This window comes from Proteus vulgaris (assembly GCF_016239305.1).
Lineage (GTDB): Bacteria > Pseudomonadota > Gammaproteobacteria > Enterobacterales > Enterobacteriaceae > Proteus > Proteus vulgaris_C.
Genome location: NZ_JAEHOQ010000002.1, coordinates 115343 through 230685, shown reverse-complemented (window position 1 = coordinate 230685; position 115343 = coordinate 115343). Strand labels below are relative to the sequence as shown.

Here is a 115343-nt window from a genome sequence, read left to right as displayed (position 1 = left end):
TCAAATAACGATCAGGTAGTCACATTCAATTACCTTATTGCTCAAGGTGAATATCGTATTTCTACCTTATTGGCCACGCTGTTTGGTGTAGGCTTTGTTCTTGGTTGGATTGTGAGTGGTGTTTTCTATTTGCGCGCCCGTTTATCACTAGGTCGAGCAAAACGTAAGATTAAACGTCTTGAAAGCGCTCAAACCAAACAAGAAAGCCAAGAAAGTCGCCCAACGGTTGCTTCTGCTACGAAATAAGGACGATAGCTGATGCTAGAATTGCTGTTTCTGTTATTACCTGTCGCGGCTGCTTACGGCTGGTATATGGGGCGTCGTGGCGCACAACAGGATAAACAGCAGAATGCCGACCGCCTGTCACGAGAATACGTGGCGGGTGTTAACTTCTTACTCTCAGATCAACAAGATAAAGCTGTTGATCTCTTCCTTGAAATGCTTAAAGAAGATAGCTCTGCTTTTGAAGCGCATCTTACATTAGGCAATCTTTTCCGTTCTCGTGGTGAAGTTGAACGCGCAATTCGTATTCACCAATCCTTAATGGAAAGTGCTGCACTTTCTTTTGAACAACGCCTCCTTGCTGTTCAACAACTTGGCCGTGACTATGTTGCTGCGGGGGTTTACGATCGAGCTGAAAATATGTTTCAGCAACTTATTGATGAGCAAGAGTTCCGCCAAAGTGCGTTACAATCTTTGTTAGCTATTTACCAGTTAACTAGCGATTGGGGCAAAGCCATCGAAACAGCTGAAAAATTAGTGAAATTAGGTCAGCATGAATTAAAAGAACAAATATCACATTTTTACTGTGAGTTGGCACTCCAAGAAATGAGTAGTGATAATCTTGATAGTGCACTTAATTTTCTACAAAAAGCAGGCCAAGCGGATCCCCTTTGTGCTCGTGTTTCAATTATGTATGGCCGTATTTATATTGCTCGTGATGAGAAACAGAAAGCCATTGAAGTGCTGATGAAAGTTATTGAGCAAGATAAAGAGATGGTGAGTGAAACATTACCTATGCTTTTTGAATGTTTCCAGACGCAAGAAGATACCTCTCGTTGGGAGGCGTATTTACGCCAATGTGTTGATAGTAATAGTGGAGCAATTGCTGAACTTTACCTTGCGGATATTATTGAAGCCAAAGAAGGGATTGAAGCTGCCCAGCTTTATATTAACCGCCAATTAGAACGCCATCCTACGATGCGACTTTTCTATCGCTTAATGCGTTACCATTTAGCTGAAGCGGAAGAAGGTCGCGCTAAAGAGAGTCTTATCTTATTGCGTTATATGGTTGGTGAACAAATTCGTACCAAACCGGATTATCGTTGCCATAAATGTGGCTTTACCTCTCATGCATTATATTGGCATTGTCCATCCTGCCGTTCATGGGATACCGTTAAACCTATTCGCGGTTTAGATGGTCAGTGACGATGTCACTTTTTTAATAGTCTCTTTATAAATAAAGGCCCTAAAATGTCATTTCATTGTGATAAAAAATCGCCCGAGTTCACCTGCACGCCCGTTATTGTGGCATTAGACTATGAAGATCAAAAAAGTGCATTAGATTTTGCACAACGTATCGATCCCTTATCTTGTCGTTTAAAAATTGGTAAAGAGATGTTTACCCGTTTTGGACCTCAATTTGTCACACAGTTACAAAAAGACGGTTTTGACATTTTTTTGGATCTAAAATTTCATGATATTCCAAATACCGTTGCAAGAGCAGTTGCAGCAGCCGCTGATTTAGGTGTGTGGATGGTGAACGTGCATGCAAGTGGTGGCAGTCGCATGATGCGAGCCGCTAAAGAGAGCCTTGCATCCTATGGTAAAGACGCACCGCTTTTAACGGCAGTGACGGTGTTAACTAGTATGGATCAATCTGATCTGATTGAATTGGGTATAACATTAACGCCGGCAGAACAAGCAGAGCGGTTGGCATTGCTGACAAAATCTTGTGGTCTTGATGGTGTTGTTTGCTCTGCACATGAAGCAACACGTTTTAAACAAGTTTGTGGTGATGATTTCTTATTAGTGACGCCAGGTATTCGTCCTACAGGGAGTGATGTTGGTGATCAGCGTCGAGTCATGACACCAGAACAAGCTATTGCAGCAGGGGTTGATTATATGGTGATTGGACGTCCTATTACACGTAGTGATAATCCTCTTGAAACATTGCAACAAATTAATCGTTCTATACTCTAAACAACTCAAGATGTAGCTAAGTGACAATGCACTGCATCTTAAAAGTATGACGAATATATACAAGGTATGTAATTAACATGGATAATAACTCTCGTTTGGTTTATTCCACAGATGCGGGTCGCATTAAAGAAGAAGAACAAAAGCCTGTACGTCCTGTCGGTGATGGTATTGTGCGTATTCAGCGCCAAACTAGTGGGCGTAAAGGTAAAGGTGTTTGTGTCGTTTCAGGTATTGATCTGGATGATGCTGAGTTGGCCAAACTTGCCGCCGAACTTAAGAAAAAATGTGGCTGTGGTGGTAGTGTAAAAGATGGTTTAATTGAGATCCAAGGTGACAAACGTGATTTAATTAAATCGCTATTAGAAGCTAAAGGAATGAAAGTTAAACTGGCTGGTGGCTGATTTAGCTAGCTAGATAACAATGAAATGAATAAAGATTATAGGTGACAATGTCACCTATTTGTTTATGTTTCATTTTATTCTTTCTCTTCGATTTTTAGATATTTTATAGGCACGGAAAGTGTTAACCATACACCATTATCAGCCTGATAAAATTCAAAACCTTCATTAAACATTTTTTCACTATCAACAATTAAAACAACGGCTTTTCCATGACGGTTGCCGACATTCACGGCTGTTTTATAATCTTGTGATAGATGAACATATTGGCGACCGTTAGGTATTAAACCTCGATTAAAAATACTGTCGATAAAACGAGTCGCTGTGCCGTGATAAAGTATTTTTGGAGGAGTAATAGCTTGGTAATCAACAGTAGTCTTAAGAGAGTGTCCTTGAACTGCACGAATAAAAAGTCCATCTTCTGAAACAGCAAAACGCTTTTTATCATTTGTTTCTACCACATCGCTAATTAGTTCAAGGGTTAGTGGCGTGCCTTTTTTCTGTGCTAACGAGATCAATTGTGATATTTCACCCCATCCTTGTTCATCAAGTGATAAACCAATACTTTCAGGGGCGTGTCGTAATATATAGCTCAAAAAACGGCTAATTTGCACTTTATCTTTCATTAATTCAATCCATTTGTTTATTACTAAATTTATGGTATGTGTAATTTATTTCCTTGATACCATAAAAATATTTCCTTTTTATTCCCTTTAAATTTCTAGTGATATGTCTAGCAAAGATAAAAGGCATAAAAAACTGATAGTTCAAAATGAACCATCAGTTTTATTGTATACCGACTACAGACTAATTAGATAGGGCGAGCAACGATATTACGTGTTTCGAGTTTTACATCTTCGATGCGAACAGGAATGATATCATTGAGTTTATAAGCGCTTTCGCCTTTCACAATCACTGTACCCGTTTCTTGACTGCATTGAATTTCATCACGCACAGCATGTAAGAAAGGAGCTGGAATAAAGGCTACTGCGCCATTTTCAACTAAACGAACACGAATACCACCGCGCGTAATATCGATAATTTCAGCGTTAAATGGCGTTTCAGTATCCGCAAAAGGTTTTAAGAAACGAGCATATAACCAATCACCCACATCTCGTTCCGCCATACGATTAGCACGACGGCGTTCCGCAATACGAATACCATCTTCTTCTTGTGGTTTTTCAGCCGGTTCTTTACTAATAATCGCTTTCAGTAAACGGTGATTTAAAATATCACTGTATTTACGGATCGGCGATGTCCATGTTGCGTAAGCTTCCAGCCCTAAGCCAAAGTGTGGGCCTGGCTCTGATTTGATTTCAGCAAAGTTTTGGTAACGACGAATACGGCTATCAAGGAATTGATTCGGTTGGTTATCGAGTTCACGACGTAATTGGCAGAAACCTTCAAGGGTTAACAATCTTTCAGAAGTGGTTTCAATGCCATTATCTTTTAGAGTTTGTACAACTTGATCGATATAAAGTGGATCAAAACCTGTGTGAACGTTATAAACACCAAAGCCTAAGTTTTTTGCCAACACTTTAGCTGCACAGATATTGGCCGTGATCATCGCTTCTTCAACAATGCGGTTTGCAATACGACGATTTTCAGCCACGATATCTAATACATTGCCACCTTCATCAAGAATAAAGCGGTAATCTGGGCGTTCCTTAAAGACCAGAGCATGTTTTTCACGCCACTCATGACGTTTTTCACACATTTCTTTTAATAACATTACTTGTTCATGAACGATATCATTCTCTGGTTTCCAATCACCATTACCGCCTTCTAACCAATCTGAAATATGGTCGTAAACCAGTTTAGCTTTAGATACTACCCATGCAGAATAGAAGTGAATATCGTCAAGTAATGCACCATCTTGCGCAATGCTGACTTGGCAAACTAATGCTGGACGCTTTTCATTAGGGCGTAATGAGCAGATGTTATCAGATAGCTCGCGAGGCAACATTGGGATGTTAAAGCCCGGCAGATAGTTAGTTAGTGCGCGTTGTGCCGCAATTTTATCTAATTCACTATTTGGCAGAATATAAGCCGTAGGATCGGCAATGGCGATAAATAGCGTTAATTGACCGTTCTCTTCTTTACGAATAAAGAGTGCGTCATCCATGTCTTCTGTTGATGCACTGTCAATAGTGACAAAGGAGAGAGAAGTCAGATCTTCACGAGGTAATGCATCATGTAATGTAAGAGCTTCATTGCCCATTTCTGGCGCATCGCGCTCAAGTTGATGGCGCATTAAGGTTACCCACCAAGGGGCGAAGTGATCGTCTTTATCTGTAATATAGTCGGTGATTTCTGCCTGAAAACCTTTATCACCTTTATTAAGTGGGTGACGGCGCATAACCGCAACAGCCCAATCTTGATCGACAAAATTATGGGTTAAACCTTGAGCTGGGCGACAAGGAATTGCATCTTTTAGTAAAGGATGGTCTGGTATTATCCACAGACGGTTATCACCCTCTTTTCTCTGAATACGGCCGACAAAACGAGTTAAAAAGGGTTCGACTAACTCTTCAGGTTCAACTGATTCTTTGTCGTTATTGGTATGAACAGCGGCAATTACACGGTCTCCGTGCATCACTTTTTTCATTTGCGGAGGGGGAATAAAATAGCTTTTCTGACCATCAACTTCAAGGAAGCCAAAGCCTTTATCTGTTCCCTTTACAAGGCCTTCCACGCGCGGTGTTTGGGCATGGAGTTGCTGTTTTAGCTGTGCAAGCAGCGGATTGTCTTGAAACATATTTTTCCGGAAAGTCGGCAGTTTTAATAATAAAAGTGGGCAATAGTTTTATTCGATTGTGCGTAGTGACGCAAGTAATATTGCATCAGAAAAACAGACAAATCGGCAAATTTTTATTCGGGATCTGTTTTTTCTTTAAATTCACACAGATCTTCAATAATACAAGAGCCACACCGTGGTTTTCGTGCAATACAGGTATAACGACCGTGAAGAATAAGCCAGTGATGGCAATCAACTTTAAATTCTGCCGGAACAACCTTTAAGAGTTTTTGCTCAACTTCATTGACATTCTTGCCGGGGGCAAAGCCTGTACGATTACTCACTCTAAAGATATGTGTATCGACAGCAATTGTTGGCCAACCAAATGCGGTATTTAAAACAACATTTGCAGTTTTGCGACCAACACCTGGCAAAGCTTCAAGGGCTTCTCTGTTTTCAGGAACCTCACTGTGATGTTTATCTACCAAGATTTGACAGGTCTTAATCACATTTTCAGCTTTGGTATTATATAGGCCAATGGTTTTAATGTATTTCTTAAGTCCATCCACCCCTAAACTCAGGATAGCTTGTGGTGTATTGGCAACAGGATAAAGTTTAGCAGTTGCCTTATTGACACTCACATCGGTGGCTTGTGCAGAGAGTAACACGGAGATCAATAATTCAAACGGAGAGTCAAATTTTAGCTCTGTCGTAGGTTGCGGATTGTTATCACGCAACCGAGTTAGAATTTCAATACGTTTTGCTTGATTCATTATGCTCACAAATTAATTTTTAACAATATGACTACCACAGCCTTGTTCTTTTTCATAAGTTTTCATTGTCGAAGCGCTGCGCTTTTTCTGTCTTTCATCGATAAGGTATTTTCCCGCTAACATAAAGCCTAAACCGATAAAGGCGCCTGGTGGTAAAATGGCAAGTAAGAAGGGGGAATCTAAATGAACTATTTCGATTCTTAATACTTGAGCCCATTCACCTAACAGTAAATCTGCACCGTCAAATAATGTTCCGTTACCTAAAATTTCACGGATCGCGCCTAACACAAAGAGTGCGGCTGTTGCCCCTAATCCCATTGCTAAACCATCAATAGCAGAAGGAAAGACTTCATTTTTAGCAGCGAAGGCTTCAGCACGGCCAATAACAATACAGTTGGTGACTATTAATGGAATAAAGATCCCCAACGACTGGTATAAACCGTAGGCGTATGCGTTGATCAGTAATTGTACAGCACTAACGACAGACGCGATTATCATAACATAAATTGGGATGCGAATTTCAGAAGGAACCCAACGACGTAAACTTGAAACTGCCACATTGGTGCAAAATAGTACTAATGTTGTCGCAAGCCCTAAGCCTAGTGCGTTCGTTGCTGTAGAAGAAACCGCGAGTAAAGGACATAGACCAAGCAACTGCACTAGGGCTGAGTTGTTTGTCCATAACCCTTGAGCAAAGAGCGTTTTAATGGAGTTCATATTAATTCGCCTCACAGACAGAGAGAGTATCAAGTTTCTCTGGTAATGATTGTATTAGCCATGCTGTGCGTTTTGAAGAGTTAACGACAGCGCGGGGGGTGATCGTCGCACCTGTAAATTGATCAAAGTCGCCACCATCTTTTTTTACAGCCCAATGTGGATCGTTTTCACTGGAAATGAATTTATGGCTCAGTGTTGTGATCCAATCAGAAATACGTGTTTCGATTTTATCACCCAGGCCAGGAGTTTCGTTATGTGCTGTTACACGAACGCCTAGAACGTTACCTTTAAAGTCAGCGCCAACAAGAAGTTCAATTGCACCGGAATAGCCATCTGGCGCGGTAGATTCTAATGCGGCTGCGACAGGTTTACCTTCTAAACGCGCTACATACAGTTTATGAGGTTTTGTATTTCCCAATTCAGGAGCCGTAAGTAGATAACAATCTTTAGAAAGTTCATTGTTATACATTGTTTGAGGGATCACTTGATCCAATAATTTTTGTTTTTCTATAGCCACTTGTTCTGCGATGGTGTCTGCCGTTAAGTGGTATACCACTGCAGTCAAACCCGTTGTACAAGCTGCAAAGATAGCTAATGTTAGCCCATGACGTTTTAAGATTTCGATCATCATTTTCTCCTTGGCACATTAATGCCCATAAACACGAGGGCGTGTATAGCTATCAATTAAAGGTACGGCGATATTGGCAAGTAATACTGAAAAGGCAACAGCATCTGGATATCCACCATAAACGCGGATAATCCACACTAATAAGCCAATCATACCAGCATAAATTAAACGGCCTTTAGGGGTTGTAGAGGCACTTACGGGATCTGTCGCAATAAAGAAAGCCCCTAACATTGTTGCCCCTGAGAAAATTTGTAATAGGGGTTGCGAGTAACGAGTAGGATCGATACCCCAACTAATAACAGAACATAAGGCTAACATTGAGATCATTGCAACAGGGATATGCCAGCTAATAATGCGTTTATAGAGCAGAACTAATCCACCAACTAAATAAGCTACATTCACCCATTGCCATCCAATGCCGGCAAATTCACCCTGTAAAATAGGCGTCGCTAACACTTCATCAATAGAATGAGTTAATAATCCGGTTTTAAAACTATCAAGAGGTGTTGCTTGTGTAATGCCATCAACAGAGCGTCTTAAATCTTCAAGCGTTAAGCCTGATGATGTATGGCCTGTAAAGAAGATGCTTAAACTGTCCATGATATTGTAAGAGACAGCTTGCAACTCAACAGGAGGCATCCATGATGTCATTTGTACTGGGAATGAGATCAGTAAAACAACATAACCTACCATTGCGGGGTTAAATGGATTTTGCCCTAAGCCACCATAAATATGTTTTGCGATAACGACAGCAACAAAGGTACCTAAAACAATGATCCACCATGGTGCCAAGGGGGGAATACTAATTGCTAGTAATACACCAGTAAGCAGTGCTGAGTTATCTTTGAGGTAGAGTAATGGATCTTCTTTTTTAAGTTTTACACACACAGTTTCAGCCACTAGTGCAACGATAATAGCCAATATAATTTGGTAAAGGGTGCCTAAACCAAAAAAATAGATCTGACTGATGATCCCCGGTAGTGCGGCTAATGTGACCCATAGCATAACTTGACTGGTGGATTGCTGATTATGCGTGAAAGGGGAACTCGCAATTTTTAATTTACTATTGTTATTTTGTATCGGTCTAAATTTCATCTGTGATTAATCCAAGGTAACTTCTTCTTTAGCTCGACGTTGTTCGGCTTCTTTTTTTGCTTTCACTCTGGCAATGGCGGCAGCAACGGCAGCTTTGCGTGGATCGATATCTTTGACTTTTTTAGCATTTTGAGCTGGCACTTCATCGATTGTAGTTTCCGCTTGAGCTTGCTGCGCTTCTTTTTTTGCTTTCACTCTGGCAATGGCGGCAGCGACAGCAGCTTTGCGCGGATCGACATCTTCAGCCTCAGTATTTTCAACAGGAGCTTTAACGGCAGGAGTTGCTTGAGAGGCTTGCTGTGCTTTTTTAGCTTTAACACGCGCTAATGCGGCAGCAACAGCAGCTTTGCGCGGATCGACTTCTTCTGCTTTAGCATTTTGAGCAGGAGCTTCTACGGCTGAAGATGTTTCAGTAGCTTGCTGTGCTTTTTTAGCTTTAACACGCGCTAATGCGGCAGCAACAGCAGCTTTGCGCGGATCGACTTCTTCTGCTTTAGCATTTTGAGTAGGAGCTTCTACGGCTGAAGATGTTTCAGTAGCTTGCTGTGCTTTTTTAGCTTTAACACGTGCTAATGCGGCAGCAACAGCAGCTTTGCGTGGATCTACATCTTCCGCTTTAGCATTTTGAGTAGGAGCTTCTACGGCTGAAGATGTTTCAGTAGCTTGCTGTGCTTTTTTAGCTTTAACACGCGCTAATGCAGCGGCAACGGCAGCTTTGCGTGGATCGACATCTTCCGCTTTAGCATTTTGAGTAGGGGCTTCTACGGCTGAAGATGTTTCAGTAGCTTGCTGTGCTAATTTAGCAGCCTGTTTTGCTCTAACTTCCTCTTTACGTTTTCTACGTGCGGCGATAGCTGCTGCGTTATCTGGCTCTTCTCCCGCTTTCACAGAAATAATTTTACCGATACTCTGTTTTTCTTTTACGCGAGAGAGCGCAGATTGAACTTCATTATGTTCATTATCATCAAGTTTAACTGCAGCACGTTGATGCCTTGCTTCACGCTCAAGTTTCTCTCGTTCCATACGTAATTTTTTCGCTTCAAAACGCGCTTTAGCTTCGGTGGCACGTTTGGCTTCTGCATCAATTTCACGTATTTCAGCCTTTTCTTGACGATAGTATTGAACTAGCGGGATATTACTTGGGCAAACAAACGCACAAGCGCCACATTCAATACAGTCAAATAAGTTGTGTTGTTGTGCTTTCTCATGCTCTTTACCTTTACTAAACCAGTAAAGTTGTTGAGGCAATAAACCACTTGGACAAGCATCGACACAATGACCACAACGGATGCATGCCTCTTCAAGGTTATCTGTATCCATCTCTTCAACTGAAGGGATAAGTAAGCAGTTGGTTATCTTAACAACAGGAGCATTTAAGTCAGGTAAGGTAAAGCCCATCAATGGCCCTCCCATAATCACCATTTGTTCAGAGCCTGCAACAAAACCAGCTTGTTTCAGTAATGAATAAATAGGAGTGCCCAAACGCGCCCAGAAGTTACCTGGTGTTTTGGCACCATTACCGGTGACTGTGACAACACGTTCAATTAAAGGCTCATCATCAATAATGGCGCGTTTGATGGCAACAACGGTACCAACGTTTTGCATCAAGACGCCAATATCAGATGAACGACCACCCGATGGTACTTCCTTACCCGTTAAGATCTTAGTAAGTTGTTTAGCACCACCAGAGGGATATTTTGTGGGAATGACTCGAATAAAAATTCGTTTCTCATCAGGTACGGCATTTAATGCTTGTTTCAATGCTTCAATAGCTTCAGGTTTGTTATCTTCAATACCAATTAACACTTCGTCAGGACAGAGAAGGTGAATTAATACCTGACAACCTGTAATCACCTCATCAGCATGCTCTTGCATTAAGCGATCATCTGCAGTGATATAAGGTTCACATTCTGCTGCATTGACAATCAGTGTCTTAACTAAATCACCACCGCCTTTTAATTTTGAAGCAGTCGGGAATCCAGCTCCCCCTAATCCAGCAATACCCGCTTCATGGATACGAGCAAGTAAAGTCTCCTTACTTTCCGATTGGTAATTAGTAAGTGGGAATTGTTCACGCCATTCATCTTTACCGTCAGATTGAATTCTTACGGCAATTTCAGGTAACCCTGAAGGGTGAGCACTTGGAAAGGGTTCTATTGCAGTGACAGTACCAGAGATAGACGCATGAACAGGGAGTGTTCTACCAACACCTTTGGTTAAAGGTTGGCCTTTTAAAACATGCTCACCCACGCTAACACAAAGTTGGCCAGGTACACCTAAGTGTTGATGAATTGGGACAATCACTTCATCAGGCAATTGTGCGATACGCATTGGTGTGCGACTTGACTGTAATTTCATTTCAGGAGGATGAATACCGCCTTTAAAATCCCAGATTTTATCTTTTTTAAATAACGAAAAGAGATTAAACATGAGCATTATCCTCCGTCTTTAATGACGGTTCATCTTCAGGTGTTTCTTCAGGCTCTGCTGGAATGTTCTTAACTGGGATAGTATTTAAATCCCATTTCCAATTTGAGGTTGTTACTTTGACTGGTACTAAGGTAATACAATCAGTAGGGCAAGGTGGAACACATAAGTCACACCCAGTACATAAATCCTCAATAACTGTATGCATTGCGCGCGTTGCACCTACAATGGCATCAACAGGGCAAGCTTGAATACACTTAGTACATCCAATGCAATTATCTTCATCAATTAAGGCGACTTTTCTAATAGGATTTAATGTTTCTTCGTCACCATCTAGCGGTTGAGGTTCAACACCCATTAATTCTGCGATTTTTAACATCACTTGTTCGCCACCCGGCGCACAACGATTAATCATTTCACCATTGTTTGCAACAGCGTCAGCATAAGGGCGACAACCAGGATGTCCACATTGCCCACATTGACTCTGTGGCAAAATAGCATCTATTTTTTCAACAATAGGATCTTCTTCCACTTTAAAACGACGCGCGGAATAGCCCAAAATTAGCCCAAAGATAAGACCTAGCGCACCAAGTACGCCAATTGCTATCCATAAAGAATTCATTACAGTTTCACCAAACCACTAAAACCCATAAAAGCGAGAGACATTAAACCTGCGGTAATTAAACCAATTGATGCACCTTTAAATGGCGCAGGGACATTTGCCACGGCTAATCTTTCTCTAATGGCAGCAAATAATACCATCACAAGAGAAAAACCTACGGCTGCACCAAAACCATAAACAGCTGACTGCATAAACGTGTGTGCTTGATTGATATTTAATAACGCAACACCTAAGACAGCACAGTTTGTGGTAATTAAAGGTAAGAAGATCCCCAACAAACGATAGAGTGTTGGGCTTGTTTTTCTTACAACCATTTCAGTGAATTGTACAACTACTGCAATAACTAAAATAAAGCTCAGTGTGCGTAAATAAAGTAAGTCCAAAGGAACTAAAATAAAGTTATCCATCAGCCATGAACTAATAGAGGCGAGAGTCATAACAAAGGTCGTCGCAAATCCCATACCGATCGCGGTTTCTAATTTTTTTGATACACCCATAAATGGGCATAAACCTAGGAATTTGACGAGTACAAAGTTATTCACCAATACGGTGCCGACGAATAGAAGCAAGTAATCAGTCATTGTTATGCCAAAATTGTTAAACAGAGAAACAAAAAGCCTCCTGAAATAAAGAGGCTAAACAAGCGTATATAATATCAAGGGTGAAGATACGAAGTTATCGAACTTGTGTGAAAGTCTCACGAACACGTTTAGAGTACTTGATATAAGGCACAAAGCAGACAGTTGAGAAGACAGACCATAGAAGAGATTTTAACGCTGTTTGATCATCTACAGGTGCAAAGCCAAAGCTTTTGATCGCTAATAGTAAGTTGATAAGTAACCATAAAATAAATAGACGTGGGAAATTTTTAGCGCGATAAAAAAACTGGCGTAGTAGATATACCGTAAAACCAAACATCACCCAAGTGGTTAACGCAGAGAGATACCAACTTGACATTAAATGAAAAGGAAGCTGGTGGAGGATTGAAAAATCCGCAAAATATTTAAAAACGTAGAGAACGGACATCAAACCTGAACCAATAATTGATAAGATCATATAAGCCAATGGCGCAAGTAGCCATCCAGTTATAGGCGCTTTTCCTGAAAGGTTATTCTGCGTGTTTGCTTTGAGATCAAATTTCATTAATTAATTATTCCTACTCGTGTGTATAGAACTAAACGGGATATTATCACAAACTTTGTTATTATTTATTTAGCTACAAAAGTGAAAGTGATTTTTATTAATAAAAACAGATAAAAATAGGATAGGGTTATGGCAAATAAACTCAATGTTGGAATTATCGGGTATGGTTATGCAAGTAAAACCTTTCATGCTCCCTTAGTTACAACGACCAATGGCTTAAATCTTAGTGCAATTTCAAGCTCTGATGAAAATAAAGTTAAACAAGATTTTCCTCATATTACAGTTTATGCAGACCCTCAAGCACTTATTAATGATCCCTCAATAGACTTAGTCATTATTCCAACGCCGAATAATACGCACTATTTGTTAGCTTCACAGGCTCTGGAAAAAGGTAAACATGTTGTTGTTGATAAACCGTTTACACTGACACTGGAAGAAGCCGAAAAGTTAACTCAACAAGCAACAGATGCCGGTAAGTTACTTTCTGTTTTTCATAATCGTCGTTGGGATTCTGGTTTCTTAACCGTTAAAAAACTTTTAGCGGATAAAACACTCGGTGAGATTAGTGCCTATGAAGCGCATTTTGATCGTTTTCGCCCAACCGTGCGTCAACGTTGGCGAGAAGATGCTGGTATAGGGGGAGGGCTTTGGTATGATTTAGCCCCCCATGTTCTTGATCAAGCTGTTTGCCTGTTTGGTGAGCCTAACGCAATTACTGCTGATATTGCTCAATTACGTCCTAATGCAAAAAATGCCGATTACTTTCATGCGCTATTAGAGTATGACAATCTTAGAGTTATTCTTCATGCATCCATGCTAGTTGCATCTCCAACACCTATTTTTGCTATCCATGGAACAAAAGGAAGTTATGTTAAGTATGGTTTAGATACTCAAGAAGATGCTTTAAAAGCCGGTTATCTTCCTAATCAAACCTATAATTGGGGAATGGATAATAATGATGGTGAATTAACAATATTATCAGCGACCGGTGAATTAGAGACAACCACACTTGTTACACTCTCTGGTGATTATCCCGCGTATTATCAACAAATTTATCGTGCAATTACATTGGGTGAAGAAAACCCCGTTACGCCAATACAAGCAACTGCCATTATGCGTTTGATTGAAGCGGGCGAAATTTCAAATCGTTTAAAACAAACTATTACGCTATAAGCGAAAGGGAGCACTAAATCTAATGTCTTGGTGGCAAAAACTAAAACTTGACCCTTTTCTCATGATAATGATTTGTGTGGTGACACTAGCAACGCTATTACCCGCACAAGGGGATATTAAAGTCCTGTTTCAATATCTGACAACAGGTGCCATTGCACTGCTTTTCTTCTTGCATGGTGCGAAGCTTTCTAGAGAGGCAATATTGGCAGGGCTTGGGCATTGGCGGTTACATTTAACCGTATTTGCTAGCACTTTTATTCTGTTCCCTATTTTGGGACTAGGATTACAAGTGATTGTACCTGAATGGATGTCACCGACGGTCTATATGGGATTTTTATACCTTTGTGCTCTTCCAGCAACCGTTCAATCAGCCATTGCTTTTACTTCTGTGGCAGGGGGAAATGTTGCCGCAGCTATTTGTAGTGCATCAGCATCCAGTATTTTAGGTGTTTTTCTTTCACCAGTGCTGGTGGGTTTTTTAATGCAAACGCAAGGCTCAGCAGATGATTTTGATACTGCTGGGGCAATCCAGTCGATTTTATTGCAATTAATGGTGCCTTTTATTATTGGCCACTTATCTCGCCCTTTAATTGGTCGTTGGGTTGATAATCATAAAAAATTAGTTAATAGAACGGATCGCTCGTCTATTTTGCTGGTGGTCTATGTGGCATTTAGTGAAGCGGTGGTTGAAGGGATTTGGCATAAAATCGACGGTTGGTCACTGTTAACGATTGCGATAGTGAGTTGTATCCTGCTAGCAATTGTCATTCTTGTGAATGTGTACAGTGCAAGATTGCTTGGTTTTAATAAAGCGGATGAAGTTACCATTGTTTTTTGTGGCTCTAAAAAGAGTTTAGCAAATGGTGTACCAATGGCGAACGTGTTATTTCCTGCGGCAACGGTAGGGGTAATGTTATTGCCATTAATGATATTTCACCAGATCCAATTAATGGTTTGTGCTGTATTAGCACAACGCTATGCGAATCAAGCTAAAGAAGCTGAAAAGAAATAATATATTTGAGTTGGTTGGATAATCAATAGCATTAGCTAAATATGAGAAAAGCATCGATTTAACTATTTATCGATGCTTTTTTATTCGCAATATTCTTTGTTATTTTCTTTTTTATCTGATAATGAAGGAGATTGTGACTTTAACGGAAGAGGCAAACCTAACACAAAGTAAAGTAAGAGAACAAAACCTATATTCAAATAATCTGTTATATTATTTTTTACTGTTGTCTTTAATTCACAGTTAATGGGTTCTAGTTGTTCGTTAATATTATATTTACCTTGGTAAAGTTCATTAAGTATAGTTTGTGCTTGTTCAAATTCTTTATCACTAACGAGCAGTTTTACACCTCCGGTTGCTTGAGCATAAACCTGATTATTCCAAACAATATTTTCATCTAAAAGAATAGCATCAATACCTTCAGATTTAAGGAGTCCAGCTTCAATTGAAGCATCAAGCGGTGATAAGTATTGAGCTAATAATTTATAATGACCTCTTGTTGGATGAATATTCCACATAGTTTTTCCTTAATGATAAATACCCCTTTGTGAAAATTAATTTTAATCCAAGAGCCATTAATAATCCCATCTATTTTTAATGAATACAAAAAAACCATCTGATTAACAGATGGTTTTGATGAAAAAGTTATTAACTATTAACGTGAGCTTACTTTTTTAATTAATGCATCACGTTCAACTTGGCTAATAAATGCCATTTTTAAACCATTAATTTGAGTTTGGCGAATTTGCTCTGGTGTTAATCCCGCCGCTGGTGCCGCAACGTTATATTCGTGTTTTAATTCAATACCTTCAACAGCAGGGTCGTCGGTATTAAGCGAGGCAATAATTCCATGCTCTAAGAAGGTTTTTAGAGGATGTTCTGCTAATGAATTGATAGTGCTGGTTTGAATATTCGAGGTTAAGCAAGATTCAATACCAATTTGATGCTCGGCAAGGTAGTCCATTAATCTAGGATCTTCAATAGCCTTAACACCATGACCAATACGACTGGCGCCTAATTCTTTAATGGCGTGCCAGATACTTTCAGCACCAGCAGCCTCACCGGCATGAACCGTAATATTCCAACCTGTATCACGAGCACGATTAAAATGAGATTGGAATAAGTGACCTGGAAAACCTAATTCATCACCCGCTAAATCAAGTGCGGTAATTTTATCCTGATGTTTTAGTAATCCATTTAATTCTTGTTGGCAAGCATCTTCACCAAAAGTACGGCTTAAAATACCGATTAAACGAATATCTACATCGTGTGATTGCAATGCGCTTTGTACGCCATCAACAATGGCTTCCACAACACCTTCAACAGGTAACTGGTGTTTCATTGCCATATAATAAGGTGAGAATCGCAGTTCAGCGTAATCAATACCTGCATTAACCACATCCACGACATTTTCATAAGCAACGCGATGACACGCATCTAAGTCTGCTAAAACTGTTACACCCCAATCTAATTTTTGTAAGAAGCTAACAAGACTTGGCTCATTTTTTGTAATTTGTACATGAGGACGCAAAGCTTCTAATTCATAAGCGGGAAGCGCAATATTGTGTTGTTTTGCTAAATCTAAAATAGTTTGTGGGCGGATATTACCATCTAAATGACGATGTAAATCGGTTAAAGGCAACTGTGTGTCAATCACGTGTTATTTTCCTTTTAAATAGAAATAATGAAAATCTATCGTTTATAGTGATTTTCTTATAATCGAGTAAATATAAATGAGTTGCAGATTATTATGACTGATTTTTATTTTATTCACTAATAAATAAACTTAAATTGGCTATTTTTAAAACTAAAAAGGTAGTTTTCCCTTAGTTTTAAGTTAAAAAATAAAAAATGGAAAAGAGGGATGTTTATTTATTAGCTACAATGTTCAATGTAATTGACGTGTATTATCAAGATAACTGATACATTAAAAATTAAGACTAAAATAGAGTTATCATAATAACTGAAGTATCTTATCAATTATTCTGATAGGTTTGAAGGTGGAAGTTAAGTAAAAATAGCTTACATCTTGATTTTCTTATCACTTTATCTAGCAGATTACTCATTTTATGATTTCTAACGCTTTTAAGTAAATAATAGAAAGGTCTTTTTAAAATATAAAAAACTTATTTATACTTATATTTTATTTATTGAAGTAAAAAATAGAAATAAAAAACAGCATATCTCTTTTATTAAATAATGAATAAAGAGTAGAGAGTTAACGCCATAATACATTGCTGTTAAGTGAGTATGTTTAACAGTAAATAATTATTTGCATAATAATTATTTTTAATTAAATCATAATTAGTTAAAACTTAAGGCGTATAAATATGAATGAGAGTTCTGATTTAAATTTTGGAAAAAAAGATAATACAAGACAACATCAATTAGTTTCTAAAATACTACCTCCCTCATCGGCAAATAATCTTACTTATGGATCACAAGTCGTTACCGGTGATGGTGCAATTGCATTAGATTTAGTTGTTGTAATTGATACCAGTGGTTCAATGGCTGATGAGTCGTTAGATTTAAGTAAAGATATTGATATTGCGATACAAAAAGCGCTAGAAAATTGCCCATCAAAACTTCGAGTGACTTTTTTAGGTATAGAAGGTACATGGGATGATACTAAATTTGATCAATCAGCTAGTGACTATTTAAAAGCACTAGGTGTGCCGGAAAGTCGTTTACAGGCAAGAAAACCTTTTAAAGAGTCTGATGGTCGTGATCATGCGGGGAATAAAGAAGATTTATGTCGTGCAGTGATTGATTTAAGTAAGTATTTTGATTGGCGTGATGGTGCTCGCCGTGCTGTTTTTGTTTTGGGTGATGAAGGTATGGAAGGTGGCGGAGGTATATTGACCAACGCGGCAAAGATAAAAAATGATGAAGCGATTGCCGTTGCCCAACAAGAAAAAGTCAAAGTATATACCTACCAAGGAACGCCAGATGATAGTGCAACAAACCTCGATCGTTTCCCAAGTGTGGCTGATAGAGATCGTGTAACAAAAGAGTATGTACGTTTAGCGGAGCAAACAGGAGGGCGCTCTTATATTTACACTACAGGTATTGCGAATTTCTCTTTAGTATTACAAGAAATTCTTTGTGATAGTTTGACGTTACCAAATATTCCTAAACCGAATGTTCAAAAATCTAGTTGTAGCCATGTCTGTGAACAATTAACTTCTATTATTTCAACAGTAAATACACTTGCAGGAATAATTAATAAAACTATTGATTCTTGCTGTAAAGATGAATGGGCGAATCACCACCTTCCGGCTAAAGATTGTGATTGTTAATTAAAATACGAAGCAAAAAAACACCCCATTGTATTTTTACAAATGGGGTGTTTCTAATTGTCGTTTTAACAGAAACTTAATTATTGAGCTTGTGCTGGTTGCTGCTCAGGAATTAAGATTTCTTGCTCTTCGATAATTGCTGGATCTTCAGTCATCTCTTCTTGATAACCTTCTTCTGAATAATCAGAGTCATCGTAATCGTAAGATGATGCACCCATACCGAATAACATAGCGGCTAAACCTAACATTTGAGGAGCTTGAGTGACGTCCATAAATTCATCAAATGAATAAGTTTTTCCGTTCATGGTGAACTTATCTGCGGCATAGTTCAGCTTCAGGCTTAATGCTTTGCCGTCTTGTGCAAGTAGCATCAGAGGTAATGCATCTTTCTCATCTTGAGAAATTTGATTGATATTTTGCTGTAATTCAGTTTTTAACTGTTCAATATCAGCCGCTGTTGTTGTTTCGATTTCTTTTTTCTCTGCATCTGTTAGTGCCGTTTCTTGGTAACGAACCGCATCAAGGTATTGAGTGGTGTTACGGAATTCAGCTAACATTGGAAGAGATAAATCAATATTGAAATCGATATTTTTAAACAGATAGTTAAATAACTCTGCTGGTGATTTTTCTTCGCTTTCTAATACTTTAACGTTAAACGCATTTAAGTCTAAATTAAAGTTTAGTTTACTTGCACCGCTTTTATTGGTTAAAGACGCTTCATCGATACGGAAAACTAAGCCTTTTTCCAGTACATCACGCACGGCTTTTTCTACCATATCATCGTTGCCATAATGGTATTTATTCCAAGGTAATAACGAGTTGTTATAAACTTTGGTTAACAGCAACATTGCATCAGTGTCAGCTTTATCAATTGAGTAGCCAAATTTACCCGCGCCAAATTCTAAACCAGCCACATTCAGTGATTTAAAGTAATAAGTTTGCGTTAAATTAAACAGCTTATCTTTGATATTGCTATTAGTGGTTAAAGAGAAATCTTTCAGTGAGAAATCTGACGCTTTATCTTTGCTGGTATGTGTAATTTCAGCAAAGCTTAATAACTGCTCATTAAATAAATATTGATCGTTATTAACTTTAGTTCCGGTGACAGAACCTGCAATATTTTTAATTGTGAAAGTTTCTTCACCATCTTTAGTCACAACAACTTGATCACCTTTTACTGAGGTAGTGAAGTTGGTTGCAGTTTTGTCTGATGTGAATTCAATCGTTAATGGTGTCGTTTTAACTGTGCTATCGTTTTCAGCGAAATCGATAGGATTCAGTTTAGCTTCACCTGATACAGCACCATCAAAAGCCAAAGAAGTATGGATATCAAAAAGAGATTTATCTTTAGTCAGCTTGAATAATTCTTTAGTTGTATCATTGTTGACCAACGTATTATTCATGGCTGCTAATTTTGGCGCTAAATTAAATTTAGCCAGATCAGAAAGAGGGAATGGACCGTGATCAATATCAGTAGTGAAGATAATCTCTTCAACTTTTTTATCCTGGTCTTCAACGACTTCACTAGCATCTTTTGAAATCACGACAGCAAAGTCTGCATTAGAGGTGAATACCCCTTTTTTATAGTCACGAATTTCAAGTTTAATATCAGCGCCAAATTGTGCATTTTTAGCAAGTTGCGCTAACTGGACATTAGCTAGTTTCGTTTCTTCCTGTAAGCGACTTTCAATTTTGCTGCCCATGTACCACGAAGCACCAGTCCAAACAACACCCAGTGCGACGATAACACCAACAGCGACAAGCGATTTCTTCATAATTCTAGTCCATCCTCTGTGTACATCTGGCGATGTACGTTATAAAGGCTGTTTTGTAACCCTTAAACAACCCGATAAATTGGTGATAAATTTTACTAAATTTAAATATAGATAATCCACATATATACATCGCCACCTATATTAACTGTAAATATAGATTTAGTGGAATAAAATCGCAATCAGAACTTACTTAGTTACTCGCTAACATAATGAGTTTAAAGCAAAATGGATATGATTTATAAGATAAATTAAATAAGCGTTAAAAACGTCTTTTTTTACTCATTTTTCGATTTAGACAATATTTAATTGTGATGTGATTCTATTTACGATGAATAATAAAGGCCCATAATAAGTATGGATATAAATATGAAAGCTTAAATACTAACAGTAGTCATAAAATAAGATGACTAGCCGTATTTTTCCAGAAAAATCAACAGATTTCATTCTGTTATAAATTTCATAAGCTCGCTTTAGCTCTCATATTTATTATTCTGTTTATGGCATGATAGTGGTATCCGAGTTATTTACTAAAAGTAATTCGGAATTAATCAATTATTCTGTGTACTTAAGGAGATTGAAATGGCAGCCACTCGCATTGAAAAAGACTCAATGGGACAAATCGAAGTACCCGCTGACCAGTTATGGGGAGCTCAAACGCAACGTTCTCTTGAACACTTCCGTATTTCAGTTGAGAAAATGCCTGTTGCACTTATCCATGCGCTTGCTATTACTAAAAAAGCAGCCGCTGGTGTTAACATGGATTTAGGTTTATTACCTAAAGAACGTGCTGACGCAATTATTGCAGCAGCCGATGAAGTGTTAGCAGGTAAACATCCAACTGAATTCCCATTAGCAATCTGGCAGACAGGTTCTGGCACTCAATCAAATATGAATATGAATGAAGTGTTAGCTAACCGTGGTAGTGAGATCCTTGGTGGTATCCGTGGCATGGAGCGCAAAATCCATCCGAATGATGATGTTAATAAAAGTCAAAGTTCAAATGATGTGTTCCCAACTGCCATGCATGTCGCTGCTGTTATTGCATTACGTCAGGATTTATTGCCAGAATTAAAATCACTGCTGAAAGTATTCAAAGAGAAAGCAGAAGCTTTCCATGACATCGTTAAAATTGGTCGTACTCACCTGCAAGACGCGACACCGCTGACATTAGGTCAAGAGATCTCTGGTTGGGCGGCTATGCTTGAGCACAGCATCAAACATATCGATGATTCTGTTCCTCATGTTTGCGAGTTAGCTCTGGGGGGGACAGCCGTTGGAACAGGTTTAAATACTCATCCAGAATACGCTGTTCGTGTGGCTAAACGTATCGCTGAATTATCAGGTCAACCATTTGTAACTGCGCCTAATAAATTTGAAGCGCTAGCAACTTGTGATGCATTAGTTCATTCACATGGTGCATTAAAAGGTTTGGCTTCCTCATTAATGAAGATTGCTAATGACGTGCGTTGGTTAGCCTCTGGTCCTCGTTGTGGTATTGGTGAAATTGCTATTCCAGAAAATGAGCCAGGTAGTTCAATCATGCCAGGTAAAGTTAACCCAACACAATGTGAAGCATTAACAATGTTATGTGCTCAAGTTATGGGTAATGACGTTGCTATTAATATTGGTGGCGCATCAGGTAACTTTGAATTGAACGTTTATCGTCCAATGATCATTGATAATTTCTTACAATCAGTTCGTTTACTGGCTGATGGTATGCGTAGTTTCAATGAACACTGTGCAATTGGTATTGAGCCAAATCGTGAACGTATCAATAAATTACTGCATGAATCATTAATGCTAGTGACTGCATTAAATACACATATTGGCTATGATAAAGCGGCTGAAATTGCGAAGAAAGCGCATAAAGAAGGCTTAACGTTGAAAGAGTCTGCGCTGAAACTGAATTACCTCACATCGGAAGAATTTGATAGCTGGGTTCGTCCAGAAGATATGGTTGGTAGCATGAAAAAATAAGTATATTTAATACTTATTTAATGCAGAAATTAAATCCCGCTATGATGGCGGGATTTTTAGATCGTTTTGGGATGACAATAATGAATGAAGAAATTATTTTTACTGCAACTGAAGTAAATTGTTACGTTGAAGATGATGTCACTATTATTGGAATAGGGGATGATCCTGTTTCACCTGAGCTCTTTGTTATTCTTTCAAGATTTGATGAGGAAGAAGAAGATATTGATAATTCCATCGGTTTAATGACGCATTTATCTGATATAGAAGCCATTAATAGCCTTGAGCATATTACATTAACACGAGAGAAAATTATTTTTGTATTAAAAAATAATCTCGTGATCACCATTGATTTGAAAATTGAAGATGATCAATTTACTCATCTTAATGATTATCTTATACAAATTCTTCAAGGAAGTTCAATTAAGCTCATTAATTAATTTTTAAATTGATTATATTTCAAGATACAAGTGCATTCTTGGAATAATCAGCTGTAGCTTCTTAGCTTTAGGGCGATGGCGAATTTGAATGTTATCGGCATCATAATCAGGGAGTTCGCCAATAATCGGTTTAAAATCGCTCTCTTTATCAATATAGAAAGCCAATAAAGGTAATGGGCAAGCATATTGTACTTGTTTTTGAAGCTCTGAGTACCAAACACGAGCAATAGGTTGTACTTTTACGGGGCGTTTTATTTTTAATTTTGCATTTTCAGGTAATTGGGAAAGGGTAATTATCTCTTTATCAATACGCTCTACCCATTGTTCACTGGTATATGGTGGAACCGCACGATTGGCTTCTCGACTTTTCTCTAATTGAGCTAGTACGTCATTGCGCGTTAAATTTTTAATAATATTTTTATTTGCCCAACCAAAACGCACTGTATCAGGATCAGACAACAAGGTGAGGGTGCGATAAGCATTTAGTGTGATTAGGCCTTTTAACTGATTATGAACAAAATCAAAACGTTCTTCTTTAGAAATCCCAGACTCTTTAGTCACGATATCAGAAAGCTGTTTTTTTAATAAGTTAATACGCTCAACATCCTCTTTTACTGACTTAAACTCAGCGTTGCTGGTACTAAAGCAGAGCACGCCAGGTAAACGAATCGCGCGCTTACTGCTGATATGCGGTGCATTATCATAAATAAACAGGTTGGCCATGAGTTTTAAGGTAAGTTCACGGGCTTCTTCATCATAAATAGGTGACACTGTCACTCTAACGACGTCATCATGTTCTTCTTCTTTGCTCACTTCAGGCAATTCAAATACGGCTGATGGCAATAAGGTTAGATTTTTCAACACATCCGTTAGCATTTTAATCTCAGTTTCTAATTGCTGGAAACAAAGATTGAATTGCTCAATTAAATCATATCGACTCATCTTAATACCTATATTAGTTACAACATACAATTAGCCTTTGTTTAAAACAATACATTAGCTTCAGTGAAAAGTACATCGCTTAACAGAGGAAAATGCCAAAAATACGGTATACTGTGTTTATATACAGTATACCGTAAAAAGGGCATATTTTAATGCTATTTTTCTTAAAAAGAAGATTGTCGGTGATTTTATATACAATTTTGGCTTATTTTTCACTCACCGAATATATTGTGTTTTGAATTGTATTGCAGTCGGGTTTTGTTGGCGGACAGCTTTTTGTAGACGCACTGGCAATTGACGTAAAAAGAACAAAGAGCAGAGCGATAGGCAGTTTAATTTTAAACATGGTGCTAATCCTTCTCAAAAGTATAGGCTTATACCTTATGAAAAGAATACGAGATCAACAAGACTAAAGGGTGTTAGCCTGCTTTCGTACTTTATTATTATAGTTTACATGTTTATTGGGCAACTTTATTTAAATGTAATGCGATCAACAAGGCGACTAACATTAAAATTGCAATAAATAAGCCAACACCCAGCCAACCAGAACTTACCCAAAACAGGCCACCGACCGTACCCGCAAGGCTAGAGCCCGCATAGTAAGTAAAGAGATAAAGTGAAGAAGCTTGAGCTCGTCCTCGTTTAGCGCGACGACCAACCCAACTACTTGCTACAGCATGAGCTGCAAAAAAACCTGTTGTTAAGATAAGCATACCGACGAAAATAACAGGTAGTGATTCAATCAAGGTGATCAGTATTCCAATTAACATCATTGAAATACCCGCAATAAATACTTTACCTAAACCATATTTAGTGGTTAGTAATCCTGCTTTTGATGCACTATAAGTGCCACTTAAATAGACAATGGAAATCAAACCTACCGTTGTCTGACTTAATGAATAGGGAGCATCTAACAAACGGTAGCCAATGTAGTTAAATAAAGTGACAAATCCTCCCATTAATAAACCACCTTCAATAAATAAAAGAGGTAATCCTTTATCTCTAAAATGCAGTTTGGTGGTAATAAGAAGGTTTCGCGGTTTTAATGTGGTTGGCCTAAAATGCTGAGAAGCAGGTAATATTTTCCAGAAAATTACAGCAGCAAACAGTGCAAAAATGCCAAGAATAACAACAGATAAACGCCAAGAGTAATAATCACTTAATACCCCAGTAATAACACGACCACTCATACCACCAATAGAGTTACCACTAATATATAACCCCATTGATAGCGCTAAATAAGCAGGATGGATCTCTTCGCTTAAATAGGTCATTGCTACCGCAGCAACACCACTTAATGAAAGCCCCACTAAGGCGCGAGTAATTAAAATGCCTGTCCAACTATTCATTGTTGCACTTAATAATGTAAAAAATGCGGCACAAAACAGTGCGATGACCATGACATTTTTACGACCAAAAGCGTCGGAAAGAGGGCCAGTGATTAATAAACCACATGCCATTAATGCGGTTGAAAGTGAGAGCGCTAGACTACTGGTTGCTGGACTGACAGAAAACTCGCTAGATAACACTGGTAATATGGGTTGCACAAAATAGAGTAAGGCAAATGTCGCTAAGCCAACCATAAAAAATGACACTGTCACTTTTATATACAATGCATCATCACGTTGAATATAGTGTTTAGGGTTAGATTGGCGGTGAGCTGGCTTTTCTATCGATGATGTATTGTCTGAAATATCAGTGCCTAAGCTCAAACTTTTACTGTCTATTTCGTGAGTATCCATATTGATTAAACTTCCATTACTTAAATTTGATTTATGTCAATGTTAGAAATATTTGATTTTTTTGTCTAATATATTAATCATTAGAAATAAGACTTTTAAAGTATCAATGATAAAGAGAGAGAAATATGAATATTGAATTGAGGCATTTACGTTATTTTATTGCTGTAGCTGAAGAACTTCATTTTGGCAAAGCAGCAGAAAGATTGAATATTTCTCAACCCCCGTTGAGCCAACAGATACAAGCACTTGAAAGTGAAATAGGGGCCAGGCTTTTAGAACGAACTAATCGTTCTGTTGCACTAACACCGGCGGGACAAATGTTTTTAAAAGAGTCTTACCAAATTATGGCACAGGTCAACGCAGCCGCAATACGTGCAGCTAGAATGGAAAAAGGTGAGTTAGGTGAAATATCTATAGGTTTTACATCAACGACACCTTTTATGCACTTAGTAACGCTAAGTTTACGGCAATTTAGAGAAAATTATCCTGAAGTTGGTATTCATATGCATCAAATGAATACAAAACAACAAATTTCACCATTGCTTACAGGGCGTATTGATCTGGGTATTATGCGAAACACCACATTACCCGAAAATTTGCACCACCAGCTGTTGTTTCGAGAGCCTTTTATTTTAGCTGTTTATGAAGGGCATCCATTACTTGCTTACAAAGAAACGGGAGTCAATATTCAAGATATTGGGCAGTATCCTTTTGTTTTCTTTGAAAGAGATGTAGGCACAGCTCTTTATGATGAAATTATTCAATTATTGAGTTTGTCAGGGATTACGCCAACTATTGCACAAGAAGCTGGTGAAGCTATGACGATTTTAGGGTTAGTTGCAGCAGGATTAGGTATCTCAATTGTGACTAAATCTTTTACTCGAATGAAAGTAGATGGCGTACATTATCTACACTTCGCTAATTCACAAGCATTTTCTGAAGTTTGGTTGGTTTCACATAAAAAACGGACAATACCCGCGGCGGCGAATCGATTAACGCAATTGTTGTTAAAAAATATCTTAGATCACCAAAAATCTTGATTTATCTGTGTTTTTGATCACGCTTTTTATGTAATTATTGTACAATTATCACAAATTGACGACATAATCGGTAATGAATTATTTGGAGCCTCGAATTAATTACGGCTTCTTAATGAAGGATGACATTCAATGGGGAACCAACCTAGCCACATCGATCACGTAAAACAATTTAATCTTGGCACAGTATTTCGTTTAATTGATGAACATGGCCCCATTTCTCGTATTTCACTGTCAAAAAAAGCAGAACTGGCTCCTGCGAGTATTACCAAAATTACGCGAGAATTAGTTGAAGCTCATCTTATTCATGAAACTGAGTTTCCGGATGTGGGGTTTCGTGGCCGACCTGCAGTAGGGTTAAAACTTGAAAGCCAAGGGTGGCAATTTCTCTGTATTCGAGTCAATAAAGGTAATTTACTTTTTAGTTTAAGAGAACTAGATAGTAAACTTGTTATAGAAGACACTTTTGATTTTCCTAAAGAGAACAGTGATAACTTTCTTACTCACTTTTTACTTGCTATTGATAAGTTTTTTGAACGCTATCAATCAAATGTTGAAAGATTGACTGCCATTAGTATTACAATGAATGCGATTATTGATCCCATTAGTGGGGTTATTCATAGTTCCCCTTATTACGATATTAAAGATGTTCCTCTTGCCGATAAAATTCATGAAAAAACAGGCGTTTCCGTTTTCTTGCAACATAGTGTCACTGCCTGGACAATGGCTGAATCTTTATATGGTGCGGCAAAAAACAATTCAGATGTTTTGCAAATTGTCATTGATGACATTGTAGGTGCTGGTGTGATTAGTAATGGGAGGACATTGCATTCTCATAGTCACAGTGCGGTTGAAATTGGGCACACTAAAGTCACCGACTCTGAAAACAGCTGTTATTGTGGGTCGAAAGGGTGTTTAGAAACCGAAATTGCTATTCCTCAATTAATTAAAAAAGCCCAATTATTAGCGCAAGACGATCCCACCTCGTTGCTAAACAAATATCCTATTACAATTGAAACATTGTGTGATGCAATATTAGTTGGAGATAAACAAGCTCTTGAAGTAGTGCATTTAGTTGCACAGCGATTAGGCTTTATTCTTGCCGTGATGATTAATATTTTTAATCCGCAAAAAATATTAATTGGTTCGCCTCTTTGTCGAGCTAAATCCATTCTTTTCCCATTAATTTTGAATCATGTTCAAAATCAGGCCATGCCTCGTTACGTACAATCACTAACTATTGAAGAAACAGAGTTAAGAAATAAAGGTACATTACCAGCGGCTTCATTGGTTAAAGAGGCTTTGTACAACGGTTCTTTGTTAATTGAGTTGATGCAAGGCTAAATGAAGTGCAAAAAATCGTAACAGAAGTGTTTTGTAAGCGTAAATACCTCAATTGATCATTAACGAATTCTCTATTTTCGACCAATTAACTAAAAAATTGAGCTACCTCAAGCCACCAGAAACAGTGTTACCCTAAACTCTAATCTCTGTCATTTTTTATGAACCTGATTTATCTGTCATAACGGAAGTAAATTATATGTTAACACGCTTTTTTGTTACGGGGACAGATACCAATGTGGGTAAAACTGTTGTGACCCGAGCACTTCTTCAGTCATTAAATCGTGGCGGGTCAACGGCAGTGGGTTATAAGCCTATTGCTACAGAATTACATGAAACGGCTGATGGTGAGCGTAATCGTGATGCAATGATTATTCATAATTCATCGCCTGTTGAAGTTCGCTACGACGAAATTAATCCTATTTTGCTTGATAATTGTTATGTTAGCGAAAATGAAATTGATTTTAATAAGATTTCAAATGAGCTCGATAATTTAAGTAAAAAAGCAGAGTGTGTTGTTATCGAAGGTAATGGCGGTTGGCGTTATCTGCTCGATGATAATACCTTTTATTCTGATTGGGTGGTAAAAGAACAAATTCCAGTTGTTTTGGTTGTTGGTATTCAACCAGGCTGTGTTAACCACTCAATATTAACAGCACAATCTATTATCAACGATGGTTTGAAATTAGTCGGTTGGGTTGCTAACAGAATAAACCCAGGATTACCTTATTATGCGAAAATTGTGGAAAGGCTGTCTCAGCATATTCCCGCGCCACTGATTGGTGAAATCCCGTATTTATTACGTCCTGAAGAACGTGATCTCTCTTGTTACCTTGATTTAAGTCAGTTAGAAATCGCGGTACCGGCTTAAGAGAATATATAAATAAGTAACGAAGTGGATTGAGTTGCCTGTTTTTTTAACGGAGCCAAACTTGTTACTTTTAAACGCCTGATGAGTAAATCCATTGGGTGTTTTTGTTTTTCTACACTTTGCTTAAAATTAAAACAAAAATGAAAAAATAAAAAGTTAAAGCAAACATGGAAAAACAAATCAAATAAAATGATTTTAGATCAGCGAGATACTCATTTATATTGAATGATAAAGAAAAGGGCGCTAATAATTGCGCCCTTTTTAATTACAATCTTCATCAACGATGCATTAATGGCGAGTATAGACAATCTTTTTAGTGTCATTCTCGCAAGTACCGACCACTTTACCTTCTGTTTGTGCAACTTGGTCGTTTTCAACAACAGTTAAAGTAAAGTTAGCTGCGGGTACACCGTTATTGACGATTTTTTGTTGAATTGATTCAACAACTTCATCACAACCTGCATTTGCTGCTAAAGGAGCAAATGCTACGAGAGTTGCCATTACTGCAAAGATATATTTTTTCATATTACATTTTCCTTGTTTTACAACGCAAAACATCACTGTTTTACACGATTTCCTTACGGATTAACAGGGCGCCCAGTATTACTGTCTAAACAACGGCGGGTTTCAGGCTCCCAATAAGCGTAGACATTTGCACTTTTCAGACAAGCATCTCGCTCATCAATGGCTTTATCTACTTTATTAAATTCAATTTTTTCTCGCTGATTGACTTGAGTACGAAGCTCACGCTTTTGATCCCAGTCTTCTTTCAGTTGTCGAGCTTGTTCTTTATCTAAGACATTGTCATAGCCATTACCATTAATGGTTACATTGGTAGAGGCGGCAATAGAAGAAAAAGAAGACACAGATAAACCAAGAAATAGAGAGAACAATACGGTTCTTACTGTTAACTTCTTAGTTAGTGTATTGATCATAGTTGCTATCCTCTAAAGTTATGTCGCTATTACTGTCAATGGCTATTATATCTTAATAATTATAGTTGATGCCTTAATAAAAAATGAGTTTTCAGTGCGTTTTAGTTTTGACGATGAACACTTAACCCCGCAAATGATTGACTAACAGGCATCATTTCTAAGGTATTAATATTAACATGAGCTGGTAACGTTGCTGTCCAGTAGACCGCTTCCGCAACATCTTCTGGAGTTAATGCGTTTGCATTTGCATATGTTTGTTCTACTTTATCACTATCACCTTTAAAACGGACTAATGAGAACTCTGTACCACCAACAAGACCAGGTTCAATATCGGTAACACGTACCTTTTTACCTTGAAGATCAGCGCGTAACCCTAAACTAAATTGTTTAACAAAGGCTTTGGTTGCACCATAAACATTACCACCCATATAAGGCCAAGATGCGGCGGTTGAGCTAATATTAATGATGTGACCTTTGTTTCTTTCCACCATAAAAGGAAGAATGGCACGAGTAACATGAACAAGGCCTTTATTATTCGTCTCGATCATCGTATCCCAGTCATCGAGATTGGCTTTATCTGCGGTATTTAAACCTAATGCTAAACCGGCATTATTCACTAATATGTCGATTTCACGCCATTTTTCAGGCAATTGATTGTAAATCTCACTGACTGCTTTTTTATCTGTAACATCTAATTGTAATGGATAAAATTGTTCACCTAACTCTTTATGCAAGTTATTAAGTTTATCTAAACGACGAGCAGTACCAATAACTTTGTGTCCATGATTGATAAAATGACGAGCAATGGCTTCACCAAAGCCAGCAGAAGCACCCGTGATAAAAATAATCATTTAATTACCCTCGATAGTTATAATATTGAAAGTAAAAGGCCATCACTAAAAAGAGTCAAGTTTAAAAGTAAGGTTTGTGATAAATCAGCTAAAAACAAGGTTCTTTTATGATGTGAAAGATTTTTATCTTTAATAGTAACCTGTATTTTTGTTTTTAACTGACAGAACAAGATGTGATTATTTAGTCGATTTTTTATTAAAAATAAGGAAGGCAAAGATTATGCTTTGCGTCACGGTAAAAAAATAAACTAAGTAAAAACATAGTGATAATAATAATTATACTGCCAATTACGGCGATCACCAATGTGGGTGATAAAAGAAAACAGAAGTAACACAAAACAAGAGTTACTACGATATGAATTAAATCGCTAAACGACTTATATAAAACTGCGACAGCTTTTTTTAATTGAAATAGAAACGACTTTTTCATATCACACCAAAATAAATATAGATTATCTTATTGCGACTCGTTGCTAGACTGAGTCGCAAAAATAGGACTCAGTCTAGCAGAATAAAAAAAGAACGGTTATTTTTTACCAACTTGATGGCCAATAACGCCACCTAAAACACCACCACCAATAGTGCCTAATGCACTACCGTCAGTTAAAATAGCGCCACCAATAGCACCTGCACCGGCTCCAATTGCTGTATTACGGTCGCGTTTTGTCATGCTGGAACAGCCAGCAAGAGAAAAAAGTAGAACAGAAGCGACACACAGTGTTCCAATCTTTTTTAGCGTGATATTCATTTTTATAAACTCCAAAATAAAGGACAATATAAAGATATCGTTATCGTATTTATACAAGCATCAGAATATTCGGGAACATAAGGAGGGAAAAGTCTTAAAATAAGTCATTATTGATAACACATATTTTAAATGCATTTTTTAAAAATAAATTTTATTATCTCTAATATTATTTGATGTTCAGAATGAAGCATCAATGTATTGTGTCATTCACATGAGTTAACGTAACAATATGATATTGATAAATAAATTAAAAACACTCTCTTCACAGTTCGCCTCGGGCTATTTTGGTGTTGTATTAGGGATGATTGGTACGGGAATGGCATGGCGCTATGCGGCTAAAGAGCATAATTATCCAGCTTATATTGGTGAAATATTTATTGGTGTGGGTTGTTTGGTTTGGTTAACACTTACGCTATTTTTACTAAGCAAATGGTTATTTCATCGACAAAGTATTCTTGAGGAAATTAAACATCCTGTTATAAGTGGATTTACTAGCTTATTTCCTGCAACGACAGTCTTAGTATCGATCGGACTAAGCCCATATTTATCCTTATTTTCTCTGGTATTGTTTAGTGCTGGAGCAATTGCTCAGCTTGGATATTCTAGTTGGCTCATTGGTTATCAATGGAAGGGTGAATATCCTAAAATGGCGACCACCCCAGTCTTATATTTACCAACGGTCGCTAATAATTTTATCTGCGCTATGGCATGTGGTGCATTCGGTTTTAATGATTTGGGTATTTTATTTTTTGGGGCTGGCGTATTTTCATGGCTAAGTTTAGAACCCGCCATTTTAAAAAGAATTCGTAGTGAAGGATTAATGGATGAAAAATCACGGCTATCATTTGGTATTCAATTAGCACCCGCTTTAGTTGCCTGTAGTGCTTATTTGGCTATCAATGATAATCATATCGATTTCTTCGCAAAAATGTTATTAGGTTATGGGTTATTACAACTCTTATTTATGATGAGATTAATTCCTTGGTTTGTAAAACAACCGTTTTCATTGCCATTTTGGAGTTTCTCCTTTGGAGTTTCAGCATTAGCAAAAGCCTCATTAAATATGAGCATGACATCTAATAGTCATTTTATACAGTTATTAACAATGGTTTTATTTGTTTTTGCTAATGCCATTATTTTATTACTTATTTTTCATTCATTATTATGGATTTTTAAAGGATTGAAACAATTATACAGTCCTTCTAAAGTGGTATGAATAGCATAAAAAGAGAAGAGCCTAAGTGAAAAATTAGGCTCTTTTTGTTTAATACAGGGAATAATTAAAAAAGAAAGTTAGAAAGCTAAGATTATCATGTATTAAATTCTAATTATGAATAACAATAGATAAGACCAGAATAAATCTAAGTTATCGAATTTATAAAATTATTGATGGATAATGGAAAAAAGGGCGAAAAGGTAGGTTTAGGTTAAATATGGATAAAATAAAACAGCAATACTACCAGCAAGCACTGGTTGTTGACATACAAAAAGGGATTGCTTTAAATTGGGATTTATTTACATTAAGGGAGTTACTTTTATCCTATAAATACAATGGAATGACTCAAGATATAATGAAAGATTGTTTAAATCAATTAAGAGCAATAGAAGATGAAGACATTATTTTAGAGCTACTCGATTTTGTTGAAGGTTTTTGTTCCTTAAATTGGAAAATATATTTCTGAAAATTGAGAATATCCATATTATCTCTTTCAAATTATATATTTATTATTATATATTCGTGGCTTAAATATACAGGCTAGTAGAAACAGATTAAATATCATTAAAAAAGCCCGCCAACAGAAAACATAGCTGACGGGTATTTTTCAGAAAATTTAGAATGCTTGACGGAAAATTTCAATGATCTCTTTTTCATTGCCTTTACGTGGATTAGAGAATGCATTACCGTCTTTAAGTGCCATTTCAGCCATATATGGGAAATCAGACTCTTTCACGCCTAATTCACCTAAATGTTGTGGAATACCAATATCTGCGGAGAGGCGAGCGATAGCTGCAATAGCACGTTCAGCAGCATCCATTACGGATAGTCCCGCCACATTTTCACCCATAAATTCAGCAATATCTGCAAATTTTTCCGGATTGGCGATCAGGTTATAACGTAACACATGAGGGAGTAGTACAGCATTGGCCACACCGTGTGGCATATCATATAACCCTCCCAGTTGGTGAGCCATTGCGTGAACATAACCAAGGTTAGCGTTATTAAATGCCATTCCTGCTAAAAGTGAAGCATAGGCCATATTTTCACGGGCTTTTAGGTTTGTACCTAAGGCCACGGCTTGACGTAAATTACGAGAAATTAAACGAATTGCTTGGATCGCTGAAGCGTCAGTGACTGGATTTGCATCTTTAGAAATATATGCTTCAACCGCATGAGTTAAAGCATCCATACCTGTTGCAGCAGTCAGTCCAGCAGGTTTACCAATCATTAATAAAGGATCGTTAATGGAAACAGAAGGGAGGTTACGCCAGCTCACAATAACAAATTTGACTTTAGTTTTTGTGTTGGTCAGAACGCAGTGGCGGGTGACTTCACTCGCTGTGCCAGCAGTGGTATTTACGGCAATAATCGGTGGTAGTGGATTTGTTAGTGTTTCAATGCCCGCATAATTGTAAAGATCGCCTTCATGAGTAGCTGCAATACCGATGCCTTTACCGCAGTCATGTGGACTACCGCCACCGACTGTAATTATCATATCGCATTGTTCTTTACGGAACATTGCAAGACCTTCAAGCACGTTAGTGTCTTTTGGGTTAGGTTCTGTGCCATCAAATACGACAACATCAATACCCGCTTCTTTTAGATAACCAATAGTTTTATCTACGGCGCCATCTTTTATCGCTCGTAGACCTTTATCCGTTACCAACAGGGCTTTTTTACCACCCAATAATTTGCAACGTTCGCCAACAACAGAGATAGCACCTGGGCCAAAAAAGTTAACATTTGGTACCAAGTAATCAAACATACGATAGCTCATGATAAACCTTCCAATATCAGATTATTATTCAGATAAATTAAAGTATTAGTGCATTCTCACCTCATTGATGATTAAGTCAAGAGAGGTGGCTCATCAATGAGGTGAATCGATTCGTTTAACTTTGTTTCATTTGATATAAGTCAACGGGATATGCGCCTTTCGCCTTTAAGGAGGAAATTAAGTAAAAATAACGCTCAAAATACATATGGTTTGACAGATATGTATTTCAGGTGTACGTTGTCATTTATTAAAGAAAGGAGCAAATATGGAATCGTTACAATTGTTTAAGATATTGAGTGATCAAACAAGGCTAGATATTGTGTTGCTGCTTAAAGCATCCGGCGAGTTATGTGTCTGTGACATTTATACAGCTCTAAATTTATCTCAACCTAAAACGTCTCGACATCTAGCTATGTTGCGGGAAAGCGGACTATTACTTGATTCTAAACATGGGAAATGGGTTCACTATCGTTTGTCTCCTACATTATTACCGTGGGTGAAAAATATTATTGAAGTCACCTATGAGACAGAAAAAAGCAGAGTATCAGATTTGCTTCGTTCTATTGAAAAGAAAGAAGCAGTAATCTGCTGTTCTGAGTAAAATTTTTTAATTTAACATATATGAAAAAACAGATATGAGGTGCCAGTATGAAAAAATTAGAAGTCTTTGATCCCGCATTATGTTGTAGCACTGGTGTGTGTGGAACCGATGTTGATCAAGCATTAGTTGATTTTGCAACCGATGTTGATTGGTTAAAAAAGCAAGGGGCTAATATTCGACGTTTTAATTTAGGGCAAGAGCCTATTGAGTTTGTTAATAATTCAAAAGCAAAAGCCTTTCTTGAAACCGCAGGTGCTGGATCATTACCTCTTATTTTACTTAATGGTGAAGCTGTTTTAACGGGGCGTTACCCAAAACGTAATGAACTAGCTAGATGGTTTGGTATTAATTATACAAATGACAATAAACCTACGATCAAAAGTAGTTGTTGTGGAAACAATGACGGTTGTTGCTAAAGGAGAAATACTGTGAAATTTCTAGAAAATACGCCAAATTATCTTTTTTTTACTGGAAAAGGAGGTGTAGGTAAGACATCTATTTCGTGTGCAACAGCCATTAAATTAGCAGAGAAAGGAAAAAAAGTCTTATTAGTCAGTACAGATCCTGCTTCAAATGTTGGACAAGTATTTTCACAAAATATTGGCAATAGTATCAAACAAATTACACTAGTACCCAATCTTTCAGCTATAGAAATAGACCCGCAAGCTGCTGCAGAAGAGTACCGAAATAAAATTATCACACCAATTAAAGGTAGTTTACCTGAAGCCGTTATTCAAAGTATTACAGAGCAATTATCAGGAGCTTGTACCACGGAAATAGCCGCATTTGATGAATTTACAGGACTACTAACAAATAAAGAAATTACTGCTAATTTCGATCATATCATTTTTGATACGGCACCAACGGGCCACACAATTAGGTTATTACAATTACCTGGTGCTTGGAATGATTTTATTAGTGATAACCCTGATGGCGCGTCTTGCCTTGGCCCTATGTCTGGGCTGGAAAAACAACGTGAACAATATAGTATGGCTGTCGAAGCTCTTAGTAACAAACAACTCACGCGTTTAATACTCGTTGCCCGACCTCAATCAGCAGCTCTTCGAGAAGTTGCCCGTACCTATAATGAACTTTCCAATCTTGGTATAAAAAATCAACAATTGATCATTAATGGCATTTTCCCTAAATCAGCTATTTCTAACGATGATAAATTGTCGAAATCCCTTTATTTCAGAGAACAAACCGCAATACAAAAAATGCCTGAGGTTCTTCGTAAATTACCAACCGATATGCTTATGCTTCGTGTACGTAATATGGTAGGCATTGAAGCATTAAATCAGCTTTTATCTGATAAAGAGCAAGTGCTACCGACAACTGAATATTTAGAGACTGACTTAACATTGCCCACATTATCATCATTAGTAAACGAACTTGCTGTACAAAAACAGGGTTTAGTTATGCTAATGGGTAAGGGAGGTGTAGGAAAAACAACAATCGCGGCAGCTATTGCGGTTAAGCTAGCAGAATTAGGAGCCGATGTTCATTTAACCACATCAGATCCGGCGGCTCATCTAGAAAATACATTAGATGGAGACTTGCCAAATTTACAAATCAGCCGCATAGATCCCATTGTAGAAACAGAGCGCTACCGTAATTATGTACTAGAAACAAAAGGTAAAGATCTCGATGCACAAGGACGTGCACTGTTAGAGGAAGATTTACGCTCACCATGTACTGAAGAAATTGCAGTATTCCAAGCCTTTTCTCGAATAATCCGAGAAGCAGGTAAACGATTCGTCATTATGGATACCGCGCCTACAGGCCACACATTACTTTTACTGGATGCAACAGGCGCTTACCACAAAGAAATTGCTAAAAAAATGGGTGAAAAAGGGCATTTCCTCACACCAATGATGCAATTACAAGATCCAAAGCGTACAAAAGTAATTATTACTACTTTAGCTGAAACAACACCTGTTCTTGAGGCTGAGAACTTACAGAATGACTTGATCAGAGCAGATATTCACCCATGGGCTTGGATCATTAATAACAGTTTATCTGCGACAAAAACAACCTCACCACTGTTACTTTCTCGAGCTGAACAGGAAATACCACAGATTAAAAAAGTCACCACTTTATTAGCAAAGCGAGTCGCAATTGTTCCATTACAAGAACATGAACCTATCGGCGTTGACGCGTTAAGTAAACTGGCTGATTAACTTTATTTTCTGGTAGAAGGCTCTCAATGAGCCTTCCAAAAGAGGTTCTTATGCTTATTGCAGTATTAATATTTATTTTAACAATCACTTTTGTTATTTGGCAGCCTAAAGGATTGGGGATCGGTTGGAGTGCAACAATAGGTGCGTTAATTGCACTATTGCTAGGTGTCATTAATCTCCAAGATATTCCCGTAGTTTGGAATATTGTATGGAATGCAACCGCAACATTTGTTGCCGTTATTATCATTAGCCTTATTCTTGATGAAAGTGGTTTTTTTGAATGGGCTGCACTCCATGTCGCAAAATGGGGAGGTGGCAAAGGTCGGCTTTTATTTAGTTATATTATTCTGCTAGGAGCATCCGTTGCGGCACTTTTTGCTAATGATGGTGCTGCACTTATTTTAACGCCTATTGTGATTGCAATGTTGTTAGCGCTTGGGTTTAGTAAAGGTACAACATTAGCTTTTGTTATGGCTGCAGGGTTTATTGCAGATACGGCAAGCTTACCTTTAATTGTTTCAAATTTAGTCAATATCGTTTCTGCTGATTTCTTTAATATCGGGTTTACGGAATATGCTTCTGTGATGATCCCTGTTGATATTGCCGCTATTATCGCGACATTAATTATGTTGCATTGGTTTTTTCGCAAAGATATTCCTCAGCAATATGACACCTCAAAATTAGCGGTGCCTGCGACCGTAATTAAAGATGTAAAAACATTTAAAGCAGGTTGGTTGGTATTACTTCTTTTATTATTTGGCTTTTTCATATTGGAACCTTTGGGAATTCCAATTAGTGCCATTGCTGCGGTTGGTGCTGTAATTTTATGGTTTATCGCGGCACAAGGAAAGACGATTAATACTCGAAAAGTTTTACGAGGGGCACCTTGGCAAATCGTAATTTTCTCTCTGGGTATGTACCTTGTTGTTTATGGATTACGTAATGCTGGTTTGACTCAATATCTGTCAGAAATTCTTGATTTCCTATCAAGTCAAGGTGTTTGGATTGCAACACTAGGAACGGGATATATCACCGCATTTTTATCATCAATTATGAATAATATGCCAACAGTTCTTGTTGGCGCCTTATCCATTGAAGGTAGTAATGCCTCGGGATTAATTAAAGAAGCGATGATTTATGCCAATGTAATTGGTGCAGATTTAGGCCCCAAAATTACGCCAATAGGAAGCTTGGCAACATTACTATGGTTGCATGTTTTATCACAAAAAAACATGACCATTACATGGGGATATTATTTTAAAACGGGCATTGTTATGACAATCCCAGTGCTAACAGTAACATTGATTGCATTAGCTCTTCGACTGACATTAATAAATTAGTGGTGACAATATGGATCGCATTGTAATTTATCACAACCCCGATTGTGGGACTTCACGAAATACGCTTGAAATGATACGAAACAGTAGTGTAGAGCCTGAAATTATCCTTTATCTTGATACGCCACCCTCTAAATATGTTTTAGAGAAACTTATCACTGATATGAGAATTTCGGTTAGAGAATTATTACGAAAGAATGTTGAACCCTATGATAAGTTGGGCCTTGAACATATTAATGTGACAGATGAGCAACTTATTGATTATATGTTGCAATATCCAATATTAATCAATAGACCTATTGTTGTGACACCATTAGGAACTCGGTTATGCCGTCCTTCAGAAGTCGTTTTAGATATTCTTTCTGAAGCACAAAAAGGTGCCTTTTCAAAAGAAGACGGACAAAATGTTGTCGATGACAAAGGGAATAAGCTGATATAACAAAATTTATTGACTATTTTTACGGTAATAGAAGCCTCGTTAAGGCGAGGTTTTCTTGTCATCATTAAGCCGAAAGCAGACATCATCTTACTTGAGACAGAAGGAGGGCGGAAACGATAAAATAAAACACCCGCAAGCAGGTGTTTTATCATATTATTGCTAGACAATCGTGTTTTATTCGTCGAAGTACCAATATCCTTGATTGATAAATTCAGTTAATTCCGCAACAAAAGTGGGTTCCATCAGTGCTTCACCGAGTTCATCTTTTCCAACTTCTGTAAGCTGGCACAGTGCATCTGCACCTTTCGTCTCTTTTGTAGACCAACCTTCTGTATTTACAAAGAAATTATCTTCGATACGTAGGACACGTAGCCCGCTCAGTCGGATCAGCTTTTCACCATCATTCAGCGCACTCAGTACTTCTTCTGGCTGATATGGCGGTTCTGCAGGTGCGATATCCAGTTCATGGCGAGGCGTAGTTACAAAACGACCTAACCATTGTTCAAAATCACCAGGCTTGTTGATCATCTCAATCATCATGGCACGCAGGTGTTCAACTTCATGAGTTTCCATTCTTCCTGCATTGTCGCGTATTGTCAGGTTAGGATCGCCGTAATTTATCCCGCCCAGATCTTTTTCCAGCGCGTAGTCTGCAAAGCTACTCAGCAAATCACGGCCATTTGGTCCACGAAAACCAACAGAATAATTCATGGTATCTTCGAAAGTGAAGCCATCATGAGGGAATCCCGGTGGAATATACAGAATATCTCCGGGTGCCATTACTACATCAATAATTGGTTCAAATGGGTCAACATGCAGTAATGCTGGATGAGGGCAGAATTGACGCATTGGTAGGGCGTCGCCTACACGCCAACGACGTCGACCCATTCCTTGGATAATAAAAACATCATAATTATCAATATGTGGTCCGACACCACCTCCCGGTACAGAATAGGAAATCATTAGATCATCAAGACGCCATTCTGGTAATACGCGAAATGGTTTCACCAGTTCAGCCGCCGGCATATGCCAATGGTTGACCGCCTGTACCAGTAGTGACCATCCTTCTTCACCTAACTCGCTGAAGTCTTCAAACGGGCCATGACTTGCCTCCCATTTATTGCCAGTGAGACTGACCAAGCGACTGTCAACTTCCGGTTCCATTGCCAGACCGGCCAATTCATCTGGAGTGATCGGATCGACAAAATCAGGAAATGCATTTTTCAGTACAACAGGTTTTTTTTGCCAGTATTTTTCTAAAAATTCAGGCCAATTAAGATTCAGTTTGTTAACCATGTGACCACATCTGTATAAAGAAATAAGCTGGTAATTATAGAAGTAATGTACAGTGATATTTTTGTTTGGCATCAAATGCCAGTCAATAACACTAATAGGAATAATATTAGAGACGAGAGTTTGATATGGAGAATGAAAATATCAAAGGTCACTGGATGGGTGTTTTTACTTCTGATAATGAAGTCACTGAAATCGACTTTACTGAAGTCGTGATATCCAAAAAGATTTTATTAAAACCCTTAGTGAAGTAGTATCTGAAGAAAAGACAAAAAATCTATATTCAAGATCTAGAAAAAGCAGTGGCGAATAAGCTTTGAGTTAAGAATGAACCAACATAATCAACCAGACCAAAATAGAGATTTCAGTGCCTATCCATATTTAGACACCAAGGTTCGCATAATGTATATTATGTTAAATGGAGTATGATGTGAATATATGTGAGTCTAGGATACGGATCACTTCTGAACGCTCATCTAAAGATGAATCCCCTTTTCTAACTATTTCTTTTTATATTAAAGTGGAGCATTAATGCTTTATAACCTTTCTCGTTGATAGTCACTTCTCTATATCCTTGATGTCGTGTTAACCAAGATTGTGCCTCTGCATAATTAAAAAAAGCGGTACCAATTTGCCCACCTAAATGGAAACGACGCTCACTCCAGTCTAAACATGGGCAGCAAATATTTCGTGAATGCTTTGCTTGAAATTCAATACCTATATTTTTAAATCGCTCAACACCTAGCGTTGTAATAGCATGGCCATCTTCTGTTATCCATTTTTGTTGACAAAGAGAATCATAAATATCAACGGCCACTTCACCTGCTAAATGATTATAACAAGTTCTTGCTTTTCTTAGATTTTTCGGCGTTGTAATTTTTGCTTGTGAAATATGGTTGGTTGAAAAGTTCATTAAATTTTCAATAACTTTTGCAATTTCATCGTCAGCTAATCGAAAATAACGATATTTACCTTGGGATATCACAGAAATCAGACCACTATTCAGTAATTTGGACAAATGACTACTTGCTGTAGAAGCAGAAATATCAGCTACAATCCCCAGCTCAGTTGCTGTCCACGCCCTTCCATCCATTAATGCACAGAGTATTTTGACTCTAGAAATATCAGATATTGCTGCACCTACAGTGGCTATTGCTGATCCTACAGTATGTTGATATTCCGATTTTATCTCTGATTTAGCCATTTAAAAATTAAGCCCTTTGATAGCATGCCATTAATGGGGTAATAACGTTATTGTAGCAAGTTATCGAGTCTATTTAATTACAGACTTTCTGCATCAAATGAGTATTCACGCGCCAAAGAAGCAATGCTAATTTTGTAAAAATCGAAAATAGACTCTCGACCTTCTTGTTGCGCACTTTTATGTAAAATATTTGTCTTCCATTGCAAAACCGCTTCTTCATTTTCCCACCAAGAAAGTGATAATAATTTTCCTTCGGTTGATAAACTCTGAAACCGCTCTATTGAAATAAATCCCTCAATATCTGTTAGTAATGGCCTTAAATCAGTTGCTAAGGATAAATAACGATCCTGTTTTCCTGGTTTGATTTTTACTTCAAATATTACGGCAATCATTAGTGTTCTCCTTTAATCGGGTGATAGTGAGTGTATTGATAAAAAAGGTAAAACACTTCGATAATCATTGAAATGAGCACAATTATCTATTTTAAAAATTATTCTTAATTTATCTTCAATATCATCTTCACCGTATAAACAAAAATTATCATCTCGTGACTCAATTGCTTCATTGCCAATATAAGATCTGTTAGGTGATATTGGTGATCTTTTTGCAACATATATAGGCTCTCAGTAAATTTAACAGTAACTGATTGATAATAGCGTACAACGTTTATAGAGAACTACGCTATAATTTAGTCTTATTTTCGTGAGAACTGGACACATAAAACGCCTAAAATAACCAAACCAATTCCCAAAATCTTACTTAATGGAATAGAGTTTTGACTCATACCAAACCAACCAAATTGTTCAATTAAAGCAGAAATAATCAGTTGCCCTGCAATCACCATCACAAAAAAGGTCGTACTACCAATTTTAGGCACTAAAATTAAAGCAGACGTTAGATAAAGCATACCAGCAATGCCGCCAAACCAGATCCAGATAGGTTGACTAAAAAGATCAGTGCTGAAATTAGGTTTAGGCACTTTAAAGATAAATAAAAGTGGAATTAAAACCGCAATACTGATTAACAGCGATATTGCACTTGCCCATAAAGGATGGCCTAATTGGCGGGCTAATATAGCGTTACTGGCCGCTTGAATAGGCACCACAGCACCTGCAAACAATGCCAAAAAAGCGAGTAAAAGCCCAGATAATGATAATGTTGACATGATAACCTCTTAATAAATTACGACTAAAAATAAATTAAGGGGATGTTAATCAATGATGTTATCTTGAGGAAATGAACAATTTTATAAGGCACTATTCGTGATATGAATAACTTAAGAAAATTAGATTTAAATCAAATGGTTACTCTATTTTATCTATTGCGAGAGTGTCACGTCAGCCGTGCGGTAGAGCGATTACATAAAAGCCAGCCAGCAGTAAGCCATACTCTCAACAGTTTAAGAGAATTATTCCAAGATCCGCTTTTAGTGAGAAAAAATGGTCAATATCAATTAACCAGTAAAGCAGAGTCACTTTATCAGCCACTCACTCAGGCATTAGGACAACTCGATAATCTTATTGCTCAGCAAGATTTTCGGCCCTCTGATTGTAAAAGAGGTTTTAATATTGCCATGTCGGATTATGGCGCAATGCTGATTTCAACAAAATTAGTTCATTATCTGCACTCTTGTGCGCCAGATGTGGATCTAAAAATCTGGCACTGTAGCCGAGAAGAAATGCAAAGTAAGCTACATGAAGGTAGTTTAGATTAAGATATGCGGAAACGAAAGCCAATCGGCTAGCCCCATTGCCTTTTCTGGGTAGACTGATTTATCGACCACGCTAATCAATTTGTCAGTAAAAATAGATTTAGAACATAAGGTGTTATCTAAGGTACTGAAGACTCCGAATGCTTAGTTAGTATGAAACCTTTCGATGCCAATGAAATAGAGCGTCAACTTCAATTGATTAATCAACAACGCCGTATTGCGGTCACTGTACCTTATTGGCAAATAGCGCCTCAATTATTAGAAAATACAAATTTAATATTAACTATTGCTGAAAAAGCGATCCCTCAGAATATGCGTTACAAATTTTTTCTGTTTAAACCCCCTCTTGATATCCCTGAATTAGAATTCCAGATGGTTTGGCATCAACGTAGTGATAATGATAATGCGCTTAATTGGCTAAGAAATACCATCGTGACATTTTTAAAAGAAGAATAAAAAATCATCTTCTTCTTTTAGTCGGTTTTTATTTTAAAAGCAAACTCACTGTATTTACTCGCCCATTATCCCAATTAAAATGCACTAAACGCCCTGTATTATCGAAAAAATACCATTGGTTAAACTCATGACGATAACTTGGTGTAAATTTTGTCGGCCACTTTAATTCAAAACTACAGTGATTTTGATTGTTATATAAACGAAATATCGTTAATTCATCTTTTTGCCAATAAACTAACGTGGCTGTTCTTGAAGTTAAATGAAAAGATTGCTGCTCTTCAATAGATTGAGTATTTGGCAGTTGTAAACGTTGGGTATAGTGTGAATTTGCTGATGTGAGCACGCATTTATCATGTTTTACACCATAGTATGAGTTAGACATCAGATCATATTTTAACTCCTCATTTAATGCTTGAGGCAGATTTTCTCGCTGAGTTAGTCGGCGATTGGGTAAAATATACGACCAGCGTTCTTTCGGTTCACTATTAATTAGCCAATATTCAGAGTCATTGTGGCGAAGAAGCTCGACAACATCACCATTCAAGGTGTCTACATTCCAAACTATCTTAAAGTTATTTTTAGTATCAACAACTTGAACGGTATTGCGAATTGCAATAGTCCAAAAAACGCCATCAAAACTGCGGATAAAAACAGTACATTTTAGTGTACCAAGCTCTTGGATAGACTGTGTTGTGATTGCTAATGAATGAATTTGGAAATAATCACCTCTTGGTGCTAATAATAAAGCGCTTTGGTGGTTTTCTGCGATAACAATATGATAAGTTGGCGTTAAATTATGCCAAAGTTTTCTTCCAGCTTTATCAGTTAATAACACCCCAGATTCACCCAATGCGATAAGATATCGGTGATCATTTAAGGCAACGACATCATAGATAGCAGAAAGCCCTTGCTCTGGAATAGTCGCCGAAATAAAGTGGTTTTGTGTATCTAAGGAATAACGTTTAGCCTCTGGAATATCACTATGAGGGATATCGACTTTGAATAATTTATTCGTACTTTTATGAATAAGTTGGCTAACTTCTTTTTTCTCTAATACCGAGCTAACACCATATTGATCAACAATAATAGGTCGAATTAATTGATTAATCAGTTGTTCAGTTAATTTGGTTTGTTTGGGTAAAGCCAATAATGCTCTAGCTAAAATAGCGCGCGAAATAGAGGCGTTAGGATCATTAATCGTCTTTTTAATATCATTTTGATGTTGATGAAAAGACTCAGGTAATAAAAAGGCCCATTTTACTAGGCTTCGTAGGCTTAATTCTCCACCAGCTTGATAGGCTATTTCTAACCAATGCTTGGCTTTATTACGGCTGTCCTCATTATTTAATTCCCAGATAATGTCGATGGCCTGTAAATAGTCTTCACAAGCAATACGATATTCAGCCCATTCTTCGCGCATTTTATTAGCAATATCAGGATGAGTGTTTTGTAACTGTGAGATCATAAACGAAAACGCATGATGTAAACGAGCATATATAACTGCTGAATTCATATCACCCGCTAAAGAGTATAGGCGAATAATATAAGCCGGTGGCATTGCCCATAATCGAGCTAGTTCAGCTGCTTGTTGATAGCGCTGGAAGCTTTCTAAATAATCGAGTGCTTCTTCTTTTTCTTGCAATAATTCAGCAAGAACAAATAATGCTTCTTCATTACGCCCAGCTTTATCTAGTTTGATAAATTGTTGACGATAAAGTTGTTTTAAATACGTTTGAAGTTCATCACTAAGATAAAGGCTTTTATGCCCTTGTTGATCTACGGATATTTCCAGTTTATTTCGCCCTTTTAATCTCCCTAAATAAGGTGAAGGCGTTGCTTCTTGGTTTCCTTGAGATTTACTCAGTGGAATACCATGTCTCAGTGCTTGATTGACATTATCTTCTTCAAACATTTTCATCATTTTTTTAATGTAATCAGCCTGCTGTTTACTCATGACAGACGCTAAGCCGCTTTTTACTGAAAGTTTATTTAGCCAGCGTTGCCAAGGGGATAATTGAGATATCGTTTTAGATGAAGAATGCATTGCTTCACGATTTTGAGGCGCAAGAAATTTATTAATAATTTTCTGAGTCAGTGATGATGACGCTTTTGCTTGAGGTGTTTGAGATGGAGATGATGAAGTGTTTTCAAATATCGTCTTTATAAATTGCTTTTGTTGATCTGCTGCCGGTGGAATATTGTCACCAATAATCGCTCTAATATTTTTCTCTTCTGATAATGCTTGAGGTTTTATCTCATACAGATTGGCGTAGTTATCAGTCTCTTCAAAATGAATCTCTTTAATATCGAGATAATCAGCAAGTGAGAGAGGTTCAGCTTGCGAAAATAGAAGCGTTGTTACAACACCACTACGAACTAAAGAAAGATCTGCATAAGGCAGTTTTTTTATCTCATCATTATCTAGAGGTGCTGTGCTATAAAGGCGACCGTAACGAATTAAAGGCCATCCCTCAATGGATGAACAATCCACCGTTTTATTTTCAGTAAAACAGAGAACATCTCCTTGTTCGAATCGATAAATACGACAATTAGCTTGCCAATGTTTTATTAAATAAGTAAGGCGTTGAGTCTCATTAAACCAGTCATTAGGTAGCCATAAACCTTCGATTTGACGATATCCCAATAATATTGGATGACGAATATAATCGTTATGCATTTTGGATATCACCTTCTTGTGCAATGGTATAAAGATTTAAGCGTAATTGTTTTTGGTATACATCATAAACAACGACTTGAGCATGATCCGTTAATGCAGCAAACAGGCCTTTAGATGAGCTAAATGAGTAACGTGTAAACGGATTATCTGCACGATATAAGATTTCTATCTCGCCTTTTGAATAACTGGCAATATTTCGCTTGTTTGAACTGAGCATCAAAATATTTAAGGTGGTTAAATCTGCTTCGGTAGAGCCATCAAGTGTTGGATAAAAAAGCCCTATTCCTTGCCATCCTTGGGGTAAGTCTATTTGATAGCCATAGACCTCATCAACTTCCATATTATAAACATGCCAACTTTGTCGATTAGCGCCTAATGAAATGGCACAAGAGATTGATTTAGAGCCATCGGTATATTTATGGTGATAGGCAAATAATACAGCTCTTTGATAGGAAATAAATTGAGTAAAATAGAGTCGGTGCTGGTATTTCTTTTGAGAAAAGTTTGCACCAGTGACCATTTGGATTAATTCACTACTGTCATTGAGATAAATATACACAAGTAGGTCGTCGGCTATTTTCTCTATGCCAAGGACTTTTTCTTCAACGATTTTAAAATTATTTTTTTCTTCGGAATAAATATTGGATGAGAAAGCGACTAACCGTCTTGCCCTATCATGAACAAATAAACTGGTATATTCTCGATTAAATAAATAAGCATTAGAAAGCGTATTACCTCGTCCAATACCTGCTGAAAACTCCTCATCGGAAGGTCGAGGCATATAAGAGAGTTTGGGTAATTGCCAAAAATAGAGGCCATTGTTATTGGAAAGTAACGCGCCTACCTTTTTTCCGTGACACTGTAACGCTAAAATAGCATGGCCATCAGGATATATTTGGTATACAAACGGTTTTTTAAGCGACCTGTTTTGATTTAATCTATTGAGTGGTGGAATTTTAATCACCACTAACCCAGGTTTACCTAATAAAGTGACCCCCACCGCGCTACCATGAAATGAGATAACGGGTGAAAACATGAGTGATATCTTGTGTTCATGTTGATGCGTGTTTTGTACTGAAGACGGCCTTATTTGCCCTTTTAATATTTGTGAGCTGAGTGCTCTAGGCGGTGTTGGTAATACAATATGGCGTTGAAAATGAGGAGTTCGAATATTCACATCAATGGTTTTATTAAAACAATCATCCCCAGTTAATTCGATATGATGGCTTGATGTAATTAGTTTCAATATAGGTTGTTGATGAGCGCCCGTGACTAACCAAATTTCACCATTTTGCGCATTTACATCTTCAGAAATAACGTTTTGCCAATGTGTAATATGTTCGTTTAAAACAGGCGAATAAGTCCGGCGTGTCAATAATTCGTGTAGATCATTTATGGCGTTTAACGGCATTAATGGAATGATTGATTGCAACGTACTCCACATTAATGTGCAACCCGCCTTTTCTGCTCGTTGAGCTAATAAGATAAGCAATGCAATATGAACTAAACGACATTCACCCAGTTGTGAAATACCGGTATCAAAAAGCACGGTGATCTGATTTAAAGATTGTTGAGATTTATAGTTTGGCGCTAAAAAGAGATGCTCTGCATTAATGGCGCGTCTCATAAATTCATCAGGTACTTCATCAGCCATTAACCATTCACTAAGTAGCAGGTTTTGATAATCCCCTTTACGCTGTATTTGCCCTATACCATCTTGTTCAGGTAAGCCACCGAGTTGCTTTCCCTGTACAGGACCTAATACACGACTCAGGCGTTGTAATATGTCTGAAAAGGCAGGAATTAATTCGGGATCTAACCAGCTAAGCCAAGTTTGCCAAGGTTGTAGCGCTTCAGGTAATGATGTGGATTGTGTTGTGGGTAATGACATGATGATAAACCGATCCTTGTGTCACATTATATTTCACTCAAAACACAATTGGGTGAGTGTATCCCGTAGCTTAGGTGTTAATGACCACTGATTATCTAAAGGGATCACCGTTTGAGGTGATGGTAAAAGCAATAGTGGTTGGCGTTTAAAATACTGGACTAAGGCTTGTTCCACCAGCCCATAAGGTAATAAAAGCTGTTGATGTATAGGGAGCCATAATTTAGCTGTTTGAGTAGACGGTGCGATCAGCGTTATATTTTCAACCCAAGGTAAATCAGTCTGTTTTCCTAATACAATAAGTCGATGTTGACTGGTGAGCACTTTTAACCGTTGTTGCTGAACCTCCGGCAAATGAATAATGCGTTCAATAAGTTGTTTGGCTGTTATACCAGTTGCAAACACCCCTTGTGGTTTAGGAGGTGTTGCATTATGTTGCCAAGTCAGTGGAAATGTTGGGCTCATAATAAGTGACTAAACTGTATTGCTAATTGAGTACGTAATATTGCAAGCTCTTCACTTAACATCTCTGTTGAGAAGTTGGCATCTATTTCTCGTAATGTCAGTTCAATATCCACTTTAGATACAGGCTCTGCATTTAGAACATCTGTTGCTCTTTCAATTAAACGATTCATGCGAGATTGAGGCTGTAATGTCGCCTCTTCTACGGAACTAAATAATCGAGAATTCATTGAAAATGAGAGTTCTTGTCGTAAGATTTCACGTCCTTGTTGTTGTGCATCTTCAGTAGGAAGTACATACAGCAAAGGCCAAATATCTTGCTCTGTCGCAATCTCTCGATTATTGAGTACTGTTGCTGCGGCAATAAGACGCTGAACACGAACAATGCGTCTATCTGAAAGCGTGATCCCTGCATTTCTTAATGAACGCACTGCATTAGCAAGCAATGGTCTAACTTGTGTTAAATCGATATTTTTAACCGCAAGGTGTAATTCATCTAATTGAGCAATATCGAGTTGAGCTGAAAGTTGAGTCATGCTTGAAGCCCATCCACCTTCCAGCATGGCTTCTAATTGGTGATCGGGTACAGAATCAATAAAAAGATGAATAAGAAAGCGATCTGAGAATGCGGTAAGATTCGGATCATCAGGCAAACTATTAGTAGCACCAATACAGACTTTTAGTGGACTAATAATATCGGTGTGACCACGTTTAAATCGGCGTTCATTTAAAATACCCAATAAGGTGTTTAAAATCGCGGTCGATCCCAAAAAGACCTCATCAAGGAACACGATATCAGCTTCAGGTAACATTCCTGTGGTATCGGTTTCGACTTTACCTTCTTTGAGTTTTTTGAGATCAACGGCCCCAAATAGCTCAGAAGGCTCAGTAAAGCGACCTAAAAGATATTCGAAATAACGCCCTCCGAGTGTTTGAGAAACTCTGCGTACAACAGCACTCTTCGCTGTTCCTGGAGGGCCAATAACGAGTAAATGCTCTTGAGCAACGGTAGCTAAAATAACTAGCTCAGCAAGTTGTTCACGGTCAACCATACCTTGTGTTGAGCATTGTATAGCTTTACGAATACTATCAATAATTCCATTTATATTTGATGTCATAGGTTTACGCACAATTTAAGAGTTTAACGGCGAGATACTCGCATTATGTAAGTTTTTATTTTTTGACTCAATACTTCAATCAATGAAATGCATTAATGTCATTAACGTTCTTTTCTTCTCTCTGTTGCAATATCAAAAGCTAAACTTCGTAAATTAGGTGTGTGGTTTATTAATGCGCGATGTGTTGACGCTTGGCTAATAAAGGCAAAGCTTTCCCCCCAAGGGTGTTGATATCTATCACGCACAATAGGCGCACGCCAATATTGCAACAATCCCTCTAAAGGAAGGTGATCGTCGCCGACTGTTAATGCCTGAGTGGCTAGTTGAGGAAATTCACGTTTAATATCTTTAGCTTGTAAATACCAACCTTCTCTTCCATAAATAGCGGCTTTTAACGTGATATTATTATCACTTAAATACCACACTTGGGGCACAGCTTGTTCATTTTTATTAATACCGGAAACCGCATCAGTAAAGCGTTTAGCACACTGTAAATTTTGTGCCAACGCTTCTCTTACTCGTTGATTCTGTGCTGAACTGATTGAGGTTTTATAAGGCCCTAAGTGATAGTGCTCCCAACACGTTTCATCATAGATATCAAAATCAGTCAACGCTCGCCCATAACTGTCTATGACTACTGGATTGGGGGGTAATAATTGATACACAAAAGGACAGCCACAGACATCATCAGATGAAAACCCGTGAAGATAACGACTTCCGGCATAATAGCCTGTCTCCATCATTGATAACGCCTGAAATGTACCGTGCCAAGGTGGGCCAAAGGCATACCACTTCGCCACTAATGCTCTATTTTCAGGAGTGGTATGACGTAACCAGTAGCGTATTGCGAGGTTAGATGCTGATTGAGCAATAAAAATAAAAGGCTGATTATCTCCAAAAACCGTTTTAAGTCGGTTAACTTCCCTATCAATGAGATCCACCAGCAATCGGTGATCGGCTCGCCAATCATGGGCAAGAAAAAACAGATCTTGCCCTTCGCGATAACCTAATGCTGTTTCAAGAACATCTTTAAGCTCTTGAGTGACCAATGTGCTCACTAAATAAGGAACAATCGAAAATGCGTGTAATTGCTCAGTGGCTAATACGCGAGGTGAATGCTGAGCGTTGGGATGCTCATACTCATAGTTACTTTTTGTAAAGACACTACGATGATCACCCCAAATAAAGGCCTGTTTTTGCCTATCAAAAAGCTTGGTTCCTAAAATACCTGGTAAATAGATAATAGGAAGATTCGGTACTTTATCATTGAGTTTTGCTTTGCGAATTTGAGCTGCAATAAGCTGAGCACGTATTAATGACCATCCTCTATTGAGTGGCATATTTTTAGCGTCCTTTTAATGGAATAAGGGTGATCGGTACATTTTCGCTCCCAAGATGGGTTTTTTCGGCTTCAGTAACAGGAAAATGAGCACGATCGTAAACCTCAAACAGCTGACAAGGTTCATTTTGGTGATGATAAAGACGTATTCCCTCAGCTTTAGGACTACTTTTTGACAGCATAAAGCGACTACAGCTATTGGTACTAATAGGACCTACTGGCTCACCTTGTTTTGTAATAAATTGATAGTAAATAGGTGACTCATTTTTTTGTTCAATATGGCAAGCTTGAACAGGACCACGGAAAGGATGTGTAATACAGATAAAATCCTCAGGAATATATTCTGATAATTTGTCAGTGTTAGCTCCTGCCCAAGGCAAGATAATCGAAGGTTGAAAATGACAATGAGGGCATCGCCCGCCATCTAAGTGAGATTGAGCAATTAACCCACTTCGCTTAACTAATAAGGTATGACATTCGGGGCAATAAGAGTTTGCGCTGTCTGTATCAAACACATTTCCGACATAAACATAGCGCATCCCTTCGTTTAAGGCTTGCTGGCGAGCTTGCTCTAAAAAGGGAATAGATGTGCGGTCGACATGACGATATTGGTAATCAGGGTGGAAACGAACATAATGTAATGGAATATCGGCATCAAGATGTTTGAGCATCCAATCAGTTACTTTTTTCGCTTCATCAAGAGAGTCATTACGCCCTGTCACACATAAGTTAGATACCTCAAGGTGAGGACTATTTGTAGATTTTCGCGCATCATAGACTTGTTTAATACCGTCAAGAACAGGCTGTAATCGCCCTCCTGTATGTTTACGATAAAAGCTATCTTGCATTGATTTTAATGAAATACTAAAGATATCCATTACACCAAGTAGTTCATCAATAGCTTTTTCGCTGATATAAAAAGCACTCTTATACAGATTTTTCAAACCATGTTCATGCGCCAACTTTGCCGTATCCATAACAAATTCATGCCAAACAATCGGATCGTTATATGTCCATGACAAAACACGAATATTATGTTTTAACGCATAATTGACTACATCTTCAGGGCTGTAATACGCCACATTGCTGTCTTGCACATAACGTGCTTGGCTTGTGCTCCAGTTTTGGCAAAAATCACAACGTAACATACAGCCAATATTACCTAACGATAAGATGCGTTCACCGGGTGCATAGTGATATACCGCTTCGGTTTCTATAGACTCTTGTGTCATCGGAACAGATTTACCGTAATTTAACGTAACTAAACTGCCATTCTCATTACGTCTTAGTTTGCAAGTGCCTGTACGGCCTAAATTAATTTTACAGGCTCGTGGGCAAAGTTCGCATTGAATACGATTGTTTGAGATCGGATGCCATAAACGTGCAGGATGTCCTGTTTGTTGCCATTGCTTCATTCTTACCATGAGTTATTCCTTTTTATCATTACAATGATGGTTATTTTCACGAAGTGGCAAAATAATTTTTTGTCGGGTACCTGTTTGCCAGCATTTCAAGACATGCCGTAATGACCAACAGAAAGGATGACCTTTTGCTGGTGTATTAATTAAATAATGACATTCACCTTGTGGTGTTAAAGAGGAAATCAGTTTAAAACCGGGACCAAACGTATATGGCTTGGTTTTAATGGTGTCGTTATTCCCTATTTGAGATTGCGTTAAAAAATCTGCATTTTGTCGTGTCGCGTGAACAGTTTCACGATTGCCACCTTGGTAGAGATAACGTCCGGTTAATAGACGATTAAGCCATAAAGGTTTTTTGATACTGTGCTGAAATTCAACATAAGGGCGTTCCATTTTTTTGCTAGCGATTAATGCACTGGCATAGGTTTCACGAATTAATATGGGTATCTCTTTTTCTTTGAACTGCCAGTTTTGTAAATGATGCTGCAAAATATTCAAAATACTCCAGCGACAACTTGGCCAAAAATCTGTATAGAGAGCGCGTGACCCTCTTTTTAATACCTTGCCTAATACCTTGTCAGTAAGATGTTGGATCCACACATCAAAAAATCGAGAGGCATTTAATTGTTGAGTATCGCCATCCCACTGAGAAAGAATTTTATCTTCAGGCACATAAGGGAGTAAAAAAGCGAGTGCTTGTTGGGCAAAAATATCTTTTTTATCATCTTGGAGTTGGCAAAATGTCTCAACAGTATGTTTTTTTGTTTGCTGAATAAGCGCTTCAATACGCAGTGCTCTTGTTGGGGGATGCCAGCGATTAGATAGCGCAGGTTTCCCATTAAAAAGAGACTCGCTATATTGATTGGCATAAAGAACATATCCCCGTTCAGGGTTATATTCGGCGGGTAAGTCATCAAAAGGAACATAGCCTTGCCACTGATGTAATGGCTCCGTTAGGCTCAGTACTAAACTGCCAATTTCACGATGACGCTTAGGAATATACCCCATACTCTGTAAGCCAATATCGCCGTGAGTATCTGCATATCCCACCATCATAGGGGAATTTTTCACATGTCTTAAAGCTTCTCTAAATGATGTCCAGTTATGGCATTTTGCGAGCTGATAAAAAGTAATATCACCACTTGGATCATCTAATGCAGGCCAACGTAGAAATAAACCATAGCCCGCCTTTTCTGACATCAATCGACCTTGTGAATACTCATAAGTCACAAAGGTATGTTGGCGTTTTGACGATACGCCAATGGTATGCGTTCTTTTCGTTAAAGGTTCCCATCCATTGACGGCCTCAACCTTCTCGTTTTCTAAATCAATACGCCCCCAATATAAATCTTGGTTATCTGCCATAATACCGACCATTCCCCAAGCTGCGTGAGAATTGCGCCCCACAATAATGCCTGGTGAACCGGGAAAGTGTGAACCCATTACGTTTAATCCTTCATCGCTTTCTAATCGACATAACAGATTAAAACTAGGGTTTACATGTCCCATATGTGGATCGGCAGCTAATATGGGTTTACCCGATGCGGTAAACGAGCCATTTACTGCAATTACGTTAGATCCCGTATCAGGTGAGGCTAATCCTAAGTGCTGTAGACCTTTTAATCCTTCTTTAAACGCAGCAATCACTTCAGGGTAATATTCCCCCTGTTCATTTAAAGGTAATGGTGGAATTTGATTGCCTTCAAGACTAAAGGTAGACAAAAGTTGTTGATGTTGAGATGTTGTTAGCCGATTCGCTAAGCGGGTATTAAATAACTCATATTGCCAAGCTGAGTTAATAAAGTATTTCAATTGCCCTAAGAGATAGCTATCTGTCGTGGTAAATTGCTCAGGTTGATACCGCAATAATAAGCATTCGATAGGCCTGATCTTTAAATCATTAATGGCTTGGTTAATACCTGCAATATATGCAGTGATATGTTGAAATTGAGTCGCCTGCCAGCTATCAGACGGTGCGTTTTTATCGTTGATCTCTGCAATTTTGGCGAGTTCCACTAATCCTAATCGACGTTGAAAAATATCTGTTCTAAGCGCGCCATTTCCCATGACTTCACTTAAGCGACCACTGGCAACCCGGCGCGATAAGTCTAATTGCCACAATCGCAAATAAGCAGCACCATAACCTTGACCATAGAAAACTGCATTATCTGTATCACCTCTGATACTTAATAGTTGCTCAGTTTCAAGTGATAGGAAAACTGTTCCCCATGGGCTGGTTAGTGTCCTTGGCTTCATTTTTGCTCCTTATTTATCAACGTCTGTTGATGAGCAATCTTGCGTGCATAATCCTTAAACTCAGTTAATGGCTCGCCTGCTGTCCATCCTAATAGTTGTTCTGCCTTATAAGATGAATAGGTATAAGAGCTTCCATCCATAATACGTAGTGCTTCACAAGAAAGGGGCATAGTAAGACCCAACATAGAAAGTTTATCCATCAACCATGCTAATGGCCGTAAACTGTGGCGATCTTTTGTAGGTAATGGTGGTATTTTTTGTATTTCACTTAATAGTGTGAATATTTCAGGCATAGAAAAAATATCGCCTGTAAAAAGAACGGTTTCTTGTGGTTTATCTAAGGCTAATAATCGTAATAATCCGTCACAAAGTCGTTCAACATGACAGAGTTGAAATGTGCTATTTGTACTGATTTGAAAAGGAATTTTTTTATTAAAAAATGCGGATAAAGTTTTGGCTAAAACGCTGTTATCGCCTTGTCCAAAAACACCGCCACAAATGGCGATTTTTATCGGCATACCTTGTTGCTGTTGGTGTTCAACGAATACGTGGGCAATTTGCTTGGTCTCTTCATAATAACTGCGAAAATAACCATTGTGACGATGAGTTTCATCACGTAATACACCCTGTGTTTCCCCTAATGCTGCCGTTGTGCTGGTATATAAAATTTGAGAGATTTGCGTTTTTTTTGCTTCATTCAGTAAATTCAATGTTCCTGTGACATTGGTTTGATACATTTTTTGATGTTCTGAATGTGTAGGCGCAATACCTACTCGATAATCAGCGGCTAAATGAATAATGATATCTTGTCCAATCAGCGCATCTCGATAGGTATCCGGTTGCAACAAATCTCCTTTCACCACCTTAATACTGTTTGGTAATGCTGGGCGATAAGGATAATTTTTACTGGGGTCTCGACATAATATCGTTAATTCATCACCAAGTTCTGCAAGTTTGGGTAATAAATAAGAGCCAATAAATCCACTAGCACCTGTGATAAATATTTTCCGTTTATTCAATGTTGTTATCCTTCTTTATTCACAAAGAACACCAGTGCGGCCAATATAAAAAAGCCATCATGCGTTGCTGTCATTGGGCGAGAATGCATCGTGCCAATGGGACAATAACGAGTGAAACAATAATTTTGCAGTGAAAGTGAAGAGAGATCGCCGTGATAAGCCAGCGTTTGTAAGCGTGCGAACCACTCTTTTTGGGCTAATTGCAAATGATGCTCCACTGAGCCAACAATCAATTGAAAACCGAAATTAAGCCAATATTGGGGCATAAATTGGGTGTGATAAGTGATCCCCCAGCCTGATTTTATATCATAAAGTGTGGGTTTTTCATGATTGAGTCGCTCACGAGACAATGAATACTCATGTGTTTGTGCCATTTGTTGAAGTCTTAGATTTTCAGGCAATGGCGGTAATGAAGGTAATGCGATAGAAAGTTGCTGATAGAGTTGTTCGGCACAGGCTCTATTCTCTAATAAAATAAAACGAGGTGAACTACAAACCTGCTGTCTAAACAAGCAAACATCATTTAACACCAAAGAAATATCAGGTAATGAATCCCCAAAAATAGCCATTCCACTTATTTTGGGGCCTAACTCAATTAATTTAATATGTGGGGGTGTTATTTGGCGATAATGTTGAATAAGTGCATCACCACCCGCTAATAAAATAGCTTCAATATCTTCAAGAACAAACTCATCGTTTTGATTTTCACTCGTCCAATTTAGAATTTCGCACTCGTTTTCATTTAAGCCTAAATAGGCCCGTAATGAATAAAGCCATTGTGTGGATAATCGTGCTTTTATTCTGATGGGGCTGCCAATTAAATAGCCTGCAAGCAAGGCTTCTAATGTGCCAAGAGGATCTTTTTCAGAGACGACAATTAATAACTTATTGGGCGCACGCCAGTTTTTATTTCCTAACTCATTAGCGACTTTTTGTGCTAGTACATCGCTATAAGCCCATTGCTTCAGACGTTCAAGACAGAATTTTTGTGTCAAAAGATCATCAGAAAATAGCCAGTTTTCATTAATGCAGTGTATTAAGCACAGTTTAATGTTTGCTAAACGAACAAGTATAGCTTCTATCATTTTATTTGTGCAGCGCAAGTGCCCTCTGGTGAAGTCGCTCTTCCAATATAGTGAATATAGGGTAATGAATGGCCACAAGCACATTGTGTTCCCCATACTCCTAAATCTTGGGTTAACAGTCGTTGAGAAGGCAGGGAATCAAAAAAAGGATTCTCAAGTTGAATAAAACCTGTTTTACCTTCTGGTGCCCGATCACCCGTTTCATCGATAATGGCAAAACGAGAATAAGCGGGAATATGGAAATGCCCTTCACTGCAACTAATGTAGTGTAGCGGATGCTCTGTCATGCCATAAATATCACGAATATCAACATTAGGAGCGTGTAAGGTTTCTTTTAATCCTTGGATAATATCTGGCCGTTCAAGTTGCTTTGTCATCCCTTTCCATCCCCCACCCGTTAGGCCTTTAATTGGTGATAACAGAGTGAAGGGCTCAGGTCGGCTTAAACATAAGTGCTCAAAGAAAAGTGTTAACCCAAGGATATAAATAGGCGCCGGATCGCTCGCCCAGCGTCGCAATGTTGACCATGCTAATTTTGTATCAAATTGGCCTTTTTCTGATACTGTAAAAATAAGTTCTTTAATCGGTGCACATTGAGTAAATTTTAAGAAAGCGGTGGCAAAACCAGCATGATCGCCAGATTGAGGATCGGGTGATAACATCAGAAAATGGGCTGGGTTTGTGGATATTAAACTATTGTGATAAAAAATCTGTGTCATTGCCGTTTCGATGCGCTTTAGGCTGACATCATCAAAGAAAACTTGCGTTTTTCCTTGTTGTCCCGTTCCTGAACTGTTTAGCCAAATACCATTACGATGTGTTGGCGTCGCTAACGCCATAGTTTTAAATAAATTAACGGGGATAACCGGTTGAGGTATTTTTTGCCATAGCAATTGATAATTAGCATTATATTGGCGATGCCATATATCCGCTTCATCCATAGATGCAGTAAAAAGAGCATCATCAAAACTATCAACAGCATAAGGTTGAGTAAGATTAACTAAACTATCAATTTTATGACGCCGTTTTTCTGACATGATGTATCCTTACATTGATAAGGGGTATACCAACATAGTCAGCAATTATTTTTACTTATTGAATGTAATTATTCTTAAAACAGAAAGGATGTGATTATATTTCACCATTCTTATGTTTTATATCACATTGTTTTATCTAGATTGAATTATCATAATCCGACAGTTAGTGTTTTTACTTAAAAGTAAGAAGAACGCCTTAAAAAATAAAGGTGTTCTTTTTTATGATAAATTTGTGTGGATCGCTATTTTGCGTGAAAGTAGCAGAGTTTATCCATTCACTTTTTTACGAACTCGATAATGGTATTGGACTGCGAATAGTTATCTCACATTGATAGCTCAACTGAATAAATTATAAATAGTAGGTGCTTTATTAAAAATCAATGAATTATATCATTCTTATCTTGTTCATTTTTTTTGTTGTCTTAAAGCAAATGTTTTAAATAGTAATGAAATAAACTTAAGCTACAATTTAATAAACCTGCTGGAATAAAAATAAAAAACTTACCTTCTTATTTTTAATTTATTTAAAAAAGAAATAGTTATCTATATTGCTAATAAAGCACGGCATGATCACGCCTTTTATTTAACAAAGAGTTAGTTCCTTTTAAATAGGAAATCAAAAATCATGAATAAAACTTTCGCGACCGAAATATTTATCAATGGTGAAATCCATACTCTTGATAAAGAAAACCCTATCGCTCAAGCGATAGCTGTACATCAAGGTAAATTTCTTTTTATTGGCTCAAATGATGAATCGATGCAGTTTCAAAATGCAGAAACAAAAATCATTGATCTAAAAAATCACATTATTATTCCTGGCCTTAATGATTCACATCTTCACCTGATCCGTGGTGGATTAAATTATAATCTTGAATTACGTTGGGAAGGCGTCCCCTCTCTTTCTATAGCCCTTGATATGTTAAAGGCACAAGCACAAGTAACACCGTCACCGCAATGGGTGCGTGTTGTTGGTGGTTGGAGCGAGTTTCAATTTGCAGAACGCCGTATGCCAACGCTAGCCGAAATTAATGCAGTCTCTCCTGATACACCCGTTTTTGTATTACACCTCTATGACAGTGCATTACTAAACAAAGCGGCCCTGCGTGCGATTGGTTATACCAAAGAGACACCAAATCCACCGGGTGGTGAAATTCAACGTGATGAACATGGTAACCCTACCGGATTATTGATAGCAAAACCCAATGCCATGTTGCTTTATTCTGCTTTAGCAAAAGGCCCTAAATTACCTCTTGAGTATCAAGTAAATTCAACCCGTCAATTTATGAAAGAATTGAATCGTCTTGGTGTAACTAGTGTCATTGATGCGGGTGGTGGTTTTCAAAATTACCCTGAAGATTATCAAGTCGTTGATGAGCTTGCCAAGAATAACCAATTAACTATTCGTATTGCTTATAACTTATTCACTCAAAGGCCTAAACAAGAATTTGAAGATTTCAAACAATGGACATCAATGGTATCACCTGGCGATGGTAGTGATTTTTATCGTCATAACGGCGCGGGTGAAATGTTGGTTTTTTCTGCGGCTGATTTCGAAGACTTTTTACAACCAAGGCCTGATCTTCCTGAAAATATGGAAGCCGAATTAGAAAAAGTGATCCGTCATTTAGTCGAGCATCGCTGGCCATTTCGTTTACATGCCACTTATAACGAATCTATTAGTCGTATGTTAGATGTCTTTGAAAAAGTGAATAAAGATATTCCTTTCGATGGATTACATTGGTTTTTCGATCATGCTGAAACCATCAGTGAAAAAAATATTGAACGTGTTAAAGCGCTTGGCGGTGGATTAGCTATTCAACATCGTATGGCGTTTCAAGGTGAGTATTTTGCACAACGTTATGGCACAAAAGCACTGAAACAAACCCCGCCTGTCGCCAAAATGCTAAATGCACAAGTACCGGTTGGATTAGGTACAGATGCCACCCGTGTTGCCAGTTATAATCCGTGGACGGCGCTTTATTGGTTAGTTTCAGGGCGTACTGTGGGGGGGATGCAAATGTATGACGGCGATAATCGTTTAGACAGAGATACGGCGCTCATGCTATGGACGATGGGAAGTTCATGGTTCTCTAATGAACAGGGTAAAAAAGGTCAAATTAAAGCAGGTCAACTTGCCGATTTTATTGCTCTTTCTGCCGATTATTTTCGGGTACCTGAAAATGAGATCAAAGCAATTGAATCACTTTTAACCGTAGTAGATGGCAAAATTGTATATGCAAATGGTGATTTTTCATCATTAACACCACCTTCTATTCCTGTATTACCTGATTGGTCGCCAGTGATCAAAGTACCGGGTCATTACTCTTACTTGCAACAAGAAACGAAAACAGCGGTATTAAATCAGCTACATCAATGCTGTGGTGCTTGCCATGTTCATGGGCATCAACATGATATTGCTCGCCAATCATCCATTCCTATTTCAGATGATAACGCATTTTGGGGAGCTTTAGGCTGTTCTTGCTTTGCATTCTAATTTTTATGATAACGATGGCCGATAATTATTTACTGGCCATCTCAAACAAAGAGAGATAAGACTATGGCAACGCAACATGCCTCTGCGTGGTCGCCCTTACGTAATCGTATTTTTTTCGTATTATGGATGGCTACGCTATTTTCTAATATTGGTACTTGGATGAATGATGTGGGCGCCGGTTGGTTGATGACAAACCTAAGTCCTGACCCCGCTATGATTGCAGCTATTCAAGCCATGACGACATTACCTGTTTTCTTATTGGCACTTCCAGCAGGAGCAATTGCTGATATTTTTGATAAACGAAAACTGCTTATTTTTGTCAACATTTTAATGCTCTTTGCTGCCACATTATTAGCTACTTTGGTTTATTTCGATGTTATCAGTATTGGTTGGTTATTATTAATTACCTTTGTTTTAGGCTCTGGCGCCGCGTTTTTAGGCCCTGCATGGCAAGCAATTGTGCCAAGTATTGTCGAGCCTCATGAATTAAAATCGGGTATTGCATTAAACAGCATGGGAATTAATATCAGCCGTGCTATAGGCCCCGCTCTTGCGGGTATTTTGATTTCTCAAGTCGGTCTTTATTTACCATTTTTACTTAATGCCTTGAGCTTTATCGCCATTATTCTTGCTGTATGGTGGTGGGAAGGTGAAAAAAAAGAAGAGGAAAAACTACCTGCTGAATCTGTTGTGGCTGCGATGATCTCCGGTTTACGCTATGCACGTTATAGCCCTGCGTTGATAAAAACGATTATAAGAGCAGCCAGCTTTTTTATTTTTGCGAGTGCGTATTGGGCAATGTTACCACTAGTCGCACGAGTCTCACTACACGGTGATGCGACATTATACGGTTTATTAACGACTAGCATTGGTATTGGCGCAGTGGTTGGTGCATTTAGCTTATCAACATTGCGTGAAAAATTGAGTACCAGTACGCTGATCGCCGTTGGCACCATAGGTACTGCATTGGTGTTATTTATTTTTGCTAGCGCGACTTCAAAATATTTAGCTATTTTTGCCAGTATGCTCGCTGGATTTAGCTGGATAATCACCCTTTCCACATTAATGGTTTCAGCACAAACGGCATTGCCTAATTGGGTGCGAGCTAGAGGCCTTGCGCTCTATTTAACTGTGTTTTCTGGCTCTATGGCATTAGGATCTCTTGTGTGGGGGCAAATCGCTTCACATACTTCAGTGACGATAGCTTTGCTGTGTGCAACGATTGGGATTATTTTAGTTTGGTTATGTGTTTTACGTGTCAAATTAGAACATGACAACATCAACTTACAGCATTCAGAACACTTTATTCTTGATGATGGACTTATTGAGATCACAACGGATAAAGGCCCTGTGCTAATTACTGTAAATTATCAAATTGAAACTATTCACCATGAGCAATTTCTTAGTTTGATGGAACAATTAAAAACAATTCGTTTAAGAGATGGCGGTTATTCATGGGGACTTTTTATTTCATCTGACGCCATTACGGAAAATAATATTCAAACTTATATGGAAACCTTTATGGTATCTTCGTGGGCCGAGCATCTTCGTCAACATGATCGCGCGACAATGGATGATAAACAGTTACAACAACAATTAGATAGAATAATTAGCACTAAAAAAGTGATACACTCTTTTTCTGCTTTTTCGCGTAAGAAGTAATTAATTAACTAAGCCATTAAAACTTATTGGATTAGCTTAATGGCTTGGCTTAATAAATGTTTTATTGATAAACAATTTTAAGATCTAATGTGACATTTGCTGTACCCGGAAAAACGTCTTTTGCCATTTTTTTGTAATAATCTCTAAAATTAACAGTCACTTTATCCTCATTTTTTATAGGATTAATCACGGTATTACGTTCATTTAATTCTATCCATTTTATTGATACTCCCTCGGCTTTCTTGTACTCTGCTCCGCTTCTTACCTTGAAATTAATAATACGTATTTGAGAAAATCATGACAGGACATAATTCTAAAGATCCGCTACATGGCGTCACTCTTGAAATGCAGGTAAATGCGTTGGTGGCTAAATATGGTTGGGCTAAATTAGGCCAACTTATCAAAATTAACTGCTTTAGAAGTGATCCTAGTGTGAAATCAAGTTTGAAATTCTTGCGTAGAACCCCTTGGGCTCGCGCTGAAGTAGAAGCGCTCTATCTGGATCTTCTTGAAGTTGATATTGATGACGTGATTGAAGTTGTCGACCATCCTGATTGTGATCCTTGGGCGAATAGCCGTCGAAAGTAAAATGCAATAAATCGATAAAATAATACCGAGAACATTATTATCACTCATCCCTAAACTCTTTCGGCGTCATACCAAATTCTTTTTTAAAGATAGAGTAAAAGTATTGCAATGACGGATAGCCACACATCACGGAAATTTCTTGGATTGCAAGCGTTGTTGTGGCTAATAAATTTTGAGCTCGTTTGAGTTTCTCTTCATAAATAACAGTATGAATTGTCTTGCCAATTTCCTTTTTAAACCGTTGTTCTAAATTAGAACGCGACATATTAACAGCATCTAAGACTTGTTCTGTTTTTATGCCTTTACAGGCATTGTAATAAATATAATGCATAGCTTGTACAACAGTGGGATCGTTAAATGAGTGAAAATCAGTTGAGCGCCGTTCAACGATTTTAACAGGAGGAACTAATATTCTTTGCTGTTTATCTATTACGTATCCTTCCAGCGTTTGATGTAATAACTTTGCCGCTAAATATCCCATTTGTCGTGAACCTTGCACAACAGAAGATAATGCAATACGAGATAAATAGCGCGTCATATCCTCATCATCAATTCCGATAATGCTTATTTCTTCAGGCACATTAATATTTAAATTGTCGCAAACTTGTAATAAATGACGCGCTCTTGCATCGGTGACAGCAATAATCCCTGTTTGTGGCGGTAAAGTTTGTATCCAATCAGATAAACGATTTTGCGCGTGTTGCCAATTTTCTTGTGTAATATCCATACCGTTATAAACAATACCTGGATATTTTTCACTGGTAACTAATTGGCGAAAGGCGTGCTCTCGTTCATTAGACCAGTGGGGGTGATCTTTCGCGGGCAAACCATAAAAAGCAAAATGCTTAAGTCCTTTCTGTTTTAAATGCAAAAAGGCTTGTTGAACTAATTCATAATTATCAGTGGCGATATAAGGTACAGGAGGATAATTTTCTTCTTGATGATAAGAGCCACCTACACCAATAACTGCTAACGATGATTGGCTTAAATGCTTAGCAATAATGGGATCGTCAAAATCTGCAATAATGCCGTCACAAACCCAGTGATTAATATTATCCAGTCGAGTACGGAAATCTTCTTCAATAAAGACATCCCAATGGCACTGTGATGCCTGAAGATATTCTCCAACCCCCTCAACTACTTGGCGGTCATACACTTTATTAGCATTGAATAACAGCACAATACGAAAGTATGTATCTTTTTTCATTTTCGTTTACCTATTCCCCAAGGTTGGCATTAAACCATAGCTTTAGATTTGTAAGAACTTGCTTTCATCGCTATGTGATTACTATCACACAAGCCAAATTTCGTAATAGCAAAGTAAAAAATAGGAATAACCAATGTTAAGAACAACGAGTATTTTGTTTTTAAACACGATTGCCGAGGAGATTTTTCATGTATCAGAATAACTTTAATAAATTAATTTCTAGGCAAAATACCTATAGCGCAAAATGGTGTAATAGTAACGCCAATGTTATTCCATTATCTGTTGCAGATATGGAAATTGCTGCGCCTGATTTCATTACAAACAAACTTGCTGAATTTAATCACAAGGGAATTTATGGTTATACCGATCTTAGCCATGATTGGAATAACGTTGCTACTAATTGGTTTAAAAGCCAATATCAATGGGCTGTTGCCCCTGAGACGATTGTATTTTGTCCTCGTGTTATACAAGCCGTTTCACTTTATATCCAGAATTTCACACAAATAGGCGATAAAGTTACAACACTGTCTCCGGCTTATCACCCTATTAGTAATGCTGTTTGTGTAAATAACCGTGAGTTATTAGAAAGTCCGTTAATTTATCGTGACGGCTACTATGAAATTGATTTTGACGATCTAGAAAATAAGTTTAAACAATCTGTCTGTTTTATGTTGCTTTCACCACACAATCCGACAGGTACGGTATGGCAACAAGCTGATTTAATAAAAATAGCGAAGCTTGCACAAAAATATCACGTTTTTATTATTTCTGATGATGTGCACGCAGATTTTGTCTTTGATAATGCTATCTATCACCCTATTTCATCCTTAAACACCTATGTAGAACAGCACTCTTTTATTTGTACGTCACCAGCTAAAACCTTCAATTTAGCAGGGCTAGAGATAGCGAATATTGTGATTGCTAACCCTGAATATCGTGAAAAATTTAAACAGTGCTTGATTGCCGCGGGTATTCATAATCCAGGGTATTTTTCTGTTCCCGCTTTTTTACAAGCCTATACCTTACAAGGCCAACAATGGCTTGGTGAATTAAAAACGTATCTTGCTGATAACCGACGTTGGGTAAAAGAACAATGTGAACGTTACTTTCCCGATTGGGTTATCACACAAAGTCATGGCACCTACATGCTATGGATTAATTACCAAAAAATGCAGTTAACCGAAGAACAATTAAAACATTGGTTTGTTTCATTAGCCGAAGTGGAAATGAGTTGGGGGCGCGGTTTTGGTGCGGTTGGGGATGGTTTTTTCCGCATTAATATCGCGACACCTCGTTCAATATTAGAAACCGTTTTCACTCGGCTTATTCGTACCTTACCTCACGCCAGTTTGGAATAAATTACAATGAAAACGCAAACGATAAACAGCCCGAGAACGCCTACGCTTCTTGAATCACTCTTTCCTATTCTCACTATGGTGGTGTTATTAGGAGGAGGCTACGCCGCTTTTGATTTACCACCAGAACCTTTAATGGTGCTTTCGACCGTTGTGGCTGCACTGTTAGTAAAACGGTTGGGATATCGCTATGACGAGATCTTAACAGCTATTTCGCAAAAGATAGCTAAAACCATGCCAGCATTGTTGATTTTAATTAGTGTGGGCTTGTTAATAGGTACATGGATGATTGGTGGCACTATTCCATTGATGATCTATTACGGCTTGAAAATGATCAGCCCAGAAATGCTATATGTTACAGCATTATTGGTCACGTCATTGGTGTCCGTATGTACGGGAACGTCATGGGGCTCTGCGGGAACCATTGGTGTCGCTTTTATGGGCGTTGCAGTGGGTATGGAGGCAAACCTTGCAGCAACAGCAGGTGCGGTGGTTGCAGGGGCTTATTTTGGTGACAAGCTTTCACCATTATCAGGTGATACTAACCTTGCCGCAATGGCAGCGAGGATCGACCTATATCAACATATTTGGCACTTACTTTATACTACTCTGCCTTCGCTGATTTTAACGGCGATTGTGATGACTGTTTATGGCATGAATGGCGATTTAGCGGGTCAAGGCGTGCCAGAAAAAGTGACATTAATTACAAATGGTCTTGAGAATGTTTATAACTTCAATCTTATTCTTCTTATTCCAGTATTAGTGATTTTATATGGTTCAGTCACGAAAAAACCTACTATCCCAGTGATGTTAGCTTCTGCCGCAATTGCAATGCTTAACGCTTATCTTATTCAAGGTTTTGGTTTACATGACATCGTAAAAAGTGCAGTTGATGGCTTTAATGTCTCGATGATCCAAGGTAAAGAAGTTCCTGAATTATTAGGTAATTTACTAAATCGCGGTGGCATGAACTCCATGATGAGTACACTGCTTATCTGTTTCTGCGCCCTCTCTTTTGCTGGTACTTTATCATTAAGTGGCGCATTAGAAGTGATTGTCCACGCATTATTAAAAATGGTGCACTCAACAGGTTCAATGATCTTAGCCACCATTGCTTGTGGACTCACCATGATTGGTGTGACCTGTAATGGACAAATCTCAATCCTTATTCCTATCGAAATGTTACGTGGTGCCTATATTGAACGAGGCTTACATCCTAAAAATCTGGCGCGTACTGTAGAAGACTCCGCCACTATCTTTGAACCTATTTTACCGTGGACTGCCGCAGGTGCTTATATGGCGGGTACGTTAGGTGTTGCAACCTTAAGTTACTTACCTTGGGCTGTATTGTGCTGGAGTGGCATATTTTTCGCCATGCTGTGGGGTTTTACGGGCTTTGGCATTGCCAAATTAACACCAGAAGAGCAGGAAGAAATGACTGCTGAGCTTGGATCACATTCAGAATTACAACTTGATACTAAATAAGGACGGTTCCATGTCTTACTTTGATAAAATTGAACAAATTCAATATGAAGGCACAACAAGTGATAACCCATTAGCGTTTCGTTACTATGATCCTAATGAGATTATTTTAGGTAAACGAATGGAAGATCACCTAAGATTTGCTGCTTGTTATTGGCATAACTTCTGTTGGAATGGTTCTGATATGTTCGGTATCGGTACTTTTGATAGACCGTGGCAAACACCCGGTGAAGCTTTAGAACAAGCTAAGCGTAAAGCCGATGTAGCCTTTGAGTTCTTTCATAAGCTCAATGTTCCTTTCTATTGTTTTCATGATGTTGATGTTATTTCTGAAGGTAATAGCATTAATGAATATATTTCTAACATGGCGGCAATCACCGACGTATTAGCGAAAAAACAAGAAGAAACTAACGTTAAACTGTTATGGGGAACAGCAAATTGTTTTACTAATCCTCGTTATGGTGCGGGCGCAGCAACGAATCCTGATCCTGATGTTTTTGCATGGGCCGCAACACAAGTGTGTGAAGCGATGAAAGCGACAAAAGCACTGGGTGGCGAAAACTATGTGTTATGGGGCGGGCGCGAAGGTTATGAAACCCTGCTAAATACCGATTTACGCCAAGAAAGAGAGCAAATTGGTCGCTTCATGCAGATGGTGGTCGAGCATAAACACAAAATTGGTTTCCAAGGCACATTACTGATTGAGCCAAAACCTCAAGAGCCAACAAAACATCAATATGATTATGACACTGCAACTGTTTATGGCTTCTTAAAACAGTTTGGTCTTGAAAAAGAAGTGAAAGTAAACATTGAAGCAAACCACGCGACATTAGCAGGGCATAGCTTCCATCATGAAATTGCTACTGCGATTGCGTTAGGCATTTTAGGCTCTGTTGATGCTAACCGTGGTGATCCTCAATTAGGTTGGGATACTGATCAATTCCCAAATAGTGTAGAAGAAAATGCACTAGTCATGTATGAAATTCTTAAATCAGGTGGCTTTACTACTGGTGGGTTAAACTTTGATGCTAAAGTTCGTCGCCAAAGTAATGATAAATATGATCTATTTTACGGACATATTTCAGGAATGGACACAATGGCAATGGCATTACGTATTGCGGCAAGAATGATCCAAGGTGGTGGTCTTGATAAATTCACGGCACAGCGCTATTCAGGTTGGAGTGCTGAATTTGGCCAAAATATCCTACAAGGTAAATTAAGTCTTGAAGATGTGGCAAAATATGCACAAAGCAATACCTTAGCGCCACAGTTACAAAGTGGACGTCAGGAAATGCTAGAAAGCTTAGTCAATCGCTATATTTTTGGTTAATTGCATATATGTAATAACACAGCGGTTTTCCGCTGTGTTTATTGATAAAAGACAGCATCATGAGGTAATTTCATGTATTTAGGGCTAGATTTAGGCACATCAAGCGTTAAAGCGATTGTTATGAATGAACAAGGTGACGTTGTCGCCAGCCATTCGGTTTCTTTAGCAATATCGCGCCCTTACCCTCAATGGTCAGAACAAGATCCACTACAATGGTGGCAAGCAACGGAAGAAGCTATTCTCCAGCTTGGACATCATTATCCGATGGAACAAATAGAGGCAATTGGGCTAAGTGGGCAAATGCATGGTGCCGTTTTACTTGATGCTCAACAAATGGTTTTACGCCCTGCCATATTATGGAACGACGGGCGTAGTTTTAAACAGTGCCAAGCACTTGAAACACAATTTCCCCAGTTTAAAAAAATCACCGGTAATTTAGTGATGCCAGGATTTACGGCACCTAAATTGCAGTGGGTTGCTGAAAATGAACCCGATATTTTTCAACGTATTGCACATGTTTTATTACCGAAAGATTTTTTGCGCTGGAAGATGAGTGGTAATTTTGCCAGTGATATGTCAGATGCTGCAGGTACGCTTTGGTTGGATATGCAAAAGCGTGACTGGAGTGATGAACTTTTAGGTGCAACAGGATTAGCTCGTCGGCAGATGCCAACATTGTTTGAAGGGGACCAAATCACAGGTTATCTATTAGCTGATGTGGCTAAAAAATGGCATATGAAACAAGTGCCTATTATTGCTGGTGGCGGTGATAATGCAGCGGGAGCAATCGGTGTTGGGGTTTATCAACCGGGTCAAGCAATGCTCTCTTTAGGTACTTCTGGGGTTTATTTTGTGGTAAGTGAGCAGTTTCTACAAAATAGCGATAATGCAGTACATAGTTTTTGTCACGCCTTACCCAATACTTGGCATTTAATGTCAGTGATGTTAAGTGCGGCATCATGTCTTGATTGGGTGTGCCAATTGACAGGAATTGAGAGTGTGAGTGCGATGTTTGAAGAAATTGAACACGCCACTTTTGCTGATAGCCCTCTACTCTTTTTACCTTATCTTTCAGGTGAACGAACACCTTATAACAACCCTAATGCCAAAGGCGTATTTTGGGGATTAACCCATGAACATCAACGGGCTGATTTATGCCAAGCTGTTCTTGAAGGTGTGAGTTTTGCATTACGACAAGGGATTGAAGTTGCTGATAATGCCGGACAATTAGCCAATAACATTACGTTAATTGGCGGTGGTGCCAAAAGTGAATATTGGCGACAACTGCTTGCAGATATTACAGGAAAAGATCTCGATTATCGTCAAGGTGGTGATGTTGGCCCTGCGCTTGGTGCAGCAAGACTTGCACAATTAGCAGTAAACCCTGCTCATTCATCACAAGTTATTCTTTCTCAACCTAAGCTTGAAAAACGTCATACACCCAATTTAGAAAAACATAAAACATACGAAAAAAAATATCATGCTTTTAAAAAGCTATATTCATTAATTAATACAATGGAAATATAGCAATATCGCGTCAATTTCAGGGAAATACCTAAAGCCACTCAATAAAGAGTGGTTTTATTTTTTCTTATTTGGATATGGATACAGAAAAAATAAAGTAGTTAATTGAAAATACAATCTTTAAAGTAATTCCTTGCTAGTAATCGAGCTTACTAGCAAGGCAAAAAATTAACGATAGCCACTACGGTGGTTTTTGGCTGACCAACTATAAGTTTCATCACTAGGGGCTAATTTCTGTTTTTTCTTGAGGGCTTGTGCTTTTTTGGTGGCTTTTTCAACTTCGAGGGAGATTTCGGTAATAATGGAATCTTTGGTTCTGTTCATTTCAGCATTAGTTAATTCACGTCCGAACTTCTTTTTCTCTTGAGCTATTCGGGTTCTTACTCGCATTTGTTGGGCATCTGTCATTTCTTGGAGTGTCAGTTTCTTCATTCTATTACCCTACCTATGTTGAGTGAGGAGGTATTAATATAACATTATTAAAGTACCTCTCCATCATTATATTTAAATTTGGGGTAATTAACCTCTTATTACATTAAAAATGCATTACGTCTGAATAAGTGCGTAATGCATAAACAATAACTTTAAATAAAAAATTAAACTAATTGAAGAAATGCGACTTTAAATCCATCAATATCTTGCTGTGTTGTTGCCCAGGAAGTACAAAGACGTAAACAACTAAGATTAGGATCTTCAAGTAAAACACGATGAAAAACAAATTGTTGAGTTAATTTTTCTGCAATCGTATTTGGTAGAATAACAAAAACTTGGTTAGATTCTGGCGGTGCTAAAAATTCAAAACCTTGTGCAGTAAAGAATTCAGTTAATTGTGATGCCATTTCATTAAGGTGTTTACCTAATTTAAAATAGAGATCATCTTTAAATAAAGCTTCAAATTGCGCACCTAATAACCAGCCTTTTGCTTGTAATCCACCCTTTTGTTTCAAGCTAAAACGAAAGTCAGTTTTCAATGTAGGATGACAAATCACTAAGGTTTCAGCTGACATTGCGCCAATTTTAGTACCACCAATATAAAAAGCATCGGTTAAGCTGGCGATATCTTCAATAGTCAGATCACTTTGTACTGACATTAATCCTGTGGCTAAACGAGCACCATCAAGGTACAACCACAAATGATGCTCGTCACAGAAATCACGAAGTGCTTGTAGTTCTGCTTTGCGATAAACCGTACCAATTTCAGTGGCATTTGTAATATAAACAAGCTTAGGTTGAACCCAATGTTCATCGTTATGTTCAGTGAGAATAGGTTTTAACAATGCGGGGGTTAATTTACCATCAGTCGAAAATGTGGTGATGACTTTATGCCCTGTCGCCTCAATAGCGCCGGTTTCATGTGTTGCGATATGTCCAGTACTCACAGAAATAACAGCTTGGTGTGGACGTAAAAAATGAGAAATCGCAGTTAAATTAGTGATGGTACCACCATTAAAAAAGTGAATATCCGCATCAGGCTGTGCAATACGCTGTTTTATTGATTGAGCAGCTTGATGACAAAGCTTATCCATGCCATATCCATCATAGCGTTGACCCACCGTATCTGTGATTGCCTTCATGACCGCGGGATGTGCAATTTCATTATAATCATTTTGGAAGCGGTACATGTTGTTCTCCTGTTGAATGTTGTATTTTTTTACTGTGTTTTTATAAATAAAAACGCCCCACATCTAATCAATACACCAATTAAATGTAAAGCGTTTTAATATATTGAAAAAGTAAGTTATTTAAAGCAAACCTCACCCCAGCGGGCTAATCCTGCGGTAACCGATCCAAAATCATTCCCTTTCACAATAGGAATATTAGGTAATTGTTGCTCTATTGCTTGGCATAAAATCGGTGAACGTGCTGAGCCACCTGTCATAAAGATTGCATCCGGTTTTATTCCCCCTTGTTGAACAGCGTCATTAACTAATTCAATCATTTTACTTTTAGGAGATTCAATCGATTCTACCATTTGTTCACGCTTAATGGTGCATTCTAATGTTTCACTTAATAAGGCGATATTAGCCATATATTCAGGAGAATCTGATAAGGCAATTTTAGCCTCTTCAGCACGTCGAACAATGCTATAACCCAGTGTTTCATTATACACTTCGATTAGACGAGCTATTTTTTCAGGCTCTTTTGCATCTCGTCTAAGCTGATTTAATGCGGCCAAGTTTTGACGAGAATAAAAATCTTTTTGCGCTTCGACATTATTAATCGCGATGGGATCCCAGAATTGTTTCAGCGGTAATTTAATACCAGAAGACGTTAATCCTGTCATACCGAATAAAGGCATAAGTTGTTTAAAAGCAAGATAAATATCAAGATCATTACCACCAACACGTTGTCCACTATGGGCAAGTAAGGTGTTTGAACGATCAGTTTTACCTCGGTAGCTGGGGCCCATCTGAATTAATGAACAGTCAGTTGTACCACCGCCAATATCAACAACCAGCACTGTTTGGTCTTTATTTAAGGTTGATTCATATTCAAGCCCAGCCGCCACGGGTTCAAATTCAAACATAATATTCTTAAAGCCAGCTCTTTTCGCTGCGCGGATAAGAATACTTTCTGCTTGTTTATTTGAAGTTTCACCACCTAGCCCATTAAAGTTAATTGGTTTGCCAATAACGGTACTTGTAATTGCTTCTTGTGTGCTTTTTTCTGCTTGGTGTTTAATATTCGCCATCATGGCGCACACTAAATCTTCGAAGAAGCTAATTTGTATATCATGTAAGCCAGAAGCCCCTAAAAAGGATTTAGGTGATTTAACGTAATAGACATCACGAGGATCACGTAGATATAAACTTAGTGCAGATTGTCCGAAAAGAATATCTTCAGGTACTAATTCAATATCTTCTTCTCGATTGAATGCAATGGATTTTCTTAGTAATTGTTCACCAACTTCACTAGAAGGTTTAATATTTAAATGCCGAAATAAGTGTTCAGAAACAGACTCGCGGGTTGGCGCACAAAGGGTTGATGGAATATACACATCGTTACCTTCTAAAGGCAAAAGAGTCGGTTTTCCCTCTTTCATGATTGCAACAGAACAATTCGATGTTCCATAATCAAAGCCTATAAACATTCAGCCTCCCCAATAGACTTCATTAAAAAAAAGACTGAGCACTCTACATCAAGACTTTTGCAATTACCACCAGATTATAAAGTCAAAAAGAGCGCCAATGAGACAAGTAATTTAGTGCATTAGTGGCTTATAATATTTTTAATAAAATTAAGACGGTTATAAAATAATTATACTTTTCCCTAGAAGGAACAAAAATATGAAGATGATTTATTTATGCATTATTGGTATATCTGGTTATGAAGGCCCTGATTTTGTTCTGGGAGCTTTTGATAATAAAGAAATAGCACAAGAAGCAAAAAATACTTTTATTAAAGAAAATCAATATGATGATAATAAAATTAAAATATTAGCAGAAAACAATAGATGGATTGAGGTAGACGAAATTATATTGAAAAATTATCGTTGTGAAATTCCCCTTTCAGATTTTTATTATATTATTTCACGTTTTAGTGAAGGTTTTGGTCAGATCTATCGTGATATTGAAGCTATTTTTGATAACTATGAAAATGCACTCTCTAAATTAGAACAACTTGAAAAAGAATATGAAGAATCAGATGCCTCATTTCCTGAATATTTTGCGATTGAAAAGCTACAGGCGAATCAAGTTAATGCTAAAACCTTAACGCAGTGGTTAGCAGGTGGCTTTTTCGGGGATGATAACCGTTTATTGTGATCATTTTCTTTCAATATTGCGTTGGTAATCGCTATTAACACCGAATTGTTCTTTTAAAAAATCAACAAATAGCGTTATCTTGCGAGGAAGATTTTTTTTGTCAGGATAAACTGCATAAATAAAGTGCTCAGGTAAATCGAAGTCCGTCAATATAGGAATAAGTTTTTTATCTGTATTTGATAAGGCTGTTTGAGTAATAAAATGAGGGAGTAAAGCAATACCTATTCCTTGTAAAACGGCTTGTAATAATGCTTCACTGTTATTGGCACGATAACTACCTTTAGGAATATGGCTATATTTTTTACCTCTTTGATAAAAAATCCACTCCATGCCAGCTTGATATAATGAATACGATAAGCAATTGTGATTTTTTAGCTCAGAAACTTGCATGGGTTTACCATATTTATCAAGATATTCTGAAGAAGCGTAAAGTTGGCTATGACAAGGTGATAATTGACGCGCTATTAATGAGGAATCGGGTAATTCACCAATTCTAATTGCAAGGTCGTACCCTTCTGCAACTAAGTCTGTAACTTTATCATCAAATAAAAGTTGTACATCAAGTTCTGGGTACTTCTGTATAAATAAAGGCATTATTTTAGCAAGGTGTAACGTACCAAATGACATGGGCGCTGAAATTTTAATGTTGCCTTTAGCTTTATCGCTAAATTGTGAAATAGCCTCTTCGGCCATTACAGCTAATTTATAAGACTCTCGAATATAGCCAATATAGACAATACCCTCTTCAGTTAAGCTGACACTTCTTGTCGTTCTATGAAATAAGCGTATACCTAACTTCTCTTCTACACCTTGGATAGCCTTACTGACTGCGGATTTTGTTATATTCAATGTTTTGGCAGCTTTGGTAATACTCAAATGCTCAGCCACAGCAATCAGAATGGGAAAAACGTTCATATCATTCATATTGTCAACCTAGAGTAAACAGTGTGTTTTCTTGCCAGTATTCTCAAAAAGGAATATTTTAAGTCCACACAAAAAATCATTTATATAGACTTAATGTTATGAATAACAAGTATATTCTCTCTCTTGTTGCGGTCTTTTCTGGCGTTTTACTTTCATTAATGATTATGAGTAATAGTTACTTAGCCAGTTTTACAACACCATTAACCGCATCATGGATAACACACGGTATAGGAACTCTTTTCTCTTTAATTATATATATTTTATCTCTAAGAAAGAATCAACAGAACAAGAAAAATAATAATAAGATAAAAATTCTATGGTATTTGGGAGGAATTCCTGGGGCTTTTACGGTGTTATTAGCTGCAATTACAGTAAATAGTCCATTATCGCTTTCAGGTAGTATTATTTTAATGATAACAGGGCAGATTCTTTTTAGCGTTATTGTTGATGCAATGGGATGGTTTGGGGTTGAAAAAAGAAAAATCACTCTACGCGATTTATTTATGTGCTTTTTACTTATTTCTGGTAGTGCATTATTAATTATAGGTAGATAACTTATGAGTATTTTTATTTTTATTGCATTATTTAATGGTGCCTGCATTGTAACAAGTCGTACTTTAAATGGTAAGTTAGCACAAAATAGTAATGCTTTTTATAGTTCTTTAATCAACCACTTAATTGGCTTTATATTTTTAACTATCTTTGTTTTATGGATAAAAGATTATCGCTATATTGAGTTATCTACGATCCCCTTAATTGCTTTTGCTGGTGGTATTATTGGCGCTTTTTTCGTTGTAATTAATAGTTATGTTTTACCGCTAATGGGTGTTATGTTAACGTCTGTTTTAGCTATCTGCGGACAAATGATCTCAAGTCTGATTATTGATATATTCAGTGGTGTTGAAAGCAATAGTCTACTATTACAAATAATAGGTATTTTATTGATTATTGGTGGTGTATTAATAAAATTTACTAAGCAATCTAAATAAAAAATAAAAGGAGATTTAACCTCCCCTTCTATTTTTGACTAATAAAACCATTATTGAGATCAGACATAAAGTCGTTTTTATCACAACTCATCGTAATTGTTAGGTTAGGCTTTAATCCACCAAAATAGCAATCAACCGAGTCGGTAAATAAATGAAATAAACATCCTACCGCAATGGCTTTTAATTTCCATGAGGGTAAAAACCATATACCTAAGTAAACCAAGGCGGACCAAACGGTATGTAATGGATGAAAACCGACGCTACAACGGTTGGGATCAAAAATAGGTGTTGCTAACAAATGGTCAATATCAATGACCATTGTACCTATCATAAGCAGTGAGGCTATCTTCCAATGCTTACGCCAAAAAAGGTAGCCTAATAAAATAGGTGCCAAAAAATGCAAACTGTAGTGCAATAATATTCTAACAATCTCAAGTATCACAAAATCTCCAATGTTCTAAAAATATTTGCTATTTAATTACCAAATAGTTGCCGTCTTTTTTATTTGAACTAAATTTAAAGGAGTTTTTTAATTAAGGAATTCATAATGAAACGCAATAAAATATTAGTTGGTTTATTATCCTCATTACTCGCTGTTTCAATGGCGAGTGAAGCCTGCTCTAGTTTGGCTATACTTGATAAAAATAATAACGTTTATCAAGGTAGAACCCTTGAACTGACGGCAGATTTGCCTTCATGGGTTGCTTTTTATCCTAAAAATACACAATTCACAAAAAAAGCCCCTAATGGTGAGAATGGCCTAAGTTATAGCAATAAATATGACATATTAGCCGTTACAACAGATATCTTTTTTGATGGTGATGATCATAACTTATTACAAGGTTTAAATAGCGCGGGTTTATCATTTAGCGCCAATATGATAACAGAAGCTGAATTATCACCGCTTGATAAAAAGGATTATGATAAAGCCATTCCCGTCACTTCGATAGGTGAATGGGCATTAGCTAATTTCTCAACGGTCGAAGAAGTACAAAAAGCAGTTGAGTCAGGCTATTTTTGGGCTCCTGTATTAAAAAACTTTGGCAATTTAAAATCACCTTTACACTATGCCTTCTATGATAAAAAAGGTGGCAGTATTGTCGTTGAAGCCACAAACGGTAAATTACATGTTTATCAAAATCCAACCCGTGTAATGACAAATGGTCCAGACTTCCCTTGGCATTTAACTAACCTTAATAATTATAGCCAATTAACTAATATTGATAAATCTTCAGGTAAATTAGCAAATATCAATGTGGTACAGCCTGATAGTGGCATTGCAACATCTCAATTACCTTCATCAGATACGTCTGTCGGCCGTTTTATCCGCGCTGTTTATTTTTCAACCTATGCACCGAAAGCCGAATCGACACCTGAAGCGATGAACACCCTAGCGCACATTATGAATCGCTTTGATAGAACAAAGAATATCACGGCTGATGTCATGGGAGAAAGTCAAAGCGACAGTAATCAACTGCAAACGGAATACACTGTTTGGACAACGTTATCTGATTTAACGAATGGTGTAATGAAAATAAGAGGCTATAACGATATTAACTATACCGAATATTCTCTTTCACAATTTAAAAATATGAATAAACCTGTTTTTGAACAGATTAACTTGAATAAATAATCTTTCATCGTTGTATTAGAGGCTGGCGATTTATTATTAACGCCACCTCTACTAAAATAAAAATATATAAAATAAATATTTTAATGTGATGTTGAATTAGGCAATGCGCTATCAATTTCGCCTAATGCAAACGCTAAATCAACAGCCGCAATCTGTGATCCTGTATAAGCATCAATCTGAGACATTTGTGCATTTAATAATGCAATCTCTGCGGTATTAATTTCGGTTACTGTTCCCAATCCGTTACGATAAAATTCCACACTGGCGGTATATGTTAATTGTGTTGTCTCTACTAAATTTTTAGACGCTTTATTTGCCTCAAGTGCTGATTTGAGTGTGTTTTCACTAATTGAAATCTCTTTTATTGCAAGATCTTGGCTTTTACGTAAATTTTCTTGTGCTAGCCTAATTTCTGACTGTGCATTTGCCATTCGAGATTGGCGTATTCCACCTTCATATAATGGTATACTGACTCCAATCAAGATATTGGAAGATGATGTTCTTTGGCTAATATCAGGAAGCCCTTGAACATCAAAACTACCAGTTCCTCCTGCAAGTGCACCAGCAAGATATACTTTAGGAAAATAGTCAGATTCGACGGAATTAGCAGCCTTAATCGCGGCTTGTTGTAATTCATATTGCGCTAAAACATCAGGACGTTGTGCAAGTGCTTTTTTTATCACATCATGGGTTAATGGTGAAATATCATCAGGAAGAAAATTATCATCGGCATAATTTATGGTTATTTTTTCAAAAGGTGAAACGCCAATAGCAGCCAATAAGATTTGATATTGATCTTTTTCATGGCCTTTAGCTAGCACGTGTTGTAATTCAACTTGCGCAATTTGTTGTTTTGCTAATGCCACATCCAATACTGTCGCTAATCCCTTCACTCGTTTTTGCTCAACGGCATATAAAATATCTTTACTTCTCTGAAGGGCTTTTTGAGTAATATTCACCTTTTTTTGTGCCGCTCCATAACTAAAATAGGCAACCGAGACATCATGAATAATTTTCTGATGCATTAGATTAAAATTAAGGTTGATTGCTAATGAAGTATGTTTGGCTGCATCAACTAATGCTCCTCGTTTACCAAAATCAAAAATAAGCCATCTAAATGTAAGTGCTGGAATAAAAGCGCTACTAGATGTTTTTATATCATCAACAATAGGGTTTTTAGGTAAATCAATTTTCCCTCGTTGATATCCTGCTAGTGCCGTTGCTGTGATAATTGGCAAATATGTGCTTTCTATCATACCAATATCAGTGGCTGATTTTTTTGCTAATTCCCATGCAATACGTGTATCTGGATTATTTTGTTGACCTAAATCGATAAGGTCAGCTAACGCATAACTAGATTTAGTTATTTGTTCTTGAGGGAGCGATAAGTATTGCTCCGTCGGTGAGGAAATATATTTAGTATTATCATAAACGATAGGCTCTGGAGAATAGTGTTTAAATGAACTGCTTGTGTCAACACAACCAACAAGTAATAGGCTTAACAGAGATGACAGAATATTTTTCTTATTATTAATGACTAAATTTATCATCATAGTTTTTCTCTTATTAAATTTTTAAATACAAGCTCTCTTTCACCTATTGGTAATATTCTCATTTCTTTATTAAGAATAGTTTTTTTAAATTCATCTTTTGAATCTTCATCGATATTTAAATAAGTGAAATCATCTTCAAAAATAAATTTATGAGCGTAATTGTGATAGCTAATATAAGATATTTTATTTAATGATTTTTTAAAAAAAAGCATTAGATTTTTATTTTTTTCTCTATCTTTTTTTTCAAAGATGAGTAGGTTTACATTGTCTTTTGACTGTGTAATAACTTCATTTACAGATGAAACTAAATCTAACATATCGTTTTTATTTGTCGAATATCTTAGGTCTGTATAATTATCTAAAATAGAGGTAATTTGTCTGTATATCGTATTAATAATACTTGATGGCCATACTTTTGTGAAAATAATGTACATCACAATATTACCTAACAAAATGCCTAAAATACGATCAGAGACCACGTCCATATCAAAGCTAGGTTTAAATCCGTGTAATGTTGTTAATAAAAATGCTAAACCGACTTGTACACCAGCATAAGAGATGCGTTCATTACCAACAGCAACCCAAGCTGCGGGTAATAAGCAGAAAAAGATCAGCACCATTAATTCAAAAACATCAGATAAGTTAGGGATAATATAGAGTAGTGAAATCATGCCAATTAGCGCCCCTATTAGGCACCCCGTGATCCGCAATGTTAATTTATGAACTGTTTCACCGACAGATGTTAATGCCACGACATAACAAGTGATCATTGCAGTATGAATACCCTGCCATTTAAAATAATCATAAAAAATATAACATATAATGGCGGCTATAGTAGTTTTTAACGCGAAGTACTTGTGATTAGGATTTGTAAATGCGTCACTGACAAAAAAAGGTGTTTTTTTCTGTACAGGTTTAGTTTCCCTTTTATTAGATAAAATCTTATCAAAAGTATTTAATAGGCGAAGTTTACTCATTGAATATTGGGCTTGTTGTTTATCTTTTATTTTATCTATTTGATGGTGTGTAAAAGAATCAGCAAGTTCTAAACATCTTTTAGAAAGAAGAAAACGTATAGAAGTTGGCGTGTTTTTATCAAAAGTTAATGACATAATTAGTATTTGATAAGAGTTGTCAAGAATATTCTCTAACCATTGAATGTCTTCTCTTCCCCGTAAATAAAATATTTTAATAAACGTTAAATAGCGTTTACATTCTGTTTGTGTACTCAGTAATTCACTAATTTCGAGTTGGCTTTCTTTTCTTCCTAAAAAGAAATCACTTGCAGTAGAAAAACGTGTGGCAATTTTATTTAACAGCAATTTTCTAGGGCTAATGCCAGCAAAGAAATTAAATAAAATAACCAATAGCATTGGAGATACTGCCATTAGTAATGCATAAAGTAGTGCTCTTGTTGCAACATCTCCTACAGGGATATCATCAATTAAAGTCATTAAAAAAGCGATAACTAAAGCTACTAAATTACCAATATCACCAAGGCTACTTGCCGATGCTAAATACATAAAAACAGCTGAAAATAAAGCCATAAAGAAAAATCGTAAAATAATATTTTGTATCGTGAGATTAAAAAGAACAAAGATAATACACACGACAATAGAACATAAAATGATTACGCCAATAGATAATAATATATTTTGTACAGCATCTGCTTTGATTAAATAGATAATTAAATAGCAACTTATTGCGGATTCGGGAATTTCATAAATCATCGCAATAGCAGCCATTAAGGCACAAAGCAATGCAATGCGCCAAGTAGTCGCTAAACGAAAATCAAAAGGTAACAAGTCTTTTTTGACTTGTTTCACTATTAGAGAGGGTTTAACAATCATCGTCGTCAGCTATTATATTGACAGTTGCTGTAGCTCCAACCCGCATAAGATCTTCTGGTGGATTGGTGATGGTGACTCTAACAGGAAACCGTTGTTGAACTCTAACCCAATTTAGTGATTTAGGTACATAAGGTAAGTCTCTTGGAATATTAATAAGATCAGTTGACATGATCCCTCGGCTAATTCCTTCTACTTTGCCTTTAATGGGGTGTTTATTATCAATCATTGAATAAATAACGACACAGTTACCTATTTTTATATTATTTAAATCGGTCTCTTTAAAATAAGCTGAAGCATACCAAGTATCTGTATCAATTAAGGTAAAGACAGATTGACCAGAAATAATAAATTCACCTGATGACAGTACTAATCCGGCAACGTAACCATTGCTTGGTGCTTTTACTTCAGTATTACTTAATTCCCACTCTGCCATTGCTAGTGAAGTTTTTAACGATTTTACTAATGCTACTTCTGAATCTGTATTATTAATTAAAGCTTCTGAGGCGACGTTTTGTTTTTGTGCTTGTTTTAATGTGACTTCTGCATCATGTTTTAATGTTCTTGCATCATCAACTTGTTGTGCGGTCACAAATCCTTTTACTAATAATGGCTCTAACCTATTAAGTGATTGAGTCGCTAATAATAAATTGACTTGAGCGCGTTTTATTTGTGCTTCTGCAACTTCTGAATTTGATGTTTCTGCAATAATAATACGTTGCTTATTACTTAATGTTGCTTCAGCGATCATGAGTTGCTCTTTTGCTTGCTGAACTCTTAATGCGTACATAGTGGGATCGATAGTAAATAGTAAATCCCCTTTATTAACCTTGCTATTTTCTTTGACGTAAATAGCGCTAATTCGACCTGGCACAGTTGACGATATGTTAATTTTGTTAGCATCAATTATTGCATCTTCACTGAGTGGATTTAACGCTGATAATTGAATATTTTTCCACAATAAGATGAGTGTAATCACAAAAATGATCAACGTAATTATAAGTGCCAGCTTTTTTTTGATTTTTTTATCCATAATTAATAAGAAAAATAAAATAAAGAAATGGTTAAAGAAATTGATAACAATATTGCAAAATAAAAAATTAAAGGAAGTGGCAATTTATCATCAATACCCCAATAGATAAGTAACACGCGTATGACAAAAGCCCCTAATAAGCCGATAAATGTACATAACATCCAATATGGGAAATAGGCGCCTAATATACTAATAAAAGGAGAATGGCCTTGAGAACAACCTGATAATAGCAATATCATTATGCTCAAGTTAGTAATACGATAATATTTTCTTATTATGTCCAAGGTAATATACTCGTCATTTTTCGATAAACTTTATGGTCCGTTTTCAACACGATAGTGTTTTTATCTATAGTATTTAATCAATGTATTAATCTAAAATATCACATTGAATAGATGTTAGATGTTTTTTATCTGTCAATCTATAGCCTTATCTTAAATTTTTCTATTGAAAATGGCTCTTCGTCCTCAAATATGACTGTAATTATGGGCGTTACATGATTTTAAGAGTATAGTAGCTAATCTTTCAGTCCGACTAGATATTACAATTTTTATTATGGAATCAGCGTTTTCTGCTCAAAATATTCGACATATTCTTGCTACTAACACACCTATTATTGATGTACGTGCGCCTATTGAATTTAATCAAGGTTCGATCCCTAATGCGATTAATTTGCCTTTAATGAATGATGAAGAGCGCGCGGCTGTGGGGACTTGTTATAAACAACAAGGCTCACAAAAAGCGGTTGATTTAGGGCATCAATTGGTTAGTGGTGAAATCCGTGATAAGCGCATTGCAGCTTGGCGTGAGGCTTGTGAGCAATTTCCCAATGGTTATATCTGCTGCGCTCGTGGTGGGATGCGTTCTCATATCGTTCAGCAATGGCTTAAAGAAATAGGTATCGATTTCCCATTAGTTGAAGGGGGATATAAGGCATTAAGACAGACTGTTATTGAAATGACCAATGAATTTGTTCAACGCCCTATTATTCTTATTGGCGGATGTACTGGCAATGGAAAAACAACATTAGTGCGTTCATTACCAGAAGGTATTGATCTTGAAGGTATTGCTCATCATCGAGGTTCTTCATTTGGCCGTACTGTTGAAGATCAATTTCCTCAAGCTACATTTGAAAACCATCTTGGTGTTGAACTGTTAAAAAAATCAAAAAAATATACGCGATGGGTGCTTGAAGATGAAGGTCGTGCTATTGGAGCTAATGGATTACCTGAATGTTTGCGAGCAAAAATGGCTGAGGCATCAATTGTTGTTGTTGATGATCCTTTAGAGCAACGTATTGAGCGTTTAAAAGCTGAATATTTTGATCGTATGACTCATGATTTTCTAGAGGCCTATGGCGAAGATAAAGGCTGGCAAGCTTATAGTGATTATTTACATCATGGCCTATTCGCTATCCGTCGTCGATTGGGATCTCAACGAGCTGTGGAATTAACACAATTACTCGATAACGCGTTAGAAATACAAAGAAAAGAAGCAAATACTGAAGTACACTTTTCTTGGTTAACTCCTTTGCTGAAAGAGTATTACGATCCTATGTATCGTTATCAATTAAGCAAAAAGGCAGATAAAATTATTTACCAAGGGCGTTATGACGACGTTATGCAATGGTTTAAAAATCAATAAATAACAAAGACTTTCTGCATAAAACATTTTTAATATCTATTCAAGAAGAAACTTCCGTAAATGATTTTACGGAAGTTTCTTTTAATCTAATTACTTAAATGCATATTAGTAAGAATTATAAACTATAGTGTCTATTTTTAGTACGATATAACCATATCCCTAAAATTATCATTAAACCAAAGAAAAAAGGCACAGATAAAGATAGCTCTAAGAAAACAAACCGATTAATGTTAATTCCCTGCCCTTTATTTGAGAATTGCAAAGCTAAAGGCAAAGCACATAACCCAGACAGGAAGCCGATCCCAATTAAGCGATATAATTTAGTACGGTTTTCCTTTTGTGTTGGGTAGTCTTGTTTACGCTGATATTGAATGTATTTCCAACACAAATAAAGTAACCCTAATACAGAGCCTAAATGTTGTAATAATTTATAAATAGCAATCTCTTGGCTATCTGTCATTCCTTGTAATAATTGTGCCTGTAGTACAGAAAAAAATCTGACTGCCGTTCCTGTTTCATGGGTAAAAGAATCCCATACAATATGTGTTACTGCGCCAATATACAGGGATAAAACAAATAGGCTTAATACCTGAATATTGAGTTTTATAGGATCATATAAAGGAATGGGCGATACATATTTTAATGGATTTCTGAATAAGTAATTCAAGATAAAAATGAAGATACAAAAAGGAAATGCAGTATAAAACCAGCCTAATAAATCGTGTGCCGTTGTTGCTGATTGATATAAACCAAAAGAATAGAGTAAATCAGGTGAAGTGCTTCCCACAATCAATGCAGGTAAATTAAGGTATTTACCTAGTTGGGACTGTTTTATCGGAAAAACAATAGAAGGATGGGAAAAAGTCCACGGCATAGGAATATCTCTACAAAACAAAGTAAATAACAAAATAAGCATGAGTATATCAGCAGATGAGTTAAGTTTTATCTGATATCACAGCGATCTGGTGGATTAATAAAATGCCCTCTTATTAATGCAAAAAACGCCATAAATGGTGAGAATATTAATGGCGTTATATGATGGGGTTATTATCTAGTTATGTTTAATAACTATTTTTCTTAATAGTAAAGCTGCACATATAGCCATAATGAAATTGAAAATCATACTAAAACTAAATGCAATCTTATATTGTTCTATCATATTTATTGAAAGTGAGTGACTAAGGCTAAACTGTAAAATAATTGAAACACAAGTTGCCCCTATAGCGGCACCAACTTGTTGTAATGTTGCGGTTAATCCTGAAGCAATACCAATAAATTCGGATTTAACTTTTGCTAATACTAAATTGAGCATGGGTGTCATTATCATGCCTTGTGTAAATCCTACTAAGAATAGGAATGGGATCACAAAAGAGCTATTTTCTGGTGATATTAGATAATAAATACCTCCAATTAAAAAGAGATAACTTAAAGCATAACAAGTAGCACCCCAATAAATAATCTGTTCACCAAACTTTCTTACCCATTTAGGTGTTAATAATGATGAAAGAACAAATCCTATACTTGATGGAACAAAAATTAGTCCAGATTCTAGAGCGGAGCGCTTAAATCCATTTTGCAATAATATCGACATCATCATAGGAAAAGCTGATGATGTTGCATAAACACAAACGACAATCCCGATCCCTATTACATACGGATGATTAGTAAATAAAATAGGATCAAAAAGAGGTTGTTTTCCTTGCTGTTTTAATTGATTTTCATAGTAAATAAAGAGAGTTAACAACATTAATCCGAAAAGAAAAAATAGCGTACTACGTAATTTCCATCCCCAGATAGGTAACATTAATAAAGGAAGTAACGTGAACGTTATGCTAAAAGCAGATAAAACAACACCACCAATATCTAATCTTATATAACTTAGAGTCTCACTTTGAGTTAAATAATGAGAAAGTGCTAATGCAACAATACCAATGATGAGATTAATTAAAAAAATTGTACGCCATTCAAGCCCAAAAAGATTTAATGATATTAAAAGCCCGCCGAATGCTTGCCCTGCTATTGCGGCTAAGCCTAATGTCATTCCTAATAAACCAAATACTTTTTTTGCCTGTGTATCATCAAAATTGAGGCGAATACTTGAGTAGACTTGGGGAAATAATAACGCCGCCGTTAATCCTTGCAGACAACGAGCAATAACAAGACAAATAGCATTAGGAGAAATTGCACATAATACCGATGTTAAAGTGAAACCAAACATACCAATACGATAAAGGGTACGACGACCGTAAATATCACCTAATCGCCCTCCTGTAATTAATAATAAACCAAAGGCTAATTCGTATCCTACGATAATTAATGTTAGTTCTGTTAGCGTTGCATTGAGTGTCTGTTCAATATTCACAATAGCGACATTGACGACAAATAAATCAAAAATTGTGACAAATCCTGCTAATAGTAGAACAAATAAGGCGATGCGTTGTTGAGTATTCATTTTTTGTCTCAATGATTAAAGAAATGAGACTATAATGAGTTGTTTATCCTGATACAATTTAACCATTTATACTATTACTAAAAGCAATAGGCTATGACTGAAAGAAAACGAACACGCCCTGAGTTAGCTGATTTTTTACGTACTAAAAGGCAAAGTATTTCACCTGAAAGCGTGGGATTACCTGGCACTGGACGTCGGCGCACACCAGGGTTACGCCGTGAGGAAGTTGCCGCACTCTCTGGTGTTGGACTAACGTGGTACACATGGCTTGAACAAGGAAGAGATATTGGTGTATCGAGCCAATTTTTGGATAGTTTGGCTACTGCTTTGCGCTTAAATAGTGCTGAAAGACAGCATCTTTATTTGTTATCACATATGAGAGAACCAACAGAAACAGGAATAACAGAACATCAGGTTCCTGAGACCATTTTACGAATTTTAGCTGATTTTCCACAAGAATATCTCTGTTATGTTTTAAATCTACATTGGGATGTATTAGCTTATAATAAAAAAGCAGATACTTATTTTCATTTTTCAGATTTCAGTGCTGAAAATCGTAATTACCTTTATTTGTTATTTATGGATCCTCGTTACAAAACACGTATTGATGATTGGGAAAATATTGCTGAAAGATTATTGGCAAGCTTTCGTCGTGATCATGCCAGAACAAAAAATGATCCAAATATTCGTAAATTAATTGCTACGTTAAATTGCTTATCACCTGAATTTAAGAGAATGTGGGAAAAACATGAGATATATCCGCCTTGTGATGGATTAAGAATATTAAATTTTGACAATAAAAAAGAGTGTTATGAATACACATCATTAGCATTTGATTTAGAAAAATATAATCGAATTTTAGTGTATATACCTAAGAATGTGTGATCATTCTTAATAATGGGATAAATATATTATTTCCAAAATGGAAATTAGAGATTGCTTTTTTGTCATTAGGATCCAGTTTCTTTGACCATTAGAATGCCTCTCATCAGAATAATTGAGGTGGCTGGATGACAAAATATATCCTTTTTAGTTTTTGCTTAGTGCTGATTTATCCACTAGGTGTTGATTTACATTTAACGGGTTTAACAGCAATCGCAAAAGATTTAAATGCGACTGAAGCGACATTACATCAGGCTTTTTCAATCTATTTAATGGGTATGGTGTCATCCATGCTAATTGCAGGATGGTGTAGTGATAATTTAGGGCGCAAGCCAGTTGTCTTGCTTGGAACCGCTATTTTCTTATTAGCATCATTTAGCGCCAGTATTTCGGTAACGGAAAATAGCTTTTTAATTACACGTTTATTTCAAGGTGTTGGTGCAGGGTTTTGTTATGTTGTCACCTTTGCAATATTACGAGACACATTAGCCGAACAACAACGAGCAAAAGTTCTTTCGATGATAAACGGTATTACGTGCATTATTCCTGTGTTAGCCCCAGTTTTAGGATTTTTAATTTTATTGCAATTTGAATGGCCTATGATGTTTTATGCAATGGCAACTTATTCATTATTTGTTTTTGTATATTGTTGTTTTTGGATAAAAGAGACAAAACCAAAGCCACAAGCTATTACTAAAAAAGAAAATAACTTGATGACAGTGAATATTGTCGATAACGAGTCGTTTTTAAATGGTTTTTTTCTAAGTCGCTTACTTATTTCATGTTTAGGAATGGGGGTTATTCTTACTTATGTTAATATTTCACCCATTGTGATTATGCAGCAGATGCACTACACCACAGGGCAATATTCAACAGCAATAACATTGCTTTCCTTGATCAGTATGGTGACATCTTTTTTAATGCCTAAAATATTATCAAAATTTCGTTATGAAGTTATTTTGTATACTGGGTTATTCTGTTTTTTAGGTGCAGCTATTTTTATATTTATTGGGAAAAATAGCGATCCTCATTGGTTCTTTGTCTCATTTTCATTGTGTGGTGCAGGGTTTGCATTGCTATTTGGTATTATAATGAGTCAAGCGCTCTCTCCGTTTAGCCGAAAAGCTGGATTTGCTAGCTCTATTTTAGGGATTTCTCAATTAAGCTTTGCGTCTCTTTATATTTGGATTATGGGATGGTTAGAAGTCTCTGCAATAAATATGTTGATGGTTGTCTTATCAGCAAGTTGTATTATTGGTTTCGCTTTTTTGCATATTTTCCAATCTTCAGAACAACGACAAAGGGTTAATTGTGATGCATAAACCATTACATCGAATAGATTTGAATCTATTAGTTATTTTTCAAATTTTATTACAAGAGCGTAGTGTTACCTTAACTGCGAAGTGGTTATCTATTTCCCCTTCCGCAGTTAGTAAAGCACTGGCTAAATTACGTGTTTGGTTTGATGATCCGCTTTTTGTACGTAGCCCTCAAGGCTTAATACCGACACCTTTGACATTAAGTATTGAACACAGCTTATCTGATTTTATTAATATTAGTTATCATATTGTCGGTAAGCGTAATACTGAAATACCTAAAGGGTTAAAGTTTAACTTAGTAATGGAATCTCCCTTACACCAAATTATATTGCCTGATTTTCTTCAAAAAATATTATCACATTTTCCTGAATCGACGATAAATATGAAAAATTGGGAATATAATTCACTATCTAATATTATTGATGGTGAAGTGGATATTGGTCTTGTCGGTAGAGAGTATTATCCTCGCTCAAAAGAATTGTTGGATTTACTACCGGATGCGATTGATTATGAAATATTATTTAAAGATACTCCCTTAGTTTATCTTCATAAAGATCACCCTTTATTAAAAGAAGTGTGGAATTTAGATAATTTTTTAAATTACTCTCATGTTAGCACTGTACTTGATAAACGTAGCCATTGGGCATTGGATGATGTTTTAAGTGAACATGGTCGTATGAGGAATATAGCACTGACATATACGACATTTGAGCAATCGTTATTTATGGTTGCACAATCAGGGCATCAATTAATTACTAGTGCACCGGGTTATTGTTTACACTATATTCAAAAAACATTACCTAGCTTAACGTCTCGCCCTATTCCGTTACCAAAGAAAAAGTTAGAACAACTTGATTTACCGTTTATTTTGTTATGGCATAAGCGTAATTCATATAATACAAAAACGTTGTGGTTAAGAGAAACTATTAAAAACAATATTGAACAATTTATACAAAAAAATGTAGATTAAAATATTTTTATATTTATCGTTTTATTATAAATAAAATAATGTGTCTTATTGTGCTATCTAAATACTCTCTTAATCTTTTTTAATTTTTATCGCTGATAATGAAATCTGAATTTTTATTGATACGTTAACCTATAATTTAAAAAAGATAATATAATGGATATCAGTTTAAAACCAATCAATTCAGATAATTATGAAGAAATTAGTCTACTTGAAGTAGAAGAATATCAAGAAGACTATATTGCTTCTAATATGTGGTCTTTAGTGGAAGCCGCTTATCACGAGGACTATATCGTCAGAGGTATTTATTCGTCAGATAAACCTGTTGGTTTTTTTATGTGGGTAAAAGAGAACGAAACTAAAATCGCTATTTGGCGTTTTATGATAGATAAAGCATATCAAAATAAAGGGTTAGGCAGAAATGCACTACAACTTGCCTTAAGTGAGATAAAGCAAGATAAACAAATCAATGAAATTGAAATTTGTTATAACCCATTGAATCCAATTGCTAAAACATTCTATACCTCTTTTGGTTTTCAAGAAACTGGTATGGATAAAGAAGGTGATGATATGTTGGCAATTATAAGAGTATGATAATGATAAATAGAAAAAATAGTGATCTACAAAATCAAATTGAACAGTTACTTACTCCTATTTTAGAGGGTGAGCCTGGTATGATCATCATGGCACGTTTTGATAATGGCGTAATATATCAAGCTCAAAAAGGTTTTGCGAATATCACGCAAAAACAATTAATTAATGAAAATAGTGTCTTTAATTTGGCATCGGTATCAAAGCAATTTACTGCTTTTTCCATACTATTATTAGCCCAAGAAGGAAAATTATCACTTGATGATTCTATTCTCACTTATTTGCCAGAATTAGGTGATTACGCTAAAGATATTACGATTAATTCACTGATTTTTCATATTAGTGGGTTAATTGATTATATGGAATTGGCATTTGAGCGAGGCATAACTTATACCACCCCATTAACACCAGAGGAAAGTTTTGCTGATATAGTGAGGCAAACAAGGACTTATTACCCTATTGATAGCAAGTTTGAATATAACAATACGGGCTATTTTTTACTGTCGCAAATCATTGAACGTGTAAGCCAAAAGCCTTTTTCAGCCTTTGCACAAGAACGTATATTTTCACCATTACAGATGAACGATACTTTTATTGTTGAACAATACCCTACAGTAAATCCTATTGTGTCTGGTTATGCAAAAGATGAGCAAGGAAAATATCAGTTATCAGAAAGCCCTTGGACGCAAACAGGTGATGGCGCGGTACATTCAAGCGCGAGTGATTTAATGAAATGGGGTGAGAATTTCAATACTGCTAACGTCGGTGGCGTAGCGCTGATTACTAAAATGACACAACCTTTCTCTAATTTAACACGTAAAGGCAAACCGGTGATTGATTATGAAGCTTATGGATTTGGGCTTTTTATTAATCATACTTTGGGTGAAATTATCTTTGAACATTCAGGGGGGTGGATGGGAACATCAACGCATTTTATGCGAATCCCTCAATCGAAATTGACTATCACCGTTTTATCCAATCGTGAGAACGAAGAGATTGATTTAGTAGCAACAGAAGTTGCTAAGATTTTACTTAATAAACAAGTTAGTTAATATATTAGAGATTATAATGACAAATAGAATAGTCACAGATTACTGGGATAATGAATTTAAATTGGGTGAACCTATTATTAATTTGCCTTGTTTTCGTTTATTTAGTAATGCTGATCTAGATGAAGACTATGCGATGACGTGGTTAAAATACGATGAGGTAAACTTATTTAGTAGTTCACCTATTTTGATCGAAAAATTTAATTTAAAAAATAATCCACCTACTTCTCATCAAGAATTATTAGCCCGCTTAGCTCAAGCTAATATCAATTGGTATGGTACTGATCAGGTTTTTTATTTATCTGAAAATAAGCGTGAAAAATTACAACATGAGTCATTTCCTTCGATTGTTCGTAGATTAACAGGATCTGATAAAACTATTTTTGATGAATTTTGTACACAAAACAGTGACGATGATTTAGACGGTGCTTATGTTGAATTAGATCACTGGTGTGTTATGGGATTATTTGAAAAAGAAAAATTAGTCGCAATAGCCAGCGCTTATCCTTGGGATACATCTTTACTCGCAGACATGGGAATACTCACACATCCTCATTATCGTCAGCAAGGGTATGCCAAAGTGCTTATCAAAGCATTGAGTAAATTTATTTTAAATGAAGGTTATGAGCCACAATATCGTTGCCAATTAGATAATGTTTCTTCACTTATGTTAGCGAAGAAAGCCGGCTTTTCACCCTTTGCACAATTAGATTTTATTTTAAATACAGATGATAAGTAAGGTTATTGATCAATATAAAACAGACTCTATTTAAAATAGAAAGAGGTGCAATTGCATCCTCTTCTATTTTTTATCAACCTGAAAAGCTGTAATTATAATCCCATAACTTGCCTATTTTTAGGATAAGAAAGCGTATAATTTAACGGTAATGATTTTTCTTGTTTTGCCCCTAACGTGATATTCCACTCTATTTCACCTGTATCTTTATCAAGTGTGCCATCTTTATAATTAGCATTTGCCACATTAATATTATTTTCTTGGCTAAGCGGTAATTGATCGTAAATTGTTACTTTAACAGGCATGTTATACGTATTTCTTATTTTAATGGTATAGCTTTCTTTTTGTTCTATCGTAGTGCCAATAAAAATAGGTTCTTTCCTTATTTTTTCATTATTAATGCGACTAATTTGAATGTTTTTATCTATTCCAAGTGGAATATTAAGTAATTCTGTTAATTCATTAGTATTAATATAACTATTACCTACAAAGCTATTCATATAGTAGATATTTGCACGCCCATTAAGTAAATTTAAATCTTCCCAATCTTTAATTTCAGCTTGCAAATAGACTTCTTCGACTAATTTTGGTGTAGTCAAATAGCGATAATCTGCAGTAACTTCTTTTTGATTTATCACTAATGTATTAGGCTCTGTACTATTTTTTAAAGTATAAGGTAAAGCAATCGCATGACTTAAATTAATGCCATTATTATTGGTCGTAACATATCGGGTGACTCCTTTGCTCATCCGTTCTTCTCTCATTTGACTCGAAACTTCAACATCCATAGCCGATGTCGGTGCCGGGATCGCTATTCTCATACTGTCTTTTCTAAATTTAGCATTATCATTGTAAAGGGATAAATACCAAGGTGATAACGCAGGTGCAGTGATATTGAGAGATGGGTTTGTGGATGTTAAAACTAGTTTAACTTTATCCCAATTTAGGCCAGTATTTTGAATAACATCTGCTTTATAGGTGAGTAATATCGGTTTATCCATCCCTTGGCTTCGAATATCATAAGCGGGTGACCAGCCAGCATCAGGTGTTATATAAGAGATCCGCATTTTACTGGTGATATCTTTTGATGTGCCTACCGATAAAACAATTTGAGTTTTTTCTTGCGTAATAATTGGCATATCAATTTCTAATTTACGCGTTAATTCCTCTAATTGCTCAGTGAGTTCAGCGATCTCTTCTCGAGCTACTTTTTGCTGATTGAGAATGGATGTCATTTTTTGACTAATAAAATCAAATTTTTGTGATGATTGTTCTAATGTTTGAGTATCACCATAGCCAAAAAATGATTGATCTTTAAGTAATGTGATTTGTTCATCACCCACATTAATATTGATGTTTAATACTTCAATTCGCTTATTAATATCTTTCTGCTTTTCCATTAACATTGCAATTTCAGGAGGATAATTAGGGGCAATAGGAATTTTTTTAACGTTAATGGTGTTAATAATCACATCATCATTATCAAGGCTAATTGATAGGCTTCTTGGATCAAGATTATCCGCAACATTTGATAAAATCACTTCACTTTGCCCTGCTGGCAAATTGAGTGTCGTGCTATTTTCAAGCTCTGCGCCTCGTAAGAAAATAGTGGCTTGATTAAGTTTTACATCTTGATAAAGCGTTTTTGTTAGCTCTGCTGAGTTAGGTTCATTAGCCAAAGCGTTAGATGCACTAATAATCGATAATGTAAGAAGTGACAGAGTGAGTTTATTAGGTTTAATCATCATTTTTATTCTATCCATAGTTGATGAGCAGTGTTGTCAGAATGCTAAATAGGGATGCACTATTGCATAAATATATTTAGATAGTATTGCATTTCTAATAATTTAGATAACAGAATAAACTTAAAGAGAAAATGACATGAAAATATAAAAAGTATAATAAAACAGTGTGTTATTGAATTAGACAGAACAATCATTATAAATAATAAAGATTATCTTAGTGATGGTGAAATATTTAGTTGTTATTTGATCTTAATTAGTCTTGTTTAGATAAAAATAAGAGGAATATTTTAATGATAAAAATAGAAAAGGCAGTTTAAAAGCAAACTGCCTAGGATAAAGATATTTGATATCGATTTTTACTTAACCACTTCGCCACTATCGATAATGGTTTTACGTACTTTATCAGAGAAATCTTGAGCTTCTTTAATAATCGCTTTTTCATCAACCGTTAATAGTTGGCGATCTTCCATTAAGATTTTGCCATCTACAATGGTATGGCGGACATTACTGCCATTTGCACCATAGACTAATGCTGCGTAAGGGCTATACATAGGCACCATATTAGGTGATTTTGTATCAACAACTATGATATCAGCAAGTTTACCTGATTCTAATGAGCCCAATTTATCTTCCATGTGCAAGACTTTTGCTGAACCCATAGTCGCCAGCTCTACAACCGTTAAAGGTGGCATCGCAGCACGATCTTTATTCTCTAACTTATGAATTTTACCCACAAGATTCAGTTCATTCATCGTTGTTAGCGTATTGCTCGACATTGGGCCATCGGTACCCAAACCAACACGAACGCCCTTTTCCAACATTGCAACAACAGGTGCAACACCTTTCGCTGATTTTGTATTAGCGCTGATATTATGAGCAACGCCGACATCATATTTTTTCAATAAATCAATATCTTTTTCATCAACCATAATCGCATGAGCTGCAATAACTTTATTATTTAACGCTCCAATATCGGCCATATATTGGACAGGACTTTTACCACCTGTACGTTTGGCGATCTCTTCTTGTTCACGGTCTGTTTCAGCTAAATGGATCATGACAGGCACATCTAATTCTATGGATAATTTGGCAATTTTCTGAAGGTTTTCTGTGGTGTTTGTATAAGGTGCGTGAGGTGCAAAAGCAGGAATAATGCGAGGATGATCTTTATATTCTTTAATAAAGTTTACCGCATATTGAATGCCTTCTTCTGGTGTTTTCGCATCGGCAACAGGGAAATTAATAACAGATTCTCCTAATACAGCGCGATTACCCATTTTATCAACGGTTTTAGCAACTTCATCCTCGAAATAATACATATCAACATAAGTTGTTACGCCACCTTTTACCATCTCAATATTTGCAAGATCAGCGCCTACTCTGACCATTTCACGAGAAACCATTTTGTTTTCAAGTGGGAAAATATAGCGGTGAAGTCTATCTGGAACATCATCCGCTAATGAACGAAATACTGTCATTGAGCCGTGAGTATGGGTATTAATCAACCCAGGCATAACAATATCACCATCAACATCTAGAACTTTATTCGCTTGGTATTCTTTAGAAAGTTCAGGGCCACCTACAGCAATAATTTTATTTTCTTTTACGACAACAGTGCCCTGTTCAATAATTTTATTTTGCTGATCCATAGTTAGAACAGTGCCGTCAACTATCATCAAATCAGCCTGTTTTGCAGCGTAACTGGAAAAAGAGACTGCCATTACAGCCAAAGCAAGCATAGATTTAGAAAATGACATCATTACCTCTCGTATTGATGGGAAAATTTTCCTAAGATTATAAATAAATTCATTGGCTTTTGATATCTAATGAAAGTGAATGAGATCACCGAATAAATAATTAATTGAAGTTATTATCACTTCTTTCATCTTAATTTCTTGCAGTTGGTCTTATCAATCAAGGAGCAGTTTTAATGAGTAAAACGTTGCAACCTGGTGAAAACACATCACTAAGTGAAAATAAAGGACAAGTTAGGGTCTCTCATGCAGTAGGCAATAACCTTGATATTAATCTGACTGCTTTTTTAGTCACTGAGTCAGGCAAAGTCGTTCATGATGATGATATGGTTTTTTTTAATGCCCCTCATCATGCTTCTGGTGCAGCGTCATTTATTGCACCAGTTACTCAAGGTTCATCGGTTATTCACAGCATTGATTTCGATTTATCTCGTTTACCTGCCAATATTACCAAAATTGCCATTACCTTGACGCAAGATGGAAGTGCTGGCGGTTTTGCTGTTGTGGCGCAATTAAAAGCACAAGTATTGATAAATAATGACGTTATTGAATTAGCGCCAAGCCAATTCTTGCAAGAAACGGGCATTATTGTTTTAGAACTGTATATTCGAAATGGGCAAAATAAAGTACGTGCTGTTTGGCAAGGATTTGCATCGGGACTTGCGGGGCTATGTGATCTTTATGGTATTGAGGTTGAAGAGCCTGCTCCCGTTATTGCATCTGTGCCGACACCACCTGTTAATATACAAAAAAGCGTGGTGAAACTGACGAAACCTGATAGTAGCCATCGTGTTTCTTTACTAAAAGGGAGTGATGCACCTAAGCGCATTTTAGTCAGTGCAACGTGGGTAGATAATGGTGATGGTAAGGATAACGATGATTTAGATCTTCGTGTAGGTATTTTGCGCCCCAATGGTCAAATGTCTATTATTCAAGCACCAGATAAAAGTGGTGCTTTTAATGTAGATCCTTTTGTTTTCCATACTGGTGATGTGGTCAGTGTTAGTCAAGATCAACCCGGTTGTGAAACAGTTGAAATAAACCCCGCTATTTCTCAATTAATGGGCGGAAAAGTGGCGTTAGTTTGTAGTGTTTATTCTGCCATTAGTAACGGTTGTGTTTCTGTTGCATCATTAAAACCGACAATGCGCATGGAATATGGTAATCAAATCGTTGAGTGCTCTTGTGAATACAAAAAAGGCTTTTTCAATAATATGATTTATACCTATGTTATTGGTATTATTGAAATTGATCAAGACAGTATAACGTTGAAACCTTCAGGTGTAACATCAAGAGCAGGCAGTGAAGCCACTCCTTGGTTAACACGTATTGGTGATGAGCTTAAATTAACGATGGATGGCCCTCATGTTTTTAAAGGGAAGAAACCAAGTATTCTAGGCAAAAAACGTTATGTTTAATGTCATTATAAAAAAGAAATAATTTAGCGTTTATCTTAAAAAAAGAAAAACGGGCAATGATTAAAATGCCCGTTTTTTTATTTAAAGAGATGATAACCTGTGAAGTTAAGCGCGTCTTTTTTGCTGTAATAGCCACTTGTCTAATTCATTAGCAAAAAGCTGGCGATCACGTTGATTTAGGCTTGCAGGACCACCTGTTTGAATACCGCTGGCTCTCATCGTATCCATAAAATCACGTATATTTAAACGTTCACGAATAGTCGCTTCAGTATAACGTTCACCTCGAGGATTTAGAGCAACCGCACCCTTTTCAATCACTTCAGCCGCTAATGGGATATCTGCGGTGATCACCAAGTCATCTTTATTGGTACGGCGGACGATTTCGTTATCCGCAACGTCAAATCCAGCAGAAACTTGTAATGTGCGTAAAAAAGGCGATGCAGGTACGCTTAATCGTTGATTAGCAACAAAGGTAATGATCATTTTTTCTCTGTCTGCTGCTCGATATAACACTTCTTTGATTACTTTAGGACATGCGTCAGCATCAACCCATATAGGCATAACAACTCTCTCTTGGTTATTCTGTATTAAATATTGCATGGTTAAGGAGATTAAAATAACACAATAATTCTAACTAAGTGATTGAAGCTTTGCTCTTACCCGTTTTTCTGATTGTTGATTAACCCAAATACTCACTAATATCACAATCATACCGATAATCTGTAAGCCAGTTAATTGTTGCCCCAGTAATGCCCAGCCTAAAATAACGGCACTGAGTGGACTTAAAAATCCTAATGATGCCACTGAGCTTGGCCCTAATAATGCTAGCCCTCTAAACCAGAAAATATAGGTTAATGCCCCACCTATTAACGTTAAATAAGCTAAGCCTAAAAGATTAATACCTGTTAATGAAGGTAATGTAGGTTCAAATAATAGCGCAAAAGGTAATAATACCGCACCACCAGCGGTTAATTGCCATGCTGTAAACGTTAAAGGAGTAACTGGCGGTTGCCAGCGACGACTTAATACAGTACCAGTTGCCATTGATAAAGCACCACCTAATCCAGCAATTATTCCGATAGGATCAAGTGTCGCATTAGGTGTAAGTATCAATATTGCCACCCCAAAAATACCGCCTAATGCCGCTGAAATAGACAACCACGATAAACGTGTTTGTAATAACCAACGAGATAAAAATAATACAATTAAGGGTTGAACCGCCCCCACTGTTGCCGCAACGCCACCGGGTAAACGATAAGCTGAAATAAATAATAACCACCAAAATAGTGAGAAATTTAAAATACCCAAAATTATTACGCGTAACCACCATATCCCTTGTGGCAGTTGTCTCATAATGATTAATAATAGAATACCTGCGGGTAATGCACGTAAAGCTGCCAATGTCATTGGTACGTTAGCCGGTAACATTTCGGTTGTTACAATATATGTACTTCCCCAAACAATAGGGGCCAATGCAGTTAATAATAGTGTTGTGTATCTATTCATAAAGTGACTCAGTTATTTACTATTGTGATTTATCTTGATGTCAAGATAAATTGATAATACCTTGACGTCAAGATAAATAATTGACATGATAAATATATGGACAGAATAGATAGAATTACCGAACAATGGCAGCGTGAGCGACCTGATCTTGATATTAGCCCAATGGGGTTAATTGGCCGATTAGGTAATATTACTTTGCATCTTTCTCGCGAAATGGAGAAAGTTTTCTCTCAATTTGGCTTGAATACATCAAGTTTTGATGTATTAGCCACATTACGACGAGCAGGAAATCCTTATACCCTTTCCCCTGGTGAAATGTTATCAACATTGATGGTTACATCGGGCACAATGACAAACCGTATTGATCAATTAGAAAAAGCAGGCTGGGTTATTCGTAAAGTTAATCCGGAAGATGGTCGTAGCTTTTTAGTTTCTTTAACACCGCAAGGTTTGGAATTAATCAACCAAGTTATTGAAGCACATGTTAATAATCAAAAACGTTTGGTGTCGGGTTTATCACAACAAGAACAGCAAGCATTAAATGAATTACTAAAAGTTTTTCTTAATTCCCTAGAATAATGTTTTACCCCCATTCTATTTTCTGCAAGATATTTAATAGTAAAGGTAAGTACAGAAACTGAGTGTTGTTACTTACCTTTTTTCTTTATTTGCTTAAAAACCCTTCTTTTTATGCCAGTTTTGTTTATTTAAGCATCTAATGTGCATGAAATCACATTTTTACTTTGATTTAAATCAAAGATGTATTCTATTTGCTATTTTTAGGTTGCTGAACACTCAAAGTTAAATTATAAAGCGAATGATAATCATTATTGATCTCATTAGGATCTACAATTATGTGTATTCAATTTAAATCTTACTTTGTGTTGTCTGTTCTAGCCCTCTCACTCTCTCAATATGCCATTGCTGATACAGCATCACTTAAAGAAGAAACGTTGGTTGTTACTACAACACGTAGCGTCTCCTCTTTATGGAATAGTCCTGCGACCATTCAAGTTATTGATAAGGAATCATTAAGTCAGTCAATGGCTTCTTCTATTGCGGATCAGTTGCGTGATATTCCTGGTGTTGAAGTCACTGATAATAGTCTCGCGGGTCGTAAACAAATTCGTATTCGTGGTGAGGCTTCATCACGCGTACTTTTATTGGTCGATGGGCAAGAAGTCACCTATCAACGAGGTGGTCAAAATTTTGGTGCAGGTATTTTAATCGATGAATCTGCACTAGAGCGTATTGAGGTGGTTAAAGGCCCCTATTCTGTACTTTATGGTTCACAAGCTATTGGCGGTGTGGTGAATTTAATTACCCAAAAAGGTGGCGATAAGCCTTTTGGGGGCAATGTTAAAGTTGTTTATGACACAGCAACGATGGGATGGCGTGAGTCAGCATTAATTTCAGGCACAATAGGCGATTTTGAATACCGTTTTAATGGAAGTTATGCCGATCATGGTGATCGTGATACGCCTGATGGTCGTTTAGCTAATACTCATTTTAGAAATAATGGCCAAGGAGCATGGTTAGGTTATAAAGTTGATAAACATAAATTTGGGCTTTCACTTGATCGCTATGATTTATCAACACAATCTTATTATGCTGATGAAGGAAAATATCAAGAATTTAGCGTTAAAGTTCCTAAACTTGAGCGCGAAAAAATCGGCTTATTTTATGATTATGATATTGATGCTGATTATTTTAAAAAGCTTCATATAGATGCTTATACACAACGAATTGAACGAAAATTTGAGAACCGCGTTGGTGTCGTTACGCCAACAGGTAGCCCAATGATTGGTAATTTAACGGTTAAAAACCGAACACAGTCAGAAGATACTCAGAATACTTATGGAATGACTATGCAGGCAAACTTTATATTACCTGCAAATAATGAACTAATTTTAGGCGCACAATATCAACAAGATAAAGTAAAGCAAACCTCTTTTGGCCAAACATCTTCAAATAGTACAACGGGGTTTCCTCCAGCAGTAAACTATGAAAAACAATCTCTGTTACATAATCGCAGTCAGCAAACTAATGCGTCTGTTTTTGCCCAAAATGATTGGAAAATAACAGAAGATTGGTCATGGACGGTGGGCGCTAGACAATATTGGTTAAAATCAGAATTACAAGATGGTGATGAGACTGTTAACCATAATAAAACAGGCACAAGCTATAAAACATTGCCCTCTACATCTGTAAGAGATAACGCTTTTATTATTTCATCCAATTTACGTTATTCCGGGCTTAAAGATACGGAGTTGCGCCTTGCATTTGCACAAGGTTATGTGTTCCCTACGTTAGTTCAGCAATTTATGAATACAACGGCGGGCGGTGCGGTGACTTATGGTAATCGTGATCTTGAGGCTGAACATTCTAATAACGTGGAGTTTGGTGCGCGTTATAAAGGTAATAATTGGTATATTGATAGCGCCATTTATTATTCTGAAGCAAAAGATTACATCACCTCAGTCGCTTGTGCTGGAGAACGTATTTGCGAAGGAAATAGCAAAACAGGCCGAGCTGATTACTTCTATTATGACAATATCGACCGTGCGAAAACTTATGGTATGGAGGTAATGGCCCAATATCAAGGTTGGTCAATTACACCTTATGTTTCTGCTAATGTGATGCGTCGTCAATTTATTAGCCCAACTCTAAAAACCTGGGATACAGGGGAACCTACAGTCACTACGCGTGTTGGTGCTAAACATCTCTTATTACTCAATAATATGAATCTAATGTCAGATTTATATTTAAGATCTGCAACGCAAGCGAAAGATCATAGCAATCCAGAAAATAAACAGCATTACGCTGGTTGGACAACGGTTAATCTTTCACTTAGTAGTGAGTTTGGTCATAACGATCAATATCGTATTAACTTTGATTTAAATAATATTTTAAATAAGCGTTATCAAACCGCTCATGAATCTATCCCTGCTGCAGGTATTAATGCTGCAGTTGGTCTGACATGGGTATTTTAAAAATGAAAAAAATCTTAATTACTCTCAGTTTGTTATTGTTGCCTTTTAGCTTAATGGCAAAAGAGAATATAAAAAATGACCGTTGGGTTATTGCCGGTGGTTCTATTGTGGAATTAGTTTATGCCATGGATGCTGGTAATAAGATTGTTGGTGTTGATGAAACCACTTCTTATCCAGAGCAAACCCAAGCATTACCCCATATTGGGTATTGGAAACAGTTAAGTGTTGAAGGCATTTTGTCTCTGCGCCCTTCTACTTTTGTAACGTGGGATGATGCTGAGCCGAAAATGGTCTTACGACAGCTTGCACAACATAACGTTAAGGTGCTTTCTTTACCAAGAACACCAGCAACCTTTGAGTTAATGCTTCAAAATATCCGCACGTTAGCCATTTCACTGGATAGACAAGCACAAGGCGATGCGTTAATTGACTCATTACAATCACGTTTAGCCATTATTAAAGCTAAAAATAATCAAATTAAACAGAAAGTAAAAGTAATGTTTTTTCTTTCACCAGGGGGCGGGATCCCTCAAGTTGCAGGGAAAACCAGTGTCGCTGATGCGATCCTCCAATTAGCGGGTGCTGAAAATATCGCAACGCATGAGAATTATCGTATCTATAGTGCTGAGGCCATTATTGCCGCTGATCCAGAATTAATTGTTATCACGACACAAAGTCAAAAAAATCAAACAGGCACAATAAGAGCGTCTGAAGGATTAGCTTCTGTGCCTGGTGTGTCAATGACTCAAGCATGGAAAAATCAACGCATTATCGAAATTGATCAATCCCTTATTTTGGGAATGGGACCTCGCATTGTCGATGCCGTAGAGTTATTGCATCAACAATTTTATCTCGCTGATCCAGTAAACGATAATAAGACCGAATAATAAGTAGGAATGATTTAATAATGAAAGAGTCAGTTACAACACATATTACCCCTCCTTCTGCTGAAATTGATCTTACTGCTCATTTCGCTTTAGAAGGTGATAGCCCTTTTCGAGATAGACACGCTACTATGCCATGGCGAGGTTCTGTGCCTATTGCGAAAGAAGAACAGCAATCAACATGGCAAGCCTTATTAGCAAGTAAAACGCCAGCCTGTAAACGTTTGTTATATATCCATATTCCTTTTTGTGCGACTCATTGTACGTTTTGTGGGTTTTATCAAAATAACTATCACGAAGAAGCCTGTACGCGCTATACCAATGCATTACTGTGTGAGATCTCCGCTGAATCAGATAGCTTACTTTACCAATCAGCACCAATCCATGCAGTTTATTTTGGTGGCGGAACCCCTTCTGCGTTATCCGCCAAAGATCTTCATCGTGTGATCACGCATTTGCGCCAATCACTTCCTTTAGCCCCTGACTGCGAAATCACTATTGAAGGTCGAGTTTTAAATTTTGATGATAATCGTATTGATGCTTGTTTAGATGCAGGTGCAAACCGTTTTTCGATAGGTATTCAAACCTTTAACAGTAAAATTCGTAAACGAATGGCGAGAACCTCAACCGGCGAAGAAGCTGCCAAATTTATGAAAGGGCTTTGTTTACGTGATCGTGCCGCCGTGGTGTGTGATCTGTTATTTGGATTACCTGGACAAGATACGACTAACTGGCAAGAAGATCTCACTATTGCTCATGATATTGGTTTAGATGGTGTCGATCTCTATGCATTGAATTTATTACCTAATACACCATTAGGTAAAGCGGTTGAAAATCAAAGAATTACTATACCTTCACCAATACAAAGACGTGACCTTTATCTTCAAGGTTGTGACTTTATGGAAAATGTAGGCTGGCGTCAGATCAGTAATAGCCATTGGGCAAGAACAACCCGCGAGCGCAATCTTTACAACTTATTAATCAAACAAGGGGCAGACTGCCTAGCCTTTGGCTCCGGTGCAGGTGGTTCAGTGAATGGTTATTCATGGATGATTGAGCGTTCACTTGATAATTATTATCAAAAAATTACAGATAACCAAAAACCCTTAATGATGATGAGTCGTACAACTGATAGTGGTTTTCGTTGGCGTCATGAGTTGCAAGCTGGCATTGAGTGCGGTCGTGTTGACTTAGCCAAGTTAAGCCCACAAGCAACTCTACTCTCCCCTTTATTAAATCAATGGTATCAAGCAGGTCTTGTTGAAGACGATTTTCTTTGTATGAAGTTGACCAATGAAGGTCGATTTTGGGCAAGTAACTTGCTGACATCCTTACAGCAATTAATTTTGCAGTTAAATACGCCTCGTTAATTTTATTACCCTGAATATTAATTAGAAGATGGAAACAACATCATGAATACAGAGTTACAACAATTTTTAATGGCTGAGCCTGATGGAACATTGGAAAATATTGCAACACAATTTAATACCACCTTGTTGGAGGTTGTGAGACATTTACCATCACGCTCATTAATGAGTGGTGAACAATTCGATACGGTATGGGATAGTGTGATGAAATGGGGTAATGTCACCACGCTTGTGCATACTCAAGATGTTATCTTAGAGTTTAGTGGTGAATTGCCAAGTGGTTTCCATCGTCATGGCTATTTTAATTTACGGGGCAAAAAAGGAATGACCGGCCATATTAAAGCCGAAAATTGCCAATCTATCGCAATGATCGAACGTAAGTTTATGGGTATGGATACCGCCTCTATTTTATTTTTCAATCAACAAGGCGTTGCCATGTTTAAAATTTTCCTTGGGCGAGATGAACATCGTCAATTATTATCAGAGCAACTATCAGCCTTCCGTCAATTAGCACAACAATTAAATGAGGAATAATCACGCGTGAAAAATTGGGTTATTTTTGGCGCTGGTGGTAAAGGTGTTGGCGCACATATTGCTGATATTGGTGTAGCACAACAACGCTTGATTGTGGCTTTAGTTCGTCACCAAGAAGCCGCAGAGCGTTTAGAACAGAAAGGAATTAAAACCGTTATCGGTGATGCGATTGACGCTAAAGCAGTTGAAGCCGTTTTAGCACTAGCTGGAAAAGAAGCAGATATCATTTCAACGATGGGTGGAGAAAATGATTATCTTGCGCACAGAACAGTGATTGATACTGCGGAAAAAATGGGCTTTCAGCGAATGCTCATGGTTTCTTCTTTAGGCTGTGGTGATAGTTGGGTAACCTTATCTGACAGAGCAAAAGCTGCTTTTGGGCAAGCCGTCAGAGAAAAATCATTAGCTGAAGTCTGGTTGCAAACTAGCTGTTTTGATTATGCAATAGTAAGACCCGGCGGATTACTGAATGGTAAAGAAACGGGTAAGGCTCAGCTTTATCAATATGAAGAGACTCACGGTTTAGTTAATCGTTGGGATGTCGCACGTTTAGTGACCCGACTTCTGGATGCTGATCTGTTAGAAGATCAAGTTTATGCGGTGGTTGAACCGGGGTTAGTGCCAACTAAATCATAGATATTAATACCAACACACAATTACCTTAAGAGATAACCTATATGTTATCTCTTTTTTCTTACTTTAATTGTGGTCAATAACTCACATTATGATGAGTTTTCTGCCCGCAATGAAATTTCCTCAATAGTCATTTGCCACTTTACTGTCTTAATGGGGGTAACTTGTGGCATAATGCGGCCCCATTACCTTTTGTCATTCACTAATAATGAGTATTCGTCTTGTTAATCAGCAATAATATCACTATGCAGTTTGGCTCAAAGCCACTGTTTGAAAACATTTCTGTCAAATTCGGTGGCGGAAATCGCTATGGTTTAATCGGTGCTAACGGCAGCGGTAAGTCAACCTTTATGAAAATTTTAGGTGGCGATTTAGTGCCAAGTAGTGGCAACGTATTTCTTGATCCTAATGAGCGCCTTGGTAAGTTAAAACAAGACCAATTTGCTTATGAAGAATATACAGTGCTTGATACCGTGATTATGGGTCACACTGAACTTTGGGAAGTTAAACAAGAGCGCGAACGCATCTATAACTTACCAGAAATGAGTGAAGAAGATGGCTTACGTGTTGCCGATCTGGAAGTGAAATTCGGTGAAATGGACGGCTATACCGTTGAATCTCGTGCTGGCGAATTATTATTAAATGTAGGTATTCCATTAGAACAACATAATGGCCCTATGAGTGAAGTCGCACCGGGTTGGAAATTACGTGTGTTATTAGCACAAGCCCTATTCGCTGATCCTGATATTTTGTTACTAGATGAACCGACGAATAACTTGGATATTGATACTATTCGTTGGCTTGAACAAACGCTAAATGAACGTAACAGTACCATGATCATTATTTCACATGACCGTCACTTCTTAAATATGGTGTGTACGCACATGGCTGACCTTGACTACGGTGCATTAGCCGTTCATCCGGGTAACTATGATGAGTATATGTTTGCGGCAACCCAAGCTCGTGAACGTTTATTAGCAGATAATGCGAAGAAAAAAGCACAAATTAACGAATTACAATCTTTCGTAAGCCGTTTTAGTGCTAATGCGTCTAAATCACGCCAAGCGACCTCTCGTGCTAAACAAATTGAAAAAATTCAGTTAGCTGAAGTCAAAGCATCAAGCCGTCAAAACCCATTTATTCGCTTTGAGCAGGATAAGAAATTATTCCGTAATGCGCTTGAAGTGGAAAATATCTCTAAAGGCTATGATGGGAATACCCCACTGTTTAAAGACGTCAACATGATGCTTGAAGTGGGCGAAAAAGTTGCCATTCTAGGTAATAACGGTGTGGGTAAATCGACGATGATTAAAACATTAGTCGGTGAATTAACACCAGATGCTGGTCGTTTAAAGTGGTCTGAAAACTCAAATATTGGTTATTATGCACAAGATCATGCAACTGATTTTGAAGTGGATATGACCGTATTTGATTGGATGAGCTTATGGATGAAACCAGAAGATGACGAGCAATCAGTCCGTAGCGTATTAGGTCGCTTACTGTTCTCTCAAGATGACTTGAAAAAATCAGTTCAAGTTTTATCGGGTGGTGAAAAAGGCAGAATGTTATTTGGTAAGCTGATGATGCAAAAACCAAACATTTTGATTATGGATGAGCCAACCAACCACTTAGATATGGAATCTATTGAATCACTGAATATGGCATTAGAACTTTATCAAGGTACTTTGATTTTTGTTTCTCATGACCGCGAATTCGTAAGTTCATTAGCAAATCGTATTATTGAAATTATACCTGAAAAAGTGACTAATTTCCAAGGTACTTATGATGAGTTCCTTGCTAAAAAAGGCGTTACGCTTTAATTTCACAGCAAAATTAAAGTAATAAGCAAACAAAAGGCTTGATAACTATTTATCAGGCCTTTTTATTGCATAGATTATAAAACAACCATTGTTGTATTTTATTTAAAAAGAGCGCACGGTATCTGCTAAATAAGAGATCCTCTCATCGCTCTCCCCCTATTTTATTTCACTCATGACTTCGTTCTACTTTTATGGCAATACAAATATAAATGATTATCATTTATATTGACTGACAGTCGGTCGTTAGTGTATGTTACCGACCACGAGTCAATCATGGTTTATTTCATTTTTTGGGATCATTATGTTGCTACTGCCTCAAACGATACATTGTCCAAATAAGCAATTAAAAAATTATTGGAAATGTAGTTATTCCATTGTTTTACCAACACTAATTTCATTAAGTGTCATATCACCCTCTTTTGCTACAGAAAATATTGAAAAAATTATAGTAACTGCAACGCCAAGTTCATCGTCTGATGCACAACCTTACGGATATGTTGCAAAACAACAGACAATTGCGACGAAAAGTGATGCCACTTTATTAGAAGCACCACAAATGGTTTCAGTTGTTAATCGTAGCCAACTAGATAACTTGCCCTCTGAGTCCATTAGTCAAGCATTACGTTATAGCTCAGGGATTGTGAGTGAAAAATTTGGTGCTTTTGGTAGCGGTATTGATTACTCAAAAATGCGCGGATTTGATGCAGACTATTATTTAGATGGCTTAAGAATGCTGGGCAATAGTGGTATTTGGGCGCCACAAATTGATAGTTGGAGTTTAGAAAGTATCGAAGCCGTGCATGGCCCTGCATCTGTCTTATATGGACAAGGTGGCGCAGGTGGTGTGATTAATATGATATCGCGCCGTCCTTCCGCAGAAACGCAACACCAAGTACAATTGCAAGCAGGTAATAATAAAAATCATGGTATTAAATTTGATACCACATCAGCTCTTAATGAAGATGAAACATGGTTATATCGTGTTTCAGGGGTAGCACTTGAACAAGAGTCGCAAATACCTTCTTCTCGTCAAACTCGTTTTCTTCTCTCTCCCGCTATCACTTGGAAACCGAATGATGCATTGAGTTGGACAATATTGGGTCAATACCAAAAAGAACCTCGTCTGGGTTACTACAATACATTACCTGCTCAAGCATTAGGTTTATTACCTAATCCTAATGGTCAAGTTGATCCTAATCGAAATTATAATAATCAAAGCCATGATAATTCACATCGTAAACAACAATCATTAACTTCATTGTTTGAATATGAACTGACCCCGCAGTGGCAATTTAAGCAAAATACCCGTTTTATGAAGGTTGATACTGAAATTAGTCGTGACTATACCCGTGGTTTTTTACCTGGTGAGCGCTTGTTAACTGCGGTTTATCAGGAGGCGCCAAGTAAATCAGAAACATGGGTAACTGATTCACAATTAATTGGTAAATTATCGACATGGGATATTAATCATACTGTGATGGCTGGTTTTGATTATCAACATGGCTATATGACCAAAGATTGGTGGGGGTCACAAACGGTTAGTTTTGATCCTTGGGCATCACATCACAAACCTGATTTTGAGCCTTATCCTGTTTCTCGTACTTCCACAAAACAACAATTTGATCGCTATGGATATTATTTACAAGATCATCTGCGTTGGCAGCAATGGAATTTATTACTCAGTGGCCGCTATGACAGTGCGGACTTAGATACACATAATCAAATTTCAGGTACTACACAGCAAAGTCATAACACGGCATGGAGTCATCGTGTTGGTTTAAGTTATCAATTTAATAATGGGTTCTCACCTTGGATAAGTACATCAGATAGTTTTGATCCTGTATTAGGCACAGATGTAGATGGAAAAGCCTTTATTCCAATGAAATCAAAACAATATGAAATGGGTATTAAATATCAAAATCTTGAGTTAACACAACTAGTTAGTATTTCTTTATATCAATTAACCCAAGAGAATGTCACAACACATAACCCTAGAAATCCAGATTATTATCAGCAATCGGGTGAGATCCGTTCTCGTGGACTCGAGTTTGAAAGTAAATTAGCGTTAACGCCACAAGTTAATATGATGCTCAATTATGCCTATCTTCATAATATTGTAACATCGACTAGCGATCCAACCACATTAAATAAACATCCTGTTCAAGTGCCTACTCATACGGGATCTGCATGGATAGATTATCGTTTTCATCGGCCTTATTTAGACGGTGCATTATTAGGTGCTGGTGTACGTTATTTAGGTTCAACTTACGGCGATAATACGAATACATTTAAGGTACCAGCAGTGTGGTTAGGGGATGTGAGTTTCCGCTACCAATTATCGGCAATTAACCCTGAATTACAGGGTTTAGAATTAGGATTAACTGTCAGCAATATCACGAATAAATCCTATATTTCTAGCTGTACTAGTTCAACTTATTGCAGTGTGGGGACCGATCGTGTTGTGCTTGGTATCCTCAATTACTATTTTTAGGAAATGAACATGGATAACTATCGACGTTCATTACTAAAAGGTGCCAGTGCATTCTCGTTATTATTAGCGAGCTCCTTTCCTATTTATGCAAAGCCTGTTTATATAAAAAAAAGACAGAGAGAAATTGTTGATATTCTGGGAAGAGAGATTGTATTACCACAAGAATTAACACGTATTTATGTGGCAGATAGTGGGTTATTTTTGCTTTTTGCTTCATTAAATAAAGGCGCTCTTTATGAGCGTCTTATCGGGATGCCTTCCGCCTTTCGTACCGCTGATTTAAGTTTATATCATCAATATACGCGAGCATTTCCTCAATTATTGGCATTACCTGAATTTACGGCTATGTCGAGTGGACATTTTAATAGTGAAAAACTTATCGCGCTAAAACCCGATGTCATTATTGTTGCGGTTGGAACTTATCGTGCAATTAGTGTTAATGGTGTGCTGGATTTATTAACGAAAGCGAATATTCCCGTTGTGGTGTTTGATTTGAGTATCGATCCATTTAATAACACACCAATCAGCACATCCATTATGGGAAGTTTACTGGGCAATATTTCACAAAGCCAAGCTATGAATCAATTTCGTGAAAAACAACTTACTTATATTTCTCAGCAATTAGAAAAAAAACCATTTAAGCGGCCTAATGTATTATTTGAACGAGCAGCTGGCTTTACACCTGAATGTTGTCTTTCTTATGGCAATGGCAGTATGGGACAAATGCTACAAAATGCAGGTGGTCAAAACTTAGGATCTGAATATATAAAAGGCACCTATGGGATTTTGAACCAAGAAACGGTGATTTATGCTAAACCCGATAAAATCTTTTTAACGGGAGCTGATTGGAGTGGCTATAACCCTTCAGGCGATTGGATTAACTTAGGCCCAGGTGCAGATTTAGAACAAGCCAAAAAACAACTCACTATTTTAATGCAACGGCTTGCCTACAAAACACTTGGTGCTGTTAAAAATAAGCAAGTATATGCTATTTGGCACTCTTTTTATGATAGCCCTTTTGGTTTTATTGCAATTTTACAAATGGCTAAATGGCTACACCCTGATCGCTTCTCTCACCTCGATGTAGACACTATTTTTTATGATTACCATACTCAATTTTTACCTGTGAAATGGGATACAGGTTATTGGGTTACTTTGCTTGATCAAGATAAGGAATAATCATGTTTGATATCTATTCACCCGATCCTTTACGGGCAAAAGTTGAATCACAATCAGCAGGAAAAAGAACGGTTTTGTATTCTGCAAAAGGCCAACCTAACTATATGTATGTTGTTCCTTGTTTTGGATTAAATGAGGTATCAGATAATCTTGATGATACAACTCATCCCGCATTTATTGTCAATGAAAAGGTTAAAAATGGTTTTTTCTATGCGTGTTATCCCGCCTCATTACATCAAGGTGAGTTGTTAAGTTTACCTAACCAGAAACCGGCCACATTATTAGATTTATTGAGTTTCCAGCAATATACACAACATACAGGACGAGGATTTCACTTAAGTACACATGCAGAATGGGCAGCTTTAATGTTGTGGTGTCGCCGCCACAATATGATTGAAGATGGCAATACAGATTATGGGCGAAGTTTCCTTCATCCAGAACAATCTGCTAATCGTGTTGATGGCAAAGAAGCCGGTGATACTGACTTTACCACAGGCGATCCCACGACAATAACGGGACCACAATGGTCAAGTTGGTATCATGATAACAGTGAGTTTGGTATTAGCGATTTATGTGGCAATCTTTGGGAATGGCAAAGTGGTATGCAATTAAATGCAGGTGAAATCCAAATTATTAAAAATAATGATGCTGTATTTTGTGGTGATCCTTCTGTAACAGAACAATGGTATTCAATAGCATTATCAACGGGGCGATTATTGCCAATCAATCACCCCGATAGCGCAAAATACGATGCTCCTTCAGACTATTGTGAAGGAAATGCAGGAACTCCTATTTTATCAACTTCAATAAAACACTATAACGGCACATCAACAGATAATGGCTATCCAGCGGGATTAATGGATGGCGATTTTAATGCAATAACAGCAGAAAATAATATTGAAATACCTACGTTATTTAAAGCATTAGGACTATATCCAGCAATAAATCAACAGGACAATGATCAGGTTTATTTACGAAATTATGGTCAACGTTCTTTAATGCGAGGTGGGGCATGGTATTCACAGCAAGCGGCAGGGATGCGGACTTTATGTTTAAGCCATAATGCACTGCATCGTAGCACTTCTGTCGGTGGGCGCCTTGCTTGGATTGATACAACCAGTTAATTAACCCAAAAAATTATTATTTATAGACATTTTTGCATAAATTAATTTACCTTAGTATCGATTGCATGAATAATAGTGCTAATAGTAATCATTATTATTCGGTGACTTGTTGTGATTGATTTTTGTGCGTTTAAATTAAAACCAGTGGCATTACTTTGTTCTGCCACCCTTCCTTTTGTTTTGACTTCACAGGCTTTTGCGGAAGAAGCAGCAAAAACAGAACAAGTAGAGAAGCTTGTTGTTAGTGCTCAAGCATTAAAAGTAAATACTAGTTTGCAAGAAACGCCTAAATCCGTTTCTGTCATTTCTCAAAAAGATCTCGAAATACATGCCCCTCAAAAACTCGATGAAGCTTTACGTTATACCTCTGGTGTCGTTTCTCAGCCCTTTGGTGCCGATAATGATACAGACTGGCTTCGTGTGCGCGGTTTTGAAGCAGCAACATATTTAGATAATAGTCGTCTCTTTCGTGACGGTTATTATACATGGCTACTGGAACCTTATGGTTTTGAACAAATTGAAGTAGTAAAAGGCGCTTCAGCTGTATTATTTGGTGAATCTACACCTGGTGGTGCGGTTAACGTTGTACAAAAGAAACCCAGCTTTAAACCCCAAAACGAAGTATTTCTTGAAGTCGGAAATAATGATCAACGTGGATTAGGCTTTGATGTTTCAAGTGCCACTGATGATAAACGTGTGCGCTATCGCCTCGTTGGATTAATGAAAAAGTCAGATGGAGAATTATCTCACACAGATAGTGAGCGTATTTACCTTGCACCAAGCGTTGCGATTAATCTGACTGACGATACATCATTGACGTTTATGGCAACCTATTTGCATGATGATGGTACACCTACTAATCCGTTTTTCCCTGCCGCAGGCACACTGATTTCATCCCCTTTTGGTAAAATTAAGCCTTCAACAAACTTAGGTGAGCCAGATTACGATAAATATAAACGTACTCAAATTTCAGCAGGTTATTTATTAGAAAGTAATATCAATGATGTTTGGCGTTTTTCTCAACGTCTAAACTATGGTTATAACGATCTGTTATTGCGTAGTGTCTATGCTTTCCCTAATTCAGATATTACCGCAACAGAGCTGAATCGAGGTGTTGTTTTCCGTGATGGTAAAAACCAAAGTATTTCTTTTGATAATAATGTTGTTGGTGAATGGGATACGGACAATTTCGAGCATACGTTATTAGCTGGGGCTGAATTGCAATATCACCAAACCAAAGGTGATGAGCAAGATAATTACAATTTTGGTACGATTAATCCGTGGAACCCTATTTACGGTAAATATATTCCTCTTGATCCTGCTGATAATGTCAATCGCACCATCGACAAAACACAATATAGCCTTTACTCACAGTATCAAACTAAATTTGATAATCGCTGGGTTGCGGTAGCGGGTGTACGTCAAGATTGGGTAAAAACAGAAAATAAAGCACAAGTAAAAAATGAGGACAAATCACGTACTGATAGTGAGTTTAGCCTCAATGCAGGATTAATGTATCTAGCAGATAATGGTCTCTCTCCTTATGTGAGTTATTCCGAGTCTTTTGAGGTGATGAGCACTATCGATCCTGCGACGAAAGATCTGTATAAACCGTTAAAAGGTGATCAAATTGAAGCTGGGATAAAGTACACACCTGATTTTATGGATGGTTACTTTAATATTGCTTGGTTTGATATCACACAAAAGAATGCTCTTGTTGCAAACCCAATGACTTTTGTTTCGACACAAACCGGTAAAGTGACATCAAAAGGTGTTGAAGTAACCAGTGAAATGCAATTAACGGAACGTTTTGCGTTAAAAGCCAATTACACCTATACCGATATGCAAACTGATGACACTGGTAATAAAGGTAAACAACAAGCAGGTTTAATTCCTAAACATACCGCATCTGCTTGGGGTAGTTACACGATCCCAATTACAGGAACTCAAGATTTAACCTTAGGGACAGGTGTTCGTTATTTAGGTAAATCTAAAGATAATCCTAAGAGCAGTGATTTAACTGTACCAAGTGCGACATTATGGGATATGGCTGCAATCTATAATTTCAATAAACAGTGGCAATTACAGTTAAATATCAACAACATTCTTGATAAAGAATATCTCTCTGGTTGTGATTATTACTGTTATTACGGTCAATCCCGTTCTGTTTTATTGAATGCTAAATATCGCTGGTAAATTTTTCTTATTCTCCCATTTATTATTCATCGTACAATAAATGGGAGAATATTATTTTATAAATGAGTGACCATGTTTGAACTCTCAAATATTCAAATGGATCGCGGTGGACGTACTATTTTATCAATCCCATCACTGCGTATTTCAGATTCTGGATTGACTATTGTGCTCGGCCATAATGGCTCAGGTAAATCGACCTTAGTCAGTTTATTATCTGGTCAGCAAGCACCTGATAGTGGAAATATCACACTAAATAATTGCAATATCTCACACTATAAACCTCGTGATCTAGCTAAACAGATAGCCTTTCTTCCTCAAAAACTTCCTGCTTCTGCGGGGTTAACAGTAAGAGAATTAGTACGTTTAGGTCGCTTTCCTTGGCGTGGAACATTAGGCCGTTGGAATAAAAAAGATGATGAAATAATCACAACGGCAATGGAAAAAGCGGGAGTGCTTCCCTTTGCAGACACTCTAGCCGATGATTTATCTGGTGGTGAACGTCAACGTGCATGGGTTGCAATGTTACTGGCTCAACAATCACCTATTTTAATTTTAGATGAACCAACATCCGCTTTAGATATACATCATCAATATCAACTAATGGAACTCTTAAGTGAGTTAAATCAAACTCAACACGTTGGTATTATCGTTATTTTGCATGATCTTAACCTTGCCTTGCGTTATGCCACTCATATTATCGCCCTTAAAAAAGGGAAAATTGCATTTGAAGGTGAAGCTTCACTACTTTTTGATGAAGATCGGCTTTCTGTACTTTATGAAACCCCCATTAAGCTGATTGAACACCCTGATAATAAAGGTTCACAACAACATAAGGTGGCGGTGGTATGCGTGTAATATTACAAAAAATAATTAGTTCACTGTCTCTTTGTCTAGTTATTTTATTTATCACTCCCATTGTTAATGCTGCGCAAAATAACAATAAAATACCGCAACGTATTATTGTTTTAGATTGGGATTTACTAGAGCAAATATTAACACTTGATGTTATTCCTGTAGGGGCAACTGAAATTACTGGGTATAACCAATGGGTAGCTCACCCTGTTGCTCCAAATATTATTGAAGAAGTGGGTATGCGGGCAGAGCCTAATTTAGAAAAAATGGCATCATTAAAGCCAGATCTTATTTTAGCATCAAGTTCACAACAAGATTTATTGCCTGTATTAAAAACCATTGCCCCTGTCGTATACCTGCCTAATTTCTCTCGCCAAGATAATGCTGCAGAAGTTGCTTTGGCGCATTTTAATACCCTAGCCTCTATTTTAGGAAAAACAGCGCTTGCACAACAAAAGTTGGCGGAGATGGACAGCTCTTTTGCACAGTTAAAGTGTAAGTTACAGCAAGCATTTATTACGTTACCTGAAGTGGAAGTGATCCGTTTTTCTACATTAACGTCTGTTTTTTTGTACACCGAAAATTCAACAACTGAATATGTAGTCAATAAGTTGGGTCTAAAATCTGCCATATCATTACCTCCTCAACCTTGGGGAATTGATCAGAGAAGAATGAATATATTGCAGCATATTAAACAAGGCTACGTCCTTTATATGTTGCCATTTCCCGATGAAAGTAAACTGCAAAAATCCGTGCTATGGCAAGCCATGCCATTTGTGCAGAATGGGCATTTTCATTCAGTGAAACCGGTATGGAATTATGGTGGAGTAACATCATTAACGTTAATGGCAGAAGCCATTACAGAAAGTTTATTAGATATGGCACCGAATAATGAACATTAAGCAATTTACTTTCTATTTTTTGGCAATCATCTTATTAAGCATTACTAGCTTACAAATTGATAATTCTCTTTCATTATCTCGCCAATGGTATTTGCTGGGACATATAGACATAAATACCCTATTTGCCGATGTTTTTTTTATTCATGCACAATTACCTCGTTTAGCTATGACACTGCTGATTGGTGGAATTTTCGGTGTTGTCGGTAGCTTAATGCAACAATTAACACAAAATAACCTGACATCACCGTTAACATTAGGGACTTCATCAGGAGCTTGGTTAGCTTTAGTTATTGTTAATATCTGGTTTACAGATTGGGTTGCTGATCACAGCGCATTCGCTGCAACAATGGGGGCATTATTCGCCTTCTTTCTGGTGATTATTATTGCAGGTATTCGCAATATGACCGGCTTACCCCTTGTTGTTTCCGGTATGGTGGTGAATATTTTATTAGGTGCGATTGCAACCGCATTAGTGACGTTAAATTCTCAATTCGCCCAGAATATATTTATGTGGGGGGCGGGAGATCTCACTCAAGATGGTTGGGAAACGTTTTTTTGGTTATTACCTCGAATTACACCTATTTTATTTATTTTTATGTTTGCACCTCGTATTCTCACTTTATTGCGTTTAGGGCATGAAGGCGCGACGGCTCGAGGACTGTCTGTTTTACCCACATTTGCATTTTTTATTATATTAAGTACTTGGCTAGTTTCTGTGTCAATTACTGTTGTTGGCGTCATTAGCTTTATCGGATTACTTGCACCTAATATTGTCAGAACATTAGGTGCAAGAACGGCTCGTCAAGAGCTTATTGCCAGTGGCCTAATGGGAATATGTTTATTACTTATTACAGATAGCTTAGCAATATGGATTGGTCAGTGGCTTAATACAGTTATTCCAAGTGGGGTGACAGCCGCAGCTATTGGAGCACCTGCATTAATTTGGTTTAGTCGAAAGAGAATGAGAGCTCAAGATCAGCTTTCTATCTCTATTCATTCTAAGATCAAAACAGTATCAACATATACTGTGATGGGAATATTTGTATTATTAATACTTGGATTAGCTCTTACACTTTTTATTCATATTAATGAGCATCAATGGTTTTGGGAAATACCATCTGTTTACCAATGGGCATTACGCTTTCCTCGCTTATTAGCCGCTTTATTTGCAGGTATTGCACTGGCCATTGCTGGCGTTATTTTACAACGTTTAATCTATAATCCATTAGCTAGTCCAGATATCTTAGGGGTTTCATCCGGCGCCACTTTCGCATTAGTTTTTTCTAGCTTAATTTTAGGAAGCACTTTACAAACATCACAGTGGGGAATTGCATTATTAGGTAGCTGTATTGTGATGATTGTTCTATTAATCTTAGGAAAAAAACACCAATATGCGCCAGCTAGCCTGATATTAACGGGTATTGCATTAACCGCGAGTTTAGAAGCTTTTATTCAATTTTTCTTAGCGAAAGGCTCATTAAGTAGCTATAAAATATTACTGTGGTTATCAGGCTCGACTTAT

At 37.1% G+C, this 115343-nt stretch carries 105 protein-coding genes (2 of these 105 running past the window's edge); 55 read left to right on the top strand and 50 right to left on the bottom strand.

The window, feature by feature from the left end; genetic code table 11:
- The 4 genes from JEP40_RS02550 to yciH all read left to right on the top strand — a co-directional run.
- A protein-coding gene (locus JEP40_RS02550; protein WP_109408762.1) for a LapA family protein crosses the window boundary here: on the top strand, positions 1-246 show its 3' portion. 72 nt of this gene lie to the left of the window's left edge; the window shows 246 of its 318 coding nt (coding positions 73-318); its start codon lies beyond the left edge, outside the window; the stop codon is at positions 244-246.
- A gap of 12 nt (positions 247-258) precedes the next feature.
- Entirely contained in the window at positions 259-1428 is a 1170-nt protein-coding gene (gene lapB / locus JEP40_RS02545; protein ID WP_198622316.1) for a lipopolysaccharide assembly protein LapB, read from the top strand.
- Positions 1429-1473: 45 nt separating this feature from the next.
- Positions 1474-2202, top strand: a complete 729-nt coding sequence (gene pyrF, locus JEP40_RS02540) for an orotidine-5'-phosphate decarboxylase (RefSeq protein ID WP_198622315.1) — start codon at positions 1474-1476, stop codon at positions 2200-2202.
- A 77-nt stretch (positions 2203-2279) separates the two neighbouring features.
- Complete coding sequence (gene yciH, locus JEP40_RS02535) at positions 2280-2603, top strand: stress response translation initiation inhibitor YciH (protein WP_072068012.1); 324 nt, start codon at positions 2280-2282, stop codon at positions 2601-2603.
- A 74-nt stretch (positions 2604-2677) separates the two neighbouring features.
- On the opposite strand, the gene JEP40_RS02530 is transcribed toward yciH, so the two are convergent.
- The 10 genes from JEP40_RS02530 to JEP40_RS02485 all read right to left on the bottom strand — a co-directional run bounded on the left by JEP40_RS02530 (position 2678) and on the right by JEP40_RS02485 (position 12742).
- Positions 2678-3226 carry an RNA 2'-phosphotransferase gene (locus JEP40_RS02530; protein ID WP_198622314.1) on the bottom strand — a complete coding sequence of 183 codons (549 nt, stop codon included), beginning with the start codon at positions 3224-3226 and terminating at the stop codon, positions 2678-2680.
- 185 nt (positions 3227-3411) lie between these two features.
- The gene (locus tag JEP40_RS02525) at positions 3412-5358 is read right to left on the bottom strand and encodes an exoribonuclease II (protein ID WP_198622313.1); all 1947 of its coding nucleotides are present in this window, start codon (positions 5356-5358) and stop codon (positions 3412-3414) included.
- Positions 5359-5471: 113 nt separating this feature from the next.
- Positions 5472-6110 carry an endonuclease III gene (gene nth / locus JEP40_RS02520; RefSeq protein WP_198622312.1) on the bottom strand — a complete coding sequence of 213 codons (639 nt, stop codon included), beginning with the start codon at positions 6108-6110 and terminating at the stop codon, positions 5472-5474.
- A 12-nt stretch (positions 6111-6122) separates the two neighbouring features.
- A complete protein-coding gene (locus JEP40_RS02515) occupies positions 6123-6827 on the bottom strand; it encodes an electron transport complex subunit E (RefSeq protein WP_036937069.1) in 705 nt (234 codons plus the stop codon).
- A gap of 1 nt (position 6828) precedes the next feature.
- Positions 6829-7455 carry an electron transport complex subunit RsxG gene (rsxG, locus tag JEP40_RS02510; RefSeq protein ID WP_198622311.1) on the bottom strand — a complete coding sequence of 209 codons (627 nt, stop codon included), beginning with the start codon at positions 7453-7455 and terminating at the stop codon, positions 6829-6831.
- Positions 7456-7473: 18 nt separating this feature from the next.
- Positions 7474-8550, bottom strand: a complete 1077-nt coding sequence (rsxD, locus tag JEP40_RS02505) for an electron transport complex subunit RsxD (protein ID WP_198622310.1) — start codon at positions 8548-8550, stop codon at positions 7474-7476.
- A 6-nt stretch (positions 8551-8556) separates the two neighbouring features.
- The gene (gene rsxC, locus JEP40_RS02500) at positions 8557-10980 is read right to left on the bottom strand and encodes an electron transport complex subunit RsxC (RefSeq protein ID WP_198622309.1); all 2424 of its coding nucleotides are present in this window, start codon (positions 10978-10980) and stop codon (positions 8557-8559) included.
- Complete coding sequence (rsxB, locus tag JEP40_RS02495; protein WP_198622308.1) at positions 10973-11599, bottom strand: electron transport complex subunit RsxB; 627 nt, start codon at positions 11597-11599, stop codon at positions 10973-10975. The genes rsxC and rsxB overlap by 8 nt, the downstream gene beginning before the upstream one ends.
- The gene (gene rsxA / locus JEP40_RS02490) at positions 11599-12180 is read right to left on the bottom strand and encodes an electron transport complex subunit RsxA (RefSeq protein WP_006536930.1); all 582 of its coding nucleotides are present in this window, start codon (positions 12178-12180) and stop codon (positions 11599-11601) included. The genes rsxB and rsxA overlap by 1 nt, the downstream gene beginning before the upstream one ends.
- Positions 12181-12274: 94 nt before the next feature.
- Entirely contained in the window at positions 12275-12742 is a 468-nt protein-coding gene (locus JEP40_RS02485; protein ID WP_198622307.1) for a DUF2569 domain-containing protein, read from the bottom strand.
- A 129-nt stretch (positions 12743-12871) separates the two neighbouring features.
- Between JEP40_RS02485 and JEP40_RS02480 the strand changes: the two genes are divergently transcribed.
- Both JEP40_RS02480 and JEP40_RS02475 read left to right on the top strand, forming a co-directional pair.
- A complete protein-coding gene (locus JEP40_RS02480) occupies positions 12872-13915 on the top strand; it encodes an oxidoreductase (RefSeq protein ID WP_198622306.1) in 1044 nt (347 codons plus the stop codon).
- A gap of 22 nt (positions 13916-13937) precedes the next feature.
- Positions 13938-14927 carry a bile acid:sodium symporter family protein gene (locus JEP40_RS02475; protein WP_198622305.1) on the top strand — a complete coding sequence of 330 codons (990 nt, stop codon included), beginning with the start codon at positions 13938-13940 and terminating at the stop codon, positions 14925-14927.
- A gap of 80 nt (positions 14928-15007) precedes the next feature.
- Here JEP40_RS02475 and JEP40_RS02470 read toward each other — a convergent pair whose 3' ends face one another.
- Together JEP40_RS02470 and add are read right to left on the bottom strand one after the other, a co-directional pair.
- Positions 15008-15442 carry a putative signal transducing protein gene (locus JEP40_RS02470; protein ID WP_198622304.1) on the bottom strand — a complete coding sequence of 145 codons (435 nt, stop codon included), beginning with the start codon at positions 15440-15442 and terminating at the stop codon, positions 15008-15010.
- A 137-nt stretch (positions 15443-15579) separates the two neighbouring features.
- On the bottom strand, positions 15580-16581 hold the full coding sequence (add, locus tag JEP40_RS02465) for an adenosine deaminase (RefSeq protein WP_198622303.1): 1002 nt from the start codon (positions 16579-16581) through the stop codon (positions 15580-15582).
- A gap of 673 nt (positions 16582-17254) precedes the next feature.
- Here add and JEP40_RS02460 point away from each other — a divergent pair.
- Complete coding sequence (locus JEP40_RS02460) at positions 17255-18223, top strand: VWA domain-containing protein (RefSeq protein WP_198622302.1); 969 nt, start codon at positions 17255-17257, stop codon at positions 18221-18223.
- 80 nt (positions 18224-18303) lie between these two features.
- Here JEP40_RS02460 and JEP40_RS02455 read toward each other — a convergent pair whose 3' ends face one another.
- Positions 18304-19998: a YdgA family protein gene (locus JEP40_RS02455; RefSeq protein ID WP_198622301.1), complete on the bottom strand. Its 1695-nt coding sequence runs from the start codon at positions 19996-19998 to the stop codon at positions 18304-18306.
- Positions 19999-20577: 579 nt separating this feature from the next.
- Here JEP40_RS02455 and fumC point away from each other — a divergent pair.
- Both fumC and JEP40_RS02445 read left to right on the top strand, forming a co-directional pair.
- Entirely contained in the window at positions 20578-21975 is a 1398-nt protein-coding gene (fumC, locus tag JEP40_RS02450) for a class II fumarate hydratase (protein WP_100158199.1), read from the top strand.
- Positions 21976-22055: 80 nt separating this feature from the next.
- The gene (locus tag JEP40_RS02445) at positions 22056-22412 is read left to right on the top strand and encodes a hypothetical protein (protein ID WP_198622300.1); all 357 of its coding nucleotides are present in this window, start codon (positions 22056-22058) and stop codon (positions 22410-22412) included.
- A gap of 12 nt (positions 22413-22424) precedes the next feature.
- On the opposite strand, the gene tus is transcribed toward JEP40_RS02445, so the two are convergent.
- On the bottom strand, positions 22425-23354 hold the full coding sequence (gene tus, locus JEP40_RS02440; protein WP_198622299.1) for a DNA replication terminus site-binding protein: 930 nt from the start codon (positions 23352-23354) through the stop codon (positions 22425-22427).
- Between the two features lie 458 nt (positions 23355-23812).
- Complete coding sequence (locus tag JEP40_RS02435; protein ID WP_198622298.1) at positions 23813-25096, bottom strand: MFS transporter; 1284 nt, start codon at positions 25094-25096, stop codon at positions 23813-23815.
- A gap of 125 nt (positions 25097-25221) precedes the next feature.
- Here JEP40_RS02435 and JEP40_RS02430 point away from each other — a divergent pair, with 125 nt between their 5' ends.
- The 3 genes from JEP40_RS02430 to bioD all read left to right on the top strand — a co-directional run bounded on the left by JEP40_RS02430 (position 25222) and on the right by bioD (position 28345).
- Positions 25222-26136, top strand: a complete 915-nt coding sequence (locus JEP40_RS02430; RefSeq protein WP_198622297.1) for a LysR family transcriptional regulator — start codon at positions 25222-25224, stop codon at positions 26134-26136.
- 129 nt (positions 26137-26265) lie between these two features.
- Positions 26266-27477, top strand: a complete 1212-nt coding sequence (mlc, locus tag JEP40_RS02425) for an ROK family transcriptional regulator (RefSeq protein WP_198622296.1) — start codon at positions 26266-26268, stop codon at positions 27475-27477.
- Between the two features lie 196 nt (positions 27478-27673).
- A complete protein-coding gene (bioD, locus tag JEP40_RS02420) occupies positions 27674-28345 on the top strand; it encodes a dethiobiotin synthase (protein WP_072068031.1) in 672 nt (223 codons plus the stop codon).
- A gap of 288 nt (positions 28346-28633) precedes the next feature.
- Here bioD and JEP40_RS02415 read toward each other — a convergent pair whose 3' ends face one another.
- The 4 genes from JEP40_RS02415 to osmB all read right to left on the bottom strand — a co-directional run bounded on the left by JEP40_RS02415 (position 28634) and on the right by osmB (position 30879).
- Positions 28634-28870 (bottom strand): DUF1161 domain-containing protein, encoded by a 237-nt coding sequence (locus JEP40_RS02415; RefSeq protein ID WP_198622295.1) that lies wholly within the window; start codon positions 28868-28870, stop codon positions 28634-28636.
- 53 nt (positions 28871-28923) lie between these two features.
- On the bottom strand, positions 28924-29280 hold the full coding sequence (locus tag JEP40_RS02410) for a DUF1283 family protein (protein ID WP_198622294.1): 357 nt from the start codon (positions 29278-29280) through the stop codon (positions 28924-28926).
- A 101-nt stretch (positions 29281-29381) separates the two neighbouring features.
- Complete coding sequence (gene ydfG, locus JEP40_RS02405; protein ID WP_198622293.1) at positions 29382-30131, bottom strand: bifunctional NADP-dependent 3-hydroxy acid dehydrogenase/3-hydroxypropionate dehydrogenase YdfG; 750 nt, start codon at positions 30129-30131, stop codon at positions 29382-29384.
- Between the two features lie 526 nt (positions 30132-30657).
- Positions 30658-30879, bottom strand: coding sequence for an osmotically-inducible lipoprotein OsmB (gene osmB / locus JEP40_RS02400; RefSeq protein WP_006536908.1), 222 nt, complete (start codon positions 30877-30879; stop codon positions 30658-30660).
- A gap of 229 nt (positions 30880-31108) precedes the next feature.
- Between osmB and tehA the strand changes: the two genes are divergently transcribed.
- Positions 31109-32095 carry a dicarboxylate transporter/tellurite-resistance protein TehA gene (gene tehA, locus JEP40_RS02395; RefSeq protein ID WP_198622292.1) on the top strand — a complete coding sequence of 329 codons (987 nt, stop codon included), beginning with the start codon at positions 31109-31111 and terminating at the stop codon, positions 32093-32095.
- 217 nt (positions 32096-32312) lie between these two features.
- The gene (locus tag JEP40_RS02390) at positions 32313-32561 is read left to right on the top strand and encodes a hypothetical protein (RefSeq protein WP_232799130.1); all 249 of its coding nucleotides are present in this window, start codon (positions 32313-32315) and stop codon (positions 32559-32561) included.
- Positions 32562-32711: 150 nt separating this feature from the next.
- Here JEP40_RS02390 and dhaT read toward each other — a convergent pair whose 3' ends face one another.
- A complete protein-coding gene (gene dhaT / locus JEP40_RS02385) occupies positions 32712-33875 on the bottom strand; it encodes a 1,3-propanediol dehydrogenase (protein WP_198622291.1) in 1164 nt (387 codons plus the stop codon).
- A gap of 265 nt (positions 33876-34140) precedes the next feature.
- Between dhaT and JEP40_RS02380 the strand changes: the two genes are divergently transcribed.
- Genes JEP40_RS02380 through arsC form a run of 5 tightly spaced genes read left to right on the top strand, consistent with a single transcriptional unit; the run spans position 34141 to position 38432 of the window.
- Positions 34141-34476, top strand: coding sequence for a metalloregulator ArsR/SmtB family transcription factor (locus tag JEP40_RS02380; protein ID WP_198622290.1), 336 nt, complete (start codon positions 34141-34143; stop codon positions 34474-34476).
- 47 nt (positions 34477-34523) lie between these two features.
- Positions 34524-34892 (top strand): arsenite efflux transporter metallochaperone ArsD, encoded by a 369-nt coding sequence (gene arsD, locus JEP40_RS02375; RefSeq protein WP_198622289.1) that lies wholly within the window; start codon positions 34524-34526, stop codon positions 34890-34892.
- Positions 34893-34904: 12 nt separating this feature from the next.
- Positions 34905-36656, top strand: coding sequence for an arsenical pump-driving ATPase (arsA, locus tag JEP40_RS02370; protein WP_198622288.1), 1752 nt, complete (start codon positions 34905-34907; stop codon positions 36654-36656).
- Between the two features lie 50 nt (positions 36657-36706).
- Positions 36707-37996 carry an arsenic transporter gene (locus JEP40_RS02365; RefSeq protein ID WP_198622358.1) on the top strand — a complete coding sequence of 430 codons (1290 nt, stop codon included), beginning with the start codon at positions 36707-36709 and terminating at the stop codon, positions 37994-37996.
- Positions 37997-38006: 10 nt separating this feature from the next.
- Positions 38007-38432 (top strand): glutaredoxin-dependent arsenate reductase, encoded by a 426-nt coding sequence (gene arsC / locus JEP40_RS02360; protein ID WP_198622287.1) that lies wholly within the window; start codon positions 38007-38009, stop codon positions 38430-38432.
- A gap of 174 nt (positions 38433-38606) precedes the next feature.
- Here the strand turns inward: arsC and JEP40_RS02355 are convergent, their stop codons facing one another.
- The gene (locus tag JEP40_RS02355) at positions 38607-39728 is read right to left on the bottom strand and encodes a cupin domain-containing protein (RefSeq protein ID WP_198622286.1); all 1122 of its coding nucleotides are present in this window, start codon (positions 39726-39728) and stop codon (positions 38607-38609) included.
- Positions 39729-39853: 125 nt separating this feature from the next.
- On the opposite strand from JEP40_RS02355, the gene JEP40_RS19175 reads away from it, so the two are divergent.
- Positions 39854-39979: a hypothetical protein gene (locus JEP40_RS19175; protein ID WP_269814746.1), complete on the top strand. Its 126-nt coding sequence runs from the start codon at positions 39854-39856 to the stop codon at positions 39977-39979.
- A 242-nt stretch (positions 39980-40221) separates the two neighbouring features.
- Here JEP40_RS19175 and JEP40_RS02350 read toward each other — a convergent pair whose 3' ends face one another.
- The 3 genes from JEP40_RS02350 to JEP40_RS02340 all read right to left on the bottom strand — a co-directional run bounded on the left by JEP40_RS02350 (position 40222) and on the right by JEP40_RS02340 (position 42094).
- Entirely contained in the window at positions 40222-40929 is a 708-nt protein-coding gene (locus JEP40_RS02350) for an ArsR/SmtB family transcription factor (protein WP_198622285.1), read from the bottom strand.
- Between the two features lie 77 nt (positions 40930-41006).
- Complete coding sequence (locus tag JEP40_RS02345; RefSeq protein WP_198622284.1) at positions 41007-41321, bottom strand: antibiotic biosynthesis monooxygenase family protein; 315 nt, start codon at positions 41319-41321, stop codon at positions 41007-41009.
- A gap of 302 nt (positions 41322-41623) precedes the next feature.
- The gene (locus JEP40_RS02340; RefSeq protein ID WP_198622283.1) at positions 41624-42094 is read right to left on the bottom strand and encodes a DMT family transporter; all 471 of its coding nucleotides are present in this window, start codon (positions 42092-42094) and stop codon (positions 41624-41626) included.
- Positions 42095-42196: 102 nt separating this feature from the next.
- Between JEP40_RS02340 and JEP40_RS19040 the strand changes: the two genes are divergently transcribed.
- Positions 42197-42643: a LysR family transcriptional regulator gene (locus JEP40_RS19040; RefSeq protein ID WP_232799129.1), complete on the top strand. Its 447-nt coding sequence runs from the start codon at positions 42197-42199 to the stop codon at positions 42641-42643.
- 150 nt (positions 42644-42793) lie between these two features.
- The gene (locus JEP40_RS19035; protein ID WP_232799128.1) at positions 42794-43096 is read left to right on the top strand and encodes a hypothetical protein; all 303 of its coding nucleotides are present in this window, start codon (positions 42794-42796) and stop codon (positions 43094-43096) included.
- A gap of 28 nt (positions 43097-43124) precedes the next feature.
- On the opposite strand, the gene JEP40_RS02330 is transcribed toward JEP40_RS19035, so the two are convergent.
- The 10 genes from JEP40_RS02330 to JEP40_RS02285 form a co-directional block, all read right to left on the bottom strand.
- A complete protein-coding gene (locus tag JEP40_RS02330; protein ID WP_198622282.1) occupies positions 43125-45773 on the bottom strand; it encodes a bpX6 domain-containing protein in 2649 nt (882 codons plus the stop codon).
- Positions 45766-47664, bottom strand: coding sequence for a hypothetical protein (locus JEP40_RS02325; RefSeq protein ID WP_198622281.1), 1899 nt, complete (start codon positions 47662-47664; stop codon positions 45766-45768). The genes JEP40_RS02330 and JEP40_RS02325 overlap by 8 nt, the downstream gene beginning before the upstream one ends.
- 33 nt (positions 47665-47697) lie before the next feature.
- On the bottom strand, positions 47698-48126 hold the full coding sequence (locus JEP40_RS02320) for a hypothetical protein (RefSeq protein ID WP_198622280.1): 429 nt from the start codon (positions 48124-48126) through the stop codon (positions 47698-47700).
- On the bottom strand, positions 48123-49241 hold the full coding sequence (locus tag JEP40_RS02315; RefSeq protein WP_198622279.1) for an AAA family ATPase: 1119 nt from the start codon (positions 49239-49241) through the stop codon (positions 48123-48125). Before JEP40_RS02315 ends, JEP40_RS02320 begins: the two co-directional genes overlap by 4 nt.
- A gap of 101 nt (positions 49242-49342) precedes the next feature.
- Positions 49343-50581, bottom strand: a complete 1239-nt coding sequence (locus JEP40_RS02310; RefSeq protein WP_198622278.1) for a lipase/acyltransferase domain-containing protein — start codon at positions 50579-50581, stop codon at positions 49343-49345.
- A 4-nt stretch (positions 50582-50585) separates the two neighbouring features.
- Complete coding sequence (amrS, locus tag JEP40_RS02305) at positions 50586-52004, bottom strand: AmmeMemoRadiSam system radical SAM enzyme (protein WP_198622277.1); 1419 nt, start codon at positions 52002-52004, stop codon at positions 50586-50588.
- 3 nt (positions 52005-52007) lie between these two features.
- Complete coding sequence (locus tag JEP40_RS02300; RefSeq protein WP_198622276.1) at positions 52008-54257, bottom strand: penicillin acylase family protein; 2250 nt, start codon at positions 54255-54257, stop codon at positions 52008-52010.
- On the bottom strand, positions 54254-55276 hold the full coding sequence (locus tag JEP40_RS02295) for an NAD-dependent epimerase/dehydratase family protein (RefSeq protein WP_198622275.1): 1023 nt from the start codon (positions 55274-55276) through the stop codon (positions 54254-54256). Before JEP40_RS02295 ends, JEP40_RS02300 begins: the two co-directional genes overlap by 4 nt.
- A 5-nt stretch (positions 55277-55281) precedes the next feature.
- Positions 55282-56361: an acyl-CoA reductase gene (locus JEP40_RS02290; protein ID WP_198622274.1), complete on the bottom strand. Its 1080-nt coding sequence runs from the start codon at positions 56359-56361 to the stop codon at positions 55282-55284.
- Positions 56358-57398 (bottom strand): hypothetical protein, encoded by a 1041-nt coding sequence (locus tag JEP40_RS02285; RefSeq protein WP_198622273.1) that lies wholly within the window; start codon positions 57396-57398, stop codon positions 56358-56360. Before JEP40_RS02285 ends, JEP40_RS02290 begins: the two co-directional genes overlap by 4 nt.
- 625 nt (positions 57399-58023) lie before the next feature.
- Between JEP40_RS02285 and JEP40_RS02280 the strand changes: the two genes are divergently transcribed.
- From JEP40_RS02280 to JEP40_RS02270, 3 genes are all read left to right on the top strand, one after another.
- Entirely contained in the window at positions 58024-59892 is a 1869-nt protein-coding gene (locus tag JEP40_RS02280) for an amidohydrolase (RefSeq protein ID WP_198622272.1), read from the top strand.
- Positions 59893-59955: 63 nt separating this feature from the next.
- Positions 59956-61554: an MFS transporter gene (locus JEP40_RS02275; protein WP_198622271.1), complete on the top strand. Its 1599-nt coding sequence runs from the start codon at positions 59956-59958 to the stop codon at positions 61552-61554.
- A gap of 297 nt (positions 61555-61851) precedes the next feature.
- Complete coding sequence (locus JEP40_RS02270; RefSeq protein ID WP_198622270.1) at positions 61852-62142, top strand: VF530 family DNA-binding protein; 291 nt, start codon at positions 61852-61854, stop codon at positions 62140-62142.
- A gap of 40 nt (positions 62143-62182) precedes the next feature.
- On the opposite strand, the gene JEP40_RS02265 is transcribed toward JEP40_RS02270, so the two are convergent.
- A complete protein-coding gene (locus JEP40_RS02265; protein ID WP_198622269.1) occupies positions 62183-63349 on the bottom strand; it encodes a XylR family transcriptional regulator in 1167 nt (388 codons plus the stop codon).
- Between the two features lie 188 nt (positions 63350-63537).
- Between JEP40_RS02265 and JEP40_RS02260 the strand changes: the two genes are divergently transcribed.
- The 4 genes from JEP40_RS02260 to xylB all read left to right on the top strand — a co-directional run bounded on the left by JEP40_RS02260 (position 63538) and on the right by xylB (position 69043).
- A complete protein-coding gene (locus tag JEP40_RS02260) occupies positions 63538-64707 on the top strand; it encodes a MalY/PatB family protein (RefSeq protein ID WP_198622268.1) in 1170 nt (389 codons plus the stop codon).
- Positions 64708-64713: 6 nt separating this feature from the next.
- Positions 64714-66189, top strand: coding sequence for a Na+/H+ antiporter NhaC (gene nhaC / locus JEP40_RS02255; protein WP_109408257.1), 1476 nt, complete (start codon positions 64714-64716; stop codon positions 66187-66189).
- 10 nt (positions 66190-66199) lie between these two features.
- A complete protein-coding gene (xylA, locus tag JEP40_RS02250; protein WP_198622267.1) occupies positions 66200-67516 on the top strand; it encodes a xylose isomerase in 1317 nt (438 codons plus the stop codon).
- 72 nt (positions 67517-67588) lie between these two features.
- Complete coding sequence (xylB, locus tag JEP40_RS02245; protein WP_198622266.1) at positions 67589-69043, top strand: xylulokinase; 1455 nt, start codon at positions 67589-67591, stop codon at positions 69041-69043.
- A gap of 165 nt (positions 69044-69208) precedes the next feature.
- On the opposite strand, the gene JEP40_RS02240 is transcribed toward xylB, so the two are convergent.
- The 3 genes from JEP40_RS02240 to yegD all read right to left on the bottom strand — a co-directional run bounded on the left by JEP40_RS02240 (position 69209) and on the right by yegD (position 72131).
- On the bottom strand, positions 69209-69472 hold the full coding sequence (locus JEP40_RS02240; protein WP_069369172.1) for a DUF3811 domain-containing protein: 264 nt from the start codon (positions 69470-69472) through the stop codon (positions 69209-69211).
- Positions 69473-69636: 164 nt separating this feature from the next.
- Complete coding sequence (locus JEP40_RS02235) at positions 69637-70662, bottom strand: threonine aldolase family protein (RefSeq protein ID WP_198622265.1); 1026 nt, start codon at positions 70660-70662, stop codon at positions 69637-69639.
- 116 nt (positions 70663-70778) lie between these two features.
- Positions 70779-72131 carry a molecular chaperone gene (gene yegD, locus JEP40_RS02230; RefSeq protein ID WP_198622264.1) on the bottom strand — a complete coding sequence of 451 codons (1353 nt, stop codon included), beginning with the start codon at positions 72129-72131 and terminating at the stop codon, positions 70779-70781.
- 196 nt (positions 72132-72327) lie between these two features.
- Here yegD and JEP40_RS02225 point away from each other — a divergent pair, with 196 nt between their 5' ends.
- On the top strand, positions 72328-72804 hold the full coding sequence (locus JEP40_RS02225; RefSeq protein WP_198622263.1) for a hypothetical protein: 477 nt from the start codon (positions 72328-72330) through the stop codon (positions 72802-72804).
- Here the strand turns inward: JEP40_RS02225 and JEP40_RS02220 are convergent, their stop codons facing one another.
- Positions 72805-73728, bottom strand: a complete 924-nt coding sequence (locus JEP40_RS02220; protein WP_198622262.1) for a LysR family transcriptional regulator — start codon at positions 73726-73728, stop codon at positions 72805-72807.
- A 98-nt stretch (positions 73729-73826) separates the two neighbouring features.
- On the opposite strand from JEP40_RS02220, the gene JEP40_RS02215 reads away from it, so the two are divergent.
- A complete protein-coding gene (locus tag JEP40_RS02215) occupies positions 73827-74282 on the top strand; it encodes a DMT family transporter (RefSeq protein WP_198622261.1) in 456 nt (151 codons plus the stop codon).
- Positions 74283-74285: 3 nt separating this feature from the next.
- Complete coding sequence (locus JEP40_RS02210; protein WP_198622260.1) at positions 74286-74717, top strand: DMT family transporter; 432 nt, start codon at positions 74286-74288, stop codon at positions 74715-74717.
- 28 nt (positions 74718-74745) lie between these two features.
- Here the strand turns inward: JEP40_RS02210 and JEP40_RS02205 are convergent, their stop codons facing one another.
- Positions 74746-75159, bottom strand: a complete 414-nt coding sequence (locus JEP40_RS02205) for a DUF6122 family protein (protein ID WP_198622259.1) — start codon at positions 75157-75159, stop codon at positions 74746-74748.
- Positions 75160-75261: 102 nt separating this feature from the next.
- Between JEP40_RS02205 and JEP40_RS02200 the strand changes: the two genes are divergently transcribed.
- Positions 75262-76350: a linear amide C-N hydrolase gene (locus tag JEP40_RS02200; protein ID WP_332873030.1), complete on the top strand. Its 1089-nt coding sequence runs from the start codon at positions 75262-75264 to the stop codon at positions 76348-76350.
- Positions 76351-76430: 80 nt separating this feature from the next.
- Here the strand turns inward: JEP40_RS02200 and JEP40_RS02195 are convergent, their stop codons facing one another.
- The 4 genes from JEP40_RS02195 to JEP40_RS19030 are packed head-to-tail and all read right to left on the bottom strand — an operon-like array spanning position 76431 to position 80944.
- A complete protein-coding gene (locus tag JEP40_RS02195) occupies positions 76431-77903 on the bottom strand; it encodes a TolC family protein (protein WP_198622257.1) in 1473 nt (490 codons plus the stop codon).
- Positions 77900-79753, bottom strand: a complete 1854-nt coding sequence (locus JEP40_RS02190; RefSeq protein ID WP_198622256.1) for an FUSC family protein — start codon at positions 79751-79753, stop codon at positions 77900-77902. Before JEP40_RS02190 ends, JEP40_RS02195 begins: the two co-directional genes overlap by 4 nt.
- Positions 79743-80783, bottom strand: coding sequence for a multidrug transporter subunit MdtN (mdtN, locus tag JEP40_RS02185; protein ID WP_198622255.1), 1041 nt, complete (start codon positions 80781-80783; stop codon positions 79743-79745). Before mdtN ends, JEP40_RS02190 begins: the two co-directional genes overlap by 11 nt.
- A 2-nt stretch (positions 80784-80785) precedes the next feature.
- Positions 80786-80944 carry a hypothetical protein gene (locus JEP40_RS19030; RefSeq protein WP_231039372.1) on the bottom strand — a complete coding sequence of 53 codons (159 nt, stop codon included), beginning with the start codon at positions 80942-80944 and terminating at the stop codon, positions 80786-80788.
- 394 nt (positions 80945-81338) lie between these two features.
- Here JEP40_RS19030 and mnmH point away from each other — a divergent pair, with 394 nt between their 5' ends.
- Positions 81339-82427 carry a tRNA 2-selenouridine(34) synthase MnmH gene (gene mnmH / locus JEP40_RS02175; RefSeq protein ID WP_198622253.1) on the top strand — a complete coding sequence of 363 codons (1089 nt, stop codon included), beginning with the start codon at positions 81339-81341 and terminating at the stop codon, positions 82425-82427.
- A 115-nt stretch (positions 82428-82542) separates the two neighbouring features.
- On the opposite strand, the gene JEP40_RS02170 is transcribed toward mnmH, so the two are convergent.
- A complete protein-coding gene (locus JEP40_RS02170; protein ID WP_198622252.1) occupies positions 82543-83301 on the bottom strand; it encodes a DUF4184 family protein in 759 nt (252 codons plus the stop codon).
- Positions 83302-83478: 177 nt separating this feature from the next.
- Positions 83479-84879, bottom strand: coding sequence for an MFS transporter (locus JEP40_RS02165; RefSeq protein WP_198622251.1), 1401 nt, complete (start codon positions 84877-84879; stop codon positions 83479-83481).
- Between the two features lie 93 nt (positions 84880-84972).
- On the opposite strand from JEP40_RS02165, the gene JEP40_RS02160 reads away from it, so the two are divergent.
- The 6 genes from JEP40_RS02160 (at position 84973) to JEP40_RS02135 (ending at position 90426) form a co-directional block, all read left to right on the top strand.
- A complete protein-coding gene (locus JEP40_RS02160) occupies positions 84973-85764 on the top strand; it encodes a helix-turn-helix transcriptional regulator (protein ID WP_198622250.1) in 792 nt (263 codons plus the stop codon).
- A 125-nt stretch (positions 85765-85889) separates the two neighbouring features.
- Positions 85890-87083, top strand: coding sequence for an MFS transporter (locus tag JEP40_RS02155; RefSeq protein ID WP_198622249.1), 1194 nt, complete (start codon positions 85890-85892; stop codon positions 87081-87083).
- Positions 87076-88050 (top strand): HTH-type transcriptional regulator YidZ, encoded by a 975-nt coding sequence (gene yidZ / locus JEP40_RS02150; RefSeq protein WP_198622248.1) that lies wholly within the window; start codon positions 87076-87078, stop codon positions 88048-88050. Before JEP40_RS02155 ends, yidZ begins: the two co-directional genes overlap by 8 nt.
- A gap of 153 nt (positions 88051-88203) precedes the next feature.
- Positions 88204-88641, top strand: a complete 438-nt coding sequence (locus tag JEP40_RS02145; protein WP_198622247.1) for a GNAT family N-acetyltransferase — start codon at positions 88204-88206, stop codon at positions 88639-88641.
- 2 nt (positions 88642-88643) lie between these two features.
- Positions 88644-89690 (top strand): serine hydrolase domain-containing protein, encoded by a 1047-nt coding sequence (locus tag JEP40_RS02140; RefSeq protein WP_198622246.1) that lies wholly within the window; start codon positions 88644-88646, stop codon positions 89688-89690.
- A 16-nt stretch (positions 89691-89706) separates the two neighbouring features.
- Positions 89707-90426 (top strand): GNAT family N-acetyltransferase, encoded by a 720-nt coding sequence (locus tag JEP40_RS02135; protein ID WP_198622245.1) that lies wholly within the window; start codon positions 89707-89709, stop codon positions 90424-90426.
- A 92-nt stretch (positions 90427-90518) separates the two neighbouring features.
- On the opposite strand, the gene JEP40_RS02130 is transcribed toward JEP40_RS02135, so the two are convergent.
- Together JEP40_RS02130 and JEP40_RS02125 are read right to left on the bottom strand one after the other, a co-directional pair.
- The gene (locus JEP40_RS02130; protein WP_232799126.1) at positions 90519-92171 is read right to left on the bottom strand and encodes a DUF4139 domain-containing protein; all 1653 of its coding nucleotides are present in this window, start codon (positions 92169-92171) and stop codon (positions 90519-90521) included.
- A 353-nt stretch (positions 92172-92524) separates the two neighbouring features.
- Positions 92525-93925: an amidohydrolase gene (locus JEP40_RS02125; protein WP_198622244.1), complete on the bottom strand. Its 1401-nt coding sequence runs from the start codon at positions 93923-93925 to the stop codon at positions 92525-92527.
- Between the two features lie 173 nt (positions 93926-94098).
- Between JEP40_RS02125 and JEP40_RS02120 the strand changes: the two genes are divergently transcribed.
- Positions 94099-95340 carry a TerD family protein gene (locus JEP40_RS02120; protein ID WP_198622243.1) on the top strand — a complete coding sequence of 414 codons (1242 nt, stop codon included), beginning with the start codon at positions 94099-94101 and terminating at the stop codon, positions 95338-95340.
- Between the two features lie 105 nt (positions 95341-95445).
- Here JEP40_RS02120 and JEP40_RS02115 read toward each other — a convergent pair whose 3' ends face one another.
- Positions 95446-95901: a YaiI/YqxD family protein gene (locus JEP40_RS02115; RefSeq protein ID WP_198622242.1), complete on the bottom strand. Its 456-nt coding sequence runs from the start codon at positions 95899-95901 to the stop codon at positions 95446-95448.
- Between the two features lie 69 nt (positions 95902-95970).
- Complete coding sequence (locus JEP40_RS02110) at positions 95971-96846, bottom strand: EamA family transporter (protein WP_198622241.1); 876 nt, start codon at positions 96844-96846, stop codon at positions 95971-95973.
- Positions 96847-96942: 96 nt separating this feature from the next.
- On the opposite strand from JEP40_RS02110, the gene JEP40_RS02105 reads away from it, so the two are divergent.
- From JEP40_RS02105 to fhuB, 14 genes are all read left to right on the top strand, one after another.
- Positions 96943-97425, top strand: coding sequence for a MarR family winged helix-turn-helix transcriptional regulator (locus tag JEP40_RS02105; RefSeq protein ID WP_198622240.1), 483 nt, complete (start codon positions 96943-96945; stop codon positions 97423-97425).
- 275 nt (positions 97426-97700) lie between these two features.
- The gene (locus JEP40_RS02100; protein WP_198622239.1) at positions 97701-99839 is read left to right on the top strand and encodes a TonB-dependent receptor plug domain-containing protein; all 2139 of its coding nucleotides are present in this window, start codon (positions 97701-97703) and stop codon (positions 99837-99839) included.
- 2 nt (positions 99840-99841) lie between these two features.
- The gene (locus JEP40_RS02095; protein ID WP_198622238.1) at positions 99842-100726 is read left to right on the top strand and encodes a heme/hemin ABC transporter substrate-binding protein; all 885 of its coding nucleotides are present in this window, start codon (positions 99842-99844) and stop codon (positions 100724-100726) included.
- Positions 100727-100746: 20 nt separating this feature from the next.
- Positions 100747-102093, top strand: coding sequence for a heme anaerobic degradation radical SAM methyltransferase ChuW/HutW (gene hutW / locus JEP40_RS02090; RefSeq protein WP_198622237.1), 1347 nt, complete (start codon positions 100747-100749; stop codon positions 102091-102093).
- Between the two features lie 42 nt (positions 102094-102135).
- Positions 102136-102624 (top strand): heme utilization cystosolic carrier protein HutX, encoded by a 489-nt coding sequence (gene hutX, locus JEP40_RS02085; RefSeq protein WP_232799125.1) that lies wholly within the window; start codon positions 102136-102138, stop codon positions 102622-102624.
- Between the two features lie 6 nt (positions 102625-102630).
- Positions 102631-103260 carry an NAD(P)H-binding protein gene (locus JEP40_RS02080; RefSeq protein ID WP_198622236.1) on the top strand — a complete coding sequence of 210 codons (630 nt, stop codon included), beginning with the start codon at positions 102631-102633 and terminating at the stop codon, positions 103258-103260.
- Positions 103261-103478: 218 nt separating this feature from the next.
- Positions 103479-105077, top strand: a complete 1599-nt coding sequence (locus JEP40_RS02075) for an ABC-F family ATPase (RefSeq protein ID WP_198622235.1) — start codon at positions 103479-103481, stop codon at positions 105075-105077.
- A gap of 250 nt (positions 105078-105327) precedes the next feature.
- Complete coding sequence (locus tag JEP40_RS02070; RefSeq protein ID WP_198622234.1) at positions 105328-107568, top strand: TonB-dependent siderophore receptor; 2241 nt, start codon at positions 105328-105330, stop codon at positions 107566-107568.
- A gap of 9 nt (positions 107569-107577) precedes the next feature.
- The gene (locus JEP40_RS02065; protein WP_198622233.1) at positions 107578-108747 is read left to right on the top strand and encodes an ABC transporter substrate-binding protein; all 1170 of its coding nucleotides are present in this window, start codon (positions 107578-107580) and stop codon (positions 108745-108747) included.
- Between the two features lie 2 nt (positions 108748-108749).
- Positions 108750-109871 carry a hypothetical protein gene (locus JEP40_RS02060; protein ID WP_198622232.1) on the top strand — a complete coding sequence of 374 codons (1122 nt, stop codon included), beginning with the start codon at positions 108750-108752 and terminating at the stop codon, positions 109869-109871.
- A gap of 111 nt (positions 109872-109982) precedes the next feature.
- On the top strand, positions 109983-112067 hold the full coding sequence (locus tag JEP40_RS02055) for a TonB-dependent siderophore receptor (RefSeq protein WP_198622231.1): 2085 nt from the start codon (positions 109983-109985) through the stop codon (positions 112065-112067).
- 72 nt (positions 112068-112139) lie between these two features.
- Positions 112140-112922, top strand: a complete 783-nt coding sequence (locus JEP40_RS02050) for an ABC transporter ATP-binding protein (protein ID WP_198622230.1) — start codon at positions 112140-112142, stop codon at positions 112920-112922.
- On the top strand, positions 112913-113821 hold the full coding sequence (locus JEP40_RS02045) for an iron-siderophore ABC transporter substrate-binding protein (protein WP_198622229.1): 909 nt from the start codon (positions 112913-112915) through the stop codon (positions 113819-113821). Before JEP40_RS02050 ends, JEP40_RS02045 begins: the two co-directional genes overlap by 10 nt.
- Positions 113811-115343, top strand: partial view of a Fe(3+)-hydroxamate ABC transporter permease FhuB gene (gene fhuB, locus JEP40_RS02040; RefSeq protein ID WP_198622228.1) — the 5' portion only. 435 nt of this gene lie beyond the right edge of the window; the window shows 1533 of its 1968 coding nt (coding positions 1-1533); it begins with the start codon at positions 113811-113813; its stop codon lies beyond the right edge, outside the window. The genes JEP40_RS02045 and fhuB overlap by 11 nt, the downstream gene beginning before the upstream one ends.

What these genes read in the sequence shown, in the direction of transcription:
- lapB (WP_198622316.1), top strand. Translation starts at nt 259, where the DNA reads ATGCTAGAATTGCTGTTTCTGTTATTACCTGTCGCGGCTGCTTACGGC.
- pyrF (WP_198622315.1), top strand. Translation starts at nt 1,474, where the DNA reads ATGTCATTTCATTGTGATAAAAAATCGCCCGAGTTCACCTGCACGCCC.
- yciH (WP_072068012.1), top strand. Translation starts at nt 2,280, where the DNA reads ATGGATAATAACTCTCGTTTGGTTTATTCCACAGATGCGGGTCGCATT.
- JEP40_RS02530 (WP_198622314.1), bottom strand. Translation starts at nt 3,226, where the DNA reads ATGAAAGATAAAGTGCAAATTAGCCGTTTTTTGAGCTATATATTACGA.
- JEP40_RS02525 (WP_198622313.1), bottom strand. Translation starts at nt 5,358, where the DNA reads ATGTTTCAAGACAATCCGCTGCTTGCACAGCTAAAACAGCAACTCCAT.
- nth (WP_198622312.1), bottom strand. Translation starts at nt 6,110, where the DNA reads ATGAATCAAGCAAAACGTATTGAAATTCTAACTCGGTTGCGTGATAAC.
- JEP40_RS02515 (WP_036937069.1), bottom strand. Translation starts at nt 6,827, where the DNA reads ATGAACTCCATTAAAACGCTCTTTGCTCAAGGGTTATGGACAAACAAC.
- rsxG (WP_198622311.1), bottom strand. Translation starts at nt 7,455, where the DNA reads ATGATCGAAATCTTAAAACGTCATGGGCTAACATTAGCTATCTTTGCA.
- rsxD (WP_198622310.1), bottom strand. Translation starts at nt 8,550, where the DNA reads ATGAAATTTAGACCGATACAAAATAACAATAGTAAATTAAAAATTGCG.
- rsxC (WP_198622309.1), bottom strand. Translation starts at nt 10,980, where the DNA reads ATGTTTAATCTCTTTTCGTTATTTAAAAAAGATAAAATCTGGGATTTT.
- rsxB (WP_198622308.1), bottom strand. Translation starts at nt 11,599, where the DNA reads ATGAATTCTTTATGGATAGCAATTGGCGTACTTGGTGCGCTAGGTCTT.
- rsxA (WP_006536930.1), bottom strand. Translation starts at nt 12,180, where the DNA reads ATGACTGATTACTTGCTTCTATTCGTCGGCACCGTATTGGTGAATAAC.
- JEP40_RS02485 (WP_198622307.1), bottom strand. Translation starts at nt 12,742, where the DNA reads ATGAAATTTGATCTCAAAGCAAACACGCAGAATAACCTTTCAGGAAAA.
- JEP40_RS02480 (WP_198622306.1), top strand. Translation starts at nt 12,872, where the DNA reads ATGGCAAATAAACTCAATGTTGGAATTATCGGGTATGGTTATGCAAGT.
- JEP40_RS02475 (WP_198622305.1), top strand. Translation starts at nt 13,938, where the DNA reads ATGTCTTGGTGGCAAAAACTAAAACTTGACCCTTTTCTCATGATAATG.
- JEP40_RS02470 (WP_198622304.1), bottom strand. Translation starts at nt 15,442, where the DNA reads ATGTGGAATATTCATCCAACAAGAGGTCATTATAAATTATTAGCTCAA.
- JEP40_RS02460 (WP_198622302.1), top strand. Translation starts at nt 17,255, where the DNA reads ATGAATGAGAGTTCTGATTTAAATTTTGGAAAAAAAGATAATACAAGA.
- JEP40_RS02455 (WP_198622301.1), bottom strand. Translation starts at nt 19,998, where the DNA reads ATGAAGAAATCGCTTGTCGCTGTTGGTGTTATCGTCGCACTGGGTGTT.
- fumC (WP_100158199.1), top strand. Translation starts at nt 20,578, where the DNA reads ATGGCAGCCACTCGCATTGAAAAAGACTCAATGGGACAAATCGAAGTA.
- JEP40_RS02445 (WP_198622300.1), top strand. Translation starts at nt 22,056, where the DNA reads ATGAATGAAGAAATTATTTTTACTGCAACTGAAGTAAATTGTTACGTT.
- tus (WP_198622299.1), bottom strand. Translation starts at nt 23,354, where the DNA reads ATGAGTCGATATGATTTAATTGAGCAATTCAATCTTTGTTTCCAGCAA.
- JEP40_RS02435 (WP_198622298.1), bottom strand. Translation starts at nt 25,096, where the DNA reads ATGGATACTCACGAAATAGACAGTAAAAGTTTGAGCTTAGGCACTGAT.
- JEP40_RS02430 (WP_198622297.1), top strand. Translation starts at nt 25,222, where the DNA reads ATGAATATTGAATTGAGGCATTTACGTTATTTTATTGCTGTAGCTGAA.
- mlc (WP_198622296.1), top strand. Translation starts at nt 26,266, where the DNA reads ATGGGGAACCAACCTAGCCACATCGATCACGTAAAACAATTTAATCTT.
- bioD (WP_072068031.1), top strand. Translation starts at nt 27,674, where the DNA reads ATGTTAACACGCTTTTTTGTTACGGGGACAGATACCAATGTGGGTAAA.
- JEP40_RS02415 (WP_198622295.1), bottom strand. Translation starts at nt 28,870, where the DNA reads ATGAAAAAATATATCTTTGCAGTAATGGCAACTCTCGTAGCATTTGCT.
- JEP40_RS02410 (WP_198622294.1), bottom strand. Translation starts at nt 29,280, where the DNA reads ATGATCAATACACTAACTAAGAAGTTAACAGTAAGAACCGTATTGTTC.
- ydfG (WP_198622293.1), bottom strand. Translation starts at nt 30,131, where the DNA reads ATGATTATTTTTATCACGGGTGCTTCTGCTGGCTTTGGTGAAGCCATT.
- osmB (WP_006536908.1), bottom strand. Translation starts at nt 30,879, where the DNA reads ATGAATATCACGCTAAAAAAGATTGGAACACTGTGTGTCGCTTCTGTT.
- tehA (WP_198622292.1), top strand. Translation starts at nt 31,109, where the DNA reads ATGATATTGATAAATAAATTAAAAACACTCTCTTCACAGTTCGCCTCG.
- JEP40_RS02390 (WP_232799130.1), top strand. Translation starts at nt 32,313, where the DNA reads ATGGATAAAATAAAACAGCAATACTACCAGCAAGCACTGGTTGTTGAC.
- dhaT (WP_198622291.1), bottom strand. Translation starts at nt 33,875, where the DNA reads ATGAGCTATCGTATGTTTGATTACTTGGTACCAAATGTTAACTTTTTT.
- JEP40_RS02380 (WP_198622290.1), top strand. Translation starts at nt 34,141, where the DNA reads ATGGAATCGTTACAATTGTTTAAGATATTGAGTGATCAAACAAGGCTA.
- arsD (WP_198622289.1), top strand. Translation starts at nt 34,524, where the DNA reads ATGAAAAAATTAGAAGTCTTTGATCCCGCATTATGTTGTAGCACTGGT.
- JEP40_RS02365 (WP_198622358.1), top strand. Translation starts at nt 36,707, where the DNA reads ATGCTTATTGCAGTATTAATATTTATTTTAACAATCACTTTTGTTATT.
- arsC (WP_198622287.1), top strand. Translation starts at nt 38,007, where the DNA reads ATGGATCGCATTGTAATTTATCACAACCCCGATTGTGGGACTTCACGA.
- JEP40_RS02355 (WP_198622286.1), bottom strand. Translation starts at nt 39,728, where the DNA reads ATGGTTAACAAACTGAATCTTAATTGGCCTGAATTTTTAGAAAAATAC.
- JEP40_RS19175 (WP_269814746.1), top strand. Translation starts at nt 39,854, where the DNA reads ATGGAGAATGAAAATATCAAAGGTCACTGGATGGGTGTTTTTACTTCT.
- JEP40_RS02350 (WP_198622285.1), bottom strand. Translation starts at nt 40,929, where the DNA reads ATGGCTAAATCAGAGATAAAATCGGAATATCAACATACTGTAGGATCA.
- JEP40_RS02345 (WP_198622284.1), bottom strand. Translation starts at nt 41,321, where the DNA reads ATGATTGCCGTAATATTTGAAGTAAAAATCAAACCAGGAAAACAGGAT.
- JEP40_RS02340 (WP_198622283.1), bottom strand. Translation starts at nt 42,094, where the DNA reads ATGTCAACATTATCATTATCTGGGCTTTTACTCGCTTTTTTGGCATTG.
- JEP40_RS19040 (WP_232799129.1), top strand. Translation starts at nt 42,197, where the DNA reads ATGAATAACTTAAGAAAATTAGATTTAAATCAAATGGTTACTCTATTT.
- JEP40_RS19035 (WP_232799128.1), top strand. Translation starts at nt 42,794, where the DNA reads ATGAAACCTTTCGATGCCAATGAAATAGAGCGTCAACTTCAATTGATT.
- JEP40_RS02330 (WP_198622282.1), bottom strand. Translation starts at nt 45,773, where the DNA reads ATGCATAACGATTATATTCGTCATCCAATATTATTGGGATATCGTCAA.
- JEP40_RS02325 (WP_198622281.1), bottom strand. Translation starts at nt 47,664, where the DNA reads ATGTCATTACCCACAACACAATCCACATCATTACCTGAAGCGCTACAA.
- JEP40_RS02320 (WP_198622280.1), bottom strand. Translation starts at nt 48,126, where the DNA reads ATGAGCCCAACATTTCCACTGACTTGGCAACATAATGCAACACCTCCT.
- JEP40_RS02315 (WP_198622279.1), bottom strand. Translation starts at nt 49,241, where the DNA reads ATGACATCAAATATAAATGGAATTATTGATAGTATTCGTAAAGCTATA.
- JEP40_RS02310 (WP_198622278.1), bottom strand. Translation starts at nt 50,581, where the DNA reads ATGCCACTCAATAGAGGATGGTCATTAATACGTGCTCAGCTTATTGCA.
- amrS (WP_198622277.1), bottom strand. Translation starts at nt 52,004, where the DNA reads ATGGTAAGAATGAAGCAATGGCAACAAACAGGACATCCTGCACGTTTA.
- JEP40_RS02300 (WP_198622276.1), bottom strand. Translation starts at nt 54,257, where the DNA reads ATGAAGCCAAGGACACTAACCAGCCCATGGGGAACAGTTTTCCTATCA.
- JEP40_RS02290 (WP_198622274.1), bottom strand. Translation starts at nt 56,361, where the DNA reads ATGATAGAAGCTATACTTGTTCGTTTAGCAAACATTAAACTGTGCTTA.
- JEP40_RS02285 (WP_198622273.1), bottom strand. Translation starts at nt 57,398, where the DNA reads ATGTCAGAAAAACGGCGTCATAAAATTGATAGTTTAGTTAATCTTACT.
- JEP40_RS02280 (WP_198622272.1), top strand. Translation starts at nt 58,024, where the DNA reads ATGAATAAAACTTTCGCGACCGAAATATTTATCAATGGTGAAATCCAT.
- JEP40_RS02275 (WP_198622271.1), top strand. Translation starts at nt 59,956, where the DNA reads ATGGCAACGCAACATGCCTCTGCGTGGTCGCCCTTACGTAATCGTATT.
- JEP40_RS02270 (WP_198622270.1), top strand. Translation starts at nt 61,852, where the DNA reads ATGACAGGACATAATTCTAAAGATCCGCTACATGGCGTCACTCTTGAA.
- JEP40_RS02265 (WP_198622269.1), bottom strand. Translation starts at nt 63,349, where the DNA reads ATGAAAAAAGATACATACTTTCGTATTGTGCTGTTATTCAATGCTAAT.
- JEP40_RS02260 (WP_198622268.1), top strand. Translation starts at nt 63,538, where the DNA reads ATGTATCAGAATAACTTTAATAAATTAATTTCTAGGCAAAATACCTAT.
- nhaC (WP_109408257.1), top strand. Translation starts at nt 64,714, where the DNA reads ATGAAAACGCAAACGATAAACAGCCCGAGAACGCCTACGCTTCTTGAA.
- xylA (WP_198622267.1), top strand. Translation starts at nt 66,200, where the DNA reads ATGTCTTACTTTGATAAAATTGAACAAATTCAATATGAAGGCACAACA.
- xylB (WP_198622266.1), top strand. Translation starts at nt 67,589, where the DNA reads ATGTATTTAGGGCTAGATTTAGGCACATCAAGCGTTAAAGCGATTGTT.
- JEP40_RS02240 (WP_069369172.1), bottom strand. Translation starts at nt 69,472, where the DNA reads ATGAAGAAACTGACACTCCAAGAAATGACAGATGCCCAACAAATGCGA.
- JEP40_RS02235 (WP_198622265.1), bottom strand. Translation starts at nt 70,662, where the DNA reads ATGTACCGCTTCCAAAATGATTATAATGAAATTGCACATCCCGCGGTC.
- yegD (WP_198622264.1), bottom strand. Translation starts at nt 72,131, where the DNA reads ATGTTTATAGGCTTTGATTATGGAACATCGAATTGTTCTGTTGCAATC.
- JEP40_RS02225 (WP_198622263.1), top strand. Translation starts at nt 72,328, where the DNA reads ATGAAGATGATTTATTTATGCATTATTGGTATATCTGGTTATGAAGGC.
- JEP40_RS02220 (WP_198622262.1), bottom strand. Translation starts at nt 73,728, where the DNA reads ATGAATGATATGAACGTTTTTCCCATTCTGATTGCTGTGGCTGAGCAT.
- JEP40_RS02215 (WP_198622261.1), top strand. Translation starts at nt 73,827, where the DNA reads ATGAATAACAAGTATATTCTCTCTCTTGTTGCGGTCTTTTCTGGCGTT.
- JEP40_RS02210 (WP_198622260.1), top strand. Translation starts at nt 74,286, where the DNA reads ATGAGTATTTTTATTTTTATTGCATTATTTAATGGTGCCTGCATTGTA.
- JEP40_RS02195 (WP_198622257.1), bottom strand. Translation starts at nt 77,903, where the DNA reads ATGATGATAAATTTAGTCATTAATAATAAGAAAAATATTCTGTCATCT.
- JEP40_RS02190 (WP_198622256.1), bottom strand. Translation starts at nt 79,753, where the DNA reads ATGATTGTTAAACCCTCTCTAATAGTGAAACAAGTCAAAAAAGACTTG.
- mdtN (WP_198622255.1), bottom strand. Translation starts at nt 80,783, where the DNA reads ATGGATAAAAAAATCAAAAAAAAGCTGGCACTTATAATTACGTTGATC.
- JEP40_RS19030 (WP_231039372.1), bottom strand. Translation starts at nt 80,944, where the DNA reads ATGTTATGTACATTTATCGGCTTATTAGGGGCTTTTGTCATACGCGTG.
- mnmH (WP_198622253.1), top strand. Translation starts at nt 81,339, where the DNA reads ATGGAATCAGCGTTTTCTGCTCAAAATATTCGACATATTCTTGCTACT.
- JEP40_RS02170 (WP_198622252.1), bottom strand. Translation starts at nt 83,301, where the DNA reads ATGCCGTGGACTTTTTCCCATCCTTCTATTGTTTTTCCGATAAAACAG.
- JEP40_RS02165 (WP_198622251.1), bottom strand. Translation starts at nt 84,879, where the DNA reads ATGAATACTCAACAACGCATCGCCTTATTTGTTCTACTATTAGCAGGA.
- JEP40_RS02160 (WP_198622250.1), top strand. Translation starts at nt 84,973, where the DNA reads ATGACTGAAAGAAAACGAACACGCCCTGAGTTAGCTGATTTTTTACGT.
- JEP40_RS02155 (WP_198622249.1), top strand. Translation starts at nt 85,890, where the DNA reads ATGACAAAATATATCCTTTTTAGTTTTTGCTTAGTGCTGATTTATCCA.
- yidZ (WP_198622248.1), top strand. Translation starts at nt 87,076, where the DNA reads ATGCATAAACCATTACATCGAATAGATTTGAATCTATTAGTTATTTTT.
- JEP40_RS02145 (WP_198622247.1), top strand. Translation starts at nt 88,204, where the DNA reads ATGGATATCAGTTTAAAACCAATCAATTCAGATAATTATGAAGAAATT.
- JEP40_RS02140 (WP_198622246.1), top strand. Translation starts at nt 88,644, where the DNA reads ATGATAAATAGAAAAAATAGTGATCTACAAAATCAAATTGAACAGTTA.
- JEP40_RS02135 (WP_198622245.1), top strand. Translation starts at nt 89,707, where the DNA reads ATGACAAATAGAATAGTCACAGATTACTGGGATAATGAATTTAAATTG.
- JEP40_RS02130 (WP_232799126.1), bottom strand. Translation starts at nt 92,171, where the DNA reads ATGATGATTAAACCTAATAAACTCACTCTGTCACTTCTTACATTATCG.
- JEP40_RS02125 (WP_198622244.1), bottom strand. Translation starts at nt 93,925, where the DNA reads ATGTCATTTTCTAAATCTATGCTTGCTTTGGCTGTAATGGCAGTCTCT.
- JEP40_RS02120 (WP_198622243.1), top strand. Translation starts at nt 94,099, where the DNA reads ATGAGTAAAACGTTGCAACCTGGTGAAAACACATCACTAAGTGAAAAT.
- JEP40_RS02115 (WP_198622242.1), bottom strand. Translation starts at nt 95,901, where the DNA reads ATGCCTATATGGGTTGATGCTGACGCATGTCCTAAAGTAATCAAAGAA.
- JEP40_RS02110 (WP_198622241.1), bottom strand. Translation starts at nt 96,846, where the DNA reads ATGAATAGATACACAACACTATTATTAACTGCATTGGCCCCTATTGTT.
- JEP40_RS02105 (WP_198622240.1), top strand. Translation starts at nt 96,943, where the DNA reads ATGGACAGAATAGATAGAATTACCGAACAATGGCAGCGTGAGCGACCT.
- JEP40_RS02100 (WP_198622239.1), top strand. Translation starts at nt 97,701, where the DNA reads ATGTGTATTCAATTTAAATCTTACTTTGTGTTGTCTGTTCTAGCCCTC.
- JEP40_RS02095 (WP_198622238.1), top strand. Translation starts at nt 99,842, where the DNA reads ATGAAAAAAATCTTAATTACTCTCAGTTTGTTATTGTTGCCTTTTAGC.
- hutW (WP_198622237.1), top strand. Translation starts at nt 100,747, where the DNA reads ATGAAAGAGTCAGTTACAACACATATTACCCCTCCTTCTGCTGAAATT.
- hutX (WP_232799125.1), top strand. Translation starts at nt 102,136, where the DNA reads ATGAATACAGAGTTACAACAATTTTTAATGGCTGAGCCTGATGGAACA.
- JEP40_RS02070 (WP_198622234.1), top strand. Translation starts at nt 105,328, where the DNA reads ATGTTACCGACCACGAGTCAATCATGGTTTATTTCATTTTTTGGGATC.
- JEP40_RS02065 (WP_198622233.1), top strand. Translation starts at nt 107,578, where the DNA reads ATGGATAACTATCGACGTTCATTACTAAAAGGTGCCAGTGCATTCTCG.
- JEP40_RS02060 (WP_198622232.1), top strand. Translation starts at nt 108,750, where the DNA reads ATGTTTGATATCTATTCACCCGATCCTTTACGGGCAAAAGTTGAATCA.
- JEP40_RS02050 (WP_198622230.1), top strand. Translation starts at nt 112,140, where the DNA reads ATGTTTGAACTCTCAAATATTCAAATGGATCGCGGTGGACGTACTATT.
- JEP40_RS02045 (WP_198622229.1), top strand. Translation starts at nt 112,913, where the DNA reads ATGCGTGTAATATTACAAAAAATAATTAGTTCACTGTCTCTTTGTCTA.